Here is a 115,343-nt window from a genome sequence, read left to right on the forward strand (position 1 = left end):
GCGGCACGTCGCATCAGATTGACGATATTGCTGACGGCGCTGCCTTCCTGGTGATGAAAATAAGATTTGCGGGCGCTGCCGTCGGCAAGCAAACGATGCCGGAAAGTCGCATCTCCGAACAATGCGACCAACGCAGGACTGACTTCTTCCGGCTCCAGCACCAGCACCCCATCTCTGGCGCCATATCCACCGCCGGTAACACAACCGAAGTTACTCATCACATTGATCGCAGGAACATTTGCCAGCACCGCTTCTATCGACATATTGGAGTCATAAGAGACAACCACGTCGGCTGCACCGACCCAATAAATGGGATCGTCTATTGCGTAACGCACCCATTTGCCCACGCCATGCTGCTCGGCAAGCTGCATGAAATGTGCCCGCTTGTTTTCGATCGTATCTTCCCCGGTATGCCTGTCCTTATAAATCAACCATGCGTCCTTAAGCCCGGCCTGGTGTGCATCACGCAATGCGGCACAGGCCTGCGTCATTTGCAGACGGTAATCTCGATTATCAAGGAAGCTCAGATGGGCATTCCAGGTTGGCGCCCACACCACCCATTTCTGATCCAGCGGTAATTTGTATTCGTTGCCAAACGTTTCCCGCAACGCCGAGCGCCGCTGAATTACAGCAGGAACCACATCCCAGTAGGGATTACCAAGTACGTGAATTTTTGTCTCAGGCACACCCATGTCGGCAAAGTACTCCGCACTGCGCTTGCTTGGCACAACCAGATAATCCGACAGATTGACCTCACCGGCATACGGCGTGCCGATACCCGAACCGTGCGCAATCTGCATTACGGGAATTCTCTTGCTACGTGACCATAACGCCAGCACCTTGCTGTCCCGGACAACATCATCGTTGAGCATAGTGAGTTCAATGTCGAAACGATCTGTCAGCGTTTCAAGCACATTGAACATGCCATGCGCATATGGCCATTCGACGAGAATTTGTTGCTGAAGCAGCATTAATATTTTTTGGGAATACTCATCGTCGGCAAAACCGATCTCGCTCGTGTTTTGCTGAAGACGTCCCAGAAACAGCGGGACACGTGACTCGTCGGCATTTGGCGGCAACACTTGCAATTCGGAGCCCGCGCTTTCGACTGCCGAACGCATGGCTTCCGTATTCAGGAAGGCAGGAATGATGACAACGCGCTTACGATCACTCAGATACTGCTGCAAAATAGGCAGATTCTTTTCCCACAACGCATAAAGCAAAGCAGCTTTCTTCATAATCAAATTCCGTTATCTTTTTGACTTAATTGTTGCACGATATTTTTTTGGAGAGAGTAGACCAACGTATCGCCGATATCGACTCCGTTAACTCGGCTCAATTCTACAAGTGACGAGTTCTGATGCCATGTTCTGGCCAGAGACTGCACTCCACGGTCCATTTCCTCGGCTTGCGCCCATTGCTGCATCGTCGGACCATTGCGCGGAGCCAGATCGTTCCAATCAAGTCCATCAGTGCGACCAAGAAAGAAACTTGTCATGAGGTAGTACGCCATACTGCGATTACGCATGCGATCAAGATGCCCATCAAACTGTTCTCTCCAGATTTCAGGAGCCAGATTGAGCCAAGGCGCCAGATCATTCAACTGAATACGCGAGTGCTCCAGATAGTTACCCAACTGGAGATCTTGTTCGAGCCAGGTTTGATTGTTTTGCTGCTCGCCCGCTGTATTTTCCAACACGACCATGAAACGATTGGTCATGATACCGCTCAGGCAGCCGAACCATTCGCGCTCAAGAAACACCGCCATGTCGAACAATGCATCATCCGCCGACAGCCAGGATAATTGCCGTCCCCACCAATTGCTCGCTTGCAATGTGGTCGAGAACACCGGGTGACGATATTCGCCACCAAGGAAGCTGCCGTAAGGGACAGTCGCCACAATCTTCAGCCCGACACTGTCAGCAATCGCACGGAGGCTATCTCGCGACACATGCATATTGAATTTGCTGACACCTTGTGCAATCAATTCTTCAACCGTCACGTTGCGGCCGCGCGCATAGCTGAGATGGTCCAATGAATAAATATCGAAAACCATGCGCCCATTTGGCTTGACAACTCTCTTCCACTCTCGCAGCACCCTCTCCACATGAGGAAAATGCGTCATCACGTTGAGTGAAACAAGATTGTCGAATCTCGTATCGACGAAAGGCAAAGCCTGGACATCTCCGACCATCAGTTCAATGGGTGCGCCGCCAGCCAAGCGGCGACATTCATCAAGCATGGCCTGCGAACTGTCCGTTCCTGTCAACTCATATCCCTTCTCAATGAGATGCAGAGATCCACGCCCGGTCCCAATGCCAACATCAAGTACCGTCTTTCCCTGCAGGAAGCGTTCGCAAAGCTCTGTCTCGACGGCATTCTTCAATTTGATGGGACCGGAATCCTCCACCATCCGGTCCGAGTACCAGGAAACCATCCCCCGATCCTTCCATGCATCGGTTTTCCATTGGATAAGATCTTGTTCAGAATTACTCATTGTTTTCCTCTTTACCTAAACCAGGATCTGGACAGCACAACGCTATGGCATGCAACCGATCGTTTTTAATGTTAAAAGCTATTTCCGACTACCGGGACCACATCAAATCAATCTTCACTTCTCCGCTCATAGGCGCAAGAAGTTTTGCCCCTTGGGGGCCTCAAAAACAAGACCGAATTCGTCGAATCCGGTTATTGATTTCAAACTCACCCCTTCGAACACGAGAGTATCGCCAATCAGCTTGTCTTCATAGTATTCGCCTTCAAACAACCCTGGGAAACGTATAGACGCCAGAACCAATTTCTCTAGCGGTCCCGGCCCAACGTAATAGGCGCGGCCATCAGCCCATGGACGCAGAAATGGGCGTCCGTATGCCCGGCGGTTCAGACTCTGATCCTGGCATTTACCCCAATGCCGGCAGCGATCGTGTTCGATGTTGGCTGCGTCAATGACGCCAACATAGGCATCCACCTGCAGCAGATGATGGAGGCTTTCGCGCAAGCGATCGGCGGCTTGCAAAGACATCTCATCGCTAACTTTCAACACGCCGACGTTGTTGCCGATATGTTCATATACCCACGTCAACGCCGCCATGACCTTTCTTGGCATCCCTTCGTAACTGTCCGGAGCATCTACTTGCAGCGCACGTACATGATTTATCGAAGCGGCATCGGATCCGCTGACAATCATGTATTCGACATTCGCATTGTCAAACTGCCTCGCCAGTCTCATGGCATTTGCTTCGGTTCTTTTGCTGCTGATGATCATGACCAGATTTTTGATACCTGATGCCTTGCTGACAAGCGCTTTGTAATCTCCCTGGATGTCAGCGTTGTAAGGCATCGTCGCAATAGCGGATTTCAGATGCGCGATCGCCGCACTGTTGTTGCCGCGCGCCTGCTCGACCTGGAAGCGCTTGTAGTCCAGCGTCCACTTGTAGCCGGATGGAATATGAAGGAATTCGGCCTCCAACCGGTCGCATTCTTTCAGAATGCTATCCCAGGTCAACGGTGATACAGGCAATTGCAATACTGCGGTAGCGCGTTGGTTGAAGGTCATCGTGTTCTCATTCAGGTTATTCGTGCAGCAGTCGATCTCGGCTTCGTCGCCGGATCAATAGCCAAGTTTTTTGATTTCCATCTCTGTGTTGACGCGATACACCAGGCGTTCAAACCTGTCGGTCCAGTCGTCGGTCAGATTCTTCAGCAACAGGCTCTTGCCGGCTGAAGTGACGCTTTTGCGCAGGTTGTCGTTGGTCAGCATCATGCGGATGTTGGTCGTCAGGATGTCGATGTTGCCGACCGGATGCATCATGGCGTTGCGCGCATGGCGCAGGCCGATGTGCCGGTAGGTTTCCAGGTCGGAGAGACATACAGGCACGCCCAGTTCGAACGCTTCCCAGATCGTCAACGGCTGCGACTCGCTGTCGCTGGCGAGCACGAACAGATCGGCGGACGCCATGTAGGACAGAGCCACTTCGTTGGGCAATTCACCAAGCATGCGATAGCGGTCCGGGAAGGTATCAACCAGCTTTTGCGCGCCCTCGGGCAGTTGCAGGTATTTTCCGATGAAGATGCATTCGACTTGGTTGCGCAACGAGGATTCCAAGCTGTCGATCGCCATGATGGTGTCGAACATGCGCTTGCGCGGCTCGACGGTGCCGATGCACAGGATGCGTTTTTTGTTGACCGGCTTGGACTCGGGCTGCAGATCGGTCTGCCGGTAGATCGCGTCGTTCCAGAACGGCATCACATGCACCGTGGCTGGGCTGTCGAACAGGAAGCTGCCGTACACGATGCGCTGGAACTCGGTCTGAAACACGATGTGGGATGCATGCTTGAAACCGTCGGCGAGCTGGGGAAAGCGCAGCATCATGTCGCGGCCGATCTCGGCTTCATGAATCCACCAGATGACGGGGACTTTAAGCGCTGCTTGAGCGACATGGGCGCCGGACAACAGAGTATTGGCGATCAACAGATCGATCGCTCCCGCCTGTATGTCCTTGACGATGGGGATGCCGAGCGCTTCGAATTTCTTTTTGATTTCGCCTTCGCCATCGATGCGCGCCATGACCGAAACTTCATGGTTCTGCACCAAACGCTCGGCCAGACGCAACATGGCAATGCTGGCGCCGGTGGTATAGAACTCGTCATTCAGGAGGAGAATCTTCATGCATACCTTAAAAAGCCGTCTTCAATAGCGAACTGACGCCGCCCGCTTGTCCGTTTTCTTTTGGCAAGGGCGAGTCGTCAGGTCTTTCATGCGCACAATCGACACCACGGGCAGCATGACCACCCATCATCTTAATGACAACAGCGACGACCAAAGGGCCGAGAACATGCAGAAATGGCCCTCAACTTTGCATTTGCACAAGCTTTTGAACCCGCCGCCGGGGCAGGTGCGTGCTACACTTTTGCAATGTTTTTTCCACCATTCCTGAACGTATGAACATCGTCATCCTCGCCGCCGGCATGGGCAAGCGCATGCAGTCAGCGCTCCCGAAAGTCCTCCACCCTCTCGCCGGCAAACCGCTGCTGCGCCATGTCGTCGATACCGCCAAGGTACTGGCGCCGACGAAACTGTGCGTGGTCTATGGCCACGGCGGCGACGCCGTTCCTTCCAGCTTTGCTGACAATACGCTGTCATTCGCGCTGCAGGAGCCCCAGCTCGGCACCGGCCACGCGGTGGCGCAGGCGCTGCCCTTCATCGACGACAACGCGCCCACGCTGGTGCTGTACGGCGACGTTCCGCTGACCACGCCCGCCACGCTGCAACGACTGCTGGCCGCCGCCGGCGACGACAAGCTGGCGGTGCTGACGATCACCGTGGCGGACCCGACCGGCTATGGCCGCATCGTGCGCGAAGACGGCAAGATCACCCGCATCGTGGAGCAAAAGGACGCCAGCGAAGCCGAAGGCGCCATCCGTGAAATCAACACCGGCATCATCGCAGCTCCCACCGCCCGGCTGCGCGCCTGGCTGGCAGCGCTGTCCAACGACAATGCGCAGGGCGAGTACTACCTCACCGACGTCATCGCTGCGGCGGTTGCCGACGGCGTCGAAGTCGTCTCGGCCAACCCCGTCGATATCACGGAGACGCTCGGCGTCAACAGCAAGGTGCAACTGGCCGAGCTCGAACGCGCCTACCAGCGCCGCGTCGCCAATACGTTGCTGGAACAGGGCGTCACGCTGCTCGACCCGGCCCGGCTGGACGTGCGCGGCACGCTCTCCTGCGGCCGCGACGTCAGCATCGACGTCAACTGCATCTTTGAAGGCAAGGTCGAGATCGAAGACGGCGCCAGCATTGGCGCCAACTGCGTCGTCAAGGACGCGCGCATCGGCAAGGGCGCACAGATCAAACCGTTCTCGCACATCGACGGCGCCGTGGTCGGGGCAGCCGCCCAGGTCGGCCCATACGCGCGCTTGCGTCCAGGCGCCGAACTCGGCGAAGAAGTGCACATCGGCAATTTCGTGGAAGTGAAGAAGAGCCGCATCGCCGCGCGCAGCAAGGCCAACCATCTGGCCTACATCGGCGACGCCGTGATCGGCTCGGGCGTCAACGTGGGTGCAGGCGTGATCACCTGCAATTACGACGGCGTGAACAAATTCGAAACGGTCATCGAAGACGACGCCTTCATCGGCAGCGACAGCCAGCTGGTCGCCCCGGTGCGTGTCGGCAAAGGCGCCACCATCGGCGCCGGCACCACGCTGACCAAGGATGCGCCGGCGGGCCAGCTGACGCTGTCACGCGCCAAGCAACTGTCGCTGCCGGGCTGGACGCGTCCGGTCAAGGTCAAGAAGTAATCAGCGACGCACGTCCCCCGGATCGCTCAGAACCTGTTCAGACGGCGATCCGGGTTTCGAACTTGCTGCGATGAATTGAGAAATAGCTGCGCACATTGCGCACGTTCTGATGCGTGGCAAACAGGCGATGCGCCAGCGCGTGATAGGCCGGCATGTCCGCCACCTGCACCATCAGCACGAAATCCGGCCCCGGCGACACGCGGTAGCACTGCAGCACCGCCGGCTCCGCCGCGACAATCCCCTCGAACTCCACCTGCCGCTCGTCGCCCTGCTGGTCCAGCGTGATTTCCACGATGGCAGTCAGCGCCGGACCGAGTTTTTCCGGCGCCAGGATGGCGACCTGACGTGTAATCACCCCCGCTTCGACCAGGCGCTTGACCCGGCGCAGACAAGTCGGCGGCGAGGCATGCACATGCTCGGCCAGCTGGAAATTGGTTTGCGCAGCGTCTTCCTGCAAGGCGTTGAGAATGCGCCGGTCCAATTCATCGAGATTGATCATCATATTAATAAATTTATCAATTAATTTGAAATATTATTTCACATTGAATATTGAAAGCAATAATAATCCAAATTAATTAAAATTTAGAAATCTTATTTCAATACCGCTAGCCTAAGATGACGCCATTCACCCCATTTTAGAAAGTCACCTCATGTGCGGTATCGTCGGCGCGGTTGCGCAACAAGATGTCACCCCGGTTTTGCTCGAAGGCCTCAAGCGTCTCGAATACCGCGGCTATGATTCCTGCGGCGTGGCCGTACACATGGACGGCAAACTGCAGCGCTCGCGCAGCACCGCGCGTGTCGCCGAGTTGCAAAAGCAGGTCGCCGAAACCCACCTGGCCGGCTTCACCGGCATCGCCCACACACGCTGGGCCACGCACGGCGCACCGGCTACGCACAACGCCCACCCGCATTTCTCGCGCGACCGCATTGCGCTGGTCCACAACGGCATCATCGAGAACTACGAAGAACTGCGCCAAGAGCTGCAAGGCGTCGGCTACGTCTTCGAAAGCCAGACCGACACCGAAGTCATCGCCCACCTGGTCGATCACATGTATACCGGCGACCTGTTCGAGACCGTGCAGCAAGCCGTGCGCCGCCTCACTGGCGCCTATGCCATCGCCGTGTTCTGCGTCGACGAACCGCACCGCGTGGTCGCCGCGCGCCAGGGTTCGCCGCTGATCGTCGGCGTCGGCGAAGGACAGAACTTCGTCGCCTCCGACGCCATGGCGCTGGCCGGCACCACCGACCAGATCATCTACCTCGAAGAAGGCGACGTGGTCGACCTGCAACTGCAACGCTACTGGATCGTCGACGCCGCCGGCAAGAGCGTCGCGCGCGAAGTCAAGACCGTGCAAGCCTTCACCAGTGCGGTCGAGCTCGGCCCCTATCAGCACTACATGCAGAAGGAAATATTCGAACAACCGCGCGCCATTGCCGACACCCTGGAAGGCGTCAGCGGCATCATGCCGGAACTGTTCGGCGACGGCGCCCACAAGGTGTTCAAGAGCGTCGACTCCGTCCTGATCCTGGCCTGCGGCACCAGTTATTATTCCGGCCTGACCGCCAAATACTGGCTCGAGTCAATCGCCAAAATTCCGGTCAACGTCGAGATCGCCAGCGAATACCGCTACCGCGACAGCGTGCCGAATCCGAACTCGCTGGTGGTCACGATTTCACAAAGCGGCGAAACCGCCGACACCCTCGCCGCCCTCAAGCACGCACGCGCACTGGGCATGCCGCACACGCTGACCATCTGCAACGTCGCCACCAGCGCCATGGTGCGTGAATCGCAGCTGGCCTACATCACGCGCGCCGGCGTCGAAGTCGGCGTCGCCTCGACCAAGGCCTTCACCACGCAACTGGCCGCGCTGTTTCTGTTGACGCTGGCGCTGGCGCAAACACGCGGCCTGCTCAGCGACGAGCAGGAAGCCGAACATCTCAAGGCCATGCGCCACCTGCCGGCCGCGCTGCAAAGCGTGCTGGCGCTGGAGCCGAACATCGCCGCCTGGGCCGAAGCCTTCGCCCGCAAGGAAAATGCCCTCTTCCTCGGCCGCGGCCTGCACTACCCGATTGCCCTCGAAGGCGCCTTGAAGCTCAAGGAAATCACCTACATCCACGCCGAAGCCTACGCCGCCGGCGAACTCAAGCACGGCCCGCTGGCGCTGGTGACGGAAGAAATGCCGGTGGTCACGGTCGCGCCGAACGACGCGCTGATCGAAAAACTGAAGTCCAACATGCAGGAAGTGCGCGCACGCGGCGGCCAGCTATACGTCTTCGCCGACGCCGGCTCCAGCATCGCCTCCAGCGAAGGCGTCCACGTCATCCGTTTGCCGGAACATTACGGCTTGCTCTCGCCGATCCTGCACGTGGTGCCGCTGCAATTGCTGGCGTATCACACGGCGCTGGCGCGCGGGACAGATGTGGACAAGCCGCGGAATCTGGCCAAGTCGGTGACGGTGGAGTAAGGGCGGCAATCACTATTGACTACATGCGGCAGATTAATGCAAGCGCATTCTCGATAAGTAGAAGCTTAGAGTCCTGTTAGCTGTTCAGTGCTGGATTCAACAGACCAACTTTATTCATTTTAGTCAGCGCCAGGTTGTTGCCGGCGTCGAATAATGCCCAGTCTTTATGCGAATACCGTTTTATGCATTTCGATGGCGAACAGTTCAACCGCCTTGATAGCCGCAATCGAAGTCCCTGTCTTATCTAAGGGTGGCGACCAGGCGCATACTGCACCAAATCGAGGAATCACTGCCAGGACACCTCCGCCAACGCCGCTCTTAATCGGTAAGCCAATGCTGAAGGCGATTTCGCCTGAAGCTTCGTAAGTACCGCTGCTCATCATAAGCGCGCAGACTTGTTGCACTTGGCGAGATTGAAGAATCTGTCTACCGTCACGATCAATACCGGCGTTCGCCAGGAAGAGTGCCGCAACTGCAAGGTCTCGACAGCTAGCGGCGATCGCGCACTGGGCACAATACGCATTTACCACCTCATCGACTGTGTTGTGGAAGTTGTTAAAGCTTTTCATCAGGTAGGCAGCGGCCTTGTTGCGATGAGCACAAGCGAATTCGCCTGCCGCCACTTCCATGTCATAGTTAATACTTGGATTGCCAGAGAGCTCACGCATGAGTGAAATGACCGCCCGCTCCATTTGCGTATTTCGGCTATAGAGCAAGTCCGATACAACTAACGCCCCAGGATTTAAAAATGGATTGCGCGGCTTGCCAGACTCCAGTTCCAACTCCAGCAATGAGTTGAACTGGTTTGAGCTAGGCAGCCTGCCGACACGCATCCACAACGAATCTCCCTCACGACTCGAAGCCAACACCAGAGCGAAGAGCTTTGAAACGCTTTGAATAGAGAACGGTTCATCTGCATCGCCTGTCGTATAGACATTTCCATCCAGGGTAGCCACGGCAAAACCAAATTTGGATGGATCTACACGCATCAGTGCAGGTATATAGCCGGCTAACTGACCTTGCATTGCGAGCGGCCGGGATTGGATAGCGACCCGGTTAATACAGTCTTGAATATCATGCATCTGGTAATAGGCTTCACTTTCCAGCTGTCGGATGAAGCGAGCCCTGCGGTCGCTTCGCAGAACTCTGAATCTGATCTCTTACTGGCTTAAACATAAATCTATTGACATCAATGGGCCTTACATCGGCGTTACCGGATGTTATTCCTGGTTCGTCAATGCCAATAAACGTTCGGTCAGCCTGACCCAGTACGTGGCACCAATTGGCAACAGGTTGTCGTTGAAATCGTAGCTGGTATTGTGCAGCATGCATGGCCCCAATCCGTGGCCGTGATCGCGATGGCCGCCGTCGCCGTTGCCGATGAGGGCATAGCAGCCCGGCTTGGCGAGTAGCATGAAAGAAAAATCCTCGGAACTGAGAGGTGCTTCGATATCAGCATCGACGTTTTCTGCGCCAACAACATCGCGCATGACTTCGACGCAAATGGCAGTTTCTGCGCGGTGGTTGATAGTGGGCGGATAGTTGCGATTGAATATGACTTCTGCGTCACAGCCGAAACCATGTGCCAAATGTTCTGACATTTCGCGCATGCGTGACTCAATCAGATCCAGCACGTCAATCGAAAACGTGCGCACCGTGCCCCCGATCCAGCCGAAATCGGGAATGACGTTGCTGGCTTCACCTGCCTGCATTTGAGTAATTGATAATACGGCGGCATCATTGGGACGCTTGTTGCGAGTCAGGATAGTTTGCAATGCCTGCGACAACGCCGCCATCGCCGCCACCGGATCAATGGAATGATGTGGCAACGCGGCATGCGATCCTTTACCGCGCAAAGTGATCTTGAACTCATTGCTGGATGCCATGATGGCACCCGAATTAACGCCGAAAGAACCAAGTGGCATGCCCGGCCAGTTGTGAATGGCGTAGACCGATTCCATTTCAAATTGCTCGAACAAACCGTCCTTGATCATGCTCGCAGCACCACCTTTTCCCTCTTCCGCAGGTTGAAATATAAGATAGACGGTGCCGTCAAAATTGCGTGTCGCATTGAGATGCCAAGCTGCGGCCAGTAACATCGCGGTATGTCCATCATGACCGCAAGCATGCATTTTCCCTGGATATTGAGAGGCGTGTTCGAACGTGTTTAACTCCTGAATCGGCAGCGCATCCATGTCAGCGCGCAAACCGATAGCGCGCGTGCTGCGGCCGTTCCGAATAATGCCGACCAGCCCTGTACCGCCTAAACCTCGATGCACCGGAATCCCCCAATTTTGCAAGCTGGCGACAATAGCATCGGCGGTGCGTACCTCCTGAAAAGCCAACTCGGGGTGAGCGTGTAAATCGCGTCGAATGTGTGAAAATTCGGCGTGCGAAGTTTCAATTTCTTTTATTAAATTCATATTTTGCATCGTATAATTTTGAATGGTTGACATGCTGTCAAGGTCATTCCGGCATCACATTTCACGCATGTAAACTTGTCGATGCGTTTCAGATTCACCTGAAAAATAACCGTCGCACCAAGTAAAAACAGTACTATCTGGGCAAGAATGAACGCCGAAAAATAAGACGGGAAGAGCCGGGATTGGAAAGTCTGGGGGCGATTGTAGGTACGTTGCCTGGACTTGAAAATTACTGTTTTTGTATAGATAAAATACCTTCAAGGTATATCGCTCATCATGGAAATCCGACATCTTCGCTACTTCCTAGCCGTCGCCGAACACGGCAGTGTGGCCGAAGCGGCGCGCAAACTGAATATCGTCCAGCCGGCGCTCAGTCGCCAGATTCACGATCTGGAAGAGCAATTGGGAACGCAATTGTTTCAACGCAGCATCAGGGGCACCCAGCTCACGGTAGCCGGCGTGCAATTCATGAAGGATTGCAGCAAGTTGTTGATCGATCTCGAGGACGCCAAGAAGCGCGCCCTGCGCGCCGCTTCCGGCAAGCTCGGCTCGCTGCGCATTGGCATCTCCCCCAATCACACCGCCCATCCTGAATTATTAAGACGGCTGCGACGATTCCGCGAGATCTGTCCCGATGTTGCACTAATGCTGGAACCGGCATTGTCGCCACGACAATTGCTGGACGTCAAAGAAGAACGTATGGACGGAGGCTTTATCGCGTTTCGCGATCTTGCCGACAAACAGTTATCCGGGATAAAGGTCTTGCGCTCGGGGCTGATGCTGGCGGTTTCGAGCGATCATAAGTACGCTGAACAACCACCCGATCGACTCAGCGAAATGAAGGATGAGCCTTGCGTTTGGTTTCCCCGCGACCGCGCTCCCGAGTATCACGACTATCTGATTCAGCAATGCATGGCGGCAGGTCTGACGCCCAAACAAATTCTTGTCGGCACCGACGTTGGCACTACCCTGGGTATGGTTGCGGCCGGCATGGGCTACTCCATCGTGTCGGAAGCATCGAAATACAATAGCCCTAACGGCGTCGTACTGCATCAGCACGCCGACATACCTGATATCCATGACGTTGAATTCATTTTCCTCAGCGAAAACGATTCGCCTATTTTGCGCGCCTTCGCGGAAGTCATGAATGATGGCGGATCCGATAGCCAGTCTTAAAACATCGCAAGAGCGACTCGCATCGCACCAAGTGATCGTCCAGTGCATCGGTAGCAATGTCCTTTACCAGCTCGCCCCGACTGGAGGCCGGGAGGCCACCAGCATGACACTCTCATCACTCTCACCGGCTATGGCTGACGCCAAACATCTATACTTAACAAGCATAGAAGCAATAGAAAAACAGTAATTTTCAAACCTCCAACTTCTGCATATCCTCTCATCACAATGAAAAATATTGCGATATCGGCAGATTGCAAAAGGGCCTGAGTCTTTACCTGGCATTCATCTTTTTTCAATCGTTTCCGGTCAGCACAGGAGACCGATCAACGAGAAAATATCGAAACGTGCTCTGCCCGCTCTTGCCGTGAGTCAGGACTTTTCCCATTTCCCATTACATTTTTTGCTTCATTCATTTGAATGAAACCCAGTTCATGACCGGGGGGCGTTACGGCCTATGGATGCGGCTACAAGTCTCCTCCAATCGTCGTTGGCGGAGAAGCTTGAGCGTTCGGGAATAGACACGTCTGAAGATTGAAAATGCCGGATAACATTTACCTAGCGAGAAGTTTGATGATTTACCAGTTCGATTTTTCTTCTATCCTCGAGTATGCAAAGGTGCTTGAACAAGGCGTGTTGATGACGATACGATTAATCGTCATCGGCGGCGTTGCAGGCGTCTCACTTGGTATCTTCGGTGCCTGGGCGCGCACTCAAGGGCCACGCTGGCTCAAGCCGATTATCAGCGCTTATGTAGAGTTGATCCGCAATACTCCTTTTCTGGTTCAACTATTTTTTATCTTTTTCGGTCTGCCTAGTATCGGCGTGACGATCACCGAATTACAGGCGGCGATTATCGCCATGGTGATCAACCTCGGCGCATACAGCACTGAAATCATCCGAGCCGGCGTATCCGCAATCGCCCGCGGTCAGATTGAAGCAGCGCTGAGTCTGTCTATGACGCGACTACAGGTGTTCCGATATGTCATCCTGCGCCCCGCTTTGCAAAAAGTCTGGCCGGCACTGTCGAGCCAGATTGTCATTGTCATGCTCGGCTCATCGATCTGTTCACAAATTTCAGTGGAAGAATTGTCGTTTGCTGCCAACTTCATCCAGAGCCGCAACTTCCGCGCCTTCGAAGCCTATCTGGTCACCACCCTTATCTACCTGATCATGGCGATTCTGCTGAGACAGATTTTGCATTACATAGGAAGACGTTTTGTGTTTCATCGACCCAGTATCGTTGCCCCGAAATCCATTGCCATTCTCAAGGGAGGCCAAGCATGATCGGCTTCACAATCTGGGACATTGTCCGCAACTTATTACTGGCGCTCCGTTGGACAGTGGCGTTGTCGCTGCTGTCGTTTTTGATGGGCGGCACACTAGGTATCGTGCTGCTGTTCATGCGTAACTCCAAATATCGCATCCTGCGCGACATCGTCCGCGTCTACATCGAAGTGTTCCAAGGTACGCCGCTGCTGATGCAATTGTTCCTGGTGTTCTTCGGTATCGCACTGTTCGGTATCGAGGTGCCTGCGTGGCTCGCCGCCGGCGTTGCGCTAACGTTGTGGAGCGCCTCCTTTCTCGCAGAAATCTGGCGCGGTTGCGTCGATGCCATTCCACGTGGCCAATGGGAAGCTTCAGCCTGTTTGGCGATGAATCGCTTTCAGCAAATGCGCCATATCGTCCTGCCGCAGGCACTGCGTATTGCGATTCCCCCCACAGTGGGCTTTGGCGTTCAAATCATCAAGGGAACAGCGGTGACCTCGATTATCGGATTCGTCGAGTTATCCAAGGCCGGCACCATCATCACCAACGCCACGTTTCAACCGTTCATCGTCTTCGGCTTGGTCGGTCTTATGTACTTCGTGCTGTGCTGGCCACTGTCAAAATATAGTCAATTCTTGGAAAGGAAGTTCAATGTCGCTCATCGTCATTGAGAACGTCAAAAAGAGTTACGGGAACAATGCTGTCCTCAGAGGCATCGATCTTGAAATCAATCCCGGTGAAGTCATTGCCATTATTGGCAAAAGCGGCTCCGGAAAAAGCACACTACTACGCTGTATCAACGGGTTGGAAACCATCGATGAAGGTTTGATCAGCGTCGGCGATGTTCTGCTCGGCCGCAGTGAACGCGAGTTGCGCGAATTGCGTCTGCGGGTGGGCATGATCTTCCAGCAGTTCAATTTGTTCCCCCATCTGAGCGTAGGCCGCAACGTCATGATCTCTCCGATTATCGTCAAGGGCGCGAAAGAGCAGCAGGCGCGAGAAATCGCACAACAAAATCTGACACGTGTCGGCCTCGCGGAAAAATTCGACAGTTATCCCGATCAGCTCTCTGGCGGCCAGCAGCAGCGTGTCGCGATTGCGCGAGCACTGAGCATGCAACCGAAAGCCTTGTTATGCGACGAAATTACCTCGGCGCTTGACCCGGAGCTGGTCAACGAAGTATTAGGTGTAGTGCGCAAGCTTGCTACCGAAGGCATGACGCTGGTCATGGTTACGCATGAAATGCGCTTTGCACGTGAAGTGTGCGACCGCGTGGTATTCATGCACCAAGGAAGAGTGCATGAAATCGGGCCACCGGAAGAATTTTTCAGCAAACCAAAGACCCCTGAGCTCCAACAATTCCTCGGTATGGTCAGCGTCTGATCTCCTGAATAGACACGGAACAAAGGCCATTTTTTCAACGCCGGCATTCATGAGGATGCCGGCATTTTTTTAGATGAAGCCAGGTTGAAACGGATTGGCGACAGGTATCAAGCGCGCAATAGTCTTCTGTGACTTGCTCCATTCTTCGGTGCAGACAATGCGGGCGAGGCTGGAGATGCTTTTGTCGCCATATGCGATGCCGCGACATTGCTGTCGGCAACCGGCGCTGATGAATCTGTGATGAACACGCTAACCAGCTTGGCCAGATTGGCCGCTTGCTGTTGCATTGCGTCGGCAGCCGATGCAGCTTCCTCCACCAGCGCAGCATTTTGCTGCGTCACATGATCAAGCTGCGTGACGGTATCATTGACTTGTTCTATACCTTCGGCTTGCTCCTGGCTGGCCTCGCTGATTTCATGCACGATGGAGGTTACGCGCTTGACGCTGGAGACAACATTGGCCATTGTGGCGCCGGCGCGTTCCACTTGCATGCTGCCGTTGCTTACCCGCTTGACCGAATCATCGATCAGCGCTTTGATTTCTTTGGCGGCGGCTGCCGAACGCTGTGCCAAGCTGCGCACTTCAGATGCAACTACAGCAAAACCTCTGCCCTGCTCACCTGCACGCGCGGCTTCCACGGCCGCGTTCAAGGCAAGGATATTGGTTTGGAAAGCGATACCGTCAATCACGCTGATGATATCAACGATCTTCTTCGAAGATGCATTGATTTCCCCCATGGTCTGCACCATGTTGTCGACGGCATTACCTCCTTCGATCGCGATGCTTGAAGCGGAACTGGCAAGCTCACTGGCTTCGCGAGCGTTATCCGCGTTGCTACGTACGGTCGAGATCAGTTCCTCCATCGCAGATGCTGTCTCCTCAAGTGCGCTGGCTTGCGATTCGGTGCGAGAGGACAAATCCATGTTTCCTGCTGCAATCTCGCGCGACGCTGTCGCGATGGTCACGGTGCCGGTACGCACGTTATTGACGATATTCCGAAGATTGGTATTCATGCCCTGCAATGACATCAGTAATTGTCCGACCTCATCCGTCCTCTTGATCTGGATCTCCGTAGTCAAATCTCCATCAGCTACTTTTCTCGAGATTTCCACTGCCTGCCTGAGAGGCCAAACTATGCTCCGTGTGAGCAGCCACGCACACGACACGCCAAAAAGCAGCGCAGCGACCTCTACAATCAGCAACAGAATACGGCTTTGGGCGGCGATGACATCAATCTGCAGAGAAGTCTTGTCGATTTCGGCTTGCTCCCATTCGAGCAGCTTTTGCAATGTTGCCTGATAGCGCTTGGAAGCAGGTACGAATTCTTGCACCAGAATCTGATTTCCTTCCTCGGCGTCGCCATTGGATTTTAGCTCCATCAAATGGAAATTGATTTTGGCGTAGTTGACCTGCTGTTCCAGCACCTGCTTGTAGAGCTGTTTTTCTTCGTCGCTGACCAGCAAGGGTCCAATCTGCTTTTGCAAGGCGATGGCATCTTTTTTTGCGATCAAATCTTCATTAAGAAAAAACGCATTGAGCATTTGGTCCGTGCTGCGCAAAATCGCGATCGTACGCAAAATCCCTCCGCGCAGATTCGTGTTGAGGGACGAGATCAATCGTTCCTTGCGTACCGATTCGTCAACCATGGCGCGCGTGACCTTTGACACTACCTGCATACGCCAGATGCCGATGCCGGTACTGACGATGGATAACGCCAGAATGATGGCAAAGCCGATGGCGAGACGATCTCCGATTTTCATGTTGCTCAAGCGTTTCATTCTTCCTCCTTGATATTTGATGCAATTGCTGCGTTGAGTGACCTCCGGCTCAACGTTGCGTAGCGATCTGCATCACATTTCCTCCGATCTTTTTACGTATGTGAGAAAGATGGAAATGGTTTTCCCGATCATTTCAGCTGCATCAACTTGGCACAGATTTGCCATCACCAATCACTAAAATGGAGCACTGACGATTTGAGCCGGTTCGTAATACTTATAAGGGTTTCAAGGAATTTTTGCTTATACTTTAAAAACATGAAATCTATGCTTAAACGGTAGTTTACATGGCGCTATCGCACTCCTAGACTTGCCACCGCAATAACGAGAAATCGAATTTCAGGCGCTTATCATGTCGCCTGGTTGTTGCGGTTCTTTTTGATATCTTTGTGGTTGTTTTGCTTTGGCATTACTTTGTCTTTCTTGCTGTTACTAACCGTGCGCATCATTATTGGAAGTGCATTTACTGCATGATTAATTTGGGGGAAGAAATGAAATTCGCAAAAATTTTAGTACTTTGTTCTACCATTTCACTAGCTTTGGCTGCTTTCGGTGTACGTGCCGATGCGCTATCCGACATCACGAAGTCCGGTACCATCCGCATCGCGGTTCCCCAAGATTTCCAACCATACGGCTCGGTCAATTCTGATTTGCAATTGCAAGGACTCGATATCGATGTTGCGCGACTCGTCGCTAAAGGTCTCGGCGTCAAGGTGGCCTTGGTTCCGGTTGCTAGCGCTAACCGTATTCCTTATCTGCAAACGCATAAGGTCGATTTAGTGATTTCGACACTCGGCCGCAACGCCGAACGTGACAAAGTGTTGGACTTTACCCAGCCATATGCACCATTTAACAATAGTCTGTTTGGCGCTCCGGAGATCAAGGTTAGCGGCCCTGCCGATATGGCTAACCAGACCGTAGGAGTGGCACGCGGTACTTTTGAAGATATTCAGTTGACCAAGACTGTTCCGTCGAGCACGGTGATCAAGCGCTACGAAGACAACAATACGTTAATCTCCGCCTATGTTTCTGGCCAGGTAAAGCTGATAGGCACCGGTGACTTTGTGGCGATCACGCTCGGCGAAAAGGATCCTGACCACAAACCTGTCTTTAAATACACGATTCAGGAATCGCGTTGTGTGATCGGCCTCAACAAGGGCGAAGCGCTTCTGCAAGCCAAGGTCAATGAGATTCTGACAAAATCCAAGAAGTCAGGTGAACTTAGTGCTCTCGTCAAGAAGTGGTTGAATGCGCCGCTGCCGGAAAAGCTGGCAACGACCTATGAGTGACGCCATGTAAGTGATGAGCACTCACGATATTTTTGGACCGAACAGCCACTCTTTGAGTGCAGTGCTCAAGTCTTCCCAAACCGGCCAAGTGCGGACTTTCATGTACGACCAACTTTATTTGTGGCGTCTGTCATTAGCCGGAGCTACGTAGACCATCCCGACCAACTTTGACTAAAAGCACTATGCCCAGTAAATCGATCAGTTAGCCGCCATACTCCCGACCGACTTTATTCGCTGCAGTCAACCATGACCACGCTGCATGCCATCGCGCTAAGACGATCTTGATCTGGGAGATGTTGCCGTCGGTTTCTCCCGAAACACTCTCCAGGTCGACCTGTTTGCAATGACCATTCATCAGGAGTGCACGGCATAGGGCCCGCCAAAGCGGGCCCTTGCATTTACTCTATGTTAATGCGCTTGAGTTTTGTGCGAGCGTCGGCAGATTTGGGCAGCGTGATCGTCAGCATCCCCTCTTTGAAACGCGCCTGGACCTTATCCGCTTGAACTGCAGAGGGCAGCCTGAGACGGCGCTCAAACTGTCCGGAAAAGAACTCGCTGAACAGCGCGTCTTGATGCTGGTTCCTTTTTTCGCCTTTTATTACCAAGACATCGTCATCTAGAAACGTTTCGACATCCTTCTGCTCGAGCCCTGCCAGTTCAACGGAGATCTGGAATTCGTCTTCGTTTTCCTGTACTGCGATCGCAGGCCAGTTCAGTCCCCCTCTTCGACTTGGCAACCCGTCAAAGCCAGACCACAATTCATCGAAGAGACGATTGATGTCCCGATGCAATAGCTGAAAAGGTTCCCGTTGTGCCGGACTCACAGCTACGTCGCGATTTTTACTCCAAGGGAGTAAATCAGTCACATTCATGAGATACCTCCATAAAGGAATAAGAACGCCGTAAGCGGTCGTATTACGGCCAAAAAATCCCGCTTGGGCGCCGACCCTGCGCCCCGCATCACTTTCTTGTGATGCTATTAAAATAGTTCGTGCTCTCAAATTTTCAAGACCTCTGTACCGCCCTCGCGGTTGCTGATACGAAGAATTGGAATTCATTTTTTTCTTGGAGATGCCACCGATGAAAACTTTCAATGCAGTTTCTGCACAGATAAAATTAATCAATCTTCCTTTATATGCCGTCAGTGCCACGGCAGTAAATATCTCTGATAGCCCCCTCTTGGTTTTCCTTCATTGGCACGGCTTTCGTCGTAGCACGCCACTCAACATTGAGGGCGTAAAAATTCCTTCCCGGGCGGTTCCCAGCTCGGCGCTGCAGTTCAGGGGGCCTTGGCTGAGCCGAACTTCGCAAGAAGAAGAGTTGCTTGATCTTGCCTGGCGATTAGGGGCTTGGAGCGTGGAGCGCTTGCAACTTCGACCTTGCAACGAACCAGGTGCTCCGACGAGCGAAGCCTACGCATGCCGTATCGCCTTTGGTGAAAATCCTGCGGACTATCCATCTGAAGTTACGCTTGCCGACGAGGTACCGGAGCGCCGTGAGCTGATGGAATTGGCGGCCAGGAAAGGTTATGTCCGATGGCTGTTTCATCCGGTCAAAGGAGGTCTCTGGAAGGACGTCGGATATACCGATGATTCGCTGGATATGGACGGTGGCCGGGGGACGGATTGCCCTGTCAGCCCTTTAGCCACGCGAAATAAGCGTCGCTTCAAGTATCAGTTGGGCCGGACTGATCGCATCATTATTTCTTGATACATTTTGTTACAAAACGAGCGTTAAGGGACTCTTGAAAAAATTTTAGGGGAAACCTATTTTTCAATTCGCCGAAATCCCGGCTAGGACATCAAGCGTCCTATTCACTTTCAAATGATCTGTAACCACTTTGGAGATTGAAAAATGAAAATTCGTCCCCTCTATGACCGGGTTATTGTTAAGCGAATTGAACAGCAACGCCAGACAGCCTCAGGAATTGTTATTCCGGATGCGGCGTCCGAAAAGCCGGAGCAAGGCGAAGTACTTGCCGTCGGTAACGGACGAGCTCTGCAAGATGGCACTATTCGTCCTCTTCAAGTGAAGGTCGGAGACAGCGTCTTGTTCGGAAAATACGCCGGTCAAACTGTGAAAGTTGACGGTGAGGAGCTTCTGGTCATGCGCGAGGAAGACATTTTTGGCGTCCTGAAGCAGGATAAAGAAGCATTGAAGAAAGCTGCTTAATTGCAGCGTCGTGACTTACGGAGAAAGAAAATGAGTGCAAAAGACGTTCAATTCCATGACAACGCCCGCGCCCGTATCGTCAAAGGCGTCAATGTGCTGGCGGACGCAGTCAAGGTGACCCTGGGGCCCAAAGGCCGGAATGTATTGCTCGACCGGAGTTTTGGTGCACCGATCATTACCAAAGACGGCGTCTCGGTCGCAAAAGAAGTTGAACTGAAAGATCGCCTGGAAAACATGGGGGCGCAAGTCGTCAAACAAGTCGCTTCAAAGACGGCGGATGTCGCCGGCGACGGCACGACTACCGCGACGGTACTGGCCCAATCGATCGTTCAGGAAGGCATGAAGTATGTCGCTGCCGGAATGAACCCGATGGACCTGAAGCGCGGCATCGACAAAGCCGTCTCAGCGGCTATCGACGAACTCAAAAAAATCTCGCGCCCGATCACCACCAACAAGGAAATTGCCCAGGTGGGTTCCATCTCCGCCAACTCCGATGAAGCCATCGGAAACATCATTGCACAAGCGATGGAACGCGTAGGAAAAGAAGGCGTCATTACCGTGGAAGACGGTAAATCGCTGGATAACGAACTTGACGTGGTCGAAGGCATGCAGTTCGATCGCGGCTATCTTAGCCCGTATTTCATCAACGATCCCGACAAGCAGCTTGCGAAGCTGGAAGATCCTCTGATCCTCCTCTACGATAAGAAAATCTCGAATATACGGGAGCTGCTGCCGATCCTGGAAACCTCCGCAAAGGCCGGCAAGCCGTTGTTCATCATCGCCGAAGATATCGAAGGCGAAGCCTTGGCCACGCTTGTCGTCAACTCAGTGCGTGGCGTCTTGAAGGTGGCGGCGGTGAAAGCGCCGGGCTTCGGTGATCGGCGCAAAGCAATGCTGGAGGACATCGCGATCTTGACGGGGGCTACCGTCATTTCGGAAGAGACCGGCCATACGCTTGAAAAAGCCAGCTTGCAAGAGCTCGGAAGCGCCAAACGAATCGAAGTTCTGAAGGACGTCACAACCATCATTGATGGCGCTGGCGAACAGAAAAAGATCGATGCCCGCGTTGCTTCCATCCAGACTCAAATCGAGCAGGCTGCCAGCGACTACGACAAAGAAAAATTGCAAGAACGGGTCGCCAAACTGGCCGGCGGCGTGGCGGTCATCAAAGTGGGTGCAGCGACCGAAGTTGAGATGAAGGAAAAGAAGGACCGGGTCGACGACGCGCTTCATGCGACACGGGCCGCCGTCGAAGAAGGCATCGTCCCCGGCGGTGGGGTGGCGCTGTTGCGTGCGCGTGCAGCAATCTCGAAGCTTGAAGGCGCGAATGCCGACCAGAATGCCGGTGTGCAGATTGTATTGCGCGCACTGGAGGCGCCGCTGCGCGTCATTGCATCAAATGCAGGTGACGAGCCTTCTGTCGTCGTAGCCAAAGTAATGGCCGAAAAAGGTGACTTCGGCTACAACGCCGCAACAGGTGATTATGGCGACCTGGTGAAAACCGGCGTGATCGATCCAACCAAGGTCACACGCACGGCGCTGCAAAACGCTGCTTCCATTGCCGCCCTGATTCTCACCACTGATGCCACGGTGTCAGACGCGCCGGTGGAAGAAAAAACACCGAGAACGGAACCGGAATACGGCGTTTAAATCAGCTCAAGGCACAAGCCCAAGGCGGCTTTGCTCCGGCGTCCGGGATCCCGGACGCCGGTTTCTGAGCGATACGTTGATGACGTGATTAACCCGTTCCGCCGTCGGGTTCATAAGTTCAGGAGAACATGATGAACATGGATTTTTCTGAGAAATTTGAAGAAATTTATGCATGTATCTCGCATATTCGTGCATTGGCGCCTGCTACTCAACTAAGGCGCAGCATCATCATGGCAGCGACACAAATTGCCAAAGCGATCGACAAGGATTTTCCGATAAACGAAGGCGACGAATTTGACCTGGGAAATACAGGGAACGCAAAATTCGCAGACTGGGCAGAGCAAAAAATAAAGTGGCTCTCGGCAGAACTGGAGAGTAAACAAAATCGGATATAGCCAACTACAGGCGTCATGGTTCGTCACCTGTCGCACTCACTGATTGCAGCCAATCGACAAAGGCCCGCATATACGACGGTTTGTCGGCATCGAGCGGCACCAACGCATGGTAGGTTGGGCCAAGAGAGCGCAAATCGTGAAATGGCTTTTGCAATCGTCCGGCGGCACACTCGGCCTCAAGCGTTGGGAAGGGTCCTATTCCGAAACCGAGCCCATCAACTACGGCCTGCAAGGTCACAAAAAAATGGTCGAACCGCAACGTCCGACTGGCTCGCAGCATCGGCTGGTTCGCAGCTTCAATCCAGGCTTCCCAATCGCCTGGGCGGGTTTCGGTCGTCAACCAGGTTTCAGCTGCCAACTTCTCAACCGTCCTGATTCCTGTTCTGGCGAGCAGAGACGGGCTCGCAATCACCGTATTCGATTCCCGAAACAACGGCCATGCCTGAAATTGGCCGCCATTCGGTATGCCCCGTCGTATCGCCACATCGAAGCTTCCCGTGAACGCAGGTTCCGTCGACAGCACGGTCGAGACGCGAACGTCCACTCCAGGACATGTAGCGGCAAATAAAGGCAAGCGCGGAATCAGCCAGCGCATTGCAACCGTGGCAGGGGCGCTGACCCGGATGATCTTTAGCTGCCGGTTCTTGCCGTAGCGTTCCGCAGCGTCCGCTATGTGATCGAACGCGGAGCTGATTTCGCGGGCAAGCGCCCGAGCATGTGGAGACGCCACCATGCTCTGCCCGTCACGCACAAACAGCGGTTGACCGAGCCAGTCTTCCAGGATCGCGATTTGCCGGCTAACCGCGCCATGGGTCAGGCTCAGCTCCCGGGCCGCAGCCGAATAACTGCCGGCACGGGCGGCAACTTCAAAAATACGCAAGGCATGAAGCGGTGGGAGTTTTTGTCTCATATGTGAGTTTTACGCGCATTTAAGGCTACTTTAATTCGATTGTGTGAGAAAAATGTTCACTATACGCTCAAGCGCAGGGTTCAGACCCGCTTACCGAAAGCTCCCGTTGCGCGCAGCTCGCATCCGAGCCTGTGCCGTGCACTCAATAATCGATGAAAAGGCTTATTCATGACTGAAGTAATAAACGTTAATTCCCGATCCTATCGACTGCCCTCGGCGCCGACGATTGTTATCTGCGTCGACGGATGCGAACAGGAATATATCAATCAGGCCATTCAGGCCGGGCAAGCGCCGTTTCTCGCCGGGCTGTCCGCGTTTGGCACGGTGCGGACAGGCGACTGCGTGGTGCCGTCGTTCACCAATCCGAACAACCTTTCGATCGTTACCGGCGCACCGCCATCCGTTCACGGCATTTGCGGCAACTTCTTTTTTGATCAGGAGGTGCAAGAGGAGGTTCTGATGAACGACGCGAAGTACCTGCGCGCACCGACCATCCTTGCCGAACTGGCCCGGGCGGGTGGACGCGTTGCAGTGGTAACGGCAAAGGACAAGCTGCGCAGCCTGCTCGGACATGAATTGGAAGGCATCTGCTTTTCGGCGGAAAAAGCCGACCAGGTGAGTTTAGCGGAGAACGGCATCGAGAACATCTTGGCAAGGGTCGGCATGCCACTCCCTGCGGTGTACAGCGCAGAGCTGTCGGAATTCGTTTTTGCCGCAGGACTCTCCTTGCTGACCAACGAGCGTCCCGATTTCATGTATCTGTCGACAACCGATTACGTCCAGCACAAGTTCGCACCTGGCACGCCGGAAGCCAATGCGTTCTACGCCATGATGGACGGTTACTTTAAGCGCTATCACGAGGAAGGCGCGGTGGTGGCGATTACGGCAGACCACGGGATGAATGCCAAGACCGACGCGATAGGCCACCCGAACATCGTGTTTTTACAAAACCTTCTGGACACCCGGTACGGCGCGCGGATCGCGCGCGTGCTGTTGCCGATTACGGATCCCTACGTGGTGCATCACGGTGCGCTGGGATCTTATGCGACGATTTATTTGCACGATCGAGAACGCCAGCGCGATGTCACCGATTTTCTCGTCGGCATCGCCGGTGTCGAGGCAGTGTTGACGCGTTCGCAAGCCAGCCAGAGGTTCGAACTACCCGAAGACCGGATTGGCGATCTGGTGGTGCTGGGAGAGCGGCTGACGGTGCTTGGAAGCGCTGCCGACAAACACGACTTATCCGGATTGACGGTGCCGTTGCGTTCCCACGGCGGCGTGTCCGAGCAAAAAGTACCGCTCATCTTCAACCGAAAACTGGCCGGCATCGATAACGCCCGTCGTCTGCGCAATTTCGACATCATCGATATCGCGCTCAATCACCTCGCTTGATTCCAAAACTTGCCAGCGCAGCGAAGACTGCGCCTACGCGGAGACAGACATGCAATTCAATACAACGGATGCCTTGCCATGCAAGCCGATATCGCGAAGGTCCGCTTTCGATCAATATAAATGGCGCGCGCTGATCGGCGTGACGTTCTGCTATCTCTTCTATTACACCGGACGACAGACCTTGGGCTTCGCGATCCCCGGCATTGAACATGACTACGGCTTGTCGAAATACCAAATTGGCTGGATCAGTGCAACGATGTTGTGGGGCTATGCAGCCGGTCAGTTCATCAACGGCAATTTGGGCGATAAACTGGGCGGCAAGCGGATGATGATCGCGGGCGCGGTACTCTCGCTGGCCGCGAATTGGGTCTTTAGTTTCGGTCACTCATTCTGGTTTTTTCTGCTTGCGTGGGGCGCGAACGGCTACTTTCAGTCGATGGGTTTCGCGCCCGGCAGCCGCTTGCTGTCGAACTGGTGGAGCCATAAAAATCGCGGCTTTGTGTACGGCGTATATGTCGGATTTTCAGGATTTTCTTCCGTGCTCGCCTATATTTTCCCGCTTCTTATCTTGGGCACGATGCATCTCGACTGGGTCTGGATTTTCAGACTGGCCCCTCTGTCGATGCTGCTTGGCGCAATGGTCTTGTGGATTTTTGTATCGGAGCGTCCGGAAGATAGACAGCTCAGCGCCATTGAACCGTCGGATGGCACCCAGCCGTCGACAGCGGGTGACGATCTGACGAGTGCACAGCGATATGCAACCGTGCTGCGAAACTGGAGACTTTATATCACCGGACTGGCCATAGGTTTTCAGAACACTGCGCGATACGCTTTGGTGGTCTGGGTGCCAGTGCATTTTCTCGGCATGGACTGGAAGACTTCTTCAGCGCTGATCGATCCGAAGTGGATCACTGTCGCGCTGCCGATAGGGATGGCGCTTGGCGCACTATCGAACAGCTGGATTTCCGACAGTGTGTTTCAGGGAAGGCGCTATCTCGCGATCGTCTCGTATATGGTGTTAGCTTCAACAACCGCGATTATCATGATGTTCATTCCGCATGCAAACATGGTCACGATTGGCCTGCTTTTCCTTTGCGGTTTTTTTGTCTTCGGACCGGCGTCGTCGTTCTGGGCGCTCTGTCCGGACATTTTTGGACGTCATGTCGCAGGCACCGCGACGGGCGTACTCAATACCATGTCCTATATATTCGCAGGTATCGGCGAGCCGGTTATCGGCCACATGATCGATTCAACCGGAAATACGTCGATCATTTTTCTGATTGTGGCGGGACTTTGTGCGACGAGCGCGGTATTGTCATTACTGATTAAGCGCTGACTTCGCGTGTCGTAAATACCGGCCATAAAAATAAAAATGATAAAACTAGATCTTATCGGGATTACAGGTCAATCGACGGCGGCCTCCCCCGATAAGATTTTCGTAGAGTACTTATCGCCGGCAAAACAGGCGCACGTCCGGCGTGGTGTCTGGCATAACGCTTAGCGCGCCCCTTTTTCGATATCCGCCTTCAAGGTTTGCATGCTGCTCTCTTCCTTTGCCTGAGCGGCACGCGCAATACACTCCATCAGCGTGGACACCACGACGCTTGACGTCGGCGTCACACGTTGCAAAACACCGATCTCCCTGAAAAAACCATCCCCTTCCAATGGCAAGACACGCACTTTCCGGATGGAAGCGCCGGCGGCAAGGTCATAGGGGATGATCGCTACGCCCAGTCCCTTTCTCACCATCTCGATAATGACCATCGGTTCATCCAGCTCCATCGTGTCATTCACCTGCAAACGGGTACGTTTCAGATAGCGATCCACCAGTTGCCCGCCGTATGACCTGCGGCTATAACGCAAGAACGGATGCGACTCCAGCAAGGACTTTATCGAGGTCTCACGCGCAGATGTGGGAGCAATGACGACATAGGTTTCGCGCAGCATGGTCGTCCATTTCAGACCCTTTGTCATTTTGAGATTTGGACGAATCATGACTGCCAATGACAAGTCATTGCTGTCGATCTGGGACATGAGCTGCACCGAAGTTCCCGGCACCACGTTCACTTCGACCAGCGGCAGTTCCTTGCAGAAGTCGGCAAGCACGGCAGGGAGCAATCCAAGCTGCACGGTGGAGATCGCGCCGATATCGATCTTTCCTCGCGTGGCCGCAACGTCTGTCTGTCCTTTCATGGATTCGAAGAGCCGCACGATTTCTTCTGCGGTGACGAATAGTTGCTTGCCGTGCTCGCTGACAGCGACCGTCTTTCCCACGCGCGTGAAAAGCTCGCAGTTCAACTCATCTTCGAGCCGCCTGATCTGCATGCTCACCGCCGATTGCGTCAAACCGAGCCTGGCGCCCGCCGTCGAGAAGGAACCGAGCCGCGCAGCGGCAATGAATGTTTTCAGATAGCGAATCATGCTTATGAAAAATATGAATATGAAAGACGAAAATACAGAATTTTACATTACAAATTTATGTATTTAGACTGCCTCAATCCGTTACCACTCACAAGGTCACGTGCCGTATCAGCATTCACGCTGCGCATTGCCTGGCAGCATCAAACCAACATCAACAGAAGGATTGAAAATGACATCGACGTCGTTGTTCCACTTGGCTTTTCCCGTCAAAGACATTGCCGAGGCGCGCGCTTTCTATGGCGATTTACTGGGCTGCCCGGAAGGTCGCAGTTCGGAAAAATGGGTGGATTTCAATTTTTACGGTCATCAGTTGGTAGCACATCTGGCACCGGAAGAAACTGGCTTCAGCGTGAGCAATTCGGTGGATGACCACGACGTGCCATCCCGTCATTTCGGTGCGATCCTGGCATTGCCGGAATGGGAAGCCCTGGCGGAAAAATTGAAGGCCGCAAAGATCAAATTCATCATCGAGCCGTACATCCGCTTCAAGGGTGAAGTGGGCGAGCAGGCCACGATGTTTTTCCTGGATCCGTCCGGCAATGCGCTTGAGTTCAAGTCCTTCGCCAACATGGACTACATCTTTGCAAAGTAGTCATTGAGTCATTGAAATTTCAAGGAAAAAGAAAATGAAGAAAATCGTCATGGCGCTCTGCCTCATGAGCAGCCAGGTAGTACATATTGCCCACGCCGCTCCGGATGAAGACTTGACCGGGACACTGAAGAAGATCAAGGAAAAGGGCGTTCTGGTGCTGGGCGTTCGTGATTCGACGAAGCCATTTTCTTACCTGAATGACAACCAAAGCTATGAGGGCTATGCGGTGGACCTGTGCCTGGCCATCGCCAAGAATATTCAACGCAAGCTGGGCGTGTCGCAGCTGACCATTTCAATGTTGCCGGTGACCTCTTCCAGCCGTATTCCGTTGATCCAGAACGGCACCGTTGACATCGAATGCGGCAACACCACCAATACCGCTGAGCGTCAAAACATCGTGGAGTTTTCACCGACCTACTATGTGAGCGGTTCCCGTATCCTGAGCAAGCGCAGCAGCAACATCAAGACGCTGGCAGATTTGCGCGGGAAGAAGTTGGCCATCAATAGTGGCACAACCCACATCAAAATGGTCAGCACCCTCAATGACGAACAGAAACTGGGTATCGACATCATCGCCTCGCGCGATACGGCGGAAGGCATGTTGCTGGTGGAAACCGGCCGGGCCGCGGCATTCATCAACGACGATATCGTATTGGCATCGCTGGCGGGCGGAAGCAAGATCAGCAGCGAACTGGTGGTCGGCAAGGAAGCGTTGTCGGTCGAACCGTTCGGCTTGATTTATCGCAAGAACGATCCTGCATTCAAGCAAATCGTCGACACGAGCATCAGCACCATCTTCAAGTCCGGCGACATCAACAAGATTTACGCGAAGTGGTTCCAGTCTCCGGCGCTGCCCCATGGACAAAACCTGAACTGGCCGATGAGCCCGGAGACACAGGCCGCCATCGCCAAGATCACGAACTCACCGAATCCGGCTGACTACGCAGCAATACCAAAGGAACAGCTGTCGACGATCAAGAAAAAATAAAAGCGGGGGCCAGGCTTCGAGATAACATAGCTGTTCAGTGAAGACGACCTGATATCGAATGAGCAGAAACCCCCTCCTCCAAAGCCCCGAGTTATTGCGCCGCCTGCTGCGTGCAAAGGATCGGATGGACGCCGCTTCGCACGAAGACTGGCCCGTTGCGCGGCTGGCAAGCGTGAGCCACGTATCCGAGGCGCATTTCGCCCGCGCCTTCAAAGAAGCATTCGGCACTCCGCCGCATCGCTATTTGCTGACCCGGCGCATCGAACGCGCAGCCGCCTTGCTGCGCGACAGCGAACTCCCGATCACGGAAATCGCCTTCCGGACCGGTTGGCGCAGCTTGGGCACATTCGGGCGCATTTTCCGCGAAATCACCGGGGACAACCCCGGTACCGTGCGCAAGCAGGCACGGATCGCCGCGCAGGAACTGAGCAGCGTGCCGGCCTGCATCGTCAGCGCCGCCCATCGCCCGGACCTCAAGACCTCAGTTTTGGAGAAGCGGCGGCTATCGGGCGACGGTATAAAGGAGACCCAACCAAAGGAGATCGACAATGAGTGACGGAGTACAAGTAGCAGGTCTGTATGTGCGGGACCAGGATGAAGCGCTGACGTTCTATGTGGACAAGCTCGGCTTCCGGGTTCACACCGATGTGAAAAACGGCGACTATCGCTGGCTGACCGTGCAACATCCGGATCAACCGGCTTTCCAGCTGGGCCTGTTCACCCCCGGCCCGCCGATGCATGACGCCGCAACCGCGCAGGCCTTGAAAGCGCTGGTGGCGAAAGGCGCGATGCCGCCGCTGGTGCTGGGTGTACGCGATTGCCGCGATGCCTGTGAACGGATGAAAGCGCAGGGCGTGGAGATCACCCAGGAGCCGGTAGAACGCTACGGCACGGTTGACGCGGGCTTCCGCGATCCGTCGGGAAACGGCTGGAAGATGATTCAGGAACGACGCTGAACTGAGCGAATCAACGCTTCCCGAAATGTGCCGCGAGCTGCGTCCTGCGCAGCTCCCTCCCGATCAATCCGCGTTCATTTTCCTAGGCAATCTGGGTCAGCTTCCTGATCCGGATCTCGGCAATCCCCCCGACAGCAGCAACAAGCGCCTGGAAATGCGGTGTCAACTCATGCTCTTTCAGTGCGGTGGCGTCCCGCCATTCTTCCAGCATGACAAACAACTCGGGATTCTCGTTGTCGGCGTGCAAATCATAGCGATGGCATCCGGCTTCGGCCCGGCTTGGCGGCACCACCTTTTCCAGCGCGGCTTTCAACGTAGCGCCATGGCCCGGTTTGGCCGTCAGCGTGGCGACAATGACTAGCTTTTGATCCATTTTCTTCTCTCGTACAAGTAATCAAGTCTCGTACGCTATCCTATTTTTGCGGACGACGCTGATCTGATTATTCATCACCACCATCACGCCCTTGCCGTTGGCATCTGCCGTGGTGGCGATGCGGAGGGCCGGCATGTTGGAGAAATTGTCGACTTCACCGCAAGCACGAGGAAGTCAGGGACTTCAAGCCCGTTCGCCAGCCGTCTTCGATACCGCAATCGCGACGCCGCCGAGGAAAGCAGCCACGCCCAGCATCAGCAGCGACATCTTGTAATCGGGAGAAATCGAGCGGACGTAACCGACCAGCAGCGGCCCGAGGAATTGTCCTATCAGGTTGCCGACGCCGCTGACGAAGGCCACCGCCGGCATCGCCTTGCGCAATGGCAGGATCTCGGTCAGGCGAGAGAAGATCAACGGCATCAGCATCTTCAGCGTGAAGCCGATCAGGATGAACAGCGCGATCTGCACATAGAACAAAGGCGCGGGAACGAATGCCGCCGCCGCCATCAGCAGGCCGGTGATCATGGTCGGTATGGCGGCGTGCCAGCGGCGTTCCTGGCCGTTCCTGTCGGAGCGGCGGCTGATGTAATAGATGCCCAGCATCGACATGACGAACGGCGCGCCGGCGAAGAAGCCGATGGCGGTTTCGCTGAGCTGGCCATACGATTTCATTACGGTCGGCAGCCACAAGGTAATGCCATACAACAAGATGGTGTTGAGACCGAAACCCAGCGTCATGAGCCACACAGCAGGCTCATTGAAGATCGTCCACCACGGATCCGATTCGGGCGCCTGATGTGCGGCCTGCTCTTCGTCGAGCGTCCGCTTGATGGTGTCGCGATCGCCGGCAGGAAGCCATGCCGCCGCATCGAGACTTTTCGGAATCGACTTGAACCAGATCAGGCAGAAAATCCAGGCAGGCAGACCTTCGGCGATGAGCATGACGCGCCAGTCGTAGTGCGCGATGATGGCGCCTGAAATCGGACCGGCCAGGAAACCGCCCAGCGGGGCGCCCAGATTCCAGATGCCGAATGCGCGACCGCGCTCGGCTTTCATGAACCACTGTGCCAGCAGAATCGAGGTGCCGGCATAGACCGGACCTTCGGCCAGGCCGAGCAGGATGCGTACGCTCAGCACTTGCCAGAATGTGGTGGCGAGACCGGTCAGCATCGCGGCGGCGCCGAACAGCACCAGACAGACCGCAACCAGTCTGCGCGCGCCGAACTTCATCGCCAGGTATCCCGCCAGCAATTGCGTCAGCGCATAACCCCAGGCGAAGGCGCCGCCAATCCAGCCTCCCTGCGTCGAGGTCAGCCCGAGTTCCTTTGTCATGTGCGGCAGCGCCATCGCGATATTGACGCGGTCGAAATACGACAGCATGTAGACGATGAACACGGTCGGCAGGATGATCATCCATCTGTTGCGCCCGATATCGGACCCATTGAGCCCGGTGTTGAGCTCGCCGCTTAGGGTTTTTGGCATGTTGCAGTCTCCTCTGTTCCTGCTTTTGGTGAACGCGCCAGCGGTCTCATGTCGCCGGCGACAGATCCCTGCCGTCGCTGACGATAACCTGCCGCCTTGTCGCAATGGGCCAAGCTACTTTTAAAGCACTTCTTTCACGTCGGAATCGCGTTCCATCTCGACAATCCGTTGCGACAACTCCGTGCACATCGCCGGCGTGTATTCAACGATGAGATGCGGCATGGTTGCCTTCTGTTTTTTGGCTGACTTACTGGTCCAGCGGCGCGCCGTCGATGGTGCGGCGCATGGACACCGGACGGTGCAGCGGTGCACGCTTGAACTCGACTTCGTCGACCAGTTCGACGCCGATGCCGGGGGCATCCGGCACGGCGATGAAGCCGGCTTGCGGCACCGGATGGCTCTTTACCAGATCGGAACCGAGCAGCTTCTGGCCCGACTTCAGGACCAGGTTTTCAAACCCGGTCGGGTATTCCTGGATGGAGAAGTTGGGCACGGCCGCGGCGACTTGCATGCAGGCCGCCAGGCTGATCGGCGACAGCGGATTATGGGGTGCCAGGTCGACGTTCTGGGCTTCGGCCAACGCCGCGATTTTCTTGGCGCCGGTGATGCCTCCGCATACGCAGACCGAAGCGCGGGCGTAGCGCACGCCGCCCCCGGCCAGCTGTTGCTGGAATTCCGCCGGGGTGCAGAAGCGTTCGCCGGTGGCGATCGGTACGCGAATTGCATGGCCCACCGTCGTCATCTGCGCGTAGAACTCCGGACGCAGCGGATCTTCCAGCCACATCGGCGTCAACGGCTCCAGCACCTGGCCGATGGCGATCGCCTCGGCCGGACTCAGGCGGCGATGCATTTCGATCAGCAGGTCGACATCGGGACCGACCGCTTCGCGGAATGCCATCACGCGCTCCTTGGCATCACGCACCTTGCCGGCGTGCGAACGGAAATATTCGTGTCCTTCCGGTTCGTCCAGGAAAGGATTGATGTGGCCAACCGCAGTGAAGCCTTCTTCGCGCAGGCGGCGGCATTCGGACAAGACTTCTTCCAGGGTCTCTGCGTAAACATGGCCGTAGACCCGCAATTTGTTGCGGTAGGCGCCGCCCAGCAACTGCCAGACCGGCGCCTGCAGGCGCTTGCCGAGCAAATCCCACAGCGCGATGTCGATCGCCGACACCGCCGCGTTCACCGCCGTGCCGCGAAAATGCGAGAAGCGCTGCATTACGTTCCAGTGCAATTCGATCTGGTTCGCATCCTGGCCGACGAGATATTTACCGAACTTTTCCAGCGCCGCCTTGGCCGCCTCGATGTGCCCCCAGGAGCCGGCTTCGCCATAACCGGTCAGCCCCGCCTCGGTGCGGATGCGGGCATACAGGAATTGGCCTACGTGCAGCGCCTCGACGGAAGCGATGCGATGGATTTGCTGGGTCATGGCGATATCTCAACGAATGAATGAAGGAAATATCGATGCCCGCACAAGCTCGGCACTGGACCTCACGCAATGACATCGACTGGGAGGACTATAACGAGGGGAAAAGCGATGCGGAATCAAATTCTATAGTGTTACTTCTCTATTCTCTATAGAATAAAGAAATGACTCCTATCGATCTCAGCCCGGCCTTCGTCCGGCTTGCCCGCTATATCCACGACCGCATCATTGCCGGCGAGTGGCTTCCCGGCCAGGTACTACCCGGCGAAGAGGCGCTTGCACAAGACATGAAAGTCAGCGTCGGCACCGTGCGCAAGGCCTTCGACGTCTTGAGCGGCCAGGGGCTGGTGACACGCCATCGGGGCCGCGGCACCTTTGTCACGCGCGCCACCAACGAGCGCGCATTCACCAGTTTCTACCGCTTGACCGACCGCGCGGACGGCGTGCGCAGGCTGCCGCAAGACACGCTGTTGTTACGGGAGCGCGTAGCGGCGGACGCGGATGAACGCGCAGCGCTCAAACTGGATGCCGGCGCACTGGTCTATCGCCTGCGGCGGCTGCGCGTGCTGGACGATACGCCGCTGGTGCTGGAAACCATCAGCTTCCCTTTTGCGCGCGTGGGCAACAAGGAATGGGGCGCTGACGGCGCACCGTTCCATCTGGTGTATTCCTTCCTGGAGCAGCAATGCGGCATCTCGGTCAGCCGCGTCGAAGATCGCTTGCGCGCCTGCCTTTTGCCTAAAAAAGTGGCAAAGGATTTCGGCCTGCCGGCAGGCCATCCGGTCCTGCTGGCGCTGCGCACCGGCTATGATTTGCGCGGCGAACCGGTGGAGTTCCGGTCCTCATGGATGGCCACGGACACGCACGACTATCTCAGCGAACTGCGCTGGGCCGCAGCGACGGAAAAATGAGCAGTGAGAATGACGGCAAGCGCGCAGCCCGGCTGCTGCCGCCGCGACCGCAAACACCGCTGTCGCCCGAAGACGCGCTCGCCAGAAAACAGGCGCGCGAACAGAAGGACGCCGAGGTGCGCGGGGTTGCCTCAATCGCCGACATGCGCGACGCCATCCGCCGCGCGAGCCGCGGCCTTCCGGTCATTTCCGAAGTGCCGCGCGTGGGCGTGCCGGACGCCGGCGCCTTCAACGCGTTGGCGGCAAAAGGCTTGCCGTTCATCATCACCGGCCTGGTCGGCAAGTGGCCGCTGTGCGCGCTGACGCCGCAAACCCTGCGTGAAGAATTCGGTGACCTGCAGGTGCGCGCGCGGGTCGGCGATTACGTCAACACCGCGTTCGCAAGCGATCGCGCGATGCAGGACATGTCGTTGCGGGACTATCTTGACCTGACGACTGATGCTGACTTGCCGCCCTACGTGGGTAATCTGGAAATGCGGCCATTGAACCGGCTGTGCCACTGGCCGGCCTACTTCAAGAAGATGGGGCCACCGCGTTTCTGGCTCGGTCCGGCGCGCACGGTGACACCGCTGCATTGCGACTATGACGACAACATCTTTGCGCAGATCCGCGGCGTCAAGCGCATCTTTCTGACGCCGCCGCATCACGATGAATTTCTCTATCCGCGCGAGGCCAACGCCATCCTGTTCGGCTCCCCCTTCGATCCCGAAGCACCGGACTTCGACAAGTTCCCGCTGGCGCGTCAAGCGGCGCTGACCGAATGCATCGTGCAAGCCGGCGAGCTGCTGTATGTGCCGGCGGGCTGGTATCACCAGGTGCGCGCACTGACGTTTTCGCTGTCGGCCAATCGCTGGGCCAGGGGGCAGCCGCTGGTGCTGGGTTCCTGATTACAAGACGCGCCGTCCGATGCGACCACTTCAGCTGCATCGGATCGGCGTACATCGGCCGTATCAATCAAAATCAACCGCCATCGCGCAACTGCACCTGGCGGTCGGTCGGCAACGGCCCGATCAGCAAAAGATTGCGGCACGCGGCTTTGCGATTCGCGAGATGGAGAACCGCCCTTGGCCGCGGCCTATCGGCCTAACGCGGTTGCAGCGTGGTCGGCTGCATCCACAGCTTGTTGAGGCCGTTGTACTTCAGCCATTCCTCGCCGCCGCGTTGGCGGATGCTGTCGCTTGCCGCCGGATCCGACAGATCGATGATTTCCGAGTCGATGATGTCGCCGTTGCTGTCGTAGCGGAACGCCTTCACCACCGGCTTGGTCAGCCCGGCCGCGCTCTGGCGGATCACCAGGCCGAGCCTGCCGGATTCCATTTTCAGCAGCGAGCCGATCGGATAGATGCCGAGCGTTTTGACGAAGGCCGACAGCAGGGTCTTGTCGAAGTGACCGCTCCAGGAGGCCATCGCGGTGAGCGACTCGGCCGGATCCCAGCCTTTTTTGTAAGGGCGGTCGGAGGTCACCGCGTCATAGACGTCGCAGATCGACGCCATGCGCGACAACAACGAAATGCCGGCACCGCTGAGGCCGTCGGGATACCCGGTGCCGTTGATCTTTTCGTGGTGGTGCAGGCACACTTCGACGGCGTAGGGCGGGATGTTGGAATTCTTGATCAGGTGGTTGTAGCCGAGCACCGGATGGCGGCGCACGATGTCGATTTCCGCCGGGGTCAGGCCGCCCGGCTTGTGCAGGATGGGCACCGGGATAAAGGCCTTGCCGACGTCATGCAGCAGGCCTGAAAGACCGGCCTCCTTGCAGGCGGGTTCGTCCATGCCGATGGTGCGGCCCAGCGCCACCATCAGCGTGCAGACTGCGACCGAATGCATGTAGGTGTAATCGTCGGCAAGCTTGAGCCGCACGATGCTGGTCATGGCGGCGCTGTTGCGCAGGATCGACGCCGTCACCTGATCCACCAGGTCAAGGCAGCGTTCCATGTCGATGACCCGGCCCATGCGGATGTCGGCGAACATTGCCTTGGTGGCGTCCTTGGCGGTCTCGCACAACCGCTGCGCCTGTTCCAGTTCTTCGAAGAACGGATCGGCGCCGACGGCAACCGGTAGTTCATCTCGCAAACTCAACGCGGTTTCAGCACCTTCGGATTCAGCTTCAGATTCAGCTGCAACGTCCGCGTTCTGCTCTGCCGCCGCGACGTCCTTGCCCTGCCCGACGTCGATCCAGCAATACGCGATTCCGCTGGCGCGCGCCTGTTGCAAATGGGCGGTGTCTTTCAGCAGGAAGCGATTTTTCCAGAATGGGTGATCCAGCCATGCAGCTTCGAAGCCGCAAAAATACATTCCCAATTCGAGTTCGTCGACTTTGATCTTTTTCAAAAGGCTCATGTTTCTACAATCTGCTCAGGCTAGGGCCAATGACGATGCTGTTTAGCGTTGTTTATCTCTCCGGCCCAAATAATATTGCAAACGTGTAAAACGTGACTCTTTTTTTTGCCTCTTGTTAAAAAGGAAATAGTTATCGGAACATGATCAGGCGAAGTGAGTGCGCAGCGCCAAGTCCGCTTCCGCCCTGGCCTGCGCCAGCGCATCCGGGCCGAAAGCCGTCCCCTGCACCGAGAAAAAGCGCAGGTCGTGCAGGCCGATCGAGGCCAGGATGGTCTTCAGGTAAGTCGTCAGGAAATCCGGCTGGCGCGCGCGTTCGCCGGCGTACACGCCGCCCGACGAGACGGCGATGTACACCGGCCGGTCGCGCAGCGTGCCGATCTTGCCCTGCGGCGTCACGTCGAAGGTGCGGCGGATGCGCACCACATGATCGATCCACGCCTTCAATGCTGACGGCACCGTCAGATTATGCATCGGTGTGCTGATGAGCACGACGTCGGCTTGCTCCAGTTCGCGGATCAGCTGTTCCGAGCGAGAAATCGACCCCTCCACGGAAAAGCCCGACGGTTCCTGCGCCGCGCCGAGCACGGCGGCATAATTGCCGTCGATATGCACCATCTCCCCCTCGGCGGCGTTGCGGTGGACTACCGTGAGCGCCGGCGTGCGGCCCTGCAGGAAGCCGATGATTTTCTGCGAGAGCCGGTAGCTCTCGGATTCTTGCCCGCGCGGGCTGCAGCTGAGATGCAACATGTTCATGATCGATTCATTCAAGGTTTTGAGGTGGGAGAGGAGCTTCCAAGCTGAAAGTAATTGGAAGTAATGGCGTTCATTTTAAGAAACCCATGCCCCATCTCCAAGATCCATGAATCTTCATTTTGATTGATCCATGATGACTCAGATCCATCTTGCCTCTACCTCGGGCCGATAGCATCATGGCGTCATCGCTTTCCAATAGCTGCATAACTGTCGCCAGACCATGCCTTCCGCCAAAAGCAAGCCCGTCAATCCCCTCGCGCCCCTGGATCCGCAGGCGGCCGCGCCGTATTACCGCCAGATCTACGACCGCTTCCGCAGCGCCATCGCCGCCGGCGTGCTCAAGCCGGGCGACCGCATTCCGTCGGCGCGTGCGCTGACCCAGGAGCTGGGGCTGGCGCGCGGGACCATCGAGGCGGCCTATTCGCTGCTGGCGGCAGAAGGCTATATTCAGGCGCGCGGCCAGGCCGGCACCGTGGTCACGCCCGATCTCCAGCCGCGCCTGGCCGCTGCTGAATTGCCTGCGCCGAAGCAGGCGCCGGTCAGCAGCTTCCGGCCCGATTCCATTCTGCCGTTCCAGATGGGCCTGCCGGCGCTGGACGCCTTCCCGCGCAAGATCTGGGCGCGCCTGGGCGCACGCTGCGTGCGTGCCATGCAGGCCGCCGACATGGCGCACCCGTCGGTCTACGGCTTGCCTGCGCTGCGCGCCGAGATCGCGTCTTACCTGCAACTGTCGCGCGGCATCAATTGCTCGCCGGCGCAGGTGTTCGTCACCGCCGGTTATCGCCACACCATGGAACTGATCGGCCATGCCTTGCTGAAAACCGGCGACCGCGTCTGGGTCGAGGATCCCGGCTATCCGCCCACGCGCGAGCTGCTGACGCACATGGGCATGAGCGCCGTGCCGGTGCCGGTTGATGCAGACGGCATGCAGGTCGCGCAGGGCATCGCCGCGGCGCCGCGTGCACGTGCGGCGGTGGTCACGCCGGCGCACCAGAGCCCGCTGTGCGTGTCGCTGTCGCTGCCGCGGCGGCTGGCCTTGCTGGAATGGTCGGCGCGCAACAGCGCCTGGATCATCGAGGACGATTACGACGGCGAATACCGCTACGTCAGCCGCCCGCTGCCGGCGCTCAAGAGCCTCGACCGCGACGGCTGCGTGCTGTATGCCGGCACCTTCAGCAAGGTGCTGTTCCCGAGCATGCGGCTGGCCTACCTGGTGGTGCCGGAGTCGCAGGTCGAACGCTTCGCCTCAGTCAGCCAGGTGTTCGCCGCGGGGATTCCGGCGCTGACGCAGGAGATCGTCACCGCCTTCATCGCCGAAGGGCATTTCGCCCGCCACATCCAGCGCATGCGCAAGCTCTACGCCGAACGCCGCGATGCCGTCCGCAGCGGCCTGGAGCGCGTGCTCGGCAAACACATCCGCATCGAATCGCCGCCCGGCGGCATGCACCTGATCCTGCGCCTGCGCGGCCGCCTGTCGGACCGCAAGCTGGTGGCGCGCATGCACGAGGACGGCCTCTACGCCGAAGCGCTGACCGACTGGACCACCGACGGCGTGCGTGTGCCCGCACTGCTGGTCAATTTCACCAACGTCGTTTCCGAAGCCGCCGCCGAGGCGCTGGGACGGCGCATCCTGGCGCTTCTTTGAGCGGTCCTTTTAAGTGATCAGCGGTCCGTCCGCACACAAAATCATGGTCCATAAACCAAGTCCATTTATGGATCTTCCGGACTAGACCAAGCCGGCGCACCATGGAGTCTCTTCAATGACAAACACAAGGACTCATCATGAACAAGCGCATCGACTACGCCAACGCCTCCCCTGAAACCTACAAGGCCTTCGGCGGCGTCTACTCCTCCCTGCTCAAGGGCAGCCTGCCCAAGGTGCTGATCGACCTGGTCTACCTGCGCGTGTCGCAGATCAACGGCTGCGCCTTCTGCATCGACATGCATACCCGCGACCTGCTCAAGTCCGGCCTGGCCGTCGACAAGCTGGTGCTGGTGCCGGTCTGGCATGAAGGCGGCGCCCTGTTCAGCGCCCGTGAACGCGCCGCGCTGGCCTGGGCCGAAAGCGTGACCCGCGTGGCCGACACCGGCGTGCCCGACGACAACTACGCCGCTGCGACAGCCGAATTCAACGACAAGGAACTGGCCGACCTCACCTATGCGATCGGCCTGATGAACGCCTTCAATCGTTTCGGGGTTGCTTTCCGGCCCGCTCCTGCTGCAGCTGCAGCTGCGGCAGTTTCCGCTTAAGTCATTTTCACCATCGCGCCCGGCCGCTCGGCCCGGCGCATTAACCACGGACATTTCCCATGGCATGGCTACTTTTGAGCATTGCGGGCGTACTTGAAATCGGATTCGCCTTCGGCATGAAGGCCTCGCTCGGCTTCACCCGCCTGATTCCTTCGCTGCTGACGGTGGCGACAGGCCTGTCCAGCGTCATCCTGCTGTCGCTGTCCCTGCGCACGCTGCCGGTCGGCACCGGTTATGCGGTGTGGACCGGCATCGGCGCGGCCGGCACGGCGATCCTCGGCATGGCGCTGCTGGGCGACTCGGCGGCGCCGCTGCGCCTGCTGTGCATCGCGCTGATTCTGGCGGGCGTGATCGGGCTCAAACTGGTGACGGCAGGCTGAAATTGCCCCCGTGCATGGCTTGCATTGCCGGAAGTCCTACAACGCATGGAGGTTGAAAGACTGCGCCGCTCCCGGCATACTTTGCCATACCCTCTGTCGGCAGATGTTTGGCGATTGCTTTGCAGCGCTGTTGTGTCCGGTGATCCGTCCGGTCATGCGGCGGAGGTCCCAGACAAGGAACACCGATGCCCAGCAGTCAACCCGCTCACCTGACGCTTACCGATGCGCAGCGCTTCCAGCTCATCATTTCCGCCATCCACGACTACGCCATTTACATGCTCGACCCGCAGGGCAAGGTCACCAGCTGGAACAAGGGCGCGCAGCAATTCACCGGCTATTCCAGCGACGATATCCTCGGTTCGCACTTCTCCGTGTTCTACACCGCTGAAGATCGCGACGCCGGTCTGCCGCAAAAAGCACTCGACATCGCGCTGCGCCACGGCAAGTTCGAAGACGAGGGTTGGCGCCTGCGCAAGGACGGCACCACATACTGGGCCAGTTCCATCATCGATCCGATCATCGCCGACAACGGCGAGTTGCTCGGCTACGCCAAGATCACGCGCGACATCACCGAACACAAGCTGGCGGCACAGACGCTGCAGGCCAGCGAGCAGCAATTCCGCCTGCTGGTGCAAGGCGTCACCGACTACGCCATCTACATGCTGTCGCCGGAAGGCCGGGTCACCAACTGGAACGCCGGCGCCCAGCGCATCAAAGGCTATACGGCAGACGAAGTGATCGGCATGCATTTTTCCAGCTTCTACACCGAGACCGACCGCAGCGACGGTCTGCCGGAGCGCGCCCTGGCGACTGCGGCCGAGCAAGGCCGCTACGAGCAGGAAGGCCTGCGCGTACGCAAGGACGGTTCGACCTTCTGGGCGCACGTGATCGTCGACGCGATCCGCAGCGAGCTGGGCGACCTGATCGGTTTTGCCAAGGTCACGCGCGACGTCACCGAACGGCGCGAAACCGCGCTGGCGTTGTCGCGCGCCAACGCGGCGCTGTTCCAGTCGCAGAAAATGGAAGCGCTGGGCCAGCTCACCGGCGGCGTGGCGCATGACTTTAACAACCTGCTGGCGGTGGCCTCCAGCGGCCTGCAGTTGCTGACGGTGCAGTTTCCCGATCTGGAGAATTCGCGCTCGCTGGAGAGCATCCGCCGGGCACTGTCACGGGGCGCGATCCTGACCCAGCAGTTGCTGTCGTTCGCGCGGCAACAACCGTTGCAGCCGGAGACGCATGAAGTCAATACGCTCATCGCCGATTTCGAATCGGTGCTGCGGCGCGCGGGAAATTCGTCGATCCAGTTCGACATCCGCAAGAGTCCGGTGCCGGTCATGGTGAAACTGGATTCGACCCGCTTCGAGACCGCCTTGCTGAACCTGGTGGTCAACGCGACGCAGGCCATGCCGGACGGCGGCAAGGTCACCATCGCCACCGAAAAGCTCACGCTGCGCGACAAGGCCGTGGGCGCCCTGCCGGGCGGCGTCTACGCCAAGATCAGCGTGACCGACAACGGCAGCGGCATGACGCCGGAAGTGCAGGCGCGCGTATTCGAACCTTTCTTCACCACCAAGAAAGCCGGCCAGGGCACCGGCCTGGGATTGAGCCAGGTGTATGGCTTCATCACGCAATCGGGCGGCGAGGTTACGCTCTTGAGCGAAGTCGGCTTCGGTACCTGCTTCACGATTTACATCCCCATCGATACCGAGGCCGACGCCGAAAATACGCAGAGCGCCGACAACAAGCAACGTTCGGAAATCGTGCTGATCGTCGACGACCAACTCGACCTGCTCGACATCACCGCCGAATTGTTCCGGACGATGGGATATGAAGCCTACACCGCCACCAACGGCGCCGAGGCATTGGAGGTATTGGAGCGCACGCCGCAGATCGACATCCTGTTTACCGATGTGATCATGCCCGACAGCATCAGCGGCATCGAACTGGCGCAGATCACGCGACAGCGCCATCCCGCGACCAAGATCATCCTGGCGTCAGGCTATCCGTTCCCGGCGCTGACGTCCAACCAGCAACTGAGCAAGGAATTCGCGTTCCTCAACAAGCCCTATCAGTTGTCCGATCTGGCCAAGGTCCTGCGCAGCAAAGATTGATCCGGCGTCCCTGAGCGGCGCGCAGTCCACCTGCGCGCCAACTTTGGGAGCGGTGCAACATTCGCTGCACTACTGTCGACCCCGCCGCCACATGGGAACGGATGATGCAATGCATCCAGCTCCGAACAGAGCTGATGCACTGAGGTAAAAATAGTCTTGCAGGTTTCAGCCGCCTTCGGGGCGGCTTTTTCTTGGGTAGAAGGAATGCGTGAAAACTCTATACGTGGAACCAGAACACCCGCAGCAACCAGACCGCGCTGATGCCGATGAGGGCAACCAGGCCGGCGGCAATCGCCACGGACGCCTTCGAATGATGTCGACTATCCATGATGTTCTCCTGAAGGGCAGCGCGACGCCGCAGGTGATGAAACGAGCGTCTGCACTTTCACGATAGTCCGTACTTACCATCCCGTCAGTCGGTGCATCGCTGGTATTGCCGTAAGACCAGTACGTCAATGGTCTGCACGGATGACGTCGCTATCAGGTCTCGTCCGACTTCAAACTGCGTCATCGGCCTATTACCTCAGACGGCGCGCTGCGCGAAGATGAAACTTGTTCCTTTTTGCACCGAGGCATCATGGCTTCCACCGCAACAAATTTTATTTCCCTTACTGCACACGCACAAAACGAAGCGGCGCACGCGTCCGCCTCGGTCCTCTACCGCGCGTTGTCGGTGCCGAAACCCTCACGCAAGGCGCGTGAAGACGGCACCCGCTATCTGCAGGCGCAACTGGCGCAGGCGCGGGACTTGCCGTGCGACATGCCGGCGTCGCCCGACGACCTCCACGCTTGGGTGAACGAACGTGTAACCCACGTCGGCGAGCAATACGCGGCCTACCTGGCGGCGCGCAAGGATGGCGCGCCGCGCCGCTATTTCGCCACACGCTCGCACGCGCTCAACTTCATTCGCGCCGTGGCGCCGACCAAGCTGGTCGATGGTTCATGGCTGTACGGCACGTTGCGGTATTGGGAAAATCCGGACTTCCATCCGCTGATCCTGACTTATCTGGAAGAACTCGGCGACGGCGACCCGGCCATGAACCACGTCACGCTCTACAAGAAGCTGCTGGCCACGCACGACTGCGATGACTGGCAAACGCTTTCTGACGAACATTTCGTGCAGGGCGCCATTCAGCTGGCGCTGGGTTATCAGACCGAACGCTTCCTGCCGGAAGTAATCGGCTACAACCTCGGCTACGAGCAGCTGCCGCTGCATCTGCTGATCAGCGCGTACGAACTCAACGAACTCGGCATTGATCCGTATTACTTCACCCTGCACGTGACCATCGACAACGCCGCCACCGGCCATGCGCACAAGGCGGCACAGGCGGTCGCGGACATCGTCGCGCAGCAGGATGATCCGGCCGGATTCTATCGCCGCGTGCGCGACGGTTATCGTCTCAATGATCTCGGCATGAGCACCACCTCCGTGATTGCCGACTTCGATCCCGAGCGTGCACTGGTTGCCGTCTTGCAGGAGAAGACGGCAGTCGGCCGCAACATGCATTCGGACTATTGCCGCTTTGCCGGCAAGACGGTCAACGAATGGCTGGACAACCCTGAAGACGCCGGTCGCTTCTTGTCCGAGCTGGAACGCGCGGGATGGATCAGGCGCGGCAGCGATCCTGAAGAGAGCCGCTTCTGGCGACTCATCAACGGCGCCGGCGCGGAGATGTTCGGCGTCTTCAGCCCGCGCGAGCAACAGCTGTTGCACGACTGGATCACGCGCGCCGACGGCAACAACCGCGGCATGACTTTCCGCGCGGCTGCCCGGGTACGTGCGACCCGTGAGGCTGTAATCGGTCGCACCGGCATGCATCTTGTCGGCGCGGACAACACAACCAGCAACGATCCGGCAGCGCTGATCACTGCACTGTCACCCGGTGCACATCACTCGGCGCAAGGCCTGCAGGCGACCCGCAAGTTCAGCGCCGTACTGCGCGGCTGATCTTCCTCAAACCGGTCGGGGATAAGGAAAAACGCGGTCATCGGTGCAGACGAACAATTGTTCGTCCTGCTTTCCGCGTACTTCATGACCGCCGGTGAACGCACCGAATGCCGGCAGCGTCGCCTGTACCGCGCCAAAGACGAAACACGGCAGCCGCAGCGAATCGCGTCCCACCGCCAACCGCACGACGGGATGGATATGCCCCGCCAGCACATACGTTCCCATCCGTTCTTGCGGATGGTGACACAGCGCCAGCGGCCCGACCTGCCACGGTTCATCGACGACCTCCACCTTCAGCTGCGACGGCGGATCGCCGGCGTGGCGATCATGATTGCCGCGCACCAGCGTCAGTTGCATGCCGGGGTGACTCTCGCGCCAGCGCTGCACCGCCAGCAAGGTGGCTGGCGCGCGCGCAGTTCTGGCATGCAGGAAATCGCCGAGGAACACGATGTGGCTGACCGCATGCGCGGCGATCAGGGAATCCAGCGCATCCAGGTTGGCACGCGTGGTGCCGTGCGGCACCGGGATGCCGCCGGCACGAAACGCGGCCGCCTTGCCGAAATGGATGTCCGCCACGATCAGCATCTTGCGTGCGCGCCACAGCAAGGCGCGTTGCGGCAACAGGCGCAGTCGTTCGCCGAGCAGGGTGATGTCCAGCGCGCCGCTATCGGATGGTTTGTCCGCTGTCATCGCGCCGCCGCCTTTTCCAGTTCCTGCAGCATGCGCGCCACGCGGTCGCTGAGTTTTTCGGTCGACAACTTTTCACGAAAGCGTTCCACCATCAGCGGGAACCCGAACGGCGTCGCTCGCGTGATGCTGCATACCTGCAGGCTGCGGCCGCGCAATTCTTCCAGCGTCTCGCGCAGGCGCTGCAACTCCAGTTCCTGCTCCAGTACTTCGGTCTGCGCCTGCGTCAGCAACAGATTGCCGGCGTCGTGCTTGCGGAAGACCTCAAAGAACAGGCTGGCCGATGCCTGAAGTTGACGCGTGCTCTTCGGCTGCCCGGGAAAACCCTGGAACACCAGGCCGGAGATGCGCGCGATTTCCCGAAAGCGGCGCTGCGTCAGTTCGGTGGCGTTAAGGCTGGCGATCACGTCTTCCAGCAAATGCGCGGACGAGAACAAAGCGCCGCCCATATCGGAAGCGGGAAATATTTCAGCGAGGTCGACCGGCGCCGCGCCCAGCAATTCGAAACCGTAGTCGTTGACCGCAATCGAAAACGTCGCGGGCCGCCGTTGCGCCAGCCGATAGGAAATCAAAGCGGCCAGACCCACATGCACCAGCCGGCCGGCGAAGGGATAGAAGAACAGATGATGGCCTTCGCGGCTATGCAGATGCTCGACCACCAGCTTGCGTGCGGTAGGCAAGGCTGACCATTGCTGCTGCAACGCCAGCAAGGGCTGCACCGCCTGCATTTCCGGACCGGAATAGTCGTCGTGCGTGGCCTCTTCCAGACAATCGAGCACGGCGTGCGCCAGCGTCGACGACAGCGGCATGCGACCGCCCTGCCAACGCGGCACCGCGCCGGAACCGCTGGTGGCGCGGCGCACGTAGGCGGTCATTTCATGCACCCGTACGAACTCCAGCATGCGGCCACCGAACAGGAAACGATCGCCCGCACGCAGGCGCGCGATGAAGCCTTCCTCGATGGTGCCGATGCGCGCGCCGCGCAGGTATTGCACCTGCATGCTGGCGTCGGACACGATGGTGCCGATGCTCATGCGGTGACGCCGCGCGATCGCCGCATCCGGCACGCGATATACCCCGTCGGCATCGGGCACCACGCGTTGATATTCGGGATAGGCAATCAGGCTCTGGCCGCCGCGCGCGACGAAATCCAGCGCCCATTGCCACTGGTCGGGACGCAACGCGCGATACGAATAGGCGCTCCGCACTTCGTCGAACAATTCCTGAGAACGGAAGCCGCCGCCCAGCGCAATCGTCACCAGATGCTGGACCAGCACGTCGAGCGGCGTGTCCGGCACCGGGCGCTGCTCCACCTGGCCGGCAGCGACGGCGTGGCGCGCGCCGGCAGCTTCCAGCAACTCCAGCGTATTGGTCGGCACCAGCGTCACGCGCGACACGCGTCCCGGCGAGTGACCGCTGCGGCCGGCGCGTTGCAGCAGGCGTGCAACGCCGCGCGCGCTGCCGACCTGCAGCACCCGTTCGACCGGCGCGAAGTCGACGCCGAGGTCGAGGCTGGAAGTGCAGACCACCGCTTTCAGCTGGCCGTTCTTGATCGCCAGCTCCACCCATTCGCGCACCGCGCGGTCGAGCGAACCGTGATGCAGCGCGATCAGGCCGGCCCAGTCGGGACGCGCAGCAAGCAAGTTCTGATACCACAGCTCGGCCTGCGAACGCGTGTTGGTAAACACCAGCGTGCTGGCGTGGCGATCGATCTCTGCCGCCACCGCCGGCAGCATCTGCAGACCAAGATGGCCGGCCCAGGCGAAGCGCGACGGATGCGCCGGAATCAGCGTATCGACGACGATTTTCTTGCGCGTCTTGCTCTGCACCAGCACGCCGCGTCCTGCTCCCAGCAAGGCGTCCCTGGATTGCTGCAGATTGCCCAGCGTGGCCGACAATCCCCACACCATCAGCTCCGGCCGCCAGCGGCGCAGACGCGCCAGCGCCAGTTGCGTCTGCACGCCGCGCTTGCTGCCCATGAGCTCATGCCACTCGTCGACGATGATGGCGTCGAGCTTGCCGAAGCGCGCCGCCGCGTCGTCCTGGCTCAGCAACAGCGACAGGCTCTCGGGCGTGGTGATCAGCGTGCTGGGCAAACTGCGCAGCTGACGTGCGCGTTCGCTACCGGACGTGTCGCCGGTGCGGCTGCCGATAGTCCACGTCGGCAGCAAGGCGTTCAGCGGCGCTTCCAATGCGCGTGCGGTGTCGGCCGCGAGCGCACGCATCGGCGTGATCCAGAGGATGCGCAGGCCGGTCTGAGTGATCGCTTTGGATCGCTTTGCACCGCCGGCGGCAGGTGTGTCGGTCACGGGCAAGGGACCTGCTTGGGCTAGCGCCGGCACGGCGTGCTGCAAGGCCGCGAACCAGACCGCGTAGGTCTTGCCGGAGCCGGTGCTCGCATGCAGCAGGCCCGACTCGCCACGCACGGCGGCTTGCCAGGTGTCGCGCTGGAAGGCGAATATTTTCCAACCCTGCGCGGCGAACCAGCGCTCCACCGGCGTGCTGCGTGAAGTCCCTGCGGCGCGTGGGACATCGTCACCGGCGTCCTCAGTCCGTGCGCGCAGCATGGTGTCCCTCCGCTTCATTGAGCAAGGCTTGCAGGGTCGACAGGCTGTCGGCCTCCGCGATCGGCTTGTCGTCGCGAATGCGGAGAATGCGCGGGAAGCGCACTGCAATGCCGGCCTTGTGGCGCGGCGAGGCGGCGATGCCCTCGAAGCCGATTTCGAACACCATGCTCGGCTTGACGCTGCGCACCGGTCCGAACTTCTCGACAGTGCTGCTGCGGATGACGCGGTCGACGCGCGCGATCTCGGCGTCGGTCAATCCGGAATAGGCCTTGGCGAACGGCACCAGCCGGCGCTCCCCAGTCGCATCTTCGGCGTCCCACACCGCGAAGGTGTAGTCGGTGTACAGCGAAGCGCGCCGGCCGTGGCCGGCCTGCGCATAGATCAGCACGGCGTCGACCGAGTAGGGATCGATCTTCCACTTCCACCAGGTGCCAACGTTTTTGGTGCGGCCGATGCCGTAGTGCGCGGTTTTGGCCTTGAGCATCATTCCTTCGACACCGCGTGCGCGCGAGCTTTCGCGCAGCGTCGCCAATGCCGCCCAGTCAGCGGCTTCGGCAATGCCGATCACCGGAGCCAAAATCAGGACCGGGATATTTTCAGCGAGCTTTTCCAGCAGCGCGCGCCGCTCCTGCTGCGGCCTGCCGCGCAGATCTTTACCATCGAGTTCGAGCAGGTCGTAGACGATCAGCGTCGCCGGCAACTCGGCCAGCAGTTTGGCCCCCAGTGTCTTGCGGCCGATGCGCTTTTGCAGATCGGCGAACGGTGCGATCACGCTGCCGTTTCCTTCACTGCGCCTGATCACGATTTCACCGTCGAGGACCACGCCGTCCGGCAATGGTAGCTGCGCCAGTTCCGGAAAACGCTCGGTGATCAGCTCTTCACCGCGCGACCATAGCCAGCTGCGCCCCTCCCGATGCACCAGTTGGGCGCGGATGCCGTCGTATTTCCATTCGACCTGCCAGTCGCCGAGTTCGCCCAGCGTGGCCGGATCAGCCAGCAAGGGATGCGCCAGGAAGAAGGGATAGGGCTGGCCGCCGCGACGCTGGCGATCGGTCTCGGACGGCGGCGCGATCAGCTCGGAAAAACCGGCTGCAGTCGGCCGCGTGCTACGGTCGGTCCAGCCAACCAGGCGCTGCGCAATCGTCTTGGCATCGACCTCGGCAACCACGGCCAATGCGCGCGTGACCAGCAGTTTCGAGACGCCGACCCGGAAGCCGCCGCCGATCAGTTTGCTGAGCAGGAACCGGCCTTGCCAGTCGAGCATATCCCAGTACGAAAACAGCGCCGCACGGATGGTTTCGGCATCGGCGCCGCGCAAGGGCGCAATGCGCTCGGTCATCCATTGGTTCAGTCCGAGATCGTCGGCGCGCGTCGCCGGCGGCAGGATGTGGGCGATGGTTTCAGCCAGGTCGCCGACGGCCTGGTAGCACTCGTCGAACAGCCATTCGTCGAGCTGCGCATATTGCATCGCACAGTGGCGCAACAGCTTGGTCGGCACCGCCTGGCGCGGCTTGCCACCGGCCAGAAAATACACCGCCAATGCCGCATCGGCAGCGTCGGCGCGGCGGAAGTACGTTTGCAGCGCCTCCAGCTTGCGGTTGGTGGCGGTAGTGGCGTCGAGCTCGGCGTACAGGTGGGCGAAGTCACGCATGATCGGGCGGCCCTTCTGCTGACGCTGACGCTGACGCCGACGCCTCCTTATCGTTTTCAACTTCTTCCTCGCCGCCATATTCGGTATCGAAGGCGCCGGCATCGAGGCCGTTCTGTTGCAGCCAGCGCACCATGATGGGAATCTGGCCGTGCGTGACGATGATGCGCGCTGCGCCGCTGGCGGCAATGGCGCTGAGCAGTCCGGGCCAGTCGGCGTGATCGGACAGGATGAAACCGCGATCGACGCCGCGCCGCCGGCGCGATCCGCGCAGGCGCATCCAGCCGCTGGCGAAGGCGTCGCTATAGTCGCCGAAGCGGCGCATCCACGGCGACCCGGCGGCCGACGGCGGCGCCAGCACCAGCGCCTGGCGCAACACGGCTTTGTCCTCGACGTCGCCCACCGCCAGCGTCGGCGGCAAGGCCACGCCGGCTTCGCGGTAGAGCGCGTTAAGCGGCGTCACGGCGCCGTGGCAGACGATGCTGCCAATGGTCGGATCAAGCCCGTGCAGGATGCGCTGGGCCTTGCCGAAGGCGTAGCAGAACAGCACGCTGGTGCGCCCTTCGGCGGCATTGCGACGCCACCAGGCGTTGATGTCGTCGAAGATTTCCGCCTGCGGCTGCCAGCGATAGATCGGCATGCCGAAGGTCGATTCGGTGATGAAGGTGTCGCAGCGCACGCTCTCGAACGGCGCACAGGTGCCGTCCCGTTCCAGCTTGTAATCGCCCGAGGCGACCCAGACTTCGCCGCGGTGTTCCATGCGCAGCTGGGCCGAGCCGAGCACGTGGCCGGCCGGGTGGAGCGACAGCGCGACACCGTTATGGGTAATCGACTCGCCGTAGCGCAAGGCGTCAAGACGAATCTCGCCGAGGCGCGCGCGCAGGATGCCGGCGCCGTCGGCGGTCGCCAGATAGTGGCCATGGCCGGTGCGGGCGTGGTCGGCGTGGGCGTGCGTGATCACCGCCCGATCCACCGGACGCCACGGATCGATATGGAAGTCGCCGGGGACGCAATACAGGCCTTCCTTCCGCACCACGACCATGTCGCTCATGCCACTCCGTAAAAGGATGTTGGAAACCTCTACTGTAAGCAGGACGCAACACCGGCGCTGTCAGCGGAAGTCCGCTTGTGGCGTCGGCCACCCTCCGGTCTGCCGCAAATCCTACGAAAGGTGCCGGGATCGTCCTATGGCTGGCGGCCGCCGCGCTGGTTACATTTGTTCTGGTGACAAGAACGCTCTCGAGGAGAAAAACATGATCAATAGTGGCCTGCATGCACATGCAGTTGGTGGGGACGACAGCGTCGCGTCCGGCGTCTCGTGGGGAGCGATCCTCGCGGGTGCGTTCGCCGCAGCGGCGTTGTCCTTCATCCTGGTGATCCTCGGCTTCGGCCTGGGATTTTCTTCGGTCTCGCCTTGGTCCGGCAACGGTCTCAGCGCGCAGACCATCGGCTGGTCGACGGTGGCGTGGATTACCTTCACGCAAATCGCCGCATCGGCCATCGGTGGTTACATGGCCGGACGCTTGCGCGTGAAATGGGCCAGCGTACACACTGATGAAGTGTATTTCCGCGACACCGCGCACGGCTTCCTGGCCTGGGCAGTGGCATCGCTGGCGACAGCGGCGCTACTCAGCACAGCCATCGGCAACGTGATCTCGAGCGGCGCCAAAGTGGCAGGCTCGGCCGGCGCCGCAGTAGCAGCCGCCGGCACTACCGCTGCTGCCGGTAGCGTTGCAGCAGCGGATGGCAATACTGCCGATGCCGTGTCGGGCTACTTCATCGACACGCTGTTCCGCGCTCCTGCAACTGGTGCACCGGCAACAGCGGATGCAGCTCCGGTTGCGCCGCTTGCCAACGGTGCTCCCGACAGCCCGCCGCTGGCGCCTGCACAACGCAACGAAGTGACGCGCATCTTCGCCAATGCGCTGCGCACCGGCGCGCTGCCGGCCGGCGACAAGACCTATGTTGCGCAAGTGATCGCCAAGCGTAGCGGCATCAGCCAGGCCGATGCGGAAAAACGCGTCGACGACACCTATGCCGCTTACAAGAAGGCCATCGACGACGCTACCACCAAGGCCAAGGAAGCTGCCGATACGGCTCGCAAGGCGGCAGCCTACGGTTCGCTGTGGATGTTCGTGGCGCTGCTGTGCGGTGCGTTCATCGCCAGCCTGGCGGCAACTTTCGGCGGTCGTCTGCGTGACCGTAAGGACCGTGTGGTGTACACGGCGGTGGAACCTGCCGTCGGCGAACGCGACACCCTGCGCGACACCCACGAATCCGTTACTTTGACCTAAGGAGATCAGCATGGGAGCCATACTGCTTTGGTTGTTGGGAATTCCGATTCCCGTCATCCTCCTCATCATACTGCTGATGCATTGACTCAGCCGCCCACCGCGGCTTGAAAAGAAAAGCCGCGCCTGTCACAGGGCGTGGCTTTTTTACTGTAGTTACCTCACCATTACATGAGCAGCCGGCCCCGCAGCGATTCGAACGCCGCGCTTCATATCACTGCTTCCGCGAATTGCGAAATGACCTGAAACAGGCCGACCACTGGTTCTGGCAACCCGCGCTATCCGGACCATTTCGCATAAAATGCGCACATGAGCATAGCGCCCCTCTCTTCGCCTCCTTCTCCTCCTGCGTCCGAACACACCGCCATCGCCATCGTCCGCGACGGCCAACTGGTGCGCGGCGACCTGCAAGCATCGCCGGCGCCGTGGTGGAGTTTCACCAAGACCGTGTTGGCCGCCGCAGCCATGTCATTGGTCTGCGACGGCAAACTCACGCTGGACGCGCCGCTGCCCGGCAAGCCCTACACGCTGCGGCAACTGCTGCGCCACGGCGCAGGCGTGCCAAACTATTCCGAACTGGGGAGTTACGCGCAGGCGGTGGCACGCGGCGATGCGCCGTGGCCGGCCGAAGAGATGCTGGCGCGCACCGATGCCGACACGCTGCTGTTCGCGCCTGATGCGGGATGGCGCTATTCGAATACCGGTTATTTTCTGGTGCGTCGCCTGGTCGAAAACGCCACCGGCCTCAGCTTGCAGCACGCGCTCGACCAATTGGTGCTGACGCCGCTCGGCATTCACAACGTAATGCTCGCGCAAACGCCGGACGATCTTGCGATGTCGGTCTGGGGCAATGCCCGCGGCTACCATCCGCAGTGGGTCTATCACGGCCTGCTGCTGGGTGCGCCTGCGGCGGCTGCCTTGCTGCTGGATCGTTTGCTGACGACGGATTTCCTGCCGCCGGCGTTGCTGGCGGAGATGCTGCGAAAAACGCCGCTCGGCGAGAGCCTGCCGGGACGCCCGGCGCGCAACTTCGGCTATGGCGCAGGATTGATGATATCGGACGGCGCCGTCGGCCATACCGGCGCCGGGCCGGGCAGCGTGTCGGCGGTGTATCGCTATGCCGATACGGCTTGCACCGTGGCCGCCTTTGCACCGACGAATGATCAGGCAGTGGTTGAATGGGCGGCCTGCAAGCTCGCAACCGGCAGCGAAAGCCAGTCCTGCCTCAGCCTTCCATCGCCTTTTTAAGCTTCAGCGCCAGCCGCTTCGCCATCGCCGCGTCCGCCACGTTGGCGAAACCGAGCAGCAGGCCGCGCTGCGGTTCGTTGTCGAGATACCAGCTCGACAACGACTTGATGCCGAAACCCGCGGCACGGGCGCGCTCCGCCAGCAGCACGTCGTCTTCATGCGCTGCCAGTCCGGCGACGATGTGCAATCCGCCCGGCTGCAGTTCGATCTGCAGCCGGTTGCCGAAAACCTGCTCCAAGGCGCGTACGAAGACGGCGCGACGTTCGGCGTACAGCAGGCGCATGCGCTTGAGGTGGCGCGAAAAATGTCCCTGCGCAATGAAGTCGGCGACGCCGGCCTGGAACAGATACGGACAGCCGGCGTTGAGGCTGGCGCACACGGCCTGGAAACGCTGCACCGCGCCGAGCGGAACGACCACGTAGGACAACCGCAGACCCGGGAACATGACTTTGCTGAAGGTGCCGCAATAAATCACGCGATCGGCACGATCCAGGCTTTTGAGCGCTGGCAGCGGCCGCCCTTGGTAGCGGAATTCGCTGTCATAGTCGTCTTCGATGATCCAGCTGCCGGCCTTGCCGGCCCATTCCAGCAAGGCCATGCGCCGCTCCAGCGACAAGGTCACGCCGAGCGGACTCTGGTGCGACGGCGTCACCAGCGCAAAGCGTGCATCGGGCGCACGCCGCACTCCCTCTTCCACCATCAGGCCATGTCCGTCCACCGGCACCGGCGCCAGTTTTGCGCCGGCATTGCGCAGGAACAGCTGCGCCTGCAAATAGCCGGGATCCTCGAACCAGAACACGTCATCCGGCGCCGCCAGGCTGCGCAGCACCAGTTCCAGCGTGGCGCGATAGCCGGCGGTGACGAACACCTGCCCCGGCAGGCAGGCCACGCCGCGCGACAAGCCGAGGTAGGTGGCGATGCGTTCGCGCAGCGGGCCGTAGCCGGCCGGATCGGGATAGGCCATGGTGAGCGGCTCGCCGGTGCGCAGGCGATGGCCGGCGATGCGGTTCCAGACCTTGCGCGGGAAAGCGTCGAGCGCGGGCAAGCCGAGCTTGAGCGGCTCCGGCTCGCGGCCATGATGTTCGCCCGGCGTCGGCGCCGGCGCGCCGGCGGCGGCCACGGCAAAGCGTCCCGGCGTGTCGGCGACCGCGACGGGCGTCGGCAAGGCCGGCGACACCACCGTGCCGGCGGCCCCGCGCACCTGCAGGTAACCCTCGTCGGTGAGGATGCGGTAGGCGGTTTCGACCGTACCGCGCGCCAGATTCAGTTCCGTCGCCAGCGCACGCACCGCCGGCACACGCTGGCCGGCGCGCAGATGGCCCTGGGCGATCGCGGTCTTGAAGCGCCGGCAGATCTGCAGGTAGATCGGCAATTGCAGCGTGCGGTCAACGCTGAGTTCCAAAGGAGCGGGAGCGGTTTTCATGGACCAGTCATTTGTACGTTTTTGAAGTAGTACGGGAAGACAAGATAGTCGCATACTGCGCGCCGGCGGGCCACGGGTACGGCGGGATTGTGAGGACTTTTCCGAAGAAAATCATCCGTTTGAATGTTGGTCGAACTCAACAAAATACGATGCAGCAATCATTTTTCTTTGCAGCAAGAACAGGATTGTTTAGAGTAGCTGCATTGCACCAATTCGCCCCTTCACTGCGTCCCTATCGATCTTTACCGCCCGGCAATGATTCCATCCCCAGCAGCCGCTCGCACCGGCCGGCTTTCCTTTCCGGCGTTGACATGCGCCGGCGCCGGACGACGTTCATGATGCGCGAACATCAGGGCTTGGCCAGTCGCATCATCGCGGCGCGCGGCAGGATGTCTTTGCCGGCTGAAGATGCAGGAATGCCGCTGTTCACCCATCATCATTTCAGCGTCTCGCAGCAACCGATCATGCTGCAGGCGCAGGCCTGGAGCGAACGCGTCAGCGGCCTGCTCGACACGCCAATGTCGCGAACCCAGCGCCAGCAAAGCTTCGCCGGCGAGATGGATTCGTATGTCTTCAAGGACATGATCTATCTCGACTGCCGCACCGACCCGCTGGCGCAGTCGCGCACGCTGGCCAAAATCTCGTGCGACAACGTGCGCGACTTCGTCTTCCATGTCGCCGTGGAAGGCGTCATGGAAACCCTCACCGACAGCCGTCGCGAACGCAAGTCGACGCAATTCGTGCCCGGCATCCTGGCGCTGGACATGGGCCAGCCGATGCGCATGCTGCGTCCGACCTATGCACACGTGCTGGCCTTCTTCCTGCCGCGCGCCATGGTCGAAGCGGAAATCGCCGATGCCGATGCGCTGCACGGCCAGGTGCTGGCCTACACGTCGCCGCTGACGCGCCTGCTGCTGGCGCATCTGGTGGCGCTGAGCCGGGATCTGCGCGGCATGTCGGCGACGGCGGCGGAAGAAGCCATCCGCGTCTGCGTCGACCTGCTGCTGGCCGCGTTCGGCAAGCAGCAGCGCCTTACCAGCAGCGCCCGCGCCGCCGCCCAGTCGGTGTTGCGCAGCCAGATCCAGCGCCACGTCCAGAGTCGCCTGTATAGCAAAGATCTGACGCCGGAAAACGTGCTGCGCGCCTTTGATCTGTCGCGCCCGACCTTGTATCGCATGTTTGAAAACGAAGGCGGCCTCGGCACCTATATCCGCAATTGCCGCCTGCGCGAAGCCGCCGAAGAACTGGTCAGCATGCGCCGCACCGCGGTGATGGAAATCGCTTACGGCCTGGGCTTCGGCAGCGCCTCCGACTTCACGCGCGCGTTCCGCCGCGCCTACGGCATGACGCCGCAGGATTTCCGCGCGCTCGGGCTGGATTTGCGCCGAACCTGACCAACCGAGGCAACTGAAGCAATGAAGCAACTGACTTAGCGAGCGATCGCGCAGTCGTGGTCGAGCAGGACTTCAGCGCTGCCGAATTCCCCGCGGTCGAAATTGACCGGCATGTTGATCAGATAAAAACCCTCGGCGCCGCCATCGAAACGCGCTCCCGTCAGCAACAGCGACTGCGCGCCCATGGCGTTGGCGGCATGCTCGCTGCGCGCGGCAGCCAGCTTGAACGGGTCCTGTGACTGCAAGGCGTCCGCTTCCAGCCGCATGACCCAATAGCGATGCCCCTCGAGCATGAAAGGCATCCATTTCCCCAAGGGATCGTGCCGATGCGCGCGCAACAAACCCGGCACGTCGCGGCGCATGCAATCGATATGGATATGCAGTTGCAACTGGCTGCGCGCCGCGGCGGAATTGATTTCGAGGCCGACCTGCGACGGCTCCAGCGGCCGCCCCAGCGCAGCACCGACGCGGCCGCGCTGCTCCCACGCATGACGCCAGTAATTGGGCCATTGCGCCTGCTGCAGTTCACGACTTTCGATGCCGCTCAGGCGCACGGTCGGGATCAGCAGATACTGGGCCGCGCCGACCAGGTCCTTGAGGATCACGAAGCCGCTTTCACGATCCACCATTGCGCACGGCGCCGGATCGCCGGCAGCGAGGCTGTTGGGCAGGCATTTTTCGTTCGCGATCTGCCACAGTGCATCGGGGTTGGCGGCGTGTGCCGGAACGGCGATGGCAAACAGCAGAAACGGCAGAGCGAACAGCGGGAAAAAGAGGCGCATGGGTAGTTGACGTTGGGTTCGGAAGATTAAGCTTAAGCCGCGAATATGTCGGCGTCGTTACGGCCGGACCGCGGCGCCATCCAGCGATCATAATCGTTCTCCGCGCACGGCGTTGGCAAGCACGCGCCGCCTGCGCTACATTGGAGCTTTCCCTGCCAGCACGACGGAGCCGCCATGAAACCCATCCCGACCATTCCCCTCAACAACGGCGACCGCGTTCCCGCGCTCGGCCAAGGCACCTGGAACATGGGCGAGTCGGCCGCGCGCGCCGCCGATGAGGTGCGCGCGCTGCAGCACGGCATCGAGCTCGGCATGACGCTGATCGACACCGCCGAAATGTACGGCGACGGCGGCGCCGAAAAGGTGGTCGGCAAGGCCATCGCCGGCCGTCGCGACGAGGTCTACCTGGTCAGCAAGGTGCTGCCCTTCAACGCCTCGCGCGCCGGCACGGTCAAGGCTTGCGAAGCCAGCCTGAAACGCCTGCGGGTGGAACGCATCGATCTCTACCTGCTGCACTGGCGCGGCACGCATCCGTTTGCCGCCACCATCGAGGCCATGGAAACGCTGATCGATCAGGGCAAGATCGGCGCCTGGGGCGTCAGCAATCTCGACCTCGACGACATGCAGGAATTGCTCGAGCAGGACAATGGCCATCATGTGCAGGTCAACCAGGTCTTGTACAACTTGTCGCGGCGCGGCATCGAGTTCGACCTGCGTCCCTTCGCCGTCGAGCAGAATATCGCCCTCATGGCCTATTCGCCGATCGAACAGGGACGCATCCTCAAGGACGCCGCGCTGGTCGCGGTCGCCGAACGCCATGGCGTCACGCCGGCGCAGGTTGCGCTGGCGTGGACGTTGCGCCATCCGGGCATGATCTCGATTCCCAAGGCATCAACGGTGCAGCACGTGCAGGACAATCGCGCCTGCCTGGACGTGACGCTCGACGCGACCGATCTGGCCGGACTCGACCGGGCTTTTGCGCCGCCGAAGAAACGCCGCCCATTGGAAATGCTCTAGCCGAATTCAAAAGCAAGCACCGGAGTGCCGCCGCCGCACCGCCTTCTTACACTGAGTCCATATCGATTCGCAGGCGAGAGGATGAAGTAATGAATACCGTGGCAAACCACAGCAATTCCGTCGTCCGACGCGCCGCTGCGCTGGACTGGCAGGACATCGCCACCGAGCTCAATGAATACGGCTGCGCGCGCCTGCCCGGCTTGCTGCAGGAGCAGGAGTGCGAGGCGCTGATTGCCGACTATGCGCGCGATGAACTCTATCGCAGCCGCGTGATAATGGCGCGCCATGGTTTCGGTCGCGGCGAATACAAGTACTACAGCTATCCGCTGCCGGAACTGATCGGCGCATTGCGCAGCGCCTTCTACGCGCGCCTGGCGCCGCAGGCCAACCGCTGGAACGAGGCGATGGGCATCGACGTACGCTATCCCGCCGCGCATGACGACTTCCTCGCGCGCTGCCATGCAGCCGGACAGCTGCGGCCGACGCCACTGATCCTCAAATATGAAAGCGGCGACTACAACTGCCTGCACCAGGACTTGTACGGCGAACACGTGTTCCCGATCCAGATGGCGATCCTGCTGTCGGCGCCGGGGCGCGATTTCAGCGGCGGCGAATTCGTCATGACGGAACAGCGCCCGCGCATGCAGTCGCGCGCGGAAGTGGTTCCATTGCGCCAGGGCGACGCCTTGCTGTTCGCAGTCAATGAGCGGCCGGTGGCCGGCACGCGCGGCTACTATCGCGTCAAGATGCGCCATGGCGTGAGCCGCCTGCGTTCCGGCCATCGCTATACGGCGGGTGTGATTTTCCACGACGCGCTGTAGGCGCATAAAAAAAGCGCCTCCGTTTCCAGTGGAGGCGCTTCCTGCGTTTGTTGCATTTACTTCACGTGCTGCTCAAGCCGATTTGATATTGTCCGGCGACAGCGGAATCTTGCGCACGCGTTTTCCCGTCGCCGCGAACAACGCGTTCGCCACCGCCGGTCCGACCAGCGCCGTGGCCGGTTCGCCGATGCCGCCGGGCTTCTCGGTGCTCTTGACCAGCGTGACGTCGATGCGCGGCATCTGCGACATGCGGATCACCGGATAGTCATGGAAATTGGTCTGCTGCACGCGCCCCTTGTCGAGCGTGATTTCCGAGCCCAGCACCGACGACAGACCGAAAGCGATGCTCGATTCTATCTGCGCTTCCACCGTGTCGGGATTGACCATGCGGCCGAGGTCGGCGGCCACCCACATCTTGTGCACGGTGATCTCGTTGTCCTTCACCGAAATCTCCGCCACCTGCGCCATGTAGGTGTCGTAGCCTTCCATCAGGGCGATGCCGCGGCTGCGTCCTTTCGCCAGCGGCTTGCCCCAGCCCGCCTTGGTCGCCGCGATCTTCAGCACGTTGGCGAAACGCGGCTGCTTGTCCAGCATCGCCAGCCGGTATTGATAGGGATCCTTGCCGGCGGCGGCGGCCAGCTCGTCGATGAAGCTCTCGTTGGCGAAGGCGTTGAGCGCGTGGCTGACCGAGCGCCAGTAGCCGACGCGCAGGCCGCTGTCGTGCTCGATCAGTTCCTGCGTCATGTTGGGGATGTCGTAGCCGACCACCGCCGCTTCCGCCATGAAGGGATCGAGTGCGCCCTTGGGCAGACCGAAGGCGCGCTGCGTCACCGACTGCGAAGTCAGCTGGAAGGTCAGCGCGACCGGCTTGCCGGCCGCATCGAGTCCGGCCGCCATGCGATGGAAGGCCATCGGCCGGTAGAAATCATGGGTGGTGTCGTCCTCGCGGCTCCACAACAGCTTGACCGGCTTGCCGACCGCTTTGGAAATCTGCGCCGCCTGCACCGCGAAGTCGTATTCCAGACGCCGGCCGAAGCCGCCGCCGAGGAAGGTGGTCTGCACCGTGACGTCTTCCGGCTTGAGGCCGACCGCTGCCGCGACGTTGCCCTGCGTGCCCTGCTGGAATTGCGCCGGGCCGATCACCAGGCATTTGCCGTCCTTGGCATTGAAATCGGCAGTGAAATTCTGCGGCTCCATCGTTGCGTGCGCCAGCAGCGGCGACCAGTATTCGGCCTGCATGGTCCTGGCGGCGCTCTTCATGGCGGCATCGGCGTCGCCGGTTTTTTTGATCGGCGTCGGCGCATCCTTGGCGTTGCGGATGCCGTCCATCATCGAGGCATTGTCGATGGCGGCGCCCGCACCTTCATCCCAGGCGACGGTCACGGCTTCGCGCGCCTTCTTGGCACGCCAGTAGCTGTCCGCCACCACCGCCACGCCGTCGCGGATCTGCACCACGTCGATCACGCCCGGCATGGTCTTGGCCTTGCTCGCGTCAAAACTCACTACCTTGCCGCCGATCACCGGACACTGCTCCAGCGAGGCGTAGACCATGCCCGGCAGCTTGACGTCGATGCCGAACACTGCCGTGCCGTTGACCTTGCGCGGGGTGTCGAGGCGCTTGGTCGGCTTGCCGATGATCTTGAAATCCTTCGGGTCCTTCAACACCACGTCCTTGGGCACCGGCAGCTTCGATGCGGCATCAGCCAGTTCGCCGTAGGTCGCCTTGCGTCCGCCCGGACCGGTGACCTTGCCGTCGCCGGCCGTGAGCGTAGCGGCGTCGACGTTCCATTTCTGTGCCGCTGCCGCGACCAGCATGGTGCGCACCTGGGCGCCGGCCACGCGCAGCTTTTCCCAGCCGTCGCGCACCGAGGTCGAGCCGCCGGTGAGCTGGCCGCCGAGCAAGGCATTGGTATAGACCTCGCCGACCGGGGCGATCTCGACCTTGATCTTGCGGAGGTCGACGCCCAGTTCTTCGGCGATCAGCATCGGCATCGAGGTGTAGACGCCCTGGCCCATTTCGGAACGCGCGGAAATCAGCGTGATGGTGTTGTCGTCGGCAATGTGGACCCAGGCGTTGGGCGTGTGCAGCGTGCCGGCCGCCTGCGACACGCTGACCGCGCCCGGCAGGCTGACGCCGAGCGTGAGGCCGCCGCCGACCAGCGCTGTCGCTTTGAGAAAATCGCGTCGTGTGGTTGTCATGGCGATCTCCTCAGGCCTTGCGCATTTCAGCCGCGGCGCTCTTGATGGCGGCGCGGATGCGGTTATAGGTGCCGCAGCGGCAGATGTTGCCGCTCATGGCGTTCTCGATGTCGGCGTCGCTGGGATTCTTGTTGGTGCGCAGCAGCGCCGCGGCGCTCATGAGCTGGCCCGACTGGCAATAGCCGCACTGCGGCACGTCGTGCGCGATCCAGGCTTTTTGCAGCGGATGGGTATTGTCCTTGGACAGGGATTCGACCGTGGCGACCTTCTTGCCGGCGGCCGCCGATACCGGAGTCTGGCATGAACGGATGGGCGCGCCATCGAGCTGCACGGTACAGGCGCCGCAGAGCGCCATGCCGCAACCGAACTTGGTGCCGGTCAGGCCGATTTCATCGCGGATCACCCACAACAACGGCGTATCCGGTTCCGCTTTGACTGTGACTTGCTTGCCGTTGAGGTTGAAGCTGGTTGTCATCTTTTAACTCCTCCGACGTCCTGTTGGGTAGAACATCGGGGAAGACGTCACTCCATCCGGATGTCCGTGCCTGGCGCAACCGGGAATGCCGGGGAGAATGGTGCGGAGACAGTGTCGGAGTCGACCCGCCGGACCGCGCGGCGGGCAATCCCGTCTCGATTGCGTTTGCAGATCATAGGCTTATCCGCGGAAACTTGCAGGAGGATTTTTGCGCTATTCCCATCTGTATACGGCGATGGCGGCGCCGATACAGCGACCCGGCTATCAGGCCATCGGCGTGCTCAGTATCGCCGGCCCGTTGCAACGGCTCGACATGCGGCGCATGGAGAGCCTCGGCTCCGACCTGCTCGCCGCCGCACGGGAGTTGGCGGGCAACAGTCCGTCCTCGCCGATTTTCAACCAGTCGCGCGAGTAAGACAGCTTCCGATTACACCCGCTCGATGACCATCGCGATGCCCTGCCCCACGCCGATGCACATGGTGCACAAGGCGTAGCGGCCGCCGTTGCGTTCCAGCTGGTAAGTCGCGGTGGCGACCAGGCGTGCGCCGCTCATGCCGAGCGGATGCCCCAAGGCGATGGCGCCGCCGTTGGGATTCACGCGGGCGTCATCGTCGGCCACGCCGAGTTCACGCAGCACCGCGAGTCCTTGCGAGGCGAAGGCTTCGTTGAGTTCGATCACGTCCATCTGCGCGATGTCCAGCCCCAGCCGCGCCAGCAACTTCTTGCTGGCAGGCGCCGGGCCGATGCCCATGATGCGCGGCGCCACGCCGGCGGTGGCCATGCCGAGGATGCGCGCGCGCGGCTTCAGGCCGAACTTCTCCACTGCGTCGGCGCCGGCCAGCAGCAAGGCACAGGCGCCGTCGTTCACGCCGGAGGCGTTGCCCGCAGTGACGCTGCCGTCGGGTCGCACGATGGGCTTGAGTTTGGCCAGCGCTTCCATGCTGGTCGCGCGCGGATGCTCGTCCTGCGTCACGGTAATCGCCTCGCCCTTCTTTTGCGGAATGACCACCGGCACGATCTCTTGCGCCAGGATGCCGTTCTGCTGCGCGGCGGCCGCCTTGGCCTGGCTGCGCACGGCGAACTTGTCCTGGTCGGCGCGGCTGATCTTGTAGTCGTCGGCGACGTTTTCGCCGGTCTCCGGCATGGCATCGACGCCGTACTGCGTCTTCATCCGCGGATTGATGAAACGCCAGCCGATGGTGGTGTCGTAGATCGCCGCGTTGCGCGAGAAGGCGCTGTCGGCCTTGCCCATCACGAACGGCGCGCGCGTCATCGATTCCACGCCGCCGGCGATCATCAGTTGCGCCTCGCCGGACTTGATGGCGCGCGCGGCAATGCCGATCGCATCCATGCCCGATCCGCACAGCCGATTGATGGTGGCGCCCGGCACGTCCTGAGGCAGGCCGGCCAACAGCAGCGACATGCGCGCGACGTTGCGGTTGTCCTCGCCGGCCTGGTTGGCGCAGCCGTAGATGACGTCGTCCACCGCCTGCCAGTCGACCTGGGGATTGCGCTCCATCAGCGCGCGCAGCGGGACGGCGCCGAGATCGTCGGCGCGTACGTCTTTCAGCGCGCCGCCGAAGCGGCCGATCGGAGTGCGAACGGCGTCGCAGATAAATACGTCTGTCATGTCTTTCCTCGTCGCAGTCATATGGTTCAGGCAGCCGGGCGCAGCGTTGCGCCGGTCAGTTCCTGCAATTCGTCGAAGGACATTCCTTCGACGATTTCCAGCACCTGCAGACCCTGCGGCGTGACGTCGATCACCGCGAGATCGGTATAGATGCGATTGACGCAGCCGATGCCGGTGAGCGGGTAGGCACATTGATCGACGATCTTGCTTTCGCCGTTCCTGGTCTGGTGCTCCATCATCACGAACACCTGCTTGGCGCCGCTGGCCAGGTCCATGGCGCCGCCCACGGCCGGAATCGCATCCGGCGCGCCGGTGTGCCAGTTGGCCAGGTCGCCGCCGGCTGAGACCTGGAAGGCGCCCAGCACGCAGATGTCGAGATGGCCGCCGCGCATCATGGCGAAGGAATCGGCGTGGTGGAAATAGGCGCCGCCGGTCAGCAGCGTGACCGGCTGCTTGCCGGCGTTGATCAGGTCTTCGTCTTCTTCACCCGCCGCCGGCGCCGGACCCATGCCGAGCAGGCCGTTTTCGCTTTGCAGGAAAATTTCCTTGTCGGCCGGCAGGTAGTTGGCGACCTTGGTCGGCAGGCCGATGCCGAGGTTGACGTAAGCGCCTTCGGGAATGTCGCGGGCCACGCGGGCGGCCATTTGTTCACGGGTATAGCGGCTCATTGCGCGGCCTCCTGCAGGTTGCCTTGCGTGTTGGTTTGCACCACGCGTTGCACGAAAATGCCCGGCGTCACGATGACCTCGGGGTCGAGTTCTCCCAGCGCCACGACTTCGCTGACTTGCGCGATCGTGCATTTGGCGGCCATGGCCATGATGGGCCCGAAGTTGCGCGCGGTCTTGCGGTAGACCAGGTTGCCCCAGCGATCGCCGCGCAGCGCCTTGATCAGTGCGAAGTCGGCATGGATGGGCGACTCCAGCACATAGTGACGGCCGTCGATGAGGCGCGTTTCCTTGCCTTCGGCCAGCATTGTGCCGTAGCCGGTGGGACTGAAAAAGCCGCCGATGCCGGCGCCGGCGGCGCGGATGCGTTCGGCCAGGTTGCCCTGGGGCGTCAGTTCCAGCTCGATCTTGCCGGCGCGGTAGAGCGCGTCGAATACCTGCGAGTCGGTCTGGCGCGGAAACGAACAGATGATCTTCTTCACGCGTCCGGCCTTGAGCAGCGCCGCCAGTCCGGTTTCGCCGTTGCCGGCGTTGTTGTTGACAATGGTGAGCTCGCGCGCGCCCTGGGCGATGAGCGCGTCAATCAGCGCGGACGGCATGCCGGCATTGCCGAAGCCGCCGATCATGATGGTGGCGCCGTCGTGGATGCCCTCCACCGCATGTTCCATGGACTCAAAAGTTTTATCGATCACGATGCGTCTTTCTGAAGTGTGCCAATTCGAAATGTTCGATAATCGAACAAATAGTCATATTTCGCACATTCAGTGTAGAGAAATGGCGGTTTCATCGTCAATAAGCCGGGATCGGTTGTGTTCGTTCACCGCACGAATGTTTAGAATACGAATCCACTTCCCTCTTCCTCACCACCGAGACCATGCCTAGGACCACCGACAAGACCAGCAAGAAATCTCCGCCGACGACGCCGAAAGCCGGCGACGATGCTGCCGATACGATCCCTGCCGCCGAGCGCAGCCTGAGCATTGCCGAAGAAATCGACGCCCTCACCGATCCCAGCTTCATGACCTCGCTGGCGCGCGGCCTGGCGGTCATCCGCGCGTTCGCCGATTCGCGCCGCAGCCTGACGATTGCGCAGATCAGCCAGAAGACAGGCATCCCGCGCGCCGCCGTGCGCCGCTGCCTGCACACGCTGCGCCAGCTGGGTTATGCGGATGCCGACGTGAATAACTTTTCGCTGCGTCCGAAGATCCTGACGCTGGGCTATTCCTATCTCTCGTCGACGCCGTTGACGGTCTCGTCCCAGCCTTACCTCAACAACATCAGCCGCACGCTGGGAGAGTCCTGCTCGCTGGCGGTTCTGGACGACAGTGAAGTGTTGTACGTGGCCCGCTCGGCCGCGTCGCGCGTGATGTCGGTCGCACTCAACACCGGCAGCCGGCTGCCGGCGTACTGCACGTCGCTGGGTCGCGCTATGCTGGCGCATCTGCCGGAAGACCAGCTCAAGGCCTATTTCGGCAAGGTCAAGCTGCGCGCCATGACCGACAAGACGGTGGTATCGCAGAAGCGCCTGCGCGAGATCCTGGCCGGCGTGCGCGACGACGGCTATGCCCTGATCGATGAAGAACTGGAAGTCGGTTTGCGCTCGATCGCCGTGCCCGTGCGCGGCGCCGGCGGCAACGTGGTGGCGGCGCTCAATGTGGGCGTGCAGGCGACCCGCGTCAGTCGCAGGCAGATGGAAGAACAGTTCTTGCCCGTACTCAAAAGAGGCGCGGAGGAACTGTCGATTTTGTTGCCTTGATGCCGCTCTGCCTGAGGACCGTGCCGCGCTGCTCATATTGAGCATCGCCGCCAGCGCCGCCAGGCCCCACGGCGAGCTCATGCATTGCGACGCAGCATCGAAGTTGATACAGATTTTTGTAGTGCGGTGAAATTGTCTACGCCTCAGCAGTTGCATATTCACGTATATTGTTCGGCATCCTGATCTCTCTCATTTCCGCTTATCGCTAACATGCCGCTGTCCCCTGAACTCATCGCTTTCCTTAACAAGTCACGCTGGCCTGCCGAATTGACGGAAGACCAGATGGAGCGTTTGCGTCAGAATATTTTCGAAAAGTCATTTGCCAGCGGGACGATCATTTACCCGAGAGGGACGCCGGCAGATCACTGGTTCGGTCTGATTGAGGGCATGATAAAAGTGGACACGGTTTCGCAGGACGGGCGCTCAACGACCTTCGCCGGCGTTCCTGGCGGCGCATGGTTCGGCGAAGGCGCCGTTTTGAAGAATGAGCCGCGGCCCTATTCCATTGTGGCCATTCGGGATAGCAAGCTAGCCTTCGTTCCCAAGCAAACTTTTGAATGGCTCTTGTCGCAAAGCACATCCTTCAGCCGTTTTGTCATCGATCAATTGAATTGGCGCTGTGGATATTACGTTGCGCTGATCGAGAACCGCCGCCTGAGAGAAGCCTCCGCCAGAGTTGCATTCTGCTTGTCGGAATTGTTCAATCCTCAGTTATATCCATCGACAGAACAAGCCTTGCCTCTCTCCCAGGAAGAGATTGGAAGATTGTCCGGGCTCTCCAGACAAAATACGAATCGCGCATTGCGTGAACTCGCAGATATGAAACTGCTTTCCGTGGAATATGGTTCGGTGGTCATTCTCGATTTATCCCGGCTACGAGAATTTGCTCACCATGAAGAGTAAGCGCCACTGAGATGCAACACGATCCCGGAAAGGCAATTGAAAACGGCGCTTCCGAGAGCGCCGTTTGTGTCTTCAAGCCCTGGCCGGCTCGGTAATCGCAGTTCGACTTCCGACCAATTCTCTCAGGCGGAATTTCTGGATCTTTCCTGTTCCTGTTTTGGGAAGCTCGCAAAAGATCACCTGCTTGGGGCATTTGAAATGCGCCAATCGCTCACGGCAAAAAGCGATGATTTCAGATTCATCCGGTTGTTCAATGCCGGCTTTCAGTTCAATGAATGCACAAGGAGTTTCACCCCATTTCGCATCGGGTTGAGAAACCACCGCCGCAATCAGCACAGCGGGATGGCAATGAAGAACATCCTCCACCTCGACCGAGGAAATATTCTCCCCTCCGGAAATGATGACATCCTTCGAACGGTCCGTGATTTGCACGTATCCGTCCGCATGCACCACCGCTACGTCTCCGGTATGAAACCATCCGCCTGCGAAGGCATTTTCAGTCGCCTCTTCGTTCTTCAGGTATCCCTTCATGACGATATTGCCCTTGAGGAGAAGTTCGCCCTGGGTCTTCCCATCGAAGGGGACAGGCTCGAGAGTGTCGGGGTCCGCCACCATCAGTCCCTCCAGAGCGGCTGATCGATTGCCTTGCCGCGCCATTAACCGGGACTGCTCGTCTTTGTCGTACTGCGACCATGCAGGATTGATGTAGCAACTCACAGGAGTCCCGGAAGCCTCGGTAATCCCATACACATGTTCCACTTCAAAACCCAGCGCCAACACCGCCTTGAGAACTGCTGCCGGCGGTGGCGAACCGGCAGTCCGGACGCGTACGCTATGCGGTAGCGGCCGTTTTTCGGACTCGGGTGCACTGGCAATGGAAGACAACACAATCGGGGCGGCGCAGAAATGGTTGACGCCATGGTCTGCAATGGCGTCGAAGATATTTCTGGCAGTAACTTTACGCATGCAGACGTGGGTACCGGCAGCGGCCGTGATCGCCCAGGTAAAGCACCAGCCATTGGCATGGAACATCGGCAAGGTCCACAAATAGACCGGGTTGCGCGGCATCCCCCAGTCCGTCAGCTGCAGCATGCTCATCACGTACGTTCCGCGGTGGCTCGGTACAACCCCCTTGGGATCCGATGTTGTGCCGGAGGTGTAATTCAATGCAATCGCATCCCACTCGTCGGACGGCCATATGCCTTCGAAATCGGGGGCCCCCTCCTGAAGCAAGCTCTCATAGTCGAGTTCGCCAATCGCTTTCCCTGGAGGGGCTTCCACATCATTGATGTCGACAATCAGCGGCTTGTCCGGCATATCGGCAATTGCCCGCGATACCAACTCGGAAAATTCCCGGTCGACCAACAATATCTTGCACTCTCCATGCTGGAGAATGAAACGAACGCCATCCGAGTCCAGGCGACAGTTGATGCTGTTCAGCACTGCGCCGCTGAGAGGAATTCCAAAATGGGACTCAAGCATCGCGGGGGTATTCGGGGCCAGGATGGACACGGTATCTCCCGGCTGTACACCTCGCTTGACCAAGGCGCTGGCCAATCGTCGACAGCGACGGCGCGTTTCGCTCCAGGTCTGTTGAAAACTCCCATGGATGACGGCAATTCGGTCCGGGTATTGCTCTGCGCTACGGTCAAGAAAGTGTAAAGGGGTCAAGGGAACGTAGTTTGCGGGTGTGCGGGAAAGACCCTTCCCGTAGATGGATTGCTGCATTGCATGTCTCCTGAATTATAAAAATTCTGTGCGGCGATTGATCGCTCATGGTCTGGGGACGAGCCATTGTTTCTCGTCCCAGGCAGCCAATGTAGAGGTGGAATGCAACAAGAGACTGTCTCAAACAAGACATTGCCCTTAATTTAAAACATCGCGTCGCCATCAATGTCTTGTTCAAGACAATGTCTTGAACAAGACAACACGGATTCGACATCGCCACTAATCTCCGCCCATACGCCGACATCGCTCGGCATCAAAAATAATCAGGAGACGAAGATGGATCGTGCGGGACTTCCCCCAGCCATTGGCGAAGACATGCTGCGCGCAGCAGTCGAATGGGCAATCGCTTCGCGGCGCAGCATTCGCGCTTTTCTTCCCACCGAGGTGCCGAGGGAGCAAATCGAAGACATCCTCAACATCGCCAGATTCGCCGCCACCGGAGTGAACCTGCAACCATGGCGCGTGCATGTCGTGACCGGCGACGCCAGGGAAAGACTGTGCTCTGCCATTCACACGGTTGACAACGATCCTGCTCTGGCCGCTCAGCATCAGGATGAGTGGGACTACTACCCAACAAATTGGATATCTCCGTACATCGACAGGCGACGCGACGTTGGCTGGAATCTCTACGGGCTTCTGGGGATCCAGAAGGGCGACAAAGAGCGCATGCATGCTCAGCACGGCCGCAACTACTCCTTCTTCGATGCACCCGTCGGCTTGATCTTTACGGTCAATCGCGTGATGCGGCAGGGAAGCCTGCTCGATTGCGGCATGTTCATGCAGAACATCATGGTCGCCGCAAGAACACACGGTCTGAGCACCTGTCCGCAAGCCGCGTTCATGAAGTACCACAAGATCATCTCTGCCGAACTCGAATTCACCGCAGACGAAATGCTCGTTTGCGGCATGAGTTTGGGCCACGCGGCACCAGAAAAAATTGAAAACACCTTGATAACCAAACGCGAAGGAGTGGCTTCATTCACCAAGTTTCACAACAGGTAGCACCCACAATAAAACCGGAGGACGACATGCAACAGATTGACGTAATCAAATTGGCCAATGAAGCCAAATTCAATAAATTCCATCGCTTGATTCTGTTCTGGGGCGTGCTGATTCTCGTCCTGGACGGCTATGACCTGGCCGTCGTAGGTGCAGCACTTCCGTCCATCATGAAAGAGATGGGTGTCGATGCGTCGAGCGCCGGCTTCATGGCCAGTTCGGCCTTATTCGGCATGATGTTCGGTGCGATGTTTTTCGGCACATTGGCGGACAAGATTGGCCGCCCACTGATGCTGGCGGTCGGCGTAGGGACATTCAGTGTCTTCACTGCGGCGGCCGGCCTCGCACACGATCCGATAAGCTTCAGCGCTCTTCGCTTCCTGGCCGGCTTGGGCATTGGTGGAGTACTGCCGGTGGTCACTGCACAAATGGGCGAATTTTCGCCCGTAAAAGTTCGTGCTCGTCTCGTCACCCTTGTGTTCGCCGGATATTCTGTCGGCGGCGTCCTGGTCGCCCTGACCGGAAAACAGCTCATTGAGTCGTATGGCTGGCAATCGGTCTTCTTCGTCGCCGGTCTCCCTGTGCTGCTCATCCCTTTCATTCTGAAGACGATGCCTGAGTCGATGGCAACGCTGCACAGGAAAGGGCGTCAAGCCAGGCTGGCGGAAATTGCACTGAAAATCAATCCGGCACTTCGTTTGAACGGCAACGAGGAATTCATCCTGCCAGTCGCCGAACGCGTGGCCAATGCACCGGTGAAGATGCTTTTCGCCAACGGTCGCGGCTTCAGCACCTTGATGATCTGGGTCGCTTATTTCACCGGTCTGTTCATGGTCTATTCCCTGAGCTCGTGGCTGACCAAACTCATGGCGATGGCCGGTTACAGCCTGGGCTCCGCATTGAACTTTGTCCTGGTGTTCAACTTCGGCGCCATGGCAGGCGCCGTCGGCGGCGGCTGGCTCGGAGACAAATTCAACATCAAGCATGTGCTCGTTGCCTTCTACGTCGTGGGAGCCATTTCGCTGACCTTGATGGGATTCACCAAGGAGACCTGGTTGCTGTTTGCAGTCGTCTTCGTCGTTGGCGCCTCCACCCTTGGCACCCAGCTTCTGGCGTATGCATACGCGGGCGAGTTCTACCCGGTGGCTATCCGCTCCACCGGTGTCGGTTTCGCATCGGGCGTCGGGCGTCTTGGCGCAATCATTGCCCCAGTTCTGATTGGTGCATTGGTCACATTGAAACTTCCCCTGGAACAGAACTTCCTGGGCATCGCCGTGGCCGGCCTGATAGGCGCTGTTGCTGTGATGCTCATCAACCATGACCTTTCCGGAGCCAGGTCGACTACGGGACCGTCTTCGCAAACACAAACCGTTTGATGTAAAACTTAAGGAACAGAGATGGGAATCAAGGCTGGTGTATATGTCGTAACCGGAGGAGCATCGGGACTCGGGTCTGCCACTGCGCGCGCAATTGTCGCTGCGGGAGGCCTGGTCGTTCTGGCGGATGTGAATCCGGTTGCAGGAGCCAAAGCGGAAGCTGCACTCAGTGGGCACGCCAAGTTCATTCAAACCGACGTCACGAGCGAGAGTAGCGCCGCAGAGGCTTTCGCGGTTGCCAAATCCATGGGGAGTGTAGTCGGCCTCATCAACTGCGCCGGCATTGCACCAGCTGAGAAAGTATTAGGCAAGGAAGGTGTTCACCGGCTGGAAAGCTTTGTGCGTGCGGTGAACATCAACCTGATCGGCACCTTCAATATGGCGAGGCTTGCGGTTGAAGCCATCAGTGAGAATGAACCGTCTGGAAACGGAGAGCGAGGCGTCATCATCAATACCGCTTCCATCGCGGCGTTCGATGGCCAGGTCGGCCAGGCCGCTTATGCCGCCTCCAAAGGCGGAGTGGTCGCCATGACGTTGCCGCTGGCCAGGGAGTTGTCGCGATATGGCATCCGGGTGATGACCATCGCGCCCGGCATCATTGAAACGCCGATGATGCTCGACATGCCGGCTGAAGTCCTTTCCTCTCTGGGGAAAATGGTCCCGTTTCCACCTCGTCTGGGCAAGCCTTCAGAGTTCGCCTCGCTCGTGGAACACATCCTGGAAAACCGATACCTGAACGGCGAAGTCATCCGCATGGACGGCGCGCTGCGCATGGGTGCGAAGTAGCAATCCCTGCCGAAGCGAACAGCATCGTAGCTCTCCGTGATATTCAGGCGAACTTGCTAAAATCCGGTCGCCGTTTTTCAAAAAATGCCGTGAAGGCTTCCTTGGCTTCCGGCGCGGTCAGCATCTTTGCGAAGTGTTCGATCTCGGCCGCCATCTGCGCTTCGGTGGCGGCGACGCGGTTCTTCTTCATCAACTGCTTGGTGACGCGCACCGAGCTGGCCGGCAGTGCGGCAAGCTTGGCGGCCTGCTTTTGGGCGAACGGCAGCAATTCCTCCACCGTCAGCACGCGGTTGACGATGCCCATGGCGTGCGCTTCGGCGGCGTCGAAGGGCTCGCCCAGCAGCAGCTTTTCGGCGGCGCGCTGGTAGCCGGCGATATGCGGCAGCAGCAGCGATGAGGCGGCTTCCGGGCACAAACCCAGTTGCGTGAACGGCATCGAGAACTTGGCGTTGTCGGCGGCATAGACCAGGTCGCAATGCAGCAGCAAGGTAGTGCCAATGCCGACCGCAGCACCCGACACGGCGGCCACGATGGGCTTGCCGACGTGACTGATCTCCCACAGGAACTGGAACACCGGCGCGTCCTTGCTGTTGGGCGGATTTTTGAGGAAGTCCTCGAGGTCGTTGCCGGCGGTGAAGATCTGCGGCTTGCCGGTGAACAGGATGGCGCGCACCGCGTTGTCGGTTTCGGCGTCCTTGAGGGCGTCGGCCAACTGCTGGTACATCGCGGCGGTGATGGCGTTCTTCTTTTCTTCGCGGTTGAAGGCGATGGTCAGGACGCCGTTGCTTTTGGTGAGTTCGATTTCCATATGTCTCCGATAAAAAAAGCCGCACGGCCAATGACTGTGCGGCTTGATTCCTAGCTTTGTCGTTTTGGTTCTGGCTTACATGCGTTCGAAAATACCTGCGGCACCCATGCCCGTGCCGACGCACATCGTGACCATGCCGTATTTCAGGTTCTTGCGACGCATCGCGTGGATGGTGGTCGCTGCACGAATCGCACCGGTCGCGCCGAGCGGATGGCCGAGTGCAATCGCGCCGCCCATCGGGTTGACCTTGGATGGATCCAGGCCCAGATCCTGAATCACGGCCAGCGCCTGCGCCGCGAAGGCTTCGTTGAGCTCAATCCAATTCAGCTGATCCTGGGTGATGCCGGCCGCGCGCAGGGCGACGGGGATGGCTTCCTTCGGACCGATGCCCATGATTTCCGGCGGCACGCCGCGTACGGCAAACGAGGCGAAACGCGCCAGCGGGGTCAGGTTGAATTGCTTGAGGATCTTTTCGCTGACCAGGATCAGGGCGCCGGCGCCGTCCGAAGTCTGCGAGCTGTTCCCCGCGGTAACGCTGCCCTTGGCGGCGAACACCGGCTTCAACTTGGCCAGTGCTTCGATGGTGCTGTCGGCGCGCGCGCCTTCGTCCTTGCTGGCGGTGCGGGTCTTGATGTCGATCTGGCCGGTAGCCAGGTTGGGGAAGCGCTCGATGATGTCGACCGGGGTCGTTTCATCATTGAATTCGCCGGCCAGTTGCGCAGCGATGGCCTTCTGATGCGACGCCAGTGCGAAAGCATCCTGCGCTTCGCGCGAGACCTTCCATTGCTGGGCGACTCTTTCTGCGGTCAGGCCCATGCCGTAGGCCATGCCGATGTTTTCGTCCTTGAACGCGCCCATGTTGACCGATGGATGAAAGCCCATCATCGGCACCATCGACATCGACTCGGCGCCGCCGGCGATCATGACGTCGGCCTGGCCGACGCGAATGCGGTCCGCTGCCATCGCAATCGCGGTGACGCCGGATGCGCAATAGCGGTTGATGGTCACGCCGCCGATGGTGTTCGGCAAGCCGGCCAGCAGCACGGCGTTACGCGCCATATTGAGGCCTTGCGCGCCTTCAGGGAAAGAACAGCCGATGATGGCGTCTTCGATCAGTTTCGGATCGAGGCCCGGGACCTGGGCAATCGCAGATTGAATCGCGCGCACCAGCAGGTCGTCCGGGCGCACGTTCTTGAACATGCCGCGCGGCGCTTTGCCGATCGGGGTGCGCGTCGCAGCGACGATGTAGGCGTCTTGAAGTTGTTTGGTCATTTATGGCTCCTGATTTTCTATGTGGATGCGTGCAGTCGCGTGCATTAGTTACGAACCGGCTTGCCGGTTTGCATCATCCCCATGATTCGTTCCTGGGTCTTCGGATGGTTCAGCAGTTCCATGAACGCCTTGCGTTCCAGGTCCAGCAACCATTGTTCGTTGACCACGCTGCCCTCTTCGACTTCGCCGCCGCTGACGATCTCGGCGATCATCTGGCCCAGCTTGAAGTCGTGTGCGGAAATGAAGCCGCCGTCGCGCATGTTGACCAGTTGCGCCATGATGGTGCCGACGCCGTAGCGACCCACCACCGGCACTTGCGGCGCCAGCGCCGGACGGTAGCCGGAATCGGACATCGCGCGTGCTTCGACCTTGGCCACGTGCAGCAATTCGTAAGGATTGAAGACGATCACGTCATCCGCCTTGAGGTAACCCAGCTTGCGTGCTTCCAGCGCCGACTTGGAGACGTTGGCGGTGGCCGCGGCCAGCATGTAGTCCTTGAGGAACTGCAGGATGTCGTTGCCCTTGGCTTCCCTGGCGGCGCGCACGGCTGCTTCTTTCAGACCGCCGCCGGCCGGGATCAGGCCGACGCCGACTTCCACCAGGCCGATGTAGGATTCGATCGAAGCAACACGCTTGGCCGTATGCAGCAGCAATTCGCAACCGCCGCCCAGCGCCAGTCCGGCAACCGCAGCGACGACCGGCACGTTGGCGTACTTGAGGCGTTGATGCGCCTGTTGCAGGTGATGCACGACCGGCTCGATGGCCTTGACGCCGCCCGACATGAACAGCGGCAGCATCGATTGCAGGTCGGCGCCGGCCGAGAACGCGCCGCCTTCGGCTGCATCCGCGTGCCAGATCACCAGGCCCTTGAAGTTTTTCTCGGCTTCGTCGAGGGCTTTGTTGATGCCGTCGATGACGCCCTGGCCGATGACGTGCATCTTGGTCTTGAAGGACAGGATCAGGACGTCGTCGTTCTGATGCCAGATGCGTACCGAGTCGTCTTCGAAGAAGGTGGTGCCGGCAGTCTTGCCATCGGCCGCGCCTTCGCCGACCAGCGGTGCGCGGAAGGCCTGGCGTTGGTAGACCGGCAGTTCGGAACGGGCAACGTTGGTTTTCTTCGATGGCGACCAGGAACCCTGTGCGCTGTGGACACCTTCACGGCCATCGAACACCCATGCCGGCAGCGGCGCCGTCGACAATGCCTTGCCGGCGTCGATGTCTTCCTTGATCCAGGTGGCGACTTGCTGCCAGCCGGAAGCCTGCCAGGTCTCGAACGGACCGACGCTCCAGCCGAAGCCCCAGCGCATGGCGAAATCGAGGTCGCGCGCATTGTCGGCGACGGTTTCCAGATGCACGGCGATGTAGTGGAAGGCATCGCGGAAGATCGCCCACAGGAACTGGCCTTGCGGATTGGTGGAATCATGCAGCGCCTTCATGCGCTTGACCGGATCCTTTTCTTTCAGGATGCGCGCAATGATGTCGTCGGCCTTGCCGCCGCCGGGGACGTAGTCGCCCTTGGCCGGATCGATGCGCAGGATGTCCTTGCCGACCTTCTTGTAGAAACCGGCGCCGCTCTTCTGGCCCAGCGCGCCCTGCTCGACCAGCTTGGCCAGCAACGGCGGCGTCGCATACGAGGAGAAGAACGGATCGTCCTTCAGGTTGTCCTGCATGGTCTTGATGACGTGGCCCATGGTGTCCAGGCCGACCACGTCCGCAGTGCGGAAAGTGCCCGACTTGGCGCGACCCAGCTTGGCGCCGGTCAGGTCATCGACGACGTCGACCGACAGGCCGTATTTTTCCGCTTCGATGACGGTGGCCAGGATGCCGAACACGCCGACGCGGTTGGCCACGAAGTTGGGCGTATCGAATGCGCGCACGACGCCCTTGCCCAGCGTGGTGGTCAGGAAGGCTTCGAGCTGGTTGAGGATTTCCGGATTGGTGGTCGCGGTCGGAATCAGTTCGACCAGGTGCATGTAGCGCGGCGGGTTGAAGAAGTGCACGCCGCAGAAGCGCGCTTTCAGTTCGGCGTCGAAGCCGTCCGACAGCGCGGTGATCGACAGGCCGGAAGTGTTGGAGGCGAAGATCGCGTTCGGTGCGATGTGCGGTGCGACCTTCTTGTACAGGTCGTGCTTCCAGTCCATGCGCTCGGCGATGGCTTCAATGATCAGGTCGCAACCCTTGAGCAATTCGATGTCGTCTTCGTAGTTGGCGACCTGGATCAGCGATGCATCTTCCTTGTTGCCCAAGGGCGCGGGGCTGAGTTTTTTCAGGTTTTCAATGGCGCGCTGGACGATGCCGTTTTTCGGGCCTTCCTTGGCCGGCAGGTCGAACAGGACGACCGGCACCTTGGCGTTGATGCAGTGCGCTGCAATCTGGGCGCCCATCACACCCGCGCCGAGAACGGCTACTTTTTTGACGATGAAGTTGGACACGCGTGTCTCCTTTTAGTGATGCAGAAATGAGGTCTGGCTAATCAGGAAGCGGAGGACATGACGACAAACCCGGAAAACCCCGACGGCTTGCGACACTCTACGCCTTCCCGCAATTTTTTACAGCATGCTGTGCAGTGATGACAGCAGCGTGACGGCGAGGTTCTGGAAACTTGCCTCGGCGTGACTGCACAGCTTGCCGGTTGAACGGTGACTTAGAACAGGTCCGCGTCCAGCGCCATCAGGTTGGCCGAGCCCGAACGCGCCTGGCGGATCAGGGTTGCAGTTTCCGGCAGCAGGCGGGCGAAGTAGAAGCGTGCCGTGGCCAGCTTGGACTTGTAGAAGCTGTCGCCGGAATCCTGCTTCTCCAGTGCGATCTTGGCCATTTGCGCGAAGAAGTAGGCGTAGACCAGATGGCCCACCACGCGCAGGTATGGCACCGCGGCGGCGCCCACTTCGTCCGGATTCTGGAACGCCTTCATGCCGATTTCCATGGTCAGCTTGGACACCTTGTCGCCGATGTCGGCCAGCGGCGAGATGAACTCGGACATGGCTTCGTCGGTGCCGTTGTCTTCGATGAAGGCCTGCACTTGCGCGCCGAACTTTTTCAATTTTGCGCCGTTGTCCATCAGGATCTTGCGGCCCAGCAAATCCAGCGACTGGATGGTGTTGGTGCCTTCATAGATCATGTTGATGCGGGCGTCGCGCACGTATTGCTCCATGCCCCATTCGGAGATGTAGCCGTGGCCGCCGTAGACTTGCAAGCATTCGGAGGTGGCGATCCAGGCATTGTCGGTTATGAAGGCCTTGACGATCGGCGTCAGCAACGCGACCTGGTCGGCGGCTTCCTTGCGGACTTCTTCGTCGGGATGATTCAGTTCCTTGTCCAGTTGCAGCGCGACGTAGGAGCAGAATGCGCGGCCGCCTTCGGCGTAGGCCTTGGCGGTCAGCAGCATGCGGCGCACGTCGGGGTGCACGATGATCGGATCGGCGGCCTTGTCCGGCGCCTTGACGCCCGACAGGCTGCGCATCTGGATGCGGTCCTTGGCGTAGACCAGCGCGTTCTGGTACGCGACTTCGGTCAGGCCCAGGCCTTGCATGCCGACGCCCAGGCGGGCGGCATTCATGAACACGAACATCGCGTTCAACCCCTTGTGCGGCCCGCCGATCAGCCAGCCGACTGCGCCGTCCAGGTTCATCTGGCAGGTGGCGTTGCCGTGGATGCCCATCTTTTCTTCGATGGCGCCGCAGGCGATCGGGTTGCGCGCACCCAGCGAACCGTCGGCGTTCGGCATGAATTTCGGCACGATGAACAGCGAGATGCCCTTGGAGCCTTGCGGTGCATCCGGCAAGCGCGCCAGCACCAGGTGGACGATGTTGTCGGACATATCGTGCTCGCCGGCGGAGATGAAAATCTTGCTGCCGGTGATCTTGTAGGAACCGTCGGCCTGCGGCTCGGCCTTGGAGCGCAGCATGCCGAGGTCGGTGCCGCAGTGGGCTTCGGTCAGGCACATGGTGCCGGTCCACTCTCCGGAGATCAGCTTCGGCAGGTACAGCGCTTTTTGCTCGTCGGAACCGTGCGCGTGGATACATTCGTAGGCGCCATGCGACAGGCCGGGATACATGGTCCAGGCCTGGTTCGACGAATTCAGCATTTCGTAGAAGGAGTTGTTCATCACCAGCGGCAAGCCCTGGCCGCCGAACTCCGGATCACAGGACAATGCCGCCCAGCCGGCTTCGACGTACTGCTTGTAGGCTTCCTTGTAGCCCTTCGGCGGCGTGACGGTCTTGGTTTCCTTGTTGTAGGTACAGCCTTCGCGGTCGCCCGAATGGTTCAGCGGGAACAATACCTGCGAGGTGAACTTGCCGCCCTCTTCCAGCACCTGGTCGATCAGTTCGCGGTTGGTGTCGGCGTGCGCCGGCAAGGTCTTGAGGACGTCTTCGACCTTCAGCAGCTCGTGCAGAACGAATTGCATGTCGCGAAGGGGGGCGTTGTATTGGGGCATGGTTGTCTCCGGCGGAACTGATAGAAATAATTCTGACTAAATCAAGCTGCTTTTTTTGCAGGCGGTTTTGTGGTTTTGCTGCTGGCGGTCTTGGCAGACGCGGAAATCTGCGGCACTTGCGGGTTGCGGTAACTGTCGATGAGGCGATCGAAACCGGCCTGCGCGCGTTCCACGCTGCCCGGGATCTTGAGGAAGCGTGCATCGTGATGCAGCGCCAGGATCAGGCCGTAGATTTCGTAGACCATCTGCTCGACATTGATGTCGCTGCGCAGGTGGCCCATTTCCATCGATTGATTGATGCAGCGGTGCAGCGCGTCGCGCCATGCCTGCACCATCGCCACCAGGTGATCGCGGATGGCGCCGGGACGGTCGTCGTATTCGACCGCGCCGCTGATGTAGATGCAGCCGAGCGCGATTTCCACGCTGACCAGCTTGACCCAGCGCGCGAACATGCCTTGCAGGCGCTGCAGGCCGCGCGGCTCCTTGATGCTGGGATAGAAAACTTCCTGCTCGAAACGATGGTGGTACAGGCGCACCACTTCGATCTGCAGGTCTTCGCGCGAGCCGAAATGGGCGAACACGCCGGATTTGCTCATCTTCATTTTTTCGGCGAGCAAACCGATGGTGAGGCCCTCAAGGCCGTCGCGGCTGGACAACTCCAATGCCATGTCAAGAATCGCGGCGCGCGTGAGCTCGCCCTTGCGCATGAACTTCGGCCGTGTCACGGATGATGATGTCTCAATCATTGCTGTATCTCGGAAAACGCCAACTTTTGGGTCTGCTGCACCGGGGTTTATTGTTGTCTTCGGCCTACCTGGGCAGCGCAGAATTTTTTATACGAACGGTCGTACTATTATTCATTGCCTGGTAAATGTCAAACGAAAAGTGAGGGCGTCATCAAATTGCAGCGAGGGCGGTGCTTGCGGGCCGGCAAGATCGCGATTTATCGCCGGCGGCGATGAGGCGTCAGGAGGACGATTGATCGAGCAAACGGCGGTCGCGCTTGGTCGGACGGCCTTTGAGCGCGGCCGTCGGTTCCTTGAAGAAATGGTTCTGTTCGGCAAGCAGGCGGCGCTTTTCCACGCTGGCGGCGGTTTCGCCATAGAGCCCCTGCGCCACGGCAGCCGAACCGCGCTTGTCCGAAATGGCGCAGACCTGGACTTCCCATTCGGTGGCGCCGTTGTCGATCTGCAGCATGTCGCCGGCCTTGACGCCATGCGAAGGCTTGGTGCGCTCGCCGCGCAGCTTCACCTTGCCGCGCTCGACGGCGTCGGTGGCCAGCGAACGCGTCTTGAAGAAGCGCGCCGCCCAGAGCCATTTATCGATGCGGGTGGTGTCCATGCCGGTTCAGATGAAATCGTGTCAAATGAAAATGCCGGCCCTGGAAGCTTCCGCAAGGCCGGCATGTTCTGCTGCATATGTTGCTCAGGGGCGCGCCAGGTTACAAACCCGACGAGGCATCAACGCTCAACCGCCAGCGCCACGCCCATGCCGCCGCCGATACACAGGCTGGCCAGACCGCGCTTGGCGTCGCGTCGGACCATTTCGTGCAGCAACGTGACCAGCACGCGGCAGCCTGACGCGCCGATCGGGTGGCCGATCGCAATCGCGCCGCCGTTGACGTTGATCTTGCTGGTGTCCCAACCCATTTGCTTGTTGACGGCAATCGCTTGCGCGGCAAAGGCTTCGTTGATTTCCATCAGGTCCAGGTCTTGCGGGGTCCAGCCGGCCTTCTTCAAGGTCAGTTGCGACGCCGGCACCGGGCCCATGCCCATGATGCTCGGGTCCAGACCGGCCGAGGAATACGACTTGATCCTGGCCAGCACCGGCAGGCCCAGTTCAGCCGCCAGCCTGGCCGACATCAGGACCACCGCCGCGGCGCCGTCGTTGATGCCGGAGGCGTTGCCGGCGGTGACGGTGCCTTCCTTGTCGAAAGCAGGACGCAGCGCGCCCAACGCTTCGGCAGTGACGCCTGGCTTGACGAATTCATCGGTGTCGAAAACGATGGTTTCCTTCTTGTTCTTGATCTCGATCGGGACGATTTCGTCCTTGAACTTGCCGGCCTTTTGCGCAGCTTCCGCCTTGTTTTGCGAAGCAGCGGCAAACTCGTCCTGCTCCTTGCGGGAGATGTCGTATTTCTTCGCGACGTTTTCAGCGGTGATGCCCATGTGGTACTGGTTGTAGACGTCCCACAGGCCGTCGACGATCATGGTGTCGGTCAGCTTGGCGTCGCCCATGCGGAAGCCGTCGCGCGAATTGTTCAGCACGTGCGGCGAGGCGCTCATGTTTTCCTGGCCGCCGGCAATCACGATCTGCGCGTCGCCGCACTTGATCGCCTGCGCCGCCAGTTGCACGGCTTTCAGGCCGCTGCCGCAGACCTTGCCGACCACGAAGGCCGGGACCATGTCGGGCAGGCCCGAGCGGATCACCGCCTGGCGCGCCGGGTTCTGGCCGACGCCGGCTGTCAGCACCTGGCCGAGGATGACTTCGCTGATGCTTTCCGGCTTGATGCCGGTCTTTGCCAGCAAGGCCTTGATGACTTGCGCGCCGAGATCCGAGGCGGCGATTTTCGACAAGGAACCGCCGAATTTACCGACCGCTGTTCTCTGTGCTGCAACAATGACGACGTCATCCATGTTTCACTCCTTTTGTTGAATTACCGAAGTCTTTCCGGGGGCGGACTGACTTGCTTGTTGAAATCCGGGACGTCCATCTTAGTCCATTTCAGGGGCGATGGCGATACGGTGGATTTTCGGTATGAACGTCGCAAATATTCAAATTTATTTATCTATGAAAAACGCCGCCGTCCTTGCGGAACAGCGGCGTTTTTCGATGCCGGGACTACCTTCCGGCAAGTATGGCCATGCTTATTTGCTGCCTGCCTTGAGCGCCGCAATTGCCTTCGCGACACCTGCGCCATAGGCCGGATCGGCCTTGGCGCAATTGTCGATATGGCGTTGCACGACCGGTTCCGAGGCGCCGTTGATGGCGCGGGCGGTGTTCTCGAACAGGACCTGCTGCTGGGCCGGCGTCATCAGCTGGAACAAGGCGCGCGGCTGCGAGTAGTAATCCTCGTCGACGCGATGGTTCCAGTGATCGGCCGCGCCTTCCAGCGCCAGCGGCGGCTCGCGGAAGTCGGGCTGCTCCTGCCATTGGCCGTAGCTGTTCGGCTCGTAGCCGAGGGTCGCGCCATGGTTGCCGTCAACGCGCATGGCGCCGTCGCGATGCGAAGTATGGACCGGGCAGCGCGCCGCATTGACCGGGATCTGATAATGGTTCACGCCGAGACGATAGCGGTGCGCATCGCCGTACGAGAACAGACGGCCTTGCAGCATCCGGTCCGGCGAGAAGCCCACGCCAGGCACTACGTTGGCCGGCGAGAAAGCGGCCTGTTCGACTTCGGCAAAGTAGTTCTCCGGATTGCGGTTGAGCTCCAGCACGCCGACTTCAATTTCAGGATAGTCCTTGTGCGGCCACACCTTGGTCAGGTCGAACGGGTTGAGGTGATAAGAACCGGCTTCCTTCTCGGGCATGATTTGCACGAACAGCTTCCAGCGCGGAAAGTCCTTGTTCTCGATCGCATCGAACAAATCGCGCTGCGAGCTTTCGCGATCGCGGCCGACCAGATCGGTGGCTTCGGCGTCGGTCAGGTTCTGGATGCCTTGCTGGGTCTTGAAGGCGAACTTGACCCAGAAACGTTCGTTGGCGGCATTGATGAAGCTGAAGGTATGGCTGCCGAAACCGTGCATGTGGCGATACGAGCGCGGCAGGCCGCGGTCGCTCATGACAATGGTGATCTGGTGCAGCGCTTCGGGCAGCAGGGTCCAGTAATCCCAGTTGTTGTTGGCGCTGCGCAGGTTGGTCTTGGGATCGCGCTTGACGGCGCGGTTCAGGTCGGGGAATTTGTGCGGGTCGCGCATGAAGAACACCGGCGTGTTGTTGCCGACCAGGTCCCAGTTGCCTTGTTCGGTATAGAACTTGATGGCGAAACCGCGGATGTCGCGCTCGGCATCGGCCGCGCCGCGCTCGCCGGCCACGGTCGAGAAGCGCAGGAACAGGTCGGTTTTCTTGCCGACTTCGGAGAAGATCTTTGCCTTGGTGTATTTGGTGATGTCATGCGTCACGGTGAACGTGCCGTAGGCGGCCGAACCCTTGGCGTGCATGCGACGCTCGGGGATGACTTCACGGTCGAAATGGGCCAGCTTTTCGAGGAACCAGACGTCTTGCAGCAACGCAGGACCGCGCGGACCTGCAGTTTGGATGTTGTTGTTGTCGGCGACCGGGGCGCCGGCCGAGGTGGTTAATTTATTGCTCATGTCACATCCCTTTAAAAAACCTAGGTTAGAAAACCCGCATCTGTCCCTGCGTGATGGCGGTGCTGCATGAACTTTAATTAAATTTATTGAAAATTAGAAATTGATTGTCTTTATTGATGGGATAGGAATTCCGTTCATGCCGGGAACGTCGCGCATTGAGCCGCATGTGCCGACAAAAGGGAAAGTGCATTATGACCCAGCCTTGTGCAAAGGCAATGACATGCAGCAGGAAGAGCTAAGCGTCCTGTCCCAGTGTGATGATGCGGATGATGCCGCGATACATCAGGAAGGCCGTGCCGTACCAGAGGCGCTTGTACCAGGGCGAATGCAGGAAGTCCTGCAACTGCACCAGCCGGCCCTCGCTCACCCCGATTTCGATCTCGGTGCGCAGGGTGGCGGCGAACGCGACGTCGCTGACGACGACGTTGGCTTCCTGATTCACGAACAGGCTGAGGCCGTCGTAGTTGCTGGAGCCGACCGTGGCCCACTCGTCGTCGATCACGGCGACCTTGGCATGCAGCTGGGTCTTGGTGTATTCGACGATGCGCACGCCGGCCTTGAGCAGTTTCGGATAGAAGGAATGCGCCACCGCATCCTGCAGGTAAAACTGCCCGACGCCCAGCAGCAGCGTCACGCGCACACCGCGCAGGGCGGCTTCTTCCAGCGCGCGGCGCAGCTTGCGGCCGGGCGCGAAATACGGATTGGTCAGGAACGCCGTCTCGCGCGCGCGGCCCAGCGCCTGCAGGTAAGCGCGCTGGATGGTGCGGCGATTGCGCAGGTTGTCGCGCACCACCAGTCCGGCCAGCGCCTGGCCCGGCTCGGTGTCGTGCCGGATGTAGCGTCCCATCTTGAAACGATCCCAGCGCGCGCGCAGCTTCATCTTGCCGATGCGTATCCACTGGTCCAGCATTTCCCGATGGATCGCCTCCACCAGCGGGCCGCTGATGCGCACCGCAAAATCCCAGCGCGGCGCCGGCAAAGGCACGCGGCGCGCATCGTCGGAAAAGAAATCGTCGTTGATGTTGAGGCCGCCCGCGAACGCACACTTGCGATCGACCACGCACAGCTTGCGATGGCTGCGCGCCACGCCGCGCCGGAACCAGGGATTGAACGAACGATGCTGGACGCCGGCGGCGGTGAACGTGGCCTTGAGCTGCTTGCTTTCAACCCGGCCGGTACCGATCCAATCGGTGATGACGCTGACCACGACGCCGCGTTGCGCCGCGCGGACCAAGGCATCGCGCACCAGGATGCCGGTGTCGTCGATGCTGAAAATATAGGTTTCGAGATAGATCTCGACGCGTGCTTCGTCGATGGCGGCGATCAGCGCCGGGAAGAATTCCGCACCACAACGCAGTAGCTCGACATGGTTGTCGCCGCTATAACTGATTACGCGCATGGCATATCCGCACGATGCGCGCGATGCGCGCGATGGCGAAAATCGAGAAGGGAAGCAGTCAAGTGGTGGCTGACGGAAGTTGAACTGTCGTCATTTTAAGCGCAAGGTGCTGACAATGGGAGCGTGATCCGACAGGTTGGCCCACAGCCCGCCCCGCATGACTTCCGCCGATTCGACTTCGAAACCGCGCAGATAAATACGATCCAGCCGCAGCATCGGCATCGAGGCCGGGAAGGTACGCGCCGGCTGAATCACCGGCCGCATGCCGCCGAGCTTGCGCAGGTAGCCCATGAGGCCGTGCGCGGAGCCGTGCTGTTCGAACACCTCGCTCACGCCAAGACGGATGCGCAGGAATTCGCTGAGCTTGTTGCCCCAGTCGTTGAAGTCGCCGGCGATGATGATCGGCGCATCCGGCGGCGACGAAGCGCGCACCGCTTCGATCAGCGCGGCGGTCTGACGGCGGCGACCGCCCGCGAACAGGCCAAGGTGGATCACGTAGCAATGCACCGGTACACCCTCGATCTCGACCACGCAATGCAGGATGCCGCGCGATTCGTAGGCATGATCGGACACGTCCTGGTTACGCGCCGAGGCGATCGAGAAGCGCGACAGCAAGGCATTGCCGTGATGGCCGTGGTCGTACACCGCGTTCACGCCATACGCTGCATGATGCGATTCGCCCGCGAGGTATTCATGCTGGGCCTGCTGCGGCCAGAGCGCCGCGTGGCGCAGCGCGATGCGGTCGTGGCGCCCCTGTACTTCCTGCAGGAACACCAGGTCGGCGTCAAGTTGCGCCAGCGCCTGCTTGAGCGCATGGATCCGTGGGCGTCCGCTGAACGAGGTGACGCCCTTGTGGATGTTGTAAGTGGCTATGCGTAACTTCATACGATCGGCAAAACCTCTTGGTTATTTCAATTGAACTGCGTCAAATGTAACTGTGTGCAAATTGACCTGCAGCCATCCATCGCGGAGGTGCGCGCCGAGAACTTAAATGTATCGCGGCAGCTGCAGGATCGCTTCCGCATTCGACGGCGAAAAACATTGGTCGGCCGCGGCACGATACGGCAGCCACTGATAGCGCGTATGCTCGCGCGGCGCCAGCGTCACCGGAATCCCTTGCGGCACCAGCAGCCCGAACACATGCTCGATATTGCGCGTCACGCCGGGCGCGTAGCGATGGCGCCAGACCGGATAGATTTCATAATCGTTCGACAACTTCCAATCGCTCAGATGATCGCACGGAACACGATTGGCGACTGTCGGCGAAACACTGATTTCGTCGCTAATCACAATCCCGGTCTCTTCGCCGACTTCGCGTCGCGCAGTCAGCATCAGGGGCTCGTCCGGCGTGTCCTTGGAGCCGGTGACCGATTGCCAGTAGCCGGCCTTGTCGGTGCGTTCGATCAGCAGCACGTCGAGCGCTGCGGTGTAGATGACGACAAGGACGGACTCGGGGATTTTAAAGGGACGGTTCATTTCTCTTGAGCATGTAACAAGTTGCCAACACCCATTGTATCCGTATCCCCTGCCGCGCGATCAGCCGGCCACGGCAACGGCGCTCTCCTCGACCAGCCAGTTGCGGAAACTGCGCGCCGCCGCGTGTTCGATGCGGTCGCGCGGCCACACCGCATAGTAGCCGCCGCCAAGGCTGGCGCTGGCTTCGCAGGCGCGCACCAGCAAACCCTCGCGCATGCAGGCGTCGATCATGTGGCGCCAGGCCAGCACGATGCCATGGCCTTCCATCGCCAGCTGCAGCAGGATGGGATATTGATTGGACAGGATCTGGTGCTCGATGCGGGCCTCGCCGAGATCGTTCTGCGCCATCCAGTTTTGCCAGGACATCCACTGGCGTTGGCCGTCTTCCTGCATCAGCAGGGTTTCCTGCAGCAAGTCGCGCGGCTCCAGCGTGCGGCCTGCGAGATAGGCCGGCGAACACACCGGGAACACTTCTTCGTCATACAGCCGGCGCGCCGCCAGGCCGGACGGCGGACCGTCGCGCAGGAAGTAGATGGCCATGTCGAAATCGGTTTCCGACAAGGCCGCGAGGCTGTCGTTGACGATCAGGCGCAGATGGCATTCCGGCTGCAGCGCGCGGAACCGCGCCAACCGCGGCGTCAGCCACAGCACCGCGACGCCGGAGGAACAGGCCACCGTGAGTTCGCTGTGCCCCTTGCGCTTCATGATGTCTTCGGTGACTTCGGCGCAACCGACCAGCAGGCGCTGCACCTCTTCGGCGTAGCGTTGCCCGCTGACGGTCAGGCGCAAAGCGCGCGGCTCACGGATGAACAGCTTCTTGCCGAGAAAACGCTCCAGCTGCGCAATCTGGCGACTGATGGCGCTTTGCGTCAGGTGAAGTTCCGCCGCAGCGCGCGTGAAGCTGCTATGCCGCATGGCAGCTTCAAACGCGATCAGCGACGGTAGAGGAGGAAGTGGAGAAATACGCATGATGGCAGCCCGTGTTGAACAACTCAGAGCCCCATCATAGAGCGAAAAACATGCCCGCCCGGATTCAACGCGGGCTGTACGTGCTGCGCGCGTTGTAGGTGTTGCACGTGTTGCGATGCACGTAACCTCCCTGCATTACCAGCGACAGATGCTCGCCCTGCCCGGCCAGCAAATGGATATCGTCCAGCGGATTACCGTCGACCACGATCAGGTCGGCGCGCGCGCCGGCGCGCACGGCGCCGAGTTCGCCGTCGCGTTGCAGGATCGCGGCGGCAATCGAGGTCGCCGAGCGGATCGCTTCCAGGTTGCCGAGTATCTCGGCGCGGATGACGAATTCCTGCGACTGGTCCTGATGCATCTCGCCCAGCAGGTCGGAGCCGAAACCCATCTGGACGCCGTGTTCGGCATAAATCTTCAGCGAATCGCGGCCGGCCTGGCGCACCGATTCGATCTTGGCCACCGAGTCGGCCGGCAAGCCGAGACGCGCACCGTCGCGCGCCAGCGAGTCGTAAGTCACCAGCGTCGGCACCACGAAGGCGCCGTGCTCGCGCATCACGCGCGCCGCGTCGGCATCGACCAGGTTGCCGTGCTCGATGGTGCGCACGCCGCAGCGTACCGCGCGCGAAATCGCCCGGCCGGTGTAGGCATGCGCCATGACGTAGGTCTGCGCGGCCTCGGCTTCGGCCACGATGGCGCGGATTTCATCTTCGCTGTATTGCGTGTTGCCGATCGGATCGGTCGGCGAGGCGACGCCCCCGGACGCCATGATCTTGATCTGCGTCGCGCCCTTCTGGATTTCTTCACGGGCAGCAAGTCGCACCGCGTCAACGCCGTCGGCCACGCGGGCAATCGCGCCGGCGCGGAAGGCGCAGGAGCACGGCTCCAGCACATCCGAACGCGGACGGAAATCGCCATGCCCGCCGGTCTGCGACAAGGCCTTGCCGGACGGGAAAATGTGCGGTCCCGGCACCAGCCCGATGGCGATGGCTTGCGCCAGTCCCCAGTCGGCGCCGCCGGCATCGCGCACGGTCGTGAAGCCCCGGTTGAGCATGGCTTCGACAATCGGCAAGGCGCGGATCGACGTCAGCGAGCCCGGCTGCAAGGCATTCGCGCCCAGGTTCGCCAGCGAGGCCAGCACATGCACGTGGCAGTCGATCAGTCCCGGCATCACGGTCTTGCCGGTCACGTCGATGCGCTGCATATCGGAGGCGTTCGGCGCATCGATAGGCGTCGCAGAGACGTCGATGATGCGGTCGTTTTCAATCAGGACGTCATGGCGGAGCAGCAGGCTGCCGTGCGCCGGATCGAGGACGTTGCCGCCCTGCAGGAGAATCTTGGTCATGGAAAAATCAAATCTGAAAAGTGAAAGCTGAAACTGAAGCTGAAACTAAAGCTGATCCTAAGCGCGTTGCAAATACGCAGGCTCACGCACGAAGCGCGTGCCCACCAGGCTGATGGCGGCCGCGATCATCACGTAGAACGCCGGCGCCATGGTGCTGCCGGTGGCGGCGATCAGGCCGGTGATGATGAAGGAAGCAAAGCCGCCGAAAATCGTCACCGCCAGGTTGTAGGCCACCGACAGACCGGTCGACAGCACCTTGGCCGGGAACAACTCGGAGAATGCCGCCAGGATCGGACCGGTGTACGTCGCGATCAGGATGCCGAACACCAGTTGGAAAACCAGCAGCGAGCCAAGGCCGGGCGCATGGTTGATGTAGGCGAACATCGGATACGCCAGCAGCAGGATCAGCAGCGCTGCACCCGACAGCAGGCCGCGACGGCCGTAGCGATCGGCGATGCGGCCGACCACCGGCGCGAACACCATGATGCACAGACCGCCCACCATGCCGGCGATGAAACCGGTCGATTGCGGCAGCTTCAACACCTTGATCGAATAAGTCGGCATGTAGAACAGCAACACGTAGGTACAGACCGTCCACAGGATGACCATCGAGAAACTCGCCGTGGTTTCGCGCGGATAGTTGCGGATGATTTCCTTGAGCGGCGAATCGGTCTTGTCCTTGGCTTCGAGGAAGGCCGGCGTTTCATCGAGGTGATGGCGGATGTAGTAGCCGACCGGGCCGATGATGATGCCCAGCAGGAACGGCAGGCGCCAGCCCCAGCTCGCCAGCGCTTCCGGGCTCAGGCTGCTGGTGACATAGCTGCCGACAGCGGCGCCCAGCAGCACGGCCACGCCGATGCTGGCCTGGATCCAGCTGGAATAAAAAGCGCGCTCCCTGACCGGCGCATATTCAGTCAGGAAAGCAGTGGCGCTGCCCATTTCGCCGCCGGCCGAGAAGCCCTGCAGCAGGCGCGCCACCACGATGATCAGCGGTGCGAACAGGCCGATCTGTTCATATGTCGGCGCGATGCCGATCAGCGTCGTGCCGGCCGCCATCAGCAGGATGGTCAGCGACAGCGCCGCCTTGCGGCCGACGCGGTCGGCATAGATGCCGAGCAAAATGCCGCCGACCGGCCGCATGAAAAAACCGACGCCGAAAGTCGCGACCGCCAGCAGCAAGGAAGTCAGTTCGTTACCGGTCGGGAAGAACAGCTTGGCGATGATGACGGCGAAAAAACTGTAGACGGTGAAGTCGAACCATTCAAGTCCATTGCCGATGACGGTGGCGATGATGGCGCGTCGACGCTGGTCCTTGCTGACGACAACCGGCGGTGCAGCATAGGCTGTATTGGCTTGCATGGTCTCTCCCCTGATGGATATGCATGGATATGCATGGATATGCATCCGATAATAGGACCAGCAAGAAGCAAGCCGGAAATGATATCTGCGCATGTCGCCATGCTTGCAGCGCATGCATGCGGAAAATATTTATAACAAATCATCCACTGCGGCGAGGCATGAGAAGAAACGGAATGTCCATGAAAAAAGGCGCAATGCATTGCTGCACGCGCCTTCTTTCGACTTGCCCTTCCGCGCGGATCAGGCGCGGACGGCAGGACTATATTGCTTGCTACGCTTACGCCTTGATTGCCGGCTCCGCATTGCGCAGACGGATGTGCAGTTCGCGCAGTTGCTTCTCGTCGACCGCCGACGGCGCTTGCGTCAACAGATCTTGCGCGCGCTGGGTCTTCGGGAAAGCGATGACGTCGCGAATCGACTCGGCGCCGGCCATCATGGTCACCAGACGATCCAGGCCGAAGGCGATGCCGCCGTGCGGAGGCGCGCCGTATTGCAGCGCATCCAGCAGGAAGCCGAACTTCAGGCGTGCTTCTTCGTCGTTGATCTTCAGCGCGCGGAACACCTTGCTCTGCACTTCGGCGCGGTGGATACGGACCGAACCGCCGCCCATTTCCCAACCGTTCAGCACCAGGTCATAGGCCTTGGCGATGGCGGCTGCCGGGTTGGTCGAGATGAAATCTTCGTGACCATCCTTGGGCGAGGTGAACGGGTGATGCAGGGCGACCCAGCGCTGGTTGTCTTCGTCGTATTCGAACATCGGGAAGTCGACCACCCACAGCGGACGCCAGGCGTCGTCGAGCAGGCCGTTCTTCTTGCCGAAATCGCTGTGGCCGATCTTCACGCGCAGCGCGCCGATGGCGTCGTTGACGACCTTGGTCTTGTCGGCGCCGAAGAAAATCAGGTCGCCGTCTTGCGCGCCGGTCTTCTCGACGATGGCGGCCAGTGCGGCGTCATGCAGGTTCTTGACGATCGGCGATTGCAGGCCGTCGCGACCCTTGGCCTTTTCATTGACCTTGATGTAGGCCAGGCCCTTGGCGCCGTAGATGGCGACGAACTGGGTATAGGCGTCGATTTCCGAACGCGGCATTTCGGCGCCGCCCGGCACGCGCAGGCCGACCACGCGGCCGCCTTCGCTGTTGGCCGCACCGGCGAATACCTTGAACTCGACATCCTTCATGACGTCGGTCAGCTCGGTGAATTCCAGCTTGACGCGCATGTCCGGCTTGTCCGAACCGTACATGCCCATCGCGGTCGCGAAGTCCATGACCGGGAACGGATCCGGCAGGTCGATGTCGAGCACGTTCTTGAAGACCAGGCGGATCATGCCTTCGAACAGGTCGCGGATTTCCTGTTCATTCATGAACGAGGTTTCGCAGTCGATCTGGGTGAATTCAGGCTGGCGATCGGCGCGCAGGTCTTCGTCGCGGAAGCACTTGGTGATCTGGTAATAACGGTCGAAGTTGGCGACCATCAGCAGTTGCTTGAACAGCTGCGGCGATTGCGGCAGCGCGAAGAATTCGCCGGCGTTCACGCGCGAAGGCACCAGGTAATCGCGTGCGCCTTCCGGGGTCGACTTGGTCAGCATCGGCGTTTCGATGTCGATGAAGCCTTGCGCGTCGAGGAACTTGCGCACTTCCATCGCCACCTTGTAGCGCAGGCGCAGGTTGTTTTGCATTTGCGGACGGCGCAGGTCCAGCACGCGGTGCGTCAGGCGGGTGGTTTCCGACAGGTTGTCGTCGTCCAACTGGAACGGCGGCGTGACGGATGGGTTCAGCACTTCCAGTTCGTGCGCCAGCACTTCGATCTTGCCCGAGGTCAGGTTGGCGTTGCTGGTGCCGTCGGGACGGTTGCGCACGATGCCGGTGATGCGCAGGCAGAATTCGTTGCGCACGGCTTCGGCGTTCTTGAACACGTCGACGCGATCAGGATCGCAGACGACTTGCACCAGGCCTTCGCGGTCGCGCAGGTCGATGAAGATCACGCCGCCGTGGTCGCGACGACGATGCACCCAGCCGCACAGGCTGACGGTTTGGCCGAGCAGTGCCTCAGTGGTGAGGCCGCAGTATTGAGTTCGCATGGACATATTCAGGTTCCGTTATTCCGTTTTCAGTTTCGTTTGATTCAGTTTTTTTTGCTTCTGTGTTCGGTGCTGCTGGCAGGGCGAAGGCGGGGCAGAACAGCGCGGTCAACTCTTGCGGAGCGCTGAACGCCCCTTCAATTATGATTGGCCGCATCGGCGGCGACGTCGGTGATGATCTTCTTGTCGGCTTGCATTTCCGGCGCCACCACGCCCATCGAGACGATGTACTTGAGCGCTTCGTCCACGCTCATGTTCAGCTCGATGGTGTCGGCGCGCGGCACCATCAGGAAAAATCCCGAGGTCGGATTCGGCGTGGTCGGCACGTACAGGCTGACGTAGTCGCCCGCCAGGTGGTTCTTCACTTCACCGCCGGGAATGCCAGTCAGGAACGCGATGGTCCACGAGCCCTGGCGCGGATACTGCACCAGCACGGCCTTGCGGAAGGCGTTGCCGGACGACGAGAACAGCGTGTCGGATACTTGCTTGACGCTGGAATAGATCGACTTGACCACCGGAATGCGGGTCAGCAGGCCTTCCCACAGCGACACCACCTGGCGGCCGATGAAATTGCGCGTGGCCAGGCCGGTGATGAAAATGATCAGCAGCGTGAGGATGGTGCCCAGGCCGGGGATATGGAAGCCGACCAGCGCTTCCGGCCGCCAGCTTTCCGGCAGCAGCAGCAGCGACTGATCCATGGTGCCGATGATCAGGTTGAGCACCCACACCGTGATTGCCAGGGGGACCAGGATCAGCAGGCCGGTGATGAAGTATTTGCGCATGGGGTGGCTTTCCGCGGTGGCGCTCAGGAAGCGCTTGGGGTGCTGGGTGACTTGGAAGCAGCCGGGGCTGCAGCAGCTGGTGCGGCCGCTGGGGCAGCAGGTGCCGAAGCTGCAGCGGGAGCAGCGGCCGGGGCAGCTACGCCAGCATCGCCCGACGCCGGCGCTTCGCTGGCAGGCAGAGCGGTGCCGGTAGCGCCGGTGCTGTTGGCGACGCCGCTGCCATTGCCGCGGAAATCGGTTACATACCAGCCCGAGCCCTTGAGCTGGAAACCGGCGGCGGTCAGTTGTTTGCGAAAGCCATCCTTGCCGCAGGACGGACAGACGGTCAACGCGTCGTCAGACATCTTCTGCAACACATCTTTGGCAAAACCACACGCTTCGCAGCGATACGCGTAAATCGGCATGAATTACTCCGGCAAAAATCGTCCAAAACCCTGAATTATAAAGGTTTTTCAGCCTTTTTTACGAGTCTGCTGCGCGCAGGCGGCACAAGGCCGACGCCGAGCGCCGCGCCAAGCTGCCGGAGAACAACAAAAACCTTTCGATTATTTGCCGCAATCACTACAAACAATGATTTTTAACGCGATTGTTCCAATGCCTCAAGGAAACTATTGCACCACCAATGGACGTCGTACTTGCGTATCGTCGCCAGCAAGGCGGCGTGGCGCTCCTTGCGTTCCTGCAGCGGCATCTGCAGCGCATGCTGGATGGCCTGGGCGGTGCCGTGGGTGTCGTAGGGATTGACCAGCAAGGCTTCCTTCATCTGCTCGGCGGCGCCGGCGAAACGCGACAGCACCAGCACGCCCGGATCTTCTTCATCCTGCGCCGCGACGAATTCCTTGGCGACCAGGTTCATGCCGTCGCGCAGCGGCGTCACCAACGCCACCGCGCAGGCACGATACAAACCCGGCAGGCGTTTGCGGGCGACCGTGCGGTGCATGTAGCGGATCGGCATCCATTCGAAGTCGCCGAAATCGCCGTTGATGGAGCCGCACAGGCTTTCCAGTTCGCGCTGGATGTCCGCGTAGGCGTCGACATCTTCGCGGCTTGGCGAGGCCACCTGCAGCAGCGTGGCGCTATGACGGTTTTCCGGATATTGCTGCAGCAACTCGCGGAAGGCGCGGATGCGATGCGGCAGGCCTTTGGAGTAATCGAGCCGGTCGACGCCGATCAGCAGGCGCCGCCGCGAATATTCCTTGCGCGTGTTCTCGAAGGTCTCGCGCGCCTCGCGGGCACGGCCGAGGCGCTGGAAGTCGTCGACGTCAATCCCGATCGGGAAAGCCTTGGCCTGCACCGTGCTGTTGAAGGCGCGGAACTGGCTTACCCCGACGGTCTCGGCGGTGGCTTCGGCTTTGACGTAATTTGAGAAATGCTGCAAATCCGCTTCCGTCTGAAAACCCACCAGGTCATAGGCGAACAAGGCCCGCATGAGCCACTCATGCGAAGGAATCGCCGCCAGGATTTGCGGCGGCGGCAGCGGGATGTGCAGGAAGAAACCGACGCGGTTGCCGCAACCCATGGCGCGCAATTCGGCAGCCAGCGGAATCAGGTGGTAATCATGGATCCAGATCAGGTCGTCCGGCTTGAGCAGCGGCATCAGCTTGCGCGCGAACAGTTGATTCACGCGGCGATAGCCGCCCAGGTGACCCGATTCGAAATGCGCCAGGTCGAGGCGGTAATGGAACACGGGCCACAGCACGCCGTTGGCATAGCCGCGATAGTAGGCATCATGGTCTTCGGTGCACAGGTCGAGCTCGGCCAGCGTCACCGGACCGGCCTGGTTGATATGCAGCGCGCCCTCGCCGGGAGTGCCGTCTTCGACGACCTTGCCGCTCCAGCCGAACCACAGGCCGCCGGTGCGTTTGAGAGTTTCACCGAGCGCCACCGCCAGTCCCCCGGCCGCCGGCTTGCGCGGATCCGCGAGACGATTGGAAACTACGACGAGGCGGGACATGATGAAACTCCTTTATTCTTGTGTAGAAAAAAATAGATCGACGGCAACCGCGGAACCATCAAATTACCGTCTCCCACGATACCGACAACCTCATTGCGCAATTGATGATCCCGACCATCGAATAGGTTTGCGGGAAGTTGCCCCACATCTGGCCGGTGACAGGATGCGTGTCCTCCGACAGCAGGCCGACATGATTGCGCGCCGCCAGCATGGCTTCGAAAATCTCGCGCGCCTGTTCCTTGCGGCCGATGCGGGCAAGCGCGTCGATGCGCCAGAAAGTGCAGATGTTGAAGGCGGTTTCGGGCCGGCCGAAATCGTCGGGTGCTTCGTAGCGGCGCATGTAAGGGCCGTCGCACAGGTATTTTTCCAGCGTGTCGACGGTGGCGATGAAGCGCTTGTCGGTCGGCGCGATCAGGCCGACTTCGACCATCAGCAAGACGCTGGCGTCGAGGTCGCGGCCGCCGAAACTTTCGGCGTAGGTCTGGCGCTCTTCGTTCCAGGCTTCGGTCAGGATGCGCTTGCCGATCATTTCGGCGCGCTCGTGCCAGTAGCGTGCGCGTTCGTCGAGTTCGAGCCGCGACGCGATCTTGCCGAGGCGGTCGCAGGCGGCCCAGCTCATCAGCGCCGACGAGGTGTGAATGCGCGAACGCGTGCGCAACTCCCACATGCCGGCGTCGGGACGGTCGTACATTTCAAAGGCGCGTTCGCCGACGGCTTCCAGGTGCTTGAACTGTTCGGCGCCGGCGCGATGATGCAGGCGCGCATCATGGAAAGCCTGCGCCGCACCGAGGATGATGTTGCCGTAGACGTCGTGCTGGAAATGCTCGTAAGCCTGGTTGCCCACGCGCACCGGCGCATGATGGCGATAGCCAGGCAGGTGATCGAGGATCTGTTCCGGCAGCGCTTCTTCGAGGCCGATGCCGTACAGCGGCTGTACGTGGCCGCCGGCCGAACGCACCACCACGTTGGTGAGCCAGCGCAGGTAATCTTCCATGGTGCCGAGTTCGGAAATGCTGTTGAGCGCGCGCACCACGAAGAAGGCGTCGCGCAACCAGCAGTAACGGTAATCCCAGTTGCGCGCGCTGCCCGGCGCTTCCGGCACGCTGGTGGTCATCGCGGCGATGATGGCGCCGGTGTCTTCATACACCGACATCTTGAGCGTGATGGCGGCGCGAATCACGGCAGCCTGCCACTCGAGCGGCGTGGCCAGGCTGCGGCTCCAGTTGCGCCAGTAGGTGATGGTTTCCTGCTCGAAGCTGCGCGCGGTGTCGCCGATGCCGCCGGTCAGCGTTTCGTCGGGACCGAGCAGGAAGTTGAACGGCCGGCTGATCACGAAGGCAGTCTCGTCGAGCAGGTAGCTGATCGGCGCATCGGTGTTCAGGCGCAGCGTCATCTCGGATCCGACGTAGCGCACGTGATTGCTGCCGCGGGTAATCTCCGGCACTTCGCGGCCCCAGTCGAAACGCGGCCGCAACAGCACGCGCAGACGCGGCGCGCCGTTCAGCGGCAGCACGCGCCGCACCAGCGTCTGCGGCCGGAAGAAGCGGCCGCGGCTGGGGAAGCGCGGCGCAAAGTCGGTGATCTCGACGCCCTGCCCGAGCGTGTCGTAGAGGCGCGTTTTCAGCACGGCGGTGTTGGGCTCGTACCATTGCTCGCTGTGCGAAAAATTCTCCAGCTCAAAACTCCACAGGCTGCCGCTCTCGCCGGGATCGAGCAAGGCGTTGAACACCGGATCGCCGTCGAAGCGCGGCAGGCAGCACCACACCATGCGGCCGAGTTTGTCGATCAGCGCACTGTAGGAACAGTTGCCGATCACGCCGAGATCGAGGGAAGAAGTGGAAGGCCGGTCGCCGTCGTTGCTGACGCCGGTGGAGGTGTCGTTGCTGGGAGTATCGATGGATGACGTGCTCATGCTGCCTTTCCTCTCTTTACTTTTTTGTCGCCGGAGCGGTGATGTGGATGTTGGCGCTGGTGGCGTCGGTGGTGCCGCTTGCCAATGTACCTGTGCCGGTAAACCTGCCTATCTGCCTGAAAAATTGCGCTGACGTCAGCCGCGCGATGCAACCCGCAGCGCCTGCTCCAGCCATTGATGCAGGGCAGCCGGATTGTCCAGGCGCATCTGCGCCCGGCTCTCGCCTTCGCCGATCTTGACGCCAAGTCCGCCGCCGAGGGTCTGCACCCAGTTGAAGCCGGCTTCGTCGGTGACGTCGTCGCCGACGAACACCGGACGACGTCCGGCGAACGGCGCCTCACGCATGAATGCGGCGATGGCGTCGCCCTTGTCGGCCAGCGCCGCCTTGGCTTCGACCACCATCTTGCCGCGCAGGACAGTGAAACCCGGCGCGCGCGCGTCCACGTGCGAACCCACCTTGGAGACCGCGTAATTCATCGCTTCGATACAGGCCTGTTCCAGATGCGGCGCCTTGCGGTAATGCAGCGCCAGCGCCCCACGCTTGGGTTCCAGCAGCAGCCCGGGATGACGCGCGACGAACGACGCGAGCCGCTCCATCAATGGATCGGTGGCGGGAGCGGCAAGTTGCACCAGCCGACCCGAGGCATCGCGGCGCTCGAGGCCGTGCACGCCGGCGGCAGGCAGGCGCAGCGGCGCCAGGTAATGGTCGAGCTGCGCTACCGGCCGGCCGCTGACGACCGCCAGCGCACCGTTCGCGCGTGTTTGCACCTGCTGCAACATCTCGATCAGGTCCGGCGCCGGGACCACGCTTTCCGGCTCGGGAGCCAGATTCACCAGGGTGCCGTCGAAGTCGAGAAACAATGCATCAGCGGCAAAATCGTATTCATGAGTTTGCAGAGACATGCTCAATGAGGTCGATTTAATACTGATTAGTTCCAATTGGTTTTTCGACAACAATTTTTTGCGAGTACAAGAAAACGGCTTGGTTCAGCGGAAAAAAATGCGAGGCGAACGGTCGTGGCGACCGTTGCAAAACAGGAGGGGAACAGAACGAGGAAGGTAGCGCAGCGCCTGCGCGATCCGCAAAGAATGCGAATCGCGCAGGGAAGAAAATCAAGATGGAATCAGTCGGTGCTCAGTGCGCCCGCTGCTGGCGCCTGCGGAATCGGCGCCACCAGTTGCGGCAGCAGCGAACCGAACACCATGCCGCCCACGCTCATCAGCAAACCGGCCAGCTGCGGCGGCCACAGGCCTTCCGGCGCGACGTATTCGAGCGTGATCCAGGTCGTCAGGCCGAGGATCATGGCAGCCAGCGCGCCCTGACGGGTGGCACGCTTCCAGTACACGCCGAAGGCCAGCGGCACGAAGGCGGCGACCAGCGTCACCTTGTAGGCGTTTTCGACCATCTGGTAAATGCTCGACTGGCTGTTGAGCGCCAGCGAGGTCACCGCGATCGTGAACAGCAACACCACCACGCGCATCGAGAACAGGAATTCCTTGTCGCTCTTCCAGGGGCGGATTTCCTTGATGACGTTTTCGGTGAAGGTCACCGACGGCGCCAGCAGCGTCGCGCTGGCGCAGCTCTTGATCGCCGACAGCAGCGCGCCGAAGAACATCACCTGGGCGAACACCGGCATCTTCTCCATGATCAGGGTCGGCAACACCAACTGCGAGTCGGTCTCAAGCAGGCGCGCCACCATGGCCGGATCGATCAGCGTGGCCGAGTACGCCAGGAAGATCGGGATGAACACGAAGCCGAAATAGATCACGCCCCCGAGGATCGAGGCGTTGCGCGCGATCTTTTCGGTCCTGGACGACATCACCCGCTGGAACACGTCCTGCTGCGGGATCGAGCCCAGCATCATGGTGATCCACGCGGCAAAGAACCACATCACCTCCCGGAGCGAGGGCGAGGGCCAGAAATTGAATTTGCCGGCATCGGCCGCGTGCCGGATCACGACGCCGGCGCCGCCGACCATGCCGGAGACTTCCCAGCCGATATACAGCATGCCGACCACCACGATGATCATCTGCAGGAAATCGGTGATCGCCACCGCCCACATGCCGCCCATGAGCGTATAGATCAACACGCTGGCGGCGCCGATGATCATGCCCGCCTGCATCGTGATGTAGCCGCCCGAGACGACGTTGAAGACCAGCCCGAGCGCCTTGATCTGCGCCGCCACCCAGCCGAGGTAGGAAATCACGATGCAGATCGTCACCAGCATTTCAGCGGCGCGGCCGAAGCGTTTCTTGTAATAGTCGCCGATGGTCAGCAGGTTCATGCGGTACAGCGGCCGGGCGAAGAACACGCCCACCAGGATCAGGCACAGCGAAGAACCGAAGGGGTCGGCCACGATGCCGCCCAGGCCTTCCTTGAGGAAGGTCGAGGACACGCCCAGCACCGCTTCCGAGCCGAACCAGGTGGCAAACACCGTCGCCGTCACGACCGACATCGGCAAGGCCCGGCCGGCAATCGCGAAGTCCTTTCCGCTCTTGACGTACCTGCTTGCGTAAAGACCGATACCGACTGAAATCACCCAATAAAGTATGACGAACCAGATCAGGGCATTCATGCATGTTCCTTACGCAAAAGGGGCTCAAAAAGAGGCTGAAAAATGAACGGGACGACAGGCGAAAACGCGCATTATAGCGGCATTGGCGGGGGATTTTGCCGCCCTGACAGCAGCGTGTCAGCAAATTTCGCGCCACCGGCGGCCGGCGTTGAAAACGGCGATGTTGAATTCCGGCAAGCCGGCCGCCTGAGGCTGGGGATCAGCCCGGGACGGGAATGACGCCGCGCGGGAATTCCTGCACGGCCGTCGGCCTGCCGTCGCGGTCAACCCAGCGATAGTCCGTCGGCGCGACTTGTCCCTTGCGCAGCGGATTGCGCGTGCAATGGCGGGCGTAAGCGGGATCGACGAAGCGGTAAGGAAGGTGTTCGTCGCGGCCGGTCGGGATGCCCAGCCGCGTGGTTTCGATCAGCGTCGGCGGCGCTTCGCCGACGTCGTCGACAAAAAACACGGCGGGATCGAACGTGCCGGCATCCCAGTCGGGCACGCGCAAAGCCAGCGATTTGCATAGCAAGGTCTGGCCTGCGCAGAGACGGCTCAGGGGGCGTACGCCGCCTTGCGCGTCGGGATTTTCCGCCTGCATCACCGCCAGAGCTGCGGGACCGGCGATCGGGTCGATCCAGGGATAGCCCGATTTGATCAGGACCGCATTGCCCGGACCGGCAGCGCTGAAATTGAGCGAATCGCCGCCGCGCGCGTAATACATGTAGATGGTGCCGCCGTCCATGAACAGGGCGCGGCGCTTGTGGGTGTAGCCCAGCGAGGCATGGCTGCCGCGCTCGTCGAGACAATAGGCCTCGGTCTCAATGATGCGGGCGGACAGCCACTGGCCTTTCCAGCGGCGCCGCAAGACCTTGCCGATCAGGGCGCGCGCCAGGGCGGGGCTGTCCTGATCGAAGAACGCGTTGTCCAGCATCGCAAACCGGGCCGCGTCAGTTGCAGTCATACGGCTCATGCGCTTGCCCGGCAATGCCGATATCAGCCGGCGATGGATTCCAGCGCGAACAGATCGGCTGGGTTTTCGCGCTTGCGGATCAGATGCGCCTGGTCGCCGTCCACCAATACTTCGGCGGCGCGGCCGCGCGTGTTGTAGTTGGAAGCCATGGTCATGCCGTAGGCGCCGGCCGACATCAACGCCAGCAAGTCGCCCGGCGCGATCGCCAGTTCGCGGCTGCGCGCCAGCCAGTCGCCGGATTCGCACACCGGACCGACGACGTCATAGGTCCTGGCGGCGTCCTTGCGCTGTTGCACCACTTGCACACCATGCCAGGCTTCGTACAGGGCCGGACGCATCAGGTCGTTCATGGCGGCGTCAACCACCGCGAAATTCTTGCTCTCGCCGTGCTTCAGGTATTGCACTTCGGTCACCAGCACGCCGGCGTTGCCGACGATGGAGCGACCCGGTTCGAACATGACCTTGATCGCGCGGCCGGCGTATTTTTCCTTGCGCCAGGCATCGATGCGGGTGAACAGGCGGCCCAGGTAGTCGCCGACCGGAACCGGTTGTTCGTCGTCGTAAGTGATGCCGATGCCGCCACCGATGTCGAGGTGATGGATGGCGATGCCTTCGGCTTCGAGCTGGTCGATCAGTTCGATCACCTTGTCGAGCGCTTCCAGCAGCGGCGCGTCGTCGAGCAGCTGCGAACCGATGTGGCAGTCGATGCCGACCACTTCAATGTTCGGCAGCGCGGCGGCGTCGCGATAGCAGGCCAGCGCGTCTTCGTAGGCGACGCCGAACTTGTTTTCCTTGAGACCGGTGGAGATGTAAGGATGGGTCTTGGCGTCGACGTTCGGATTGACGCGCAGCGAAATGCGCGCGCGCTTGCCGGCTTCGCCCGCGACTTCGTTGAGGCGATGCACTTCGGGAATCGATTCGACGTTGAAGCACAGGATGTCGTGTTGCAGCGCCAGGCGCATCTCATCGCGGCCCTTGCCCACGCCCGAGAAGATCACCTTGCGCGGATCGCCGCCGGCGGCAATCACGCGCAGCAATTCGCCGCCCGAGACGATGTCGAAGCCGGAGCCGAGCTTGCCCAGCACATTGAGCACGGCAAGATTCGAGTTGGACTTGACCGAATAGCAGACCAGCGCGCCGCCGTTGTCCGCATTTTCAGTGCGACCGGCTTTCTTGCAGGCATCGGCATAGGCCGAGAAGTTGGCGGTCAGCGCTGCCTTGGAATAGACGTACAGCGGCGAACCGAATTGCTTGGCCAGTGCATTCAGGGGCAGGTTTTCGGCATGCAGCACGCCGTCGCGGTAAGAAAAATGGGACATGAGAGTTGAGAACTGCGTGAGAACTGCGTAAAAAATTGAGCGCTGCGCAAAAACCGGGAGAAATACAGCGAGAAATTATTTGGCGCTGCCGGCGGGCGCCGAAGCCGGCGCAGGCAAGGAGATCGCCGGCACACCGGCGTCATCGGGCACGTCCGGTTTGCTCATATTGTCCGCAGGCGCGGTGCGTACGCGCTCCGCCGGAGGCTTGCCGATGTAGAGCGGGCCCTTCTGGCCGCAACCGGTCAACAGCAGAGCCAACATGGCGGCGCCAAGCAGCGGACGGGCAGGAGAAAAATGAAATGGAGACTTCACGATAGAATCACGGGTTTACATCAATGTCTCGGAGTGTAGCATGACAGAATCAGAATTCCTGGCCCTCGCGGATTCCGCGCTGAACGCGATCGAAGCCGCACTGGAGCAGGCTACCGACGACACCGACCTCGACGTCGAATGCAGTCGCAGCGGCAATGTCCTCGAAATCGAATGCATCGATAACGGCTCCAAAATCATCGTCAACAGTCAGGCGCCGATGCAGGAGCTGTGGCTGGCCTCCAAATCGGGCGGCTATCACTTCAAATACGACGGCAAACAATGGCTGAGCGCGCGCGACGGCGCCGAGCTGTACGCCACGCTGTCGGCGTCGGTCACCGAACAGGCCGGCGTGGCCGTGACGCTGAGCGCACCCTGAGCCGGAAGCAAGTTCATCAACCGGCGCTGACCTGCTTGATGGCGCGCTCCCAGGTTTGTATTTTTGTCTGCGCTTCGTCGCGGCTCATGGTCGGCAGGAAGGTGCGTTCCATGCGCCAATGTTCCGACAACTCAGCCATGTCGCGATAGACCCCGGTCGCAAGACCGGCAAGACTGGCGGCGCCCAGCGCTGTGGTTTCCGTGACCTGCGGACGGATCACCGGGATGCCGAGCAAGTCGGCCTGGAATTGCAGCAGCAGGTTATTGGCCGACGCGCCGCCGTCAACGCGCAATTCGGTGATCGGCGACACGGCGTCGCGCACCATTGCCGTCAGCAAGGCGGTGCTCTGGAAGGCGATCGATTCCAGCGCGGCGCGCGCAATGTGCGCCACCGTGCTGCCGCGGCTGAGACCGACGATCGCGCCCTTGGCCGAGGGATTCCAGTACGGCGCGCCGAGCCCGGTAAACGACGGCACGAACACCACCCCGCCGGAGTCCGGCGCCGAGGCCGCCAGTTCTTCCACATCCGTCGAATTCTTGATTGCCTTGAGGCCGTCGCGCAGCCACTGCACCACTGCGCCGCCGATGAACACGCTGCCTTCAAGCGCGTACTGCTTGCGCTCGCCGACCTGGCAGGCTGCGGTGCTGATGAGGCCGTTGTGCGACTGCGCGCACTGGTCGCCGGTATGCAGCAGCATGAAGCAACCGGTGCCGTAAGTATTCTTGGCCATGCCGGGCTGGAAGCAGGCCTGGCCGAACAGGGCTGACTGCTGGTCGCCGGCGATGCCGCCGATCACTACCGCCGCCCCCAGATGCCCGGCGTCGGTGTGACCGTAGAGATGCGCCGAGGGATGCACCTCCGGCAACATCGAACGCGGCACGTCCAGCCATTCCAGCAATTCATCATCCCAGTTGCCGGTATGAATATTCCACAGCATGGTGCGCGAGGCGTTGGACACATCGGTCACGTGCAGGCGGCCGCCGGTCAGGTTCCAGATCAGCCAGGCGTCGACGGTGCCGAAGGCCAGCTCGCCGCGCCGTGCACGCTCGCGCAGGCCCGGCACGCTGTCGAGTATCCAGTGCAGCTTGGTGCCGGAAAAATACGGATCGAGCACCAATCCGGTCTTGGCCTGGATGGCGTCCGTCAGGCCGCGCTCGCGCAATTCGGCGCAGATGGCTTCGGTGCGGCGGTCTTGCCAGACGATGGCGTTGTGCACCGGCTTGCCGGTGGCGCGGTCCCACACCACGGTGGTCTCGCGCTGATTGGTGATGCCGAGTCCTGCCAGGTCGGCGGCCTTGATGCCGGCTTGCGCCAGCACCTGGCGACAAGTCTGCAACTGGCTGTTCCAAAGATCCATGGGATCGTGTTCAACCCAGCCGGGCTGCGGAAATATCTGGCGAAACTCTTGCTGCGCGGTGGCGACGATGGCGCCGGTTTCGTCGAAGATGATGCTGCGTGAGCTGGAGGTGCCCTGGTCGAGAGCGAGCAGATATGCCATGACATTTGCCTTACAAATCACTGTGAAATCACAGCGTAACAACGATTGCGCCGTGCTGGAAGGAAAAACGTCATCCCGGCAACTGCCGGAATGACGCCGTGGCGCTACTTGAAGTTGCGGCTTCCTGCAGAAGCATAGCGAGCGGTCCTAGCTCTGGAGGAGAAGCGCAGCCGTACGTGAGTACGGTGAGCATCGCAGTCCGGAGATCGGATCGCGCAGTAGCTTGTGCGGGAATGCCTAGCGAACTTTGCCGTCCTTCCATGCTTGCAGCAGTTTGTCGTAAGGGATGGTTTCCCCCTTTGGTTTTTCGTTGGCCAGCTTGGTCCATGGGGCGCCCTTGTCGGACATCCAGCTCGCAGGATCCTTCTTGTCGTTGAGCTTGGGCGCGCAGTTCTTCATGCCGGCGCGCTGCAGGCGGGCCATGATGCCGTCCATCTCTTCGGCCAGGTTATCCATCGCGCCTTGCGGCGTCTTTTCGCCGGAAATCGCGGTGGAGATATTCTTCCACCACAGCTGCGCCATCTTCGGATAGTCGGGCACGTTGTTGCCGGTCGGGGTCCATGCCACGCGCGCCGGGCTGCGGTAGAACTCGATCAGGCCGCCGTACTTCGCCGCGTTCTTGGTGAAGTATTCCGAACGGATATCGGAATCGCGGATGAAGGTCAGGCCGACGATCGATTTCTTCAGCGACACGGTCTTGGACGTCACGAACTGGCCGTACAGCCAGGCGGCGGCCATCTGGTCAGGCGGCGTGCTCTTGAGGAAGGTCCAGGAACCGACGTCCTGGTAACCGTTCTGCATGCCTTCTTTCCAGTACGGGCCATGCGGGCCGGGGGCCATGCGCCACTTCGGCGAGCCGTCGGTATTGACCACCGGCAGGCCTTGCTTGGTCATGCCCGCAGTGAAGGCGCTGTACCAGAACACCTGCTGCGCGATATGGCCTTGCGCCGGCACCGGACCGGCTTCGGAGAAGGTCATGCCGAGCGCTTCCGGCGGTGCATATTTCTTCATCCAGTCGAGGTACTTGGTCAGCGCATACACTGCCGCCGGCGAATTGGTGGCGCCGCCGCGCGACATTGACGCGCCGACCGGCGTGCACTTGTCGGCCGCTACGCGGATGCCCCATTCATCGACCGGCAAGCCGTTCGGCAGGCCCTTGTCGGCGGCGCCGGCCATCGACAGCCAGGCATCCGTGAAACGCCAGCCCAGCGACGGATCCTTCTTGCCGTAGTCCATGTGGCCGAAGATCTTCTTGCCGTCCAGTTCCTTGACGTCGTTGGTGAAGAAGGCAGCGATGTCTTCGTAGGCCGACCAGTTTTGCGGCACGCCCAGTTCATAGCCGTACTTGGCCTTGAACTTGTCCTGCAAATCCTTGCGCGCGAACCAGTCGGCGCGGAACCAGTACAGGTTGGCGAACTGCTGGTCGGGCAGCTGGTACAGCTTGCCGTCCGGCGCGGTCGTGAAGCTGGTGCCGATGAAATCCTTCAGGTCGAGGCCGGGATTGGTGTATTCCTTGCCGGGACCGGCCATGTAGTCGGACAGCACCACGGTCTGGCCGTTGCGGTAGTGGGTGCCGATCAGGTCGGAGTCGTTGACCCAGCCGTCGTAGATCGACTTGCCCGATTGCAGCGAGGTCTGCATCTTTTCGACCACGTCGCCTTCCTGGATCACGTCGTGCTTGACCTTGATGCCGGTGATTTCCTCGAAGGCCTTGGCCAAGGTCTTCGATTCATAGGCGTGGGTGTCGAGGGTTTCCGACACCACGTGGATTTCCTTGACGCCCTTGGCTTTCAGTTTGGCGGCGGCATCGATGAACCATTGCATTTCGCTCAGCTGCTGCGTGCGCGACAGCGTGCTCGGCTTGAATTCGCTGTCGATCCATTTCTCGGCCGACTTGGTGTCGGCCCAGACATTGCCTGCCACTGCAATCGCAGCGGCCAGCACGGTAAGTTTGAATTTTTGCATCACGTCTCCTCGTCACCTTCCCAAAGATGGTCGCGCCGGAGAGGGAAGGACATTCCCCGAACGCGTCATTTCATTCCAGGTTTTTTTATTCTGAGCAAACCGGAAATTGAATCCTGATCACACGCAAGGTCAGCCCTTGCGCATGACGATAAACAAGGCCGCCAAACCGAGCACGGCGGCGTACCACTGGTCCAGGTCGGTCACCGCGACCCAGGCCAGATTGATGTAGGCAGCACTCAGCAGGCCGATGAACAAACGGTCGCCGCGGGTGGTTCGCAACGGCAGGAAACCCTTGCGCTCCACCGTCGGCGAACGGATTTCCCAGATCGTCATGCCGACCAGCATGAGCGCGATGCAGATGAAAAAGACGGCGATCGGCGGCGTCCACGACATCCATGAAAAAGCAGCCATCGTCACACCCTCCCCATCGCGAAGCCCTTGGCGATATGGTTGCGAACGAACCAGATCACCAGCGCTCCCGGAATGATCGTCAGCACCCCGGCGGCGGCCAGGATGCCCCAGTCCATGCCGGCCGCCGACGCGGTGCGCGTCATGATGGCGCTGATCGGCTTGGCGTTGACCGAGGTCAGCGTGCGCGCCAGCAGCAGCTCGACCCAGCTGAACATGAAACAGAAGAACGCCGTCACGCCGACGCCCGACTTGATCAGCGGCAGGAAGATACGGAGGAAGAAACGCGGGAAGGAGAAACCGTCGATGTAGGCGGTCTCGTCGATCTCGCGCGGCACGCCCGACATGAAGCCTTCCAGTATCCACACCGCCAGCGGCACGTTGAACAGCATGTGCGCGAGCGCCACGGCGATGTGCGTATCCATCAGCCCGACCGTCGAGTACAGCTGGAAGAACGGCAGCAGGAACACCGCCGGCGGCGTCATGCGGTTGGTCAGCAGCCAGAAGAACATGTGCTTGTCGCCGAGGAAGCGGTAGCGCGAAAACGCATAGGCCGCCGGCAAAGCCACCAGCAGCGACAGCACCGTGTTGATGGCGACGTAGATGATGGAGTTGATGTAGCCCGAATACCACGAGGCGTCGGTGAAGATCACCTTGTAGTTGTCCAGCGTCGGCTGGTTCGGCCACAACGTGAAGACCGCCAGGGTTTCTTCATTGGTCTTCAGCGACGTATTGAACAGCCAGTACAGCGGGATCAGCGTGAAGGCGATGTAGAGCGCCAACGTCAGCATGCGCGGCCAGTTGCCTTGCTTGTTTTTACTCATGATTGGCTCCGGTGTTCTGTCCGCCATTGCCGGCGCTTTGCATCCAGTTGTACAAGACGAAGGACAGCAGCAGGATGATCAGGAAATAGATCAGCGAAAACGCCGCCGCAGGTCCCAGATCGAACTGGCCGACCGCCTTTTGCGTCAGGTACTGGCTCAGGAAGGTGGTCGAATTGCCGGGACCGCCGCCAGTGAGCACGAAGGGTTCGGTGTAGATCATGAAGCTGTCCATGAAGCGCAGCAGTACCGCGATCACCAGCACGCCGCGCATCTTGGGCAACTGGATGAAACGGAACACCGCCCAGCGGCTGGCGCCGTCGATCTGCGCCGCCTGGTAATACGCATCCGGAATCGAGCGCAGGCCGGCGAAAGCCAGCAAAGCCACCAGCGGCGTCCAGTGCCAGACATCCATCACCAGCACTGTGATCCAGGCGTCGAGCGAGTTGGAGGCGTAGTTGTAGTCCATGCCGAGCCGGCTCAATACATAACCGCCCAGGCCGATGTCGGCGCGGCCGAAAATTTGCCAGATGGTGCCGACCACGTTCCATGGAATCAGCAGCGGCATGGCCAGGATCACCAGCGCCGCCGACGACTTCCAACCCTGCGCCGGCATCGACAGCGCCAGGCCGATGCCCAGCGGGATCTGCACCAGCAGCACGCAGAACGAAAAGATCAGTTGGCGCAGCAGCGCCGAATGCAGTTCGCTGTCGCGCATCACGGCGCGGAACCATTCGAGGCCGACGAACACGCTCTGCTCGGGACTGATGATGTCCTGCACCGAATAATTGACCACCGTCATCAGCGGGATAATCGCGGAGAACGCGACCGTCAGGAACACCGGCAGGATGAAAAACCAGGCCTTGTTGTTGTATGGCTTGTTCATGACCTATCGCCCTATCCTTTCGTCATTGCTGAAGAAGATCGTCTCCGCCTTCGCCAGGCGCAGCCATTGCCGGCCCTCGCTCAGCCTGGTCGAGGCATCGAGCCTGGCCTTGACGATCTGACCGCCGAATTCCGCCGTGAGCAGCTGGCTGGTGCCGAGATGCTGGACTTGCACGATGTTGGCGCTGACCGCACCGGGCGCGCCGGCCGTGGTCAGTTCCACGAACTCCGGCCGGATGCCGAGCTTGAGTTCACCGTTGGCATGCTTGAGCGCCTGCAGTTGCGCGGCGTCGATGTCCACGCGCTGCTGTCCGATCACGACGGCGTCGCCGTCGATCTGCAGCGGATAAAAGTTCATGCCGGGGCTGCCGATGAAATAGCCGACGAAGGTGTGATCGGGACGCACAAACAAGGCTTCCGGCTTGCCCTGCTGCACCACCTTGCCGTTGGTCATGACCACCACTTCGTCGGCGAAGGTCAGCGCCTCCACCTGGTCGTGGGTGACGTAGATCAGCGTCAGCTTGAGCTGGTGGTGGATCTGCTTGAGCTTTTGCCGCAGCTGCCATTTCATGTGCGGATCGATCACCGTCAAGGGCTCGTCGAACAGGATCGCCGCGACGTCCTTGCGCACCAGTCCGCGCCCCAGCGAAATCTTTTGCTTGGCGTCGGCGGAGAGACCGCTGGCGCGCTGCTTGAGATCGCGCGTCAGTTCGAGGATTTCGGCGATTTCATGCACGCGCGCGCGCACTTCGCTCTCCGCCACCTTGCGATTGCGCAGCGGGAACGCCAGGTTGTCGAACACGCTCATGGTGTCGTACAGCACCGGGAACTGGAACACCTGCGCGATGTTGCGCTCGCGCGTGGGCATCTGCGTCATGTCCTTGCCGTCGAACAGCACCTGTCCTTCGGACGGCACCAGCAAACCGGAGATGATATTGAGCAGCGTCGACTTGCCGCAGCCGGACGGGCCCAGCAAGGCGTAGGCGCCGCCGTCTTCCCACACCATGTTCATCGGTTGCAGGGCGTAGTCTTCCAGCGACGCCGGATGGGGTCCGTAGGCGTGACCGAGATTGCGGAATTCAATGCGTGCCATGTCAGTCTCCCTGCGGGGCGCTCAGCAGGCGGCCCTCGGTATCGAACAGAAAAATCTGTGCGGCATTGATGTTGACCTGCACCGCGCTGCCAATCTCGAGCGCATGCACGCCGGGCAATTGCGCCACCAGCGCATCGCCGCCGTGGCGCAGGTGCAGATAAGTTTCGGAACCGCTCAGTTCGGCCAGGCCGACCGTGCAGGCGAGCGTGACGCTTGCGCCCGCACTGTTGCCCGCTTGCAGGCGCACATCGTTGCAACGCACGCCAACCCGGCAACGCTGGCCCGCGGACAGCGCCAGATTGCGACCAGCGACTGACAGCACGCTGCCGTCGTCGAGCTTCACGCTGGCATTGTCGATGGCGGTCGCCGCCAGCATGTTCATCGGCGGGTCGTTGAAGATGGCCGCCACTTCGGTCGAGGCCGGCGCGTTGAACAATTGCAGCGTCGGGCCGAACTGCAACAAACGGCCGGCGTGCATCACGGCGGTGTGGCCGCCGAGCAGCAGGGCTTCCTGCGGTTCGGTGGTGGCGTAGACCACGGTGGTGTCGCCGCTGGTGAACAGGGAAATCAGTTCCGAGCGCAGTTCTTCGCGCAGCTTGTAGTCGAGGTTGACCAGCGGCTCGTCCAGCAGCACCAGCGGCGCGCGTTTGATCAATGCGCGCGCCAGCGCGGTACGTTGCTGCTGGCCGCCGGACAGTTCGCCCGGCAGGCGTTGCAGCAGGTGGGCGATGTGCAGTTTTTCGGCGATCTCGGTGACGCGCTGATGGATTTCCTGCTGCGGCAATTTCTTCAGGCGCAGGGGCGAGGCAATGTTTTCGTACACGCTCAGGCCCGGATAATTGATGAACTGCTGGTACACCATGGCGAGGTTGCGCTCGCGCACGCCGACGCCGGTGACGTCCTTGCCGTCGACCAGCACGCTGCCGCTGCCGGGCTTGTCGAGGCCGGCGATGATGCGCATGAGCGAGGTCTTGCCGGCCTGCGTCGGGCCCAGCAAGACGTTGATGCCGCCTGCCGCCAGCTTCAGATCAAGCGGGTACAGATGCGTTTCCGCACCCACCGACTTGGTCACTTGTTTTAATTCCAGGGTCACGCTGTCTCCTTGCTGCTGTTCTGTTTTTTACATGCGCAGGTCTTCAGGACTAAGTCTGCTCCTTCAGCCATTGCTGCAATCGTTCCACGTGCTGCGGCCGGCAATACAGGCCCAGCTTGCTCCGACGCCACAGGATGTCTTCTGCGCTGCAAGCCCATTCGACGTCGCGCAGATAGCGTGCTTCCGACTCGTAGAGCCCCGGCGCCAGTTCTTCGCCGAGATCGGCGAGAGCGGCGGCACCCTTGAGCAGGCGTTCGGCACGGCTGCCGTAGCTGCGCGCATAGCGCTTCGCCAGCGCCGGCGGCAACCACGAATGGCGTTCGCTGAAGCCCGCCAGGAAGCGCGCGAAGTCGTAACGCCTGACCAGCTTGCCCGGCTGCTCCAGATCGCCGCCGGGCAACGGCGCGTCGGCAGTCCACGGCGGCGCCTTGAATCCCAGCCGCGGCGACAGGACGGCCAGCGCTTCTTCGGCGAGCTTGCGATAGGTGGTGATTTTTCCGCCCCAGACGTTGAGCATGGGGGCGCCGTTGTCGTTGCACTCGAGCAGATAGTCGCGCGTCACGGCGGAGGCGTTGGAGGAATTGTCGTCCAGCAGCGGACGCACGCCGGAATAGGTCCACACCACGTCTTGCGCGGAAATCTGGCGCGTGAAATAGCGGTTCGCCATCTCGCACAGATAGTCGGTTTCCGCTGCGCTGATCTCGACCTTGCCGGCGTCGCCGGTGTATTCCAGGTCGGTGGTGCCGATCAGCGTGAAGTCGTCCTGATACGGAATCGCGAAAATGATGCGCTTGTCCGGGTTCTGAAAAATGTAGGCGTAAGGATGGTCGAACAGACGCTTGACGACGATATGGCTGCCCTTGATCAGGCGCAGGCCGTAGCTCTTGCTGGCGCCGGGCACGGCGTCGGCGAACTGCGCGGTCCACGGACCGGCGGCGTTGACGATGGCGCGCGCCTGCACCTGGATGCGGCCGTCCTGTTCATTCTCCAGCACGGCGCGCCAGAGGTCTCCTTCACGACGTGCTTCGATGCATTTGGTGCGGGTGAAAATACGGGCGCCGCGTTCGCTGGCGTCGAGCGCGTTGAGCGCCACCAGGCGGGCATCGTCGACCCAGCCGTCGGAGTAGACGAAGCCGCGGCGATAGTCGCCCTTGAGCGGTTTGCCGGCGGCATGTTCGTTGAGCTTGAGTCCTTGCGAGGCCGGCAGGATTTCGCGTTTGGCGAGATAGTCGTACATCAGCAGGCCGGCCCGGATCAGCCAGGCCGGGCGCTGGCCGGCGTCGTGCGGCATGACGAAGCGCAGCGGCCAGATGATATGCGGCGCGGCGCGCAGCAGCACCTCGCGCTCCTGCAAGGCCTTGCGCACCAGCTTGAATTCGTAATACTCGAGATAGCGCAGCCCGCCGTGGATCAGCTTGGTGCTGGCCGAAGAAGTATGCTGCGCCAGATCGTGCTGCTCGCACAGGATCACGCGCAAGCCGCGGCCGACCGCGTCACGGGCAATCCCGGCGCCATTGATGCCGCCGCCAACCACCAGAAGATCACATTCAAGAAGTGTGTTCAACTTGTCTCCGGATTTTTTATTTGCCGTATTGTATTTTTTGGCTACGATACGCGACAACCTGAAAACAAATCAACAATTATTTTGTTGTTTTCAATTCGATTATGTTTTTTAATGTTCATATGATCATTCACCAATTCCCATGATGCTCAATCCGCGGCAACAAACCTTGCTGGACTGCGTGCGCAAGCACATTACGATTTCAGTGGAAGAACTGGCGCAGAAGCTCGATGTGACGACGCAGACGGTGCGCCGCGACGTCAAGGCGATGGTCGACGCCAAGTTGCTGGCGCGCTACCACGGCGGCGTCGGCTTGCTTTCCTCGACCGAGAACATTGCTTATCCGCAGCGCCAGGTGATGAACGCCGAGGCCAAGCAGCGCATCGGCAAGGCGGTTGCCGCACGCGTGCCGGACGGCTGCTCGCTGATCCTGAACCTGGGCACCACCACCGAAGAAGTGGCGCGCGCACTGCATCAGCACAGCAACTTGCACGTGGTCACCAACAATCTCAACGTCGCCAGCATGCTGGCCAGCAATACGGGGTCGGAAGTGATCGTCACCGGCGGCGTGGTGCGCGCGCGCGATCGCGGTATTGTCGGCGAGGCAACCATCGACTTCATCCGCCAGTTCAAGGTCGACATCGGCATCATCGGGATTTCCAGCATCGAGCTCGACGGCGTGTTGCGCGACTTCGATGCACGCGAAGTCAAGGTCGCGCAAACCATCATCGAGCAATCGCGGCAAGTCTGGCTGGTCGCCGACTCGAGCAAGTTCGGCCGCCAGGCGCTGGTGAAGATGGCGCACCTGTCGCAGATCGACGTCTTGTTCACCGACGCGCCGCCGCCGCCGGAGCTGGCCAAATTGCTGCAGGAAACCGAGGTCGAGGTGGTGTTGGCGACCTGAGCCGAAACAGGATCCGGAAGCAGAACTTTCAGGCAATCCGACTCTGCAATACCAAAGCCGCCGCTTCGGCTTTATACTCTCGCATCTCGCTTTACTGGAAAGAAAGTCCGATGCGCCGCACAGTTACGCGACCCGTTTCTCCCACGCAACTTCTCACGCAATTTTTTTCGCTGCAACGCGGCCTGAGCAAATTACAGATGTTGACTGCACTGGCCATCATCGCGGTGGTGGCCATCGTCGCCGCACCGCGCCTGATCAATGTCGTCAATCACGCCCACAGCCCGCAGATCGTCACGGCCGAGCAGGACATTGCCGAGATCGAAAAGGGCTTGCAGCTGTACAAGCAGGACAACGGCCGCTACCCCACCACCGAGCAAGGCCTGCTGGCGCTGATCGTCAAGCCCGGCCGCGCGCCGGTGCCGAAGGAATGGAAAACCGGCGGCTACCTCGACCGCCTGCCGCGCGACCCCTGGGGTAACGCCTATGCATATCGCGTGTCTGCCGATGGCGACAGTTTCGAGGTATTTTCCTTCGGCGCCCACGGCCCGGATGAAGGCGACGACAACGCCGGTGTGATTCGCGGCAAGCACTGATTGCTCTTCACACTTGCTGCAGACGTAAAAAAGCCACGGCATGCCGTGGCTTTTTATTGCGCCGGACCAGGTCAATCCTGGCTAGGTTCATCCAGTTTCTTTTTCACCTCGCGCCGCGCCGACTGCCGCACGGCGGAAGCGGTCTTGCGATGCGGACCGGCGGCGCGCTGCTTGGCGGCGACCGCGACCGGATTGCGCGGCTTGGCAAGTTGCGAAGGCTCAATGCGAAAGCTCAGCTTTTGCCGCGTTCCCAGCGTCTTGTTTGCCATGCCGCTCTCCTTCAGTTCACCATGCGTCGCTTACAGCACGTAGCGCGAAAGATCTTCGTTGACCGCCAGTTCGCCCAGGCGATCCTTGACGTAGGCCGCATCGATCGCGATGGTCTGCGCACCGGTTTCCCCGGCTGTGAATGAAATCTCTTCCAGCAGTTTTTCCATCACCGTGTAGAGGCGGCGCGCACCAATGTTTTCGGTCTTTTCATTGACCGAGAACGCGATCTCCGCCAGTTGCTGGATGCCGCTGTCGTCGAACTCCACCTTGACGCCTTCGGTTTCGAGCAGGGCCTGGTATTGCTTGGTCAGGCAGGCGTCGGTGCCGGTCAGGATGGTTTTGAAATCATCGATCGACAAGGAATCCAGCTCGACGCGGATCGGGAAGCGGCCTTGTAATTCCGGAATCAGATCAGACGGCTTGGCCAGATGGAAAGCTCCCGACGCGATGAACAGGATGTGGTCGGTCTTGATCATGCCGTACTTGGTGTTGACGGTGGTGCCTTCGACCAGCGGCAGCAAGTCGCGCTGCACACCGGCGCGCGAGACGTCGGCACTGCCTTGCGAGCGCGTGGCGATCTTGTCGATCTCGTCGAGGAAGACGATGCCGTTCTGCTCGACGTTGGCGATCGCCTTCTGCTTCAGTTCTTCTTCGTTGACCAGCTTGCCGGCTTCTTCTTCGATCAGGAATTTCATGGCCTCCCTGATCTTGACCTTGCGTGTCTTCTTGCGGTTGTTTCCCATGCCGGAAAACATGCTCTTGATCTGCTCGGTCATTTCTTCCATGCCCGGCGGCGCCATGATTTCCATTGCCGGCGAAGACTCGGACAGTTCGATCTCGATTTCGCGGTCGTCGAGGGCGCCTTCGCGCAGGCGTTTGCGGAACGTCTGGCGCGTGGTGCTACCCTTTTCTTCCACGCCGTCGTCCGAGGCGACGGCGTTCTTGTTGCCTTCCGGCGTGAAGCCGAAATCGCGCGCCGGCGGCAGCAGGATATCAAGCACGCGGTCTTCGGCGGCGTCTTCGGCGCGGGCGCGCACCTTGCGGACTTCACCTTCGCGGGTCTGCTTGATGCCGATGTCGATCAGGTCGCGGATGATGGTGTCGACGTCGCGGCCGACATAGCCGACTTCGGTGAATTTGGTGGCTTCGATCTTGATGAAAGGCGCGTCGGCCAGCTTGGCCAGGCGACGGGCGATTTCGGTCTTGCCGACGCCGGTGGGGCCGATCATCAGGATGTTCTTGGGCGTGATTTCGTGGCGCAGCGGCTCGGCGACCTGCTGACGACGCCAGCGGTTGCGCAGCGCAATGGCGACGGCGCGCTTGGCGCGGCCTTGGCCGACCACGTGTTTGTCGAGTTCGGAGACGATCTCTTTGGGAGTCATGTTCATGGTGATGTTCTTTGCTCTTTAATCGAGTGTTTCGATAATGTGATTCAGGTTGGTGTAGATGCAGAGCTCGCCTGCAATCACCAGCGATTTCTTGACGATGTCGGCCGGCGACAGCTCGGTGTTTTCCTGCAGCGCCTTGGCGGCGGATTGCGCGAAGGTGCCGCCCGAACCGATCGCGCCGATGCCGTCGGTCGGCTCCAGCACGTCGCCGTTGCCGGTGATCACCAGCGTAGTGTCGCGGTCGGCGGTCAGCAGCATGGCTTCGAGGCGGCGCAGCATGCGGTCGGTGCGCCATTCCTTGGCCAACTCGACCGAGGCGCGCATCAGGTTGCCCTGGTGTTTTTCCAGCTTGGATTCAAACAGGTCAAGCAGCGTGAACGCATCGGCCGTGCCGCCGGCGAAGCCGACCAGTACCTTGCCGTTGTAGAGCTTGCGCACCTTGCGCGCCGTGCCCTTCATGACCACGTTGCCGAGCGTCACCTGGCCGTCGCCGCCCAGCGCCACGGTGTTGCCGCGTCGGACGGAGAGGATGGTCGTGCCGTGAAATTGTTCCATGCGAATGCCTCAAGAATGTGTTGCGCGGAGTGTTGCTTTGCTTGTTCTGGTGAAATGGGGACAGCCGGGCAGATTGCAAGGAGTGCGCGGACGCACAAGCCTGCCGGTGCAGAGGCATTATTTTACGCCGCTACGGCAGGAGACAGAAGGCAGGGAAGAGAAGTGGAAGACAGATGACAATCTGTCTACTTTGAGAGCGTGAAAAACATGTCATCCCGGCGCGCACCGGGATGACGGTAATACGTTAAACCGACAAGGTCATCAGGCTCGCGTTGCCGCCCGCTGCCGTCGTGTTGACGCACAACGCGCGCTCGGCCACCAGACGCCACAAATCGATCGGCAAGTCTTCGGCGGTCGGCACCAGCGGCACCAGCGCGCCGTCACGGGCCGCCAGGACGCCGCGCCATTGCGTGATCACCGGACCATCGACCAGCGCCAGATGCAAGTCCAGCGCAGCGACGTCGCCGCTGAGTTCGATCGCCTGGCGCGCTTCGGCCGGCAGCCCGGCCGGGATCAGCTTGCCCTGCGCGGCCGGCACCACGGCGATGTTGCCGGTGGCGAGCACGGCGGCGATCTGGTTCAGCAGCGCCGCGACGTCGGCTGCCGCGCACAGGATCTTGCCGCGCGGTGCAAACGACAGCGTGTTGCGCTCGCCGGTCGGACCCGGCAGGGTCAGCGTCCTGTGCAGCAGGCTTTCCTGCACATAAGTCGCGCCCAGTTGCGCCAGCTTGGCGTGGCCGTGAGTCGCAGCCCAGTCCAGCAAGGACTTCAATGGTTGCGATGCCGCCTGCGCAGCATCGTTGAACAGCTTGACGTCGGCGTGACGTTGCAGGCGTTTCAGGTACAGCGGGCCGCCGGCTTTGGGACCGGTGCCGGATTTGCCTTCGCCGCCGAACGGCTGCACGCCGACCACGGCGCCGACGATGTTGCGGTTGACGTAGATGTTGCCGACGTGGGCGCGCTCGGCGACGAAGGCGATGGTCTCGTCGATGCGCGAATGCACGCCCAGGGTCAGGCCGTAGCCGCTGGCGTTGATGGTGTCGATCAGCTGCGGCAGCTGGTCGCGGCGATAGCGCAGCACGTGCAGCACGGGGCCGAACACTTCACGCTTGAGCTGGGCGATGGAATCGATTTCAATCACGGTCGGCGCGACGTAGGTGCCGTACTGGTGACGTTCGTCGAGCGGCAACTGATACACCTTGCCGCCCTTCTTCATCTGTTCGACGTGCGCCAGCAATTGCGTGCGCGCCTCGTCATCGATGACCGGACCGATGTCGGTTTCCAGGCAGTCGGGACGGCCGATGCGCAGCTCCTGCATCGCACCCTTCAGCATGGTCATGGTCTTGTCGGCGATGTCTTCCTGCAGGCACAGCACGCGCAGGGCCGAGCAGCGCTGGCCGGCGCTGTCGAAGGCCGAGCTCAGGACATCCTGCACCACTTGTTCGGGCAAGGCGCTGGAGTCGACGATGAGCGCATTCTGGCCGCCGGTTTCGGCGATGAACGGGATGTCGCCGTGTTCGTCCTTGATGCGTTGCGCCAGGGTGCGGTTGATTAGCTGCGCGACTTCGGTCGAGCCGGTGAAGATCACGCCCTTGACCCGTGCATCGCCGGTCAGCGCCGCGCCGACAGTGTCGCCGCGGCCCGGCAGGAATTGCAGCGCCGCGCGCGGCACGCCCGCTTCATGCAGCAACTGCACCGCGCGATGCGCGATCAGCGGCGTTTGTTCGGCGGGCTTGGCCAGCACCACGTTGCCGGCGGCCAGAGAAGCGCTGACTTCACCGATGAAAATCGCCAGCGGGAAATTCCACGGGCTGATGCACACCACCGGCCCCCACGCCAGCGCATTGCCGTCGTGACGCGATTGCGTCGCGTAGTAGCGCAGGAAGTCGACCGCTTCGCGCACTTCGGCAATCGCGTTGGGCAGCGACTTGCCGGCTTCGCGCACGGCCAGCGCCATCAGTTCGGCCTGATGCGTTTCGAACAGGTCGGCGGCACGCTCCAGCGCTTGTGCACGGTCGCCTGAGGAGACGGCCTGCCATTGCACCGCGTACTCGGTGGCAGCGTGCAAGGCGCTCTCGACGTCGTCGTGCGAGGCTTCGATGACTTGGCCCACGAGGTCGCGGCGATCGGCCGGGTTGGTGATCGCCTGCGTCTCGCCGATGGATACGGCGCCGTCATGCAACAGCGGCGCGGCTTGCCATTGCTGCGCACTCAGTTGCGCGAAGGCGTGTTCGAGTCCGCGCAGGGTGTCTTCATTGCTGAGATCGACGCCGGCGGAATTCTTGCGCTCTTCGCCGTACAGGTTGCGCGGCAAGGCGATCTGCGGATGCGGTTCGCCGCCGGACTTTTGCACCGCGACGATGGGATCGGTGATCAGCGTGTCGATGGCGACGGCTTCATCGACGATCTGGTTGACGAAGGACGAGTTGGCGCCGTTCTCCAGCAGGCGGCGCACCAGATACGCCAGCAGCGTCTGGTGCGAACCGACCGGCGCGTAGATGCGGCAGGCCTTGCCGAGCTGGTCGGCGCCGACTACCTGGTCGTACAGGGTTTCGCCCATGCCGTGCAGGCACTGGAATTCGTAGTCGTCGATCTTGTGCTGCTGCGCCCAGGTGTAGATGGCCGACAGCGTGTGGGCGTTGTGCGTGGCGAATTGCGGATAGATGACGTCGGTCGCGGCCAGCAGTTTTTGCGCACAGGCCAGGTAGGACAGATCGGTGTGCACCTTGCGCGTGTAAACCGGATAGCCGG

General features: G+C 60.3%; 102 protein-coding genes (2 of these 102 cut by a window edge). 38 read left to right on the plus strand and 64 right to left on the minus strand.

All coding sequences use genetic code 11. From position 1 onward, the window contains the following. The 4 genes from DXT88_RS21045 to DXT88_RS21060 all read right to left on the minus strand — a co-directional run. A protein-coding gene (locus tag DXT88_RS21045; protein ID WP_265215908.1) for a methyltransferase domain-containing protein crosses the window boundary here: on the minus strand, positions 1–1,238 show its 5' portion. 760 nt of this gene lie to the left of the window's left edge; the window shows 1,238 of its 1,998 coding nt (coding positions 1–1,238); it begins with the start codon at positions 1,236–1,238; the stop codon falls past the left edge of the window. 2 nt (positions 1,239–1,240) lie between these two features. Further along, complete coding sequence (locus DXT88_RS21050; protein WP_265215909.1) at positions 1,241–2,497, minus strand: class I SAM-dependent methyltransferase; 1,257 nt, start codon at positions 2,495–2,497, stop codon at positions 1,241–1,243. 126 nt (positions 2,498–2,623) lie between these two features. Beyond that, positions 2,624–3,556, minus strand: coding sequence for a hypothetical protein (locus DXT88_RS21055; RefSeq protein ID WP_265215910.1), 933 nt, complete (start codon positions 3,554–3,556; stop codon positions 2,624–2,626). 54 nt (positions 3,557–3,610) lie between these two features. Next, positions 3,611–4,669 carry a glycosyltransferase family 4 protein gene (locus tag DXT88_RS21060; protein ID WP_265215911.1) on the minus strand — a complete coding sequence of 353 codons (1,059 nt, stop codon included), beginning with the start codon at positions 4,667–4,669 and terminating at the stop codon, positions 3,611–3,613. A 272-nt stretch (positions 4,670–4,941) separates the two neighbouring features. Here DXT88_RS21060 and glmU point away from each other — a divergent pair, with 272 nt between their 5' ends. Further along, on the plus strand, positions 4,942–6,300 hold the full coding sequence (glmU, locus tag DXT88_RS21065; RefSeq protein WP_265215912.1) for a bifunctional UDP-N-acetylglucosamine diphosphorylase/glucosamine-1-phosphate N-acetyltransferase GlmU: 1,359 nt from the start codon (positions 4,942–4,944) through the stop codon (positions 6,298–6,300). A 37-nt stretch (positions 6,301–6,337) separates the two neighbouring features. Here the strand turns inward: glmU and DXT88_RS21070 are convergent, their stop codons facing one another. Next, positions 6,338–6,802, minus strand: coding sequence for an Lrp/AsnC family transcriptional regulator (locus DXT88_RS21070; protein ID WP_265215913.1), 465 nt, complete (start codon positions 6,800–6,802; stop codon positions 6,338–6,340). A 148-nt stretch (positions 6,803–6,950) separates the two neighbouring features. On the opposite strand from DXT88_RS21070, the gene glmS reads away from it, so the two are divergent. Then, complete coding sequence (gene glmS, locus DXT88_RS21075) at positions 6,951–8,768, plus strand: glutamine--fructose-6-phosphate transaminase (isomerizing) (protein WP_265215914.1); 1,818 nt, start codon at positions 6,951–6,953, stop codon at positions 8,766–8,768. A gap of 164 nt (positions 8,769–8,932) precedes the next feature. On the opposite strand, the gene DXT88_RS21080 is transcribed toward glmS, so the two are convergent. Further along, complete coding sequence (locus tag DXT88_RS21080; RefSeq protein ID WP_016835310.1) at positions 8,933–9,850, minus strand: glutaminase; 918 nt, start codon at positions 9,848–9,850, stop codon at positions 8,933–8,935. Positions 9,851–9,988: 138 nt separating this feature from the next. Then, complete coding sequence (locus tag DXT88_RS21085) at positions 9,989–11,191, minus strand: M20 aminoacylase family protein (protein WP_029363732.1); 1,203 nt, start codon at positions 11,189–11,191, stop codon at positions 9,989–9,991. Between the two features lie 276 nt (positions 11,192–11,467). Here DXT88_RS21085 and DXT88_RS21090 point away from each other — a divergent pair, with 276 nt between their 5' ends. The 4 genes from DXT88_RS21090 (at position 11,468) to DXT88_RS21105 (ending at position 15,016) form a co-directional block, all read left to right on the plus strand. Then, positions 11,468–12,367: a LysR family transcriptional regulator gene (locus DXT88_RS21090; RefSeq protein WP_265215915.1), complete on the plus strand. Its 900-nt coding sequence runs from the start codon at positions 11,468–11,470 to the stop codon at positions 12,365–12,367. A 570-nt stretch (positions 12,368–12,937) separates the two neighbouring features. Then, on the plus strand, positions 12,938–13,651 hold the full coding sequence (locus DXT88_RS21095) for an amino acid ABC transporter permease (RefSeq protein WP_265215916.1): 714 nt from the start codon (positions 12,938–12,940) through the stop codon (positions 13,649–13,651). Continuing rightward, positions 13,648–14,304 carry an amino acid ABC transporter permease gene (locus tag DXT88_RS21100; protein WP_265215917.1) on the plus strand — a complete coding sequence of 219 codons (657 nt, stop codon included), beginning with the start codon at positions 13,648–13,650 and terminating at the stop codon, positions 14,302–14,304. Before DXT88_RS21095 ends, DXT88_RS21100 begins: the two co-directional genes overlap by 4 nt. Further along, positions 14,285–15,016 carry an amino acid ABC transporter ATP-binding protein gene (locus DXT88_RS21105; protein ID WP_016835317.1) on the plus strand — a complete coding sequence of 244 codons (732 nt, stop codon included), beginning with the start codon at positions 14,285–14,287 and terminating at the stop codon, positions 15,014–15,016. The genes DXT88_RS21100 and DXT88_RS21105 overlap by 20 nt, the downstream gene beginning before the upstream one ends. 107 nt (positions 15,017–15,123) lie before the next feature. On the opposite strand, the gene DXT88_RS21110 is transcribed toward DXT88_RS21105, so the two are convergent. Then, the gene (locus DXT88_RS21110; RefSeq protein ID WP_016835318.1) at positions 15,124–16,794 is read right to left on the minus strand and encodes a methyl-accepting chemotaxis protein; all 1,671 of its coding nucleotides are present in this window, start codon (positions 16,792–16,794) and stop codon (positions 15,124–15,126) included. Positions 16,795–17,282: 488 nt separating this feature from the next. Between DXT88_RS21110 and DXT88_RS21115 the strand changes: the two genes are divergently transcribed. Continuing rightward, on the plus strand, positions 17,283–18,080 hold the full coding sequence (locus tag DXT88_RS21115; protein ID WP_029363733.1) for a transporter substrate-binding domain-containing protein: 798 nt from the start codon (positions 17,283–17,285) through the stop codon (positions 18,078–18,080). 398 nt (positions 18,081–18,478) lie between these two features. Here DXT88_RS21115 and DXT88_RS21120 read toward each other — a convergent pair whose 3' ends face one another. Continuing rightward, positions 18,479–19,174, minus strand: coding sequence for an Hsp20/alpha crystallin family protein (locus DXT88_RS21120; RefSeq protein WP_265215918.1), 696 nt, complete (start codon positions 19,172–19,174; stop codon positions 18,479–18,481). On the opposite strand from DXT88_RS21120, the gene DXT88_RS21125 reads away from it, so the two are divergent. From DXT88_RS21125 to DXT88_RS21140, 4 genes are all read left to right on the plus strand, one after another. Continuing rightward, positions 19,161–19,790, plus strand: coding sequence for a diguanylate cyclase (locus tag DXT88_RS21125; RefSeq protein WP_265215919.1), 630 nt, complete (start codon positions 19,161–19,163; stop codon positions 19,788–19,790). The two genes, DXT88_RS21120 and DXT88_RS21125, sit on opposite strands and share 14 nt — an antisense overlap. Before the next feature lie 144 nt (positions 19,791–19,934). Then, positions 19,935–20,252: a co-chaperone GroES gene (locus tag DXT88_RS21130; protein WP_016835322.1), complete on the plus strand. Its 318-nt coding sequence runs from the start codon at positions 19,935–19,937 to the stop codon at positions 20,250–20,252. A gap of 30 nt (positions 20,253–20,282) precedes the next feature. Next, positions 20,283–21,902: a chaperonin GroEL gene (gene groL, locus DXT88_RS21135; RefSeq protein ID WP_265215921.1), complete on the plus strand. Its 1,620-nt coding sequence runs from the start codon at positions 20,283–20,285 to the stop codon at positions 21,900–21,902. Positions 21,903–22,030: 128 nt separating this feature from the next. Continuing rightward, positions 22,031–22,297, plus strand: coding sequence for a hypothetical protein (locus DXT88_RS21140; protein ID WP_265215922.1), 267 nt, complete (start codon positions 22,031–22,033; stop codon positions 22,295–22,297). 13 nt (positions 22,298–22,310) lie between these two features. Here the strand turns inward: DXT88_RS21140 and DXT88_RS21145 are convergent, their stop codons facing one another. Then, positions 22,311–23,207 (minus strand): LysR substrate-binding domain-containing protein, encoded by an 897-nt coding sequence (locus tag DXT88_RS21145; RefSeq protein ID WP_265215923.1) that lies wholly within the window; start codon positions 23,205–23,207, stop codon positions 22,311–22,313. A gap of 168 nt (positions 23,208–23,375) precedes the next feature. Between DXT88_RS21145 and phnA the strand changes: the two genes are divergently transcribed. Together phnA and DXT88_RS21155 are read left to right on the plus strand one after the other, a co-directional pair. Next, positions 23,376–24,599, plus strand: a complete 1,224-nt coding sequence (gene phnA / locus DXT88_RS21150; RefSeq protein WP_265215924.1) for a phosphonoacetate hydrolase — start codon at positions 23,376–23,378, stop codon at positions 24,597–24,599. A gap of 49 nt (positions 24,600–24,648) precedes the next feature. Next, a complete protein-coding gene (locus tag DXT88_RS21155; protein WP_265215925.1) occupies positions 24,649–25,935 on the plus strand; it encodes an MFS transporter in 1,287 nt (428 codons plus the stop codon). Positions 25,936–26,096: 161 nt separating this feature from the next. Here DXT88_RS21155 and DXT88_RS21160 read toward each other — a convergent pair whose 3' ends face one another. Further along, entirely contained in the window at positions 26,097–27,020 is a 924-nt protein-coding gene (locus tag DXT88_RS21160) for a LysR family transcriptional regulator (protein ID WP_265215926.1), read from the minus strand. 169 nt (positions 27,021–27,189) lie between these two features. Here DXT88_RS21160 and DXT88_RS21165 point away from each other — a divergent pair, with 169 nt between their 5' ends. From DXT88_RS21165 to DXT88_RS21180, 4 genes are read left to right on the plus strand one after another with little or no spacing between them, the layout of a single operon-like run. Continuing rightward, positions 27,190–27,612, plus strand: coding sequence for a VOC family protein (locus tag DXT88_RS21165; RefSeq protein WP_016835326.1), 423 nt, complete (start codon positions 27,190–27,192; stop codon positions 27,610–27,612). Positions 27,613–27,646: 34 nt separating this feature from the next. Further along, positions 27,647–28,600 carry an amino acid ABC transporter substrate-binding protein gene (locus DXT88_RS21170; protein WP_265215927.1) on the plus strand — a complete coding sequence of 318 codons (954 nt, stop codon included), beginning with the start codon at positions 27,647–27,649 and terminating at the stop codon, positions 28,598–28,600. 58 nt (positions 28,601–28,658) lie between these two features. Continuing rightward, complete coding sequence (locus DXT88_RS21175; protein ID WP_265215928.1) at positions 28,659–29,156, plus strand: helix-turn-helix domain-containing protein; 498 nt, start codon at positions 28,659–28,661, stop codon at positions 29,154–29,156. Continuing rightward, complete coding sequence (locus tag DXT88_RS21180; protein ID WP_029363737.1) at positions 29,149–29,556, plus strand: VOC family protein; 408 nt, start codon at positions 29,149–29,151, stop codon at positions 29,554–29,556. The genes DXT88_RS21175 and DXT88_RS21180 overlap by 8 nt, the downstream gene beginning before the upstream one ends. 82 nt (positions 29,557–29,638) lie before the next feature. Here the strand turns inward: DXT88_RS21180 and DXT88_RS21185 are convergent, their stop codons facing one another. From DXT88_RS21185 to DXT88_RS21195, 3 genes are all read right to left on the minus strand, one after another. Continuing rightward, positions 29,639–29,929, minus strand: a complete 291-nt coding sequence (locus DXT88_RS21185) for a putative quinol monooxygenase (protein WP_016835330.1) — start codon at positions 29,927–29,929, stop codon at positions 29,639–29,641. Between the two features lie 183 nt (positions 29,930–30,112). Continuing rightward, entirely contained in the window at positions 30,113–31,411 is a 1,299-nt protein-coding gene (locus tag DXT88_RS21190; protein ID WP_265215929.1) for an MFS transporter, read from the minus strand. A 247-nt stretch (positions 31,412–31,658) separates the two neighbouring features. Then, positions 31,659–32,837 (minus strand): mandelate racemase/muconate lactonizing enzyme family protein, encoded by a 1,179-nt coding sequence (locus tag DXT88_RS21195; RefSeq protein WP_265215930.1) that lies wholly within the window; start codon positions 32,835–32,837, stop codon positions 31,659–31,661. Positions 32,838–32,998: 161 nt separating this feature from the next. On the opposite strand from DXT88_RS21195, the gene DXT88_RS21200 reads away from it, so the two are divergent. After that, on the plus strand, positions 32,999–33,745 hold the full coding sequence (locus tag DXT88_RS21200; RefSeq protein WP_265215931.1) for a GntR family transcriptional regulator: 747 nt from the start codon (positions 32,999–33,001) through the stop codon (positions 33,743–33,745). After that, positions 33,742–34,632: a cupin-like domain-containing protein gene (locus DXT88_RS21205; protein WP_265215932.1), complete on the plus strand. Its 891-nt coding sequence runs from the start codon at positions 33,742–33,744 to the stop codon at positions 34,630–34,632. Before DXT88_RS21200 ends, DXT88_RS21205 begins: the two co-directional genes overlap by 4 nt. Before the next feature lie 196 nt (positions 34,633–34,828). Here the strand turns inward: DXT88_RS21205 and DXT88_RS21210 are convergent, their stop codons facing one another. After that, complete coding sequence (locus tag DXT88_RS21210) at positions 34,829–36,085, minus strand: HD-GYP domain-containing protein (protein WP_265215933.1); 1,257 nt, start codon at positions 36,083–36,085, stop codon at positions 34,829–34,831. Between the two features lie 144 nt (positions 36,086–36,229). Further along, positions 36,230–36,838 (minus strand): FMN-dependent NADH-azoreductase, encoded by a 609-nt coding sequence (locus DXT88_RS21215; RefSeq protein WP_265215934.1) that lies wholly within the window; start codon positions 36,836–36,838, stop codon positions 36,230–36,232. Positions 36,839–37,058: 220 nt separating this feature from the next. Between DXT88_RS21215 and pdxR (DXT88_RS21220) the strand changes: the two genes are divergently transcribed. The 5 genes from pdxR (DXT88_RS21220) to DXT88_RS21240 all read left to right on the plus strand — a co-directional run bounded on the left by pdxR (DXT88_RS21220) (position 37,059) and on the right by DXT88_RS21240 (position 43,527). Then, positions 37,059–38,483: a MocR-like pyridoxine biosynthesis transcription factor PdxR gene (pdxR, locus tag DXT88_RS21220; RefSeq protein ID WP_265215935.1), complete on the plus strand. Its 1,425-nt coding sequence runs from the start codon at positions 37,059–37,061 to the stop codon at positions 38,481–38,483. A gap of 137 nt (positions 38,484–38,620) precedes the next feature. Beyond that, the gene (locus DXT88_RS21225; protein WP_265215936.1) at positions 38,621–39,088 is read left to right on the plus strand and encodes a carboxymuconolactone decarboxylase family protein; all 468 of its coding nucleotides are present in this window, start codon (positions 38,621–38,623) and stop codon (positions 39,086–39,088) included. A gap of 59 nt (positions 39,089–39,147) precedes the next feature. After that, entirely contained in the window at positions 39,148–39,468 is a 321-nt protein-coding gene (locus DXT88_RS21230; protein ID WP_265215937.1) for a DMT family transporter, read from the plus strand. 185 nt (positions 39,469–39,653) lie between these two features. After that, positions 39,654–41,579, plus strand: coding sequence for a hybrid sensor histidine kinase/response regulator (locus DXT88_RS21235; RefSeq protein ID WP_265215938.1), 1,926 nt, complete (start codon positions 39,654–39,656; stop codon positions 41,577–41,579). Positions 41,580–42,156: 577 nt separating this feature from the next. Continuing rightward, entirely contained in the window at positions 42,157–43,527 is a 1,371-nt protein-coding gene (locus DXT88_RS21240) for an iron-containing redox enzyme family protein (protein ID WP_265215939.1), read from the plus strand. A 6-nt stretch (positions 43,528–43,533) separates the two neighbouring features. Here the strand turns inward: DXT88_RS21240 and pdeM are convergent, their stop codons facing one another. Genes pdeM through DXT88_RS21260 form a run of 4 tightly spaced genes read right to left on the minus strand, consistent with a single transcriptional unit; the run spans position 43,534 to position 49,480 of the window. Further along, positions 43,534–44,217, minus strand: a complete 684-nt coding sequence (gene pdeM, locus DXT88_RS21245; RefSeq protein WP_016835341.1) for a ligase-associated DNA damage response endonuclease PdeM — start codon at positions 44,215–44,217, stop codon at positions 43,534–43,536. After that, the gene (locus tag DXT88_RS21250) at positions 44,214–46,781 is read right to left on the minus strand and encodes a ligase-associated DNA damage response DEXH box helicase (protein WP_265215940.1); all 2,568 of its coding nucleotides are present in this window, start codon (positions 46,779–46,781) and stop codon (positions 44,214–44,216) included. The genes pdeM and DXT88_RS21250 overlap by 4 nt, the downstream gene beginning before the upstream one ends. Further along, positions 46,762–48,432 carry an ATP-dependent DNA ligase gene (locus DXT88_RS21255; protein WP_265215941.1) on the minus strand — a complete coding sequence of 557 codons (1,671 nt, stop codon included), beginning with the start codon at positions 48,430–48,432 and terminating at the stop codon, positions 46,762–46,764. The genes DXT88_RS21250 and DXT88_RS21255 overlap by 20 nt, the downstream gene beginning before the upstream one ends. Beyond that, a complete protein-coding gene (locus DXT88_RS21260; protein ID WP_265215942.1) occupies positions 48,425–49,480 on the minus strand; it encodes a ligase-associated DNA damage response exonuclease in 1,056 nt (351 codons plus the stop codon). The genes DXT88_RS21255 and DXT88_RS21260 overlap by 8 nt, the downstream gene beginning before the upstream one ends. Positions 49,481–49,682: 202 nt before the next feature. Here DXT88_RS21260 and DXT88_RS21265 point away from each other — a divergent pair, with 202 nt between their 5' ends. Beyond that, positions 49,683–50,723 carry a hypothetical protein gene (locus DXT88_RS21265; protein WP_265215943.1) on the plus strand — a complete coding sequence of 347 codons (1,041 nt, stop codon included), beginning with the start codon at positions 49,683–49,685 and terminating at the stop codon, positions 50,721–50,723. A gap of 306 nt (positions 50,724–51,029) precedes the next feature. Beyond that, positions 51,030–51,968 (plus strand): serine hydrolase domain-containing protein, encoded by a 939-nt coding sequence (locus DXT88_RS21270; protein ID WP_265215944.1) that lies wholly within the window; start codon positions 51,030–51,032, stop codon positions 51,966–51,968. Here the strand turns inward: DXT88_RS21270 and pdxR (DXT88_RS21275) are convergent. Next, positions 51,946–53,391: a MocR-like pyridoxine biosynthesis transcription factor PdxR gene (pdxR, locus tag DXT88_RS21275; protein WP_265215945.1), complete on the minus strand. Its 1,446-nt coding sequence runs from the start codon at positions 53,389–53,391 to the stop codon at positions 51,946–51,948. The genes DXT88_RS21270 and pdxR (DXT88_RS21275) overlap by 23 nt on opposite strands. A 335-nt stretch (positions 53,392–53,726) precedes the next feature. Between pdxR (DXT88_RS21275) and DXT88_RS21280 the strand changes: the two genes are divergently transcribed. Continuing rightward, entirely contained in the window at positions 53,727–54,785 is a 1,059-nt protein-coding gene (locus tag DXT88_RS21280; RefSeq protein WP_265215946.1) for a helix-turn-helix domain-containing protein, read from the plus strand. Positions 54,786–54,820: 35 nt separating this feature from the next. On the opposite strand, the gene DXT88_RS21285 is transcribed toward DXT88_RS21280, so the two are convergent. After that, on the minus strand, positions 54,821–55,567 hold the full coding sequence (locus DXT88_RS21285) for a CDP-diacylglycerol diphosphatase (RefSeq protein WP_265215947.1): 747 nt from the start codon (positions 55,565–55,567) through the stop codon (positions 54,821–54,823). 174 nt (positions 55,568–55,741) lie between these two features. Between DXT88_RS21285 and DXT88_RS21290 the strand changes: the two genes are divergently transcribed. Both DXT88_RS21290 and DXT88_RS21295 read left to right on the plus strand, forming a co-directional pair. Further along, positions 55,742–56,584: an aldo/keto reductase gene (locus tag DXT88_RS21290; RefSeq protein WP_265215948.1), complete on the plus strand. Its 843-nt coding sequence runs from the start codon at positions 55,742–55,744 to the stop codon at positions 56,582–56,584. Between the two features lie 89 nt (positions 56,585–56,673). Next, the gene (locus DXT88_RS21295) at positions 56,674–57,405 is read left to right on the plus strand and encodes a 2OG-Fe(II) oxygenase (protein ID WP_265215949.1); all 732 of its coding nucleotides are present in this window, start codon (positions 56,674–56,676) and stop codon (positions 57,403–57,405) included. Positions 57,406–57,477: 72 nt separating this feature from the next. Here DXT88_RS21295 and DXT88_RS21300 read toward each other — a convergent pair whose 3' ends face one another. Then, positions 57,478–59,604, minus strand: coding sequence for a xanthine dehydrogenase family protein molybdopterin-binding subunit (locus tag DXT88_RS21300; RefSeq protein WP_265215950.1), 2,127 nt, complete (start codon positions 59,602–59,604; stop codon positions 57,478–57,480). A gap of 10 nt (positions 59,605–59,614) precedes the next feature. Then, on the minus strand, positions 59,615–60,079 hold the full coding sequence (locus DXT88_RS21305) for a (2Fe-2S)-binding protein (RefSeq protein ID WP_265215951.1): 465 nt from the start codon (positions 60,077–60,079) through the stop codon (positions 59,615–59,617). 208 nt (positions 60,080–60,287) lie between these two features. Between DXT88_RS21305 and DXT88_RS21310 the strand changes: the two genes are divergently transcribed. Next, positions 60,288–60,494, plus strand: coding sequence for a hypothetical protein (locus DXT88_RS21310; protein ID WP_016835354.1), 207 nt, complete (start codon positions 60,288–60,290; stop codon positions 60,492–60,494). Positions 60,495–60,506: 12 nt separating this feature from the next. Here DXT88_RS21310 and pcaF read toward each other — a convergent pair whose 3' ends face one another. From pcaF to DXT88_RS21325, 3 genes are read right to left on the minus strand one after another with little or no spacing between them, the layout of a single operon-like run. After that, positions 60,507–61,709 (minus strand): 3-oxoadipyl-CoA thiolase, encoded by a 1,203-nt coding sequence (gene pcaF, locus DXT88_RS21315; protein WP_265215952.1) that lies wholly within the window; start codon positions 61,707–61,709, stop codon positions 60,507–60,509. A 26-nt stretch (positions 61,710–61,735) separates the two neighbouring features. Next, positions 61,736–62,377, minus strand: coding sequence for a CoA transferase subunit B (locus tag DXT88_RS21320; protein ID WP_265215953.1), 642 nt, complete (start codon positions 62,375–62,377; stop codon positions 61,736–61,738). Beyond that, positions 62,374–63,066, minus strand: coding sequence for a 3-oxoacid CoA-transferase subunit A (locus DXT88_RS21325; protein ID WP_265215954.1), 693 nt, complete (start codon positions 63,064–63,066; stop codon positions 62,374–62,376). Before DXT88_RS21325 ends, DXT88_RS21320 begins: the two co-directional genes overlap by 4 nt. Positions 63,067–63,248: 182 nt before the next feature. Here DXT88_RS21325 and DXT88_RS21330 point away from each other — a divergent pair, with 182 nt between their 5' ends. Both DXT88_RS21330 and DXT88_RS21335 read left to right on the plus strand, forming a co-directional pair. Next, positions 63,249–64,130 (plus strand): IclR family transcriptional regulator domain-containing protein, encoded by an 882-nt coding sequence (locus DXT88_RS21330; RefSeq protein ID WP_265215955.1) that lies wholly within the window; start codon positions 63,249–63,251, stop codon positions 64,128–64,130. A gap of 282 nt (positions 64,131–64,412) precedes the next feature. Next, positions 64,413–65,033, plus strand: a complete 621-nt coding sequence (locus DXT88_RS21335) for a Crp/Fnr family transcriptional regulator (protein ID WP_265215956.1) — start codon at positions 64,413–64,415, stop codon at positions 65,031–65,033. 72 nt (positions 65,034–65,105) lie between these two features. Here the strand turns inward: DXT88_RS21335 and DXT88_RS21340 are convergent, their stop codons facing one another. Then, on the minus strand, positions 65,106–66,761 hold the full coding sequence (locus DXT88_RS21340; protein ID WP_016835360.1) for an acyl-CoA synthetase: 1,656 nt from the start codon (positions 66,759–66,761) through the stop codon (positions 65,106–65,108). 276 nt (positions 66,762–67,037) lie between these two features. Here DXT88_RS21340 and DXT88_RS21345 point away from each other — a divergent pair, with 276 nt between their 5' ends. Genes DXT88_RS21345 through DXT88_RS21355 form a run of 3 tightly spaced genes read left to right on the plus strand, consistent with a single transcriptional unit; the run spans position 67,038 to position 69,922 of the window. Then, positions 67,038–67,763 carry a nitroreductase gene (locus DXT88_RS21345; RefSeq protein ID WP_265215957.1) on the plus strand — a complete coding sequence of 242 codons (726 nt, stop codon included), beginning with the start codon at positions 67,038–67,040 and terminating at the stop codon, positions 67,761–67,763. Between the two features lie 26 nt (positions 67,764–67,789). Continuing rightward, positions 67,790–69,136: an MFS transporter gene (locus DXT88_RS21350; protein ID WP_016835362.1), complete on the plus strand. Its 1,347-nt coding sequence runs from the start codon at positions 67,790–67,792 to the stop codon at positions 69,134–69,136. 21 nt (positions 69,137–69,157) lie between these two features. Beyond that, complete coding sequence (locus DXT88_RS21355; RefSeq protein WP_265215958.1) at positions 69,158–69,922, plus strand: SDR family NAD(P)-dependent oxidoreductase; 765 nt, start codon at positions 69,158–69,160, stop codon at positions 69,920–69,922. Between the two features lie 43 nt (positions 69,923–69,965). Here the strand turns inward: DXT88_RS21355 and DXT88_RS21360 are convergent, their stop codons facing one another. The 24 genes from DXT88_RS21360 to lptM all read right to left on the minus strand — a co-directional run bounded on the left by DXT88_RS21360 (position 69,966) and on the right by lptM (position 99,182). Next, positions 69,966–70,730 carry an enoyl-CoA hydratase gene (locus tag DXT88_RS21360; RefSeq protein WP_265215959.1) on the minus strand — a complete coding sequence of 255 codons (765 nt, stop codon included), beginning with the start codon at positions 70,728–70,730 and terminating at the stop codon, positions 69,966–69,968. Positions 70,731–70,805: 75 nt separating this feature from the next. Further along, a complete protein-coding gene (locus DXT88_RS21365) occupies positions 70,806–72,002 on the minus strand; it encodes an acetyl-CoA C-acyltransferase (RefSeq protein ID WP_265215960.1) in 1,197 nt (398 codons plus the stop codon). Positions 72,003–72,046: 44 nt separating this feature from the next. Then, positions 72,047–74,434 carry a 3-hydroxyacyl-CoA dehydrogenase/enoyl-CoA hydratase family protein gene (locus DXT88_RS21370; RefSeq protein ID WP_016835366.1) on the minus strand — a complete coding sequence of 796 codons (2,388 nt, stop codon included), beginning with the start codon at positions 74,432–74,434 and terminating at the stop codon, positions 72,047–72,049. Positions 74,435–74,646: 212 nt separating this feature from the next. Then, on the minus strand, positions 74,647–76,437 hold the full coding sequence (locus DXT88_RS21375; RefSeq protein WP_265215961.1) for an acyl-CoA dehydrogenase C-terminal domain-containing protein: 1,791 nt from the start codon (positions 76,435–76,437) through the stop codon (positions 74,647–74,649). Between the two features lie 41 nt (positions 76,438–76,478). After that, positions 76,479–77,183 (minus strand): TetR/AcrR family transcriptional regulator, encoded by a 705-nt coding sequence (locus tag DXT88_RS21380; protein ID WP_265215962.1) that lies wholly within the window; start codon positions 77,181–77,183, stop codon positions 76,479–76,481. 220 nt (positions 77,184–77,403) lie between these two features. After that, positions 77,404–77,778 carry an RNA-binding S4 domain-containing protein gene (locus DXT88_RS21385; RefSeq protein WP_265215963.1) on the minus strand — a complete coding sequence of 125 codons (375 nt, stop codon included), beginning with the start codon at positions 77,776–77,778 and terminating at the stop codon, positions 77,404–77,406. A 119-nt stretch (positions 77,779–77,897) separates the two neighbouring features. Beyond that, the gene (locus DXT88_RS21390; protein WP_265215964.1) at positions 77,898–79,073 is read right to left on the minus strand and encodes an acetyl-CoA C-acetyltransferase; all 1,176 of its coding nucleotides are present in this window, start codon (positions 79,071–79,073) and stop codon (positions 77,898–77,900) included. A gap of 231 nt (positions 79,074–79,304) precedes the next feature. Next, a complete protein-coding gene (locus DXT88_RS21395) occupies positions 79,305–80,753 on the minus strand; it encodes a catalase (protein ID WP_265215965.1) in 1,449 nt (482 codons plus the stop codon). Positions 80,754–80,988: 235 nt separating this feature from the next. Continuing rightward, positions 80,989–82,152, minus strand: a complete 1,164-nt coding sequence (locus DXT88_RS21400; RefSeq protein ID WP_265215966.1) for a phospholipase D-like domain-containing protein — start codon at positions 82,150–82,152, stop codon at positions 80,989–80,991. 90 nt (positions 82,153–82,242) lie between these two features. Further along, positions 82,243–83,037, minus strand: coding sequence for an endonuclease/exonuclease/phosphatase family protein (locus DXT88_RS21405; RefSeq protein WP_265215967.1), 795 nt, complete (start codon positions 83,035–83,037; stop codon positions 82,243–82,245). Positions 83,038–83,139: 102 nt separating this feature from the next. Continuing rightward, positions 83,140–83,628, minus strand: coding sequence for a dihydroneopterin triphosphate diphosphatase (gene nudB, locus DXT88_RS21410; protein WP_265215968.1), 489 nt, complete (start codon positions 83,626–83,628; stop codon positions 83,140–83,142). A 60-nt stretch (positions 83,629–83,688) separates the two neighbouring features. Beyond that, on the minus strand, positions 83,689–84,597 hold the full coding sequence (locus DXT88_RS21415; RefSeq protein ID WP_265215969.1) for a LysR substrate-binding domain-containing protein: 909 nt from the start codon (positions 84,595–84,597) through the stop codon (positions 83,689–83,691). Positions 84,598–84,661: 64 nt separating this feature from the next. Beyond that, complete coding sequence (locus DXT88_RS21420) at positions 84,662–85,939, minus strand: metal-dependent hydrolase family protein (RefSeq protein WP_265215970.1); 1,278 nt, start codon at positions 85,937–85,939, stop codon at positions 84,662–84,664. A gap of 57 nt (positions 85,940–85,996) precedes the next feature. After that, positions 85,997–87,298 carry an MFS transporter gene (locus DXT88_RS21425; protein ID WP_265215971.1) on the minus strand — a complete coding sequence of 434 codons (1,302 nt, stop codon included), beginning with the start codon at positions 87,296–87,298 and terminating at the stop codon, positions 85,997–85,999. A 277-nt stretch (positions 87,299–87,575) separates the two neighbouring features. Further along, positions 87,576–89,381, minus strand: coding sequence for an aspartate--tRNA ligase (gene aspS, locus DXT88_RS21430; RefSeq protein WP_016833143.1), 1,806 nt, complete (start codon positions 89,379–89,381; stop codon positions 87,576–87,578). Positions 89,382–89,512: 131 nt separating this feature from the next. Then, positions 89,513–90,157 (minus strand): DUF502 domain-containing protein, encoded by a 645-nt coding sequence (locus DXT88_RS21435; protein WP_265215972.1) that lies wholly within the window; start codon positions 90,155–90,157, stop codon positions 89,513–89,515. A gap of 23 nt (positions 90,158–90,180) precedes the next feature. Further along, positions 90,181–90,561 (minus strand): FmdB family zinc ribbon protein, encoded by a 381-nt coding sequence (locus DXT88_RS21440; RefSeq protein WP_265215973.1) that lies wholly within the window; start codon positions 90,559–90,561, stop codon positions 90,181–90,183. 173 nt (positions 90,562–90,734) lie between these two features. Then, positions 90,735–92,111 carry an alpha,alpha-trehalose-phosphate synthase (UDP-forming) gene (gene otsA, locus DXT88_RS21445; RefSeq protein ID WP_265215974.1) on the minus strand — a complete coding sequence of 459 codons (1,377 nt, stop codon included), beginning with the start codon at positions 92,109–92,111 and terminating at the stop codon, positions 90,735–90,737. A gap of 58 nt (positions 92,112–92,169) precedes the next feature. Further along, positions 92,170–94,023, minus strand: coding sequence for a glycoside hydrolase family 15 protein (locus DXT88_RS21450; RefSeq protein ID WP_265215975.1), 1,854 nt, complete (start codon positions 94,021–94,023; stop codon positions 92,170–92,172). Between the two features lie 135 nt (positions 94,024–94,158). Then, entirely contained in the window at positions 94,159–94,926 is a 768-nt protein-coding gene (gene otsB / locus DXT88_RS21455; protein ID WP_265215976.1) for a trehalose-phosphatase, read from the minus strand. A 221-nt stretch (positions 94,927–95,147) separates the two neighbouring features. Then, a complete protein-coding gene (locus DXT88_RS21460; RefSeq protein WP_265215978.1) occupies positions 95,148–96,599 on the minus strand; it encodes a sodium:solute symporter family protein in 1,452 nt (483 codons plus the stop codon). Between the two features lie 199 nt (positions 96,600–96,798). Beyond that, the gene (locus DXT88_RS21465; RefSeq protein ID WP_238533930.1) at positions 96,799–97,542 is read right to left on the minus strand and encodes a DNA-3-methyladenine glycosylase; all 744 of its coding nucleotides are present in this window, start codon (positions 97,540–97,542) and stop codon (positions 96,799–96,801) included. 32 nt (positions 97,543–97,574) lie between these two features. Beyond that, entirely contained in the window at positions 97,575–98,870 is a 1,296-nt protein-coding gene (lysA, locus tag DXT88_RS21470) for a diaminopimelate decarboxylase (RefSeq protein WP_265215980.1), read from the minus strand. 75 nt (positions 98,871–98,945) lie between these two features. After that, positions 98,946–99,182, minus strand: a complete 237-nt coding sequence (gene lptM, locus DXT88_RS21475; protein WP_265215981.1) for an LPS translocon maturation chaperone LptM — start codon at positions 99,180–99,182, stop codon at positions 98,946–98,948. Positions 99,183–99,222: 40 nt separating this feature from the next. Here lptM and cyaY point away from each other — a divergent pair, with 40 nt between their 5' ends. Further along, positions 99,223–99,558, plus strand: a complete 336-nt coding sequence (gene cyaY, locus DXT88_RS21480; RefSeq protein ID WP_016833170.1) for an iron donor protein CyaY — start codon at positions 99,223–99,225, stop codon at positions 99,556–99,558. Between the two features lie 16 nt (positions 99,559–99,574). Here cyaY and glpK read toward each other — a convergent pair whose 3' ends face one another. The 8 genes from glpK to glpD form a co-directional block, all read right to left on the minus strand. Next, positions 99,575–101,056 (minus strand): glycerol kinase GlpK, encoded by a 1,482-nt coding sequence (glpK, locus tag DXT88_RS21485; protein WP_265215982.1) that lies wholly within the window; start codon positions 101,054–101,056, stop codon positions 99,575–99,577. A 237-nt stretch (positions 101,057–101,293) separates the two neighbouring features. Next, positions 101,294–103,021, minus strand: a complete 1,728-nt coding sequence (locus tag DXT88_RS21490) for an ABC transporter substrate-binding protein (protein WP_016833173.1) — start codon at positions 103,019–103,021, stop codon at positions 101,294–101,296. A 129-nt stretch (positions 103,022–103,150) separates the two neighbouring features. After that, the gene (locus DXT88_RS21495; RefSeq protein WP_265215983.1) at positions 103,151–103,432 is read right to left on the minus strand and encodes a DUF2160 domain-containing protein; all 282 of its coding nucleotides are present in this window, start codon (positions 103,430–103,432) and stop codon (positions 103,151–103,153) included. A 2-nt stretch (positions 103,433–103,434) separates the two neighbouring features. Then, positions 103,435–104,253: a carbohydrate ABC transporter permease gene (locus tag DXT88_RS21500; protein ID WP_016833175.1), complete on the minus strand. Its 819-nt coding sequence runs from the start codon at positions 104,251–104,253 to the stop codon at positions 103,435–103,437. Then, a complete protein-coding gene (locus DXT88_RS21505; RefSeq protein ID WP_016833176.1) occupies positions 104,246–105,136 on the minus strand; it encodes a carbohydrate ABC transporter permease in 891 nt (296 codons plus the stop codon). The genes DXT88_RS21500 and DXT88_RS21505 overlap by 8 nt, the downstream gene beginning before the upstream one ends. Before the next feature lie 3 nt (positions 105,137–105,139). Next, complete coding sequence (locus tag DXT88_RS21510; protein ID WP_265215984.1) at positions 105,140–106,228, minus strand: ABC transporter ATP-binding protein; 1,089 nt, start codon at positions 106,226–106,228, stop codon at positions 105,140–105,142. A gap of 1 nt (position 106,229) precedes the next feature. Then, positions 106,230–107,321, minus strand: a complete 1,092-nt coding sequence (locus tag DXT88_RS21515) for an ABC transporter ATP-binding protein (protein ID WP_265215985.1) — start codon at positions 107,319–107,321, stop codon at positions 106,230–106,232. Between the two features lie 49 nt (positions 107,322–107,370). Then, positions 107,371–108,885 (minus strand): glycerol-3-phosphate dehydrogenase, encoded by a 1,515-nt coding sequence (gene glpD / locus DXT88_RS21520; RefSeq protein ID WP_265215986.1) that lies wholly within the window; start codon positions 108,883–108,885, stop codon positions 107,371–107,373. Positions 108,886–109,027: 142 nt separating this feature from the next. Between glpD and DXT88_RS21525 the strand changes: the two genes are divergently transcribed. Beyond that, entirely contained in the window at positions 109,028–109,786 is a 759-nt protein-coding gene (locus DXT88_RS21525; RefSeq protein ID WP_321161129.1) for a DeoR/GlpR family DNA-binding transcription regulator, read from the plus strand. A gap of 110 nt (positions 109,787–109,896) precedes the next feature. Next, positions 109,897–110,379 carry a type II secretion system major pseudopilin GspG gene (gene gspG, locus DXT88_RS21530; protein ID WP_265215988.1) on the plus strand — a complete coding sequence of 161 codons (483 nt, stop codon included), beginning with the start codon at positions 109,897–109,899 and terminating at the stop codon, positions 110,377–110,379. A 71-nt stretch (positions 110,380–110,450) separates the two neighbouring features. Here gspG and DXT88_RS21535 read toward each other — a convergent pair whose 3' ends face one another. The 4 genes from DXT88_RS21535 to putA all read right to left on the minus strand — a co-directional run. After that, positions 110,451–110,648 (minus strand): hypothetical protein, encoded by a 198-nt coding sequence (locus DXT88_RS21535; RefSeq protein ID WP_016833181.1) that lies wholly within the window; start codon positions 110,646–110,648, stop codon positions 110,451–110,453. Positions 110,649–110,678: 30 nt separating this feature from the next. Further along, entirely contained in the window at positions 110,679–112,037 is a 1,359-nt protein-coding gene (gene hslU / locus DXT88_RS21540; protein ID WP_265215989.1) for an ATP-dependent protease ATPase subunit HslU, read from the minus strand. A gap of 18 nt (positions 112,038–112,055) precedes the next feature. After that, positions 112,056–112,592 (minus strand): ATP-dependent protease subunit HslV, encoded by a 537-nt coding sequence (hslV, locus tag DXT88_RS21545; protein WP_016833182.1) that lies wholly within the window; start codon positions 112,590–112,592, stop codon positions 112,056–112,058. 244 nt (positions 112,593–112,836) lie between these two features. Further along, positions 112,837–115,343 carry the 3' portion of a trifunctional transcriptional regulator/proline dehydrogenase/L-glutamate gamma-semialdehyde dehydrogenase gene (gene putA, locus DXT88_RS21550; RefSeq protein WP_407649389.1) on the minus strand. It continues 1,177 nt past the right edge of the window, so only the last 2,507 of its 3,684 coding nucleotides appear in the window; the start codon falls outside the window, past its right edge — the gene reads right to left on this strand; the stop codon is at positions 112,837–112,839.

This window comes from Herbaspirillum lusitanum (assembly GCF_026127345.1).
GTDB classification, from domain to species: Bacteria; Pseudomonadota; Gammaproteobacteria; order Burkholderiales; family Burkholderiaceae_D; genus Herbaspirillum; species Herbaspirillum lusitanum.

Coding starts and splice junctions, on each gene's coding strand:
- DXT88_RS21265 (WP_265215943.1), top strand. CDS start 49,683: ATGATCAATAGTGGCCTGCATGCACATGCAGTTGGTGGGGACGACAGC.
- DXT88_RS21100 (WP_265215917.1), top strand. CDS start 13,648: ATGATCGGCTTCACAATCTGGGACATTGTCCGCAACTTATTACTGGCG.
- DXT88_RS21320 (WP_265215953.1), bottom strand. CDS start 62,377: ATGAGCCGCTATACCCGTGAACAAATGGCCGCCCGCGTGGCCCGCGAC.
- pcaF (WP_265215952.1), bottom strand. CDS start 61,709: ATGACAGACGTATTTATCTGCGACGCCGTTCGCACTCCGATCGGCCGC.
- DXT88_RS21215 (WP_265215934.1), bottom strand. CDS start 36,838: ATGAACATGTTGCATCTCAGCTGCAGCCCGCGCGGGCAAGAATCCGAG.
- DXT88_RS21255 (WP_265215941.1), bottom strand. CDS start 48,432: ATGCGTGACTTCGCCCACCTGTACGCCGAGCTCGACGCCACTACCGCC.
- DXT88_RS21295 (WP_265215949.1), top strand. CDS start 56,674: ATGAATACCGTGGCAAACCACAGCAATTCCGTCGTCCGACGCGCCGCT.
- DXT88_RS21125 (WP_265215919.1), top strand. CDS start 19,161: ATGAAAACTTTCAATGCAGTTTCTGCACAGATAAAATTAATCAATCTT.
- DXT88_RS21235 (WP_265215938.1), top strand. CDS start 39,654: ATGCCCAGCAGTCAACCCGCTCACCTGACGCTTACCGATGCGCAGCGC.
- DXT88_RS21195 (WP_265215930.1), bottom strand. CDS start 32,837: ATGACCCAGCAAATCCATCGCATCGCTTCCGTCGAGGCGCTGCACGTA.
- otsA (WP_265215974.1), bottom strand. CDS start 92,111: ATGTCCCGCCTCGTCGTAGTTTCCAATCGTCTCGCGGATCCGCGCAAG.
- DXT88_RS21270 (WP_265215944.1), top strand. CDS start 51,030: ATGAGCATAGCGCCCCTCTCTTCGCCTCCTTCTCCTCCTGCGTCCGAA.
- DXT88_RS21360 (WP_265215959.1), bottom strand. CDS start 70,730: ATGGAAATCGAACTCACCAAAAGCAACGGCGTCCTGACCATCGCCTTC.
- DXT88_RS21390 (WP_265215964.1), bottom strand. CDS start 79,073: ATGGATGACGTCGTCATTGTTGCAGCACAGAGAACAGCGGTCGGTAAA.
- pdxR (WP_265215945.1), bottom strand. CDS start 53,391: ATGAAAACCGCTCCCGCTCCTTTGGAACTCAGCGTTGACCGCACGCTG.
- DXT88_RS21335 (WP_265215956.1), top strand. CDS start 64,413: ATGGAGCGTTTGCGTCAGAATATTTTCGAAAAGTCATTTGCCAGCGGG.
- DXT88_RS21345 (WP_265215957.1), top strand. CDS start 67,038: ATGGATCGTGCGGGACTTCCCCCAGCCATTGGCGAAGACATGCTGCGC.
- DXT88_RS21260 (WP_265215942.1), bottom strand. CDS start 49,480: ATGAGCGACATGGTCGTGGTGCGGAAGGAAGGCCTGTATTGCGTCCCC.
- glmU (WP_265215912.1), top strand. CDS start 4,942: ATGAACATCGTCATCCTCGCCGCCGGCATGGGCAAGCGCATGCAGTCA.
- DXT88_RS21400 (WP_265215966.1), bottom strand. CDS start 82,152: ATGCGCGTAATCAGTTATAGCGGCGACAACCATGTCGAGCTACTGCGT.
- DXT88_RS21500 (WP_016833175.1), bottom strand. CDS start 104,253: ATGAGTAAAAACAAGCAAGGCAACTGGCCGCGCATGCTGACGTTGGCG.
- DXT88_RS21305 (WP_265215951.1), bottom strand. CDS start 60,079: ATGACAACCAGCTTCAACCTCAACGGCAAGCAAGTCACAGTCAAAGCG.
- DXT88_RS21495 (WP_265215983.1), bottom strand. CDS start 103,432: ATGGCTGCTTTTTCATGGATGTCGTGGACGCCGCCGATCGCCGTCTTT.
- otsB (WP_265215976.1), bottom strand. CDS start 94,926: ATGTCTCTGCAAACTCATGAATACGATTTTGCCGCTGATGCATTGTTT.
- DXT88_RS21115 (WP_029363733.1), top strand. CDS start 17,283: ATGAAATTCGCAAAAATTTTAGTACTTTGTTCTACCATTTCACTAGCT.
- DXT88_RS21290 (WP_265215948.1), top strand. CDS start 55,742: ATGAAACCCATCCCGACCATTCCCCTCAACAACGGCGACCGCGTTCCC.
- DXT88_RS21145 (WP_265215923.1), bottom strand. CDS start 23,207: ATGAGACAAAAACTCCCACCGCTTCATGCCTTGCGTATTTTTGAAGTT.
- DXT88_RS21155 (WP_265215925.1), top strand. CDS start 24,649: ATGCAATTCAATACAACGGATGCCTTGCCATGCAAGCCGATATCGCGA.
- DXT88_RS21095 (WP_265215916.1), top strand. CDS start 12,938: ATGATTTACCAGTTCGATTTTTCTTCTATCCTCGAGTATGCAAAGGTG.
- DXT88_RS21385 (WP_265215963.1), bottom strand. CDS start 77,778: ATGGACACCACCCGCATCGATAAATGGCTCTGGGCGGCGCGCTTCTTC.
- DXT88_RS21330 (WP_265215955.1), top strand. CDS start 63,249: ATGCCTAGGACCACCGACAAGACCAGCAAGAAATCTCCGCCGACGACG.
- DXT88_RS21460 (WP_265215978.1), bottom strand. CDS start 96,599: ATGAATGCCCTGATCTGGTTCGTCATACTTTATTGGGTGATTTCAGTC.
- DXT88_RS21525 (WP_321161129.1), top strand. CDS start 109,028: ATGCTCAATCCGCGGCAACAAACCTTGCTGGACTGCGTGCGCAAGCAC.
- groL (WP_265215921.1), top strand. CDS start 20,283: ATGAGTGCAAAAGACGTTCAATTCCATGACAACGCCCGCGCCCGTATC.
- DXT88_RS21435 (WP_265215972.1), bottom strand. CDS start 90,157: ATGCGCAAATACTTCATCACCGGCCTGCTGATCCTGGTCCCCCTGGCA.
- DXT88_RS21130 (WP_016835322.1), top strand. CDS start 19,935: ATGAAAATTCGTCCCCTCTATGACCGGGTTATTGTTAAGCGAATTGAA.
- DXT88_RS21200 (WP_265215931.1), top strand. CDS start 32,999: ATGACTCCTATCGATCTCAGCCCGGCCTTCGTCCGGCTTGCCCGCTAT.
- DXT88_RS21105 (WP_016835317.1), top strand. CDS start 14,285: ATGTCGCTCATCGTCATTGAGAACGTCAAAAAGAGTTACGGGAACAAT.
- DXT88_RS21465 (WP_238533930.1), bottom strand. CDS start 97,542: ATGACTGCAACTGACGCGGCCCGGTTTGCGATGCTGGACAACGCGTTC.
- DXT88_RS21250 (WP_265215940.1), bottom strand. CDS start 46,781: ATGCTGCGCGCACGGACTGAGGACGCCGGTGACGATGTCCCACGCGCC.
- DXT88_RS21090 (WP_265215915.1), top strand. CDS start 11,468: ATGGAAATCCGACATCTTCGCTACTTCCTAGCCGTCGCCGAACACGGC.
- DXT88_RS21210 (WP_265215933.1), bottom strand. CDS start 36,085: ATGAGCCTTTTGAAAAAGATCAAAGTCGACGAACTCGAATTGGGAATG.
- DXT88_RS21405 (WP_265215967.1), bottom strand. CDS start 83,037: ATGAAGTTACGCATAGCCACTTACAACATCCACAAGGGCGTCACCTCG.
- DXT88_RS21490 (WP_016833173.1), bottom strand. CDS start 103,021: ATGCAAAAATTCAAACTTACCGTGCTGGCCGCTGCGATTGCAGTGGCA.
- DXT88_RS21205 (WP_265215932.1), top strand. CDS start 33,742: ATGAGCAGTGAGAATGACGGCAAGCGCGCAGCCCGGCTGCTGCCGCCG.
- DXT88_RS21510 (WP_265215984.1), bottom strand. CDS start 106,228: ATGGCACGCATTGAATTCCGCAATCTCGGTCACGCCTACGGACCCCAT.
- DXT88_RS21355 (WP_265215958.1), top strand. CDS start 69,158: ATGGGAATCAAGGCTGGTGTATATGTCGTAACCGGAGGAGCATCGGGA.
- DXT88_RS21440 (WP_265215973.1), bottom strand. CDS start 90,561: ATGCCGATTTACGCGTATCGCTGCGAAGCGTGTGGTTTTGCCAAAGAT.
- DXT88_RS21080 (WP_016835310.1), bottom strand. CDS start 9,850: ATGCATGATATTCAAGACTGTATTAACCGGGTCGCTATCCAATCCCGG.
- DXT88_RS21505 (WP_016833176.1), bottom strand. CDS start 105,136: ATGAACAAGCCATACAACAACAAGGCCTGGTTTTTCATCCTGCCGGTG.
- gspG (WP_265215988.1), top strand. CDS start 109,897: ATGCGCCGCACAGTTACGCGACCCGTTTCTCCCACGCAACTTCTCACG.
- hslV (WP_016833182.1), bottom strand. CDS start 112,592: ATGGAACAATTTCACGGCACGACCATCCTCTCCGTCCGACGCGGCAAC.
- DXT88_RS21300 (WP_265215950.1), bottom strand. CDS start 59,604: ATGACAACCACACGACGCGATTTTCTCAAAGCGACAGCGCTGGTCGGC.
- DXT88_RS21085 (WP_029363732.1), bottom strand. CDS start 11,191: ATGAATTTAATAAAAGAAATTGAAACTTCGCACGCCGAATTTTCACAC.
- hslU (WP_265215989.1), bottom strand. CDS start 112,037: ATGAACATGACTCCCAAAGAGATCGTCTCCGAACTCGACAAACACGTG.
- DXT88_RS21375 (WP_265215961.1), bottom strand. CDS start 76,437: ATGCCCCAATACAACGCCCCCCTTCGCGACATGCAATTCGTTCTGCAC.
- DXT88_RS21425 (WP_265215971.1), bottom strand. CDS start 87,298: ATGCAAGCCAATACAGCCTATGCTGCACCGCCGGTTGTCGTCAGCAAG.
- nudB (WP_265215968.1), bottom strand. CDS start 83,628: ATGAACCGTCCCTTTAAAATCCCCGAGTCCGTCCTTGTCGTCATCTAC.
- DXT88_RS21350 (WP_016835362.1), top strand. CDS start 67,790: ATGCAACAGATTGACGTAATCAAATTGGCCAATGAAGCCAAATTCAAT.
- DXT88_RS21180 (WP_029363737.1), top strand. CDS start 29,149: ATGAGTGACGGAGTACAAGTAGCAGGTCTGTATGTGCGGGACCAGGAT.
- DXT88_RS21140 (WP_265215922.1), top strand. CDS start 22,031: ATGATGAACATGGATTTTTCTGAGAAATTTGAAGAAATTTATGCATGT.
- DXT88_RS21060 (WP_265215911.1), bottom strand. CDS start 4,669: ATGAAGATTCTCCTCCTGAATGACGAGTTCTATACCACCGGCGCCAGC.
- DXT88_RS21395 (WP_265215965.1), bottom strand. CDS start 80,753: ATGAGCAATAAATTAACCACCTCGGCCGGCGCCCCGGTCGCCGACAAC.
- DXT88_RS21070 (WP_265215913.1), bottom strand. CDS start 6,802: ATGATGATCAATCTCGATGAATTGGACCGGCGCATTCTCAACGCCTTG.
- DXT88_RS21340 (WP_016835360.1), bottom strand. CDS start 66,761: ATGCAGCAATCCATCTACGGGAAGGGTCTTTCCCGCACACCCGCAAAC.
- aspS (WP_016833143.1), bottom strand. CDS start 89,381: ATGTCCATGCGAACTCAATACTGCGGCCTCACCACTGAGGCACTGCTC.
- DXT88_RS21110 (WP_016835318.1), bottom strand. CDS start 16,794: ATGAAACGCTTGAGCAACATGAAAATCGGAGATCGTCTCGCCATCGGC.
- glpK (WP_265215982.1), bottom strand. CDS start 101,056: ATGGCATATCTGCTCGCTCTCGACCAGGGCACCTCCAGCTCACGCAGC.
- DXT88_RS21240 (WP_265215939.1), top strand. CDS start 42,157: ATGGCTTCCACCGCAACAAATTTTATTTCCCTTACTGCACACGCACAA.
- DXT88_RS21415 (WP_265215969.1), bottom strand. CDS start 84,597: ATGCGTATTTCTCCACTTCCTCCTCTACCGTCGCTGATCGCGTTTGAA.
- DXT88_RS21420 (WP_265215970.1), bottom strand. CDS start 85,939: ATGACCAAGATTCTCCTGCAGGGCGGCAACGTCCTCGATCCGGCGCAC.
- pdxR (WP_265215935.1), top strand. CDS start 37,059: ATGCCTTCCGCCAAAAGCAAGCCCGTCAATCCCCTCGCGCCCCTGGAT.
- lysA (WP_265215980.1), bottom strand. CDS start 98,870: ATGTCCCATTTTTCTTACCGCGACGGCGTGCTGCATGCCGAAAACCTG.
- DXT88_RS21190 (WP_265215929.1), bottom strand. CDS start 31,411: ATGCCAAAAACCCTAAGCGGCGAGCTCAACACCGGGCTCAATGGGTCC.
- pdeM (WP_016835341.1), bottom strand. CDS start 44,217: ATGACAGCGGACAAACCATCCGATAGCGGCGCGCTGGACATCACCCTG.
- DXT88_RS21450 (WP_265215975.1), bottom strand. CDS start 94,023: ATGAGCACGTCATCCATCGATACTCCCAGCAACGACACCTCCACCGGC.
- DXT88_RS21230 (WP_265215937.1), top strand. CDS start 39,148: ATGGCATGGCTACTTTTGAGCATTGCGGGCGTACTTGAAATCGGATTC.
- cyaY (WP_016833170.1), top strand. CDS start 99,223: ATGACAGAATCAGAATTCCTGGCCCTCGCGGATTCCGCGCTGAACGCG.
- DXT88_RS21175 (WP_265215928.1), top strand. CDS start 28,659: ATGAGCAGAAACCCCCTCCTCCAAAGCCCCGAGTTATTGCGCCGCCTG.
- glmS (WP_265215914.1), top strand. CDS start 6,951: ATGTGCGGTATCGTCGGCGCGGTTGCGCAACAAGATGTCACCCCGGTT.
- DXT88_RS21365 (WP_265215960.1), bottom strand. CDS start 72,002: ATGACCAAACAACTTCAAGACGCCTACATCGTCGCTGCGACGCGCACC.
- DXT88_RS21170 (WP_265215927.1), top strand. CDS start 27,647: ATGAAGAAAATCGTCATGGCGCTCTGCCTCATGAGCAGCCAGGTAGTA.
- DXT88_RS21225 (WP_265215936.1), top strand. CDS start 38,621: ATGAACAAGCGCATCGACTACGCCAACGCCTCCCCTGAAACCTACAAG.
- DXT88_RS21285 (WP_265215947.1), bottom strand. CDS start 55,567: ATGCGCCTCTTTTTCCCGCTGTTCGCTCTGCCGTTTCTGCTGTTTGCC.
- DXT88_RS21055 (WP_265215910.1), bottom strand. CDS start 3,556: ATGACCTTCAACCAACGCGCTACCGCAGTATTGCAATTGCCTGTATCA.
- DXT88_RS21535 (WP_016833181.1), bottom strand. CDS start 110,648: ATGGCAAACAAGACGCTGGGAACGCGGCAAAAGCTGAGCTTTCGCATT.
- DXT88_RS21165 (WP_016835326.1), top strand. CDS start 27,190: ATGACATCGACGTCGTTGTTCCACTTGGCTTTTCCCGTCAAAGACATT.
- DXT88_RS21280 (WP_265215946.1), top strand. CDS start 53,727: ATGATGCGCGAACATCAGGGCTTGGCCAGTCGCATCATCGCGGCGCGC.
- DXT88_RS21380 (WP_265215962.1), bottom strand. CDS start 77,183: ATGATTGAGACATCATCATCCGTGACACGGCCGAAGTTCATGCGCAAG.
- DXT88_RS21050 (WP_265215909.1), bottom strand. CDS start 2,497: ATGAGTAATTCTGAACAAGATCTTATCCAATGGAAAACCGATGCATGG.
- DXT88_RS21160 (WP_265215926.1), bottom strand. CDS start 27,020: ATGATTCGCTATCTGAAAACATTCATTGCCGCTGCGCGGCTCGGTTCC.
- phnA (WP_265215924.1), top strand. CDS start 23,376: ATGACTGAAGTAATAAACGTTAATTCCCGATCCTATCGACTGCCCTCG.
- DXT88_RS21185 (WP_016835330.1), bottom strand. CDS start 29,929: ATGGATCAAAAGCTAGTCATTGTCGCCACGCTGACGGCCAAACCGGGC.